The organism is Ferrovibrio sp. (assembly GCF_036381655.1).
GTDB lineage: Bacteria > Pseudomonadota > Alphaproteobacteria > Ferrovibrionales > Ferrovibrionaceae > Ferrovibrio.
On record NZ_DASVCJ010000037.1, the window covers coordinates 1 to 86,724 of the forward strand.

Consider the following 86,724-nt stretch of genomic DNA (forward strand, 5'->3'; position numbering starts at 1 on the left):
CGAGGCCGTCGGGCAAGTCGCCTTGATGAACGGTAATGGCCATGCCTGCGCTCTCTCTGGATGCGCTTGCCTTCAGAGGGTGCCCTGCCGGCAGGGCCCGATCATCGGCACGATACTCGGGAATTGGTGCCCAGGATAAGAAATTGTCTGCCCAACCCGACACCGATTGATTTTACACGGTAATTTCAGCCGTGTGAGGGGTCTTGTGTACCGGACCTGTGCCCTGAAATCAAGCCATGTCGCCCCCCATTTTGCCCTATGTGTGCGGCTCTGGCGACGCGGGTTGATCTGCCGGTATGCTTGGAACGGGTTCTTTGGGCTGGTTCGCGTCTGCGGCGGCTCCGTTGGCCGCGACCCATGCCTCAATCGTCTCCACCACGGTTCTTGCCTTAAAGACAATTCCAAGGTCGAGCATCTCCCGCTGCTGTACCATGGGCTGGACATTCGTGGGGATAGGCACCGCCACAACTCGGTTGAAGTCCTCCCGGTAGAACACGGCCGCGATGACGCCCACGAAATACAGCCGTTGTCCACCCAAGACCACTCCGCCAGTCCTAGTCGTCCACGTTCCGGTGTTAAGTACGAATACCGGGCTCCCGCTAGACCCGCCGAAGACTGACGCGTCAACGAGAAATCGCGGGGTTTGCTCGAAGTCCACCACGATAGGCGACGCGGTGGTCCCACGCCGAGCGACCGGAAGCAGGTTCTTGCTGTCCCATATGCCGTTAGGATAGCCGATGAAGACGACCGGCTCGACCGCATCCAATTCGTTTAGCTGATCAGGCGTCGGCAGATGTTGGCTCCCCACGGAACGATAGAACACGGTTGTTTTATAGTGTTGCTCGACGAAATCGAGGAGGGGCAGGAGTGGGCAGATTGCAATGTCGATCTTAGGATCGGGATGGCCAAACCACATCTCTCCCCAGTCACTCGGCTCGACTTTCAACTGCATGCCCTCGCCAAGTGCGGGCTGACCATCTTTTTCCTTCACGAAGGTGAAGCTTCCCTCCCGCATGCCCATGACAACATGCTTGTTGGTGACACAGACCGGAAGCCTCTTATCGTCCGCAGACGCGTACTGAAAGAAGAAACCCGTACCTGAGCCCCGCCCCCCTTGGGCATCCACCGTATCTATCCGCACGGTGGTGAAGAAGAGTTGGTCGGCGATGGTCTTTACCTGCATTTTGCCCTTCCCTCCGTTAGCCCATCTTACCACCAACTCCTCGCGCGTCAGACAACGATTGGCCGCAAAACGCGGACACCATCAACTTCCGGCATCTTTCAAGGCCAGCCGAATTGTCTGTTCCTCCCGTACAAGCCCCCGCGCTACCGCCATGCCCCGAAATGCCTCCGCAGATCGCAGCGCATTCTCAAGCCAACCCGGGTGCCGCACCAATGCCATGATATTGAGGCCATACGCGGCGCTGTTCGCCTCGCCTAGCAGCGGAATGGAAAGGTGCAGCACAGGTTTCGATGCAGACCATACCCGGGAAATTGCCTTGTCCTGCGTCTGCCCGCCCACCTGCATCTGCCGCGCGTGATTACGGGTCATCGCAACCCATGTGCTCCACGCCCTTACGCCGGCCCGAGGACGATTGTCTCCACGCCCGATGACAATCTGAATTTGCCCCGCCCGCCGGCCAGGCTTCATCATGATACCGCTATTGTTGGGCATTAGCTGTGGCGCCCCCATTTTGGCCGCCCACAGGCGGGTGGAAAGACGCCGATAGGCGTTATTTAGCCGCCCCTCGACTTGCTCTCGCCGCATACGGACCCGTTCCTGCGCCCATGGCTGCCAATCGGCCCGCTCTGATGGCTTTGTATTGAGCGCCTGTAGTGCAGCGGCTTTCACAGCGGCGATAAAGATGTCGCGCTTATCCAGTTCGTCCGGGTAGGCACACACCGCCAAGTAGGCGGCGGCGCTAAGCCAGCGATACGCCGGGTCTGCGGGGAGGGTTGTCGTTTCCTTAGGCATTCTCTTAGGCTCCTTTGGTTGGGCCGCTGGTGCAGGTCATCGCACTGCGGGGCCTAAGTGTTCCTAACCGACATTTCTGCGTTTGCCGTGCTCCCAAAAACTCGGCGCCCATAGGCTACCTAAAGGGCCGTCAGCGATGTAGCTATTGCCCCTTATATCGTTTACTCAGGCTGAACACCGCCCCTTCTGCGCGTACTCGGGCGACCATTGCCGAAGGGTTGAACCGGCCGGAAAGCATCTCGCGGCGGGCAACGCCATGGAAGTCTAGGTCGGTCATCCGTGAAGGATATAGATGTTGAAGCAGGAGCCACCCCAATTAGGAGCGCAGCGCCTGCTCGATATTGACAACATGCCGGAGAGATCGACCTATCGGACTGAGCCGGTACCCGCCATCAAATGTGCCTGTCGGAATAATCAGGCCGGTCCTCTGGCTACGGGCCGTCACCGCCTCCAGATATGCTTCACTAGGGAACACACCATTGCCAACGAGCTTGGCGACTACGGTGTTCCACACCTCTATCTGTTCTGCCGGGTCTTCCGGAGCCTGCGCGTTCGCATCCTCACGCATCAAACATCCGACGAGAAGGATTTCGTCGCGGCTGAGCACGCTTAGGATGTCCGCGTAGCGGATAAAGTCACTGGCCCACAGCGTCTCGCGCCGCGCCAGTCCAGCCATCGCCTGTGCAAGCAAGCGGAGGTTTTCATCTGCCGCCTGATCTCGGACAGCGCGGGTGTACCGAAGGGCAGCGGCGGCGAACTGCTCGGTGTCGTGAAAGTCCTCTGCCGTCGCCCCTGTGCGTTCAAGCTCACTACGGAGGATGTCCCGCGCGGAAGCGTTCCGCTTGAGCAGGTAGTTTGCGACGGCGCTGCCAACCAGCCCCGCCCCCGGAGCTACGATCTCAGAGTTTACGTAGGTGAAGACCGTCTCGATGGTGGTCCCAATTACTGCGGGCAGGAGATTTTCGTTTGGCATGGGAGGGTGCGCCTTGGATGGAATGGTAGTGCCGACACAATACAGATTGTGAAAGACGAACCCGAAACATTCCAGCCATGACGCAGCGCGCGCGCCCATCAACCTGCCTACGCTAGCAACCGAGCGACGCCCTCATGGCTGATCTGGTGGCCGTCCTGCTTCAGCGTGTCGGCAATGGCTCGAAGGGACTTGCCCTGCTTCCGTAGCCGCTTCGCCTTCTGGATGGCCTTCTGCTCGGCCGCATGCTCGATCAGCTCGCCGTCAGCGCCGACCACATAGCCGAAGGGCTTCCGGCCCCCAAGGAACCGATTGCGGCCCTTCTGGTCAGCCTTGGTCAACTGCACGCGCTCCCTGATCCTGTCCCGCTCGGCTTCCGCGAAGGCCGCCGCGATGGTCAGGAACAGCTTGGACAGCCCGTTGCCGGAGACGTCCCCACCGAGGTCGATCAGGTGCAGGGCCACGCCCCGGCGCCGCAGCTCGTCGGTCATCTGTAGGGCGTCGAGGGCCGAGCGGAACACGCGGTCCAGCTTCGACGCCACCAGCGTGTCGCCGGCCCTGAGCTTGGCTAGCAGGGCAGCGCCCTCGGGGCGGTCGGCAAGCGGCTTCGCGCCCGACACACCCTCCTCGACGAAGACCTGGCCCAACGTCCAGCCGTGCATGGCGGCATAGCCCTCGATCTGTCGGCGCTGGACTTCAAGGCTCTCGCCTTCACTGGCTTGGCGGGCGGTCGAGACGCGCAGGTAGGCGTAGATCGGCATGGGTGTTCCTCGACTGTCAAGTTGTCAACTTGTAGCCTGAGGGCCTTGGTCTTGTCAACTTGCTTTAGCAACATGACGGTGGGTGCCTAGAATTGCCTCGAAATCCGGCCCAAGAGCCCCGCCGATGCCTCTCCATCGGGTGGCACGATGGGCGCACCAGAGGACATCGACAGCCCCCCTTATTGCCCCCTGCGGCGCTCGGAGCTGCCAGCGAGGGGGCATGGTCATGTGGACGGGACCGAACCCGCCTCGCCCCGGGACACTACGAGCCGGAGGTTGGCCCGCCGGCAGTCGAGGACATCGCCATTCAGGTGCTGCGGGAAGCGGTTGGGCGGGGCGTGGGTGACGAGCCGGGCAATGCGGACCCTGTCCTTCCAGCGCATGCCGTTGGGGATGATCAGGGCGGGCCTTCGCAGCCCCTGCGGTTCTCGTCGGATGGACCAGCCGCGCCGCCAGTGTCGGGCGAGGACCTGGGCGAAGTCCTCGTCGACGATCACATGGTCCTCGGGCTCCATCGGGATCAGCACGGGCATGAGGTGGCTCCGGGATGTTGGCAATGTGGGACGGGTACCCCCCGCTGCCTCTGACAGGCGATGGCAGCCGGCCGGGGACGGGGGAAGCGGAGACCCGGCGATGAGGCGGTGACCTCTCAGATTTTTCCGCTGAAGTTTTCCGGTCTGGGCAGGCCGTGAGAGGGAATTTTCGGGGGCGATGACTGTGAGGTGCAACCTAATTGGTTTCCTCTGCCCGGGATCTTGAACTCATGGGCTCTGCCCCTCACCTCGTCTCCTCTCAGTTGGGAGGTATCAGCTACATGATGGACTTGGGGGAGTGCTTGGGAGTGCATGGGCAGCATCAGGACACGAGGGGCGAGACGGGGGTCTATACGTGTAACGAAAGTGATGAGGGTCTGATCGGGGCTGAGGCTGATGAAACTCCGGAGACCGTCGACCCGCATCCCAACGAAGCCAGGCAACTCCCCCTCAACCACAAGCCTGTGTCGCCTGAGGCGGAGCGCCTGATCGAGGACATCCTCCACCAGGTCGAGTTGCGGGAGGGCCGGCATTACCAGCGCGGGGCTGCCTCTCAGGAGCGCCTCAGGGCCGCCGTCAGGGCCCTCGTCGGCGGGCTGCTGCTGCATGCCGGGCGCTACGGCACCAGCGAGTGGTGCTGGATGCAGACCAGCGCAGGGGCCTTCACAGGCACCGGGATCGGCTACAGGCAGTACAGGGCGGTCGAGAAGGCCATGCTGGAGGCCGGCCTGATCGAGAAGCTGGAGGGCTTCAACAAGTTCTATGGAGTGCCCGGCGAGTTCGGGCCGGGTGTCGCGCTGGCCCGCCGCTTCGCTGCCCGCTTCCGGGGCACGGAGAGGCTATGGGAGTGTGCCCGGCGGCATGGGATCGCCCTAGAGGAGGTCGGGCAGCACTTCGAGCGCCTGCGGCCGTCCGACAACACCCCCGTCTACATCAAGCCCCTGAGCGCCAAGGTGGCCGGCCGCCGGATACCCGGGAAGCACCTCTCGCTGCCGAGGTCGGGAAAGGCAGCAATCGAGCTGGAGCGGATCGTTGCCGGCGTCCGGGAGGTCAACGCCTTCGTCGCCGGCCGGCAGGTGGAGGGATGCGACCCGATCACCTTCCAGCGGGGCTACAGCGTCGACCTGAACCACGGCGGCCGCTGGTACGCCCGGGGCGACAACTACCAGAACCTGCCCAAGGAGGCGCGCCTCGGGCTCCGCATCGACGGAGAGCCAGTGGCGGAGGTCGATGTCCGCGCCTCGCACCTTACCATCCTGCTCGGGATGCAGGGCCTGCCGCTGCCCGAGGGCGACCCCTATGCCGGCTTCGGCTATCCGAGAGAGGTCGTGAAGGCTTGGATCGTGGCGACACTCGGCGCAGGTGCCCCGGCGGCCCGGTGGTCGCCACAGGCTGCCCGCTCGCTGCGGGAGGACGGTGTCTCGCTGGACGGGATCACGGCGGCGATGGTGCGCGAAGCGGTCCTCCAGCGGTACCCCTTCCTGTCCACCCTGCCGGCCCTGCTCGGCTGCCCGCAGGAGCCCCGCCTTTCCTCGCTACGGCTGATGAACATCGAAGCCAATGCGCTGACCATGGCCATGCAGTACCTGAGGGTAGCCCGTGACGTCCTCGCACTGCCCATGCACGACAGTCTGATCGTGCCTCAGAGCGCCGTGAGGGCCGCTGAGGAGGCCCTGAGGCAGTCTTACCGGGCAGCCATCGGGCTGTATCCGAAGCTCACCGTGCGGGTGGCGTGAGAGATGCAGAACTGAACATCTTCCACCCACGTTGACGAAGACCGTATTGCACGGCATAGGGATTGCGCATTAGGCCCAATGGGGACACCGATAAAAATGAGCATGATCCAAAACACCCGCTTTGATAAAGAATTAATGGCAAAGCTTCGTAAGGAGGCGGGAGCCTTCTTGAAGGAATTGCGTAACGAAGCGGGACTTACTCAGTTAAAGCTTTCACACACCTTGGGATATTCGTACTACTCATATGTTTCGCAAATTGAAGGTGGAGTGAACCGGGTACCTTCAGAGGCCATAGAAGATTGGGCCCGAGCGCTTAACGTTAATCCTTCGTGGCTGGCACTATCCCTTATGAAGTATTACGACCCATTCAGCTATGAGCTTCTCGCCGAACACATCAGCGTTGAAAAACGCTTGTAAACATACCGTCCCTCAGGTTCCATCGATCTTATAGCGCGGAAACTTACGCAGCTCCTCGGCCCGGGGTGCCGACTTCACCCCGGGAAACCACGAGCCGGATATGTAGGCGCCGTCCTTACGGATGGCCGGCAGGACCACGCGGGTGACCCAGTCTTGGAACTGACGGGCCTCCGGCTTGTCGGAGCGGAGGATCAGCCGGTACAGGCCGCTCTCGGAGATGAGCTTCAGGTGTCGTTGGCGTGGCTCGAACAGGCGGGCGGCACTATCCACCACCAGATGTTGGGTAGACCGGGGCAGAAGCATCTGCTCGTCGGACGCCACCGCCCGGGTCGCGTGCCAAACGTCGAGGTGGCCGTTGGGCGACACGCCGATGCCAAGCGCCCGGCACACGTCCGCCGCGACGAACCACAGGTTGCCCTCGATCTGGACAACCCGGACCTGAACGCTCTCGGCAGGGTTGGTCGGGGGGCACATGCTCCCTGAAACGCGCGCTCCAGATATCATCTCGCGTCAGAAGCTGCCTAACCGCTAGGTGCCAAAAATCTGTAGCTTCTTTTCTGCGGGCATCATTTTTCCTAGATCAATCGCAGCCCGGGTCTTGGCAAGTATGGACAGTTCCTCCGCATCTACCGCCGATTTGAATTTCTCCCATGCGGCGGCCGTAGAATTGGCCGCAATCATCTTAACAAGAACAGTGGGATCGAGACCATCCATCTTCGTGAGATCAACACCCAACTGAGATAGGGGCGTTGGGCCAACACCAGGCTGGAACCGGGCCAAAAGCATCGCACCGGCCTGAAGGGTCGATTGTTCGGTCGCGTCGTTTGTCCTAGTCAACTCCAGCAACATCGCATCGAGCAGCACGTCCTTCGGATGGGGAAGCGTCCCTTGGTCGTAGATATCCGTCGGCTGGAGCGGGTGTTCTTCGATAAAGGCCCCAAAATTAGCGATCATATTACGTCGTGCGGCCGTCTGTTCCAGCACGGACGGAGATATGTCCTTTCCGCTTGCTGTAATTGATGTCCGCCGCCGACCATCAACATACTTACCCAGTGCCGTATAGAAGACCGTAGTTGCCACCACAAATGATATAGCCGGCCAAGGCCCGCCGGCTCTCCAACCGACAAACAAAGCACCAATCGTTACAAGCCCAATCGCAATCCAGCGCGGCCCAAAAGTACTCTTCTTAGCGAATGTCATAGCTCCCTCCATCACCAATTCGGCATGCCACACACCCAAGCTCAGTTGAAGGGGGATTTTTCAGCACGCGGGGCAGTGGACCAAATAAGGATGAGGTCGTTTATTAGTGTATGCAAACAGCGGGGGCGGCTGCGAGGGGTGGGTAGCGGCCCCACTCTCAGGTTGATTACGCGCCAGCTCCAGTGATATTCCGCGAAGGTGGCGGGGAGGCTCAACTAGCCGACGTCGAGCGATGGGGGGAACTATGAACCGTTTTATGATCTTGGCCACAGCAGGACTGCTGCTTAATGCCTGCGCGGGCAAGCTGGACTACACGCCGCCCTACGGCGGAACTTCAACGACCAACACAAAGACAGTTGCAAAGAGCAAAGATGAAGTCTGGAAGGAGCTGATCCCGGAACTTAGCAAGCAGTTTTTCGTGATCAACAATGTAGACAAGTCTTCCGGACTTTTGAACGTCAGCTACAGCGGCGACCCCGAGCGTTACGTAGATTGCGGAACCGTGAGTTCGTATGTGAAGAACGCGCGAGGTGAGCGCAGCTATGTGTTCCCCGGAGCGCGCGCCTCGCAGACCTACGAGGCAATGACTGACAACCTCTACTTCATCAACAGGACGATGTCGCTGGATGGCAGGATGAATGTCATCGTTCAGGAGACCGGACCAAGTTCATCTTCAATTACAGTAAACACTCGGTATGTTGTAACGAGAACCGTTCGCGTCCAAGGGGCGGCAGGTGGTGCGGGCTCATTCACCGATACGATTAACTTCAACACCGGACAACTCACAAGCTTTCCGGCGAGCGGCAATCTACCAGCCACTCAATGCCGACCAACTGGAATGTTTGAAGCTGAAGTTTTGGGTCTAGTTAACTGACCACGGCGCGCTGAGAGCGCGGCAGCTTATGTTCCATCAACCTTATATCGCGGAAACTTCCGCAGCTCCTCAGCCTGCGCCTCTAGCGGCATCTCGCCGTAACCTTCCCCCTCAGTACGAGGCGCATGCCCTTGTATCGCATCGCGGACCTCCCGATCTATCCTGACCCTGCGACACTCCGTCTTGAAACGGTGGCGCCAACCATGATTGGGAGCGACGTTTGGATCAGGAACGATGGTTCGCACGAATTCCTGCAGCCGGTTCTTGGCCGCTTCCCAAGGCCCGCGCACACCACCCCCGGGAGTGGGTGTTAGGAACAAGTAACCCGGCGCGCTGTTCGCAACGAACTCTGGGAAGCCAAGCTCTACCAGATGAGGATGGAGGACGACGTCCCGGGCTTCGCGGCCTTTTTGCGTGTTCGCCTCCGGCGTGATCGTCAGCACCCACAGGTCACCTTCCTTGCGTATGTCTTCCTTCCGCAACTGGATGATCTCGCCCACGCGAGCGCCGCTATAGGCACACAGCCATGGCACCCATCGTTTCGCGGCGGCGGTCTTGGCAAACTCTCGCGGCCCGGGCTGGTAGTTCCACGCCGCCGTCAAGATCGCTCGGGCTTCGGCATCGGTGAAGCCCTTCCCCCGCAACTTGGGCTTCTTCCTGACTTTGATGGTGACGCCGGCTGCCGGATTGGTCGCCATGCGCCTGTTGTCAACGGCCCAGTTAAAGATCGACCGAAGACCAGAAAGATCGTTGTCCTTGATCGTCTTCGCAGAGATGGGTCTGCCCGTGCGAGGGTTGATTTGCTTAAGGCGGTGATCCTTGAAGGCGATCACATTCTCGGTAGTCACTTGACTTGCATCATCATGGCCGAGGAACGCCGCAAATTTTCGCATGGTGCTGCTGTAGCTTTCATATGTGGATACCTTTGCACCGTCGGCGCGCTGCTGTTCCGCCCACCAATCATCTACTAGCCCCGTCAGGGTGCCGCCTAATGGCCGCTTGGCGGCTTCCGCAGGCTCCCACGCGGGGAACCGGCCTGCTTCCGGGGCGGGTCTGTAGTCCCCCTCGGCGTTGCGCTTCAACTTCTTCGCCGCGTCACTCAGGGCAATGCCGCTCTCCCTGAGCAGGATCGCCCGGCTGGCGTCGTCGATCACCAACCCCTTCTTCCGCAGCACCGTATCGACGAACGCCCCGAACCGGGCTTCAAGGGACGCTATGCGCTTGTCCTCATCGGACAGGTTGATGCGTAGCGGGTTCGCAAACGCGCCCCGCTGCGCCGCGTCGTTGTCCGCAATCACCTTCTGCCACATCGCTGCGGCTCCGGGGTCATCCTCCAGCGTTTCCGCGAATGCCCTGTAGATTTCCCCTGAGAGAGCCACGATCTGCTTTTGGGTGAGCCGCTTCGGCCCGGACCTGATCGCTTCCCAGACCTGTTGCAGATGGGCCTCGGCCATCCCCGCACGCGCCTTGGCAACCGATGGCTCCCGCGTCCGCAGGGAAACCTTCACGAAGTCGCCCATCGTGACCGTGACGGCCACAGCGGGATTGGCCTCTCCGGCCTCGGGGAACTGGAACGTGACGGTGCGGCCACGAGCCTTCTGCTGGAGATCGGCTGGCACACGCTTTCGGAATATGAGGAAGGTGCTGTCTGGGCGCTTCGCCGGACGTGTCATACGAAGAACCATGTGCGCCGCCCTTGTGTACCAGCCGGGCGGCTGAAATCCGTGTTCGGCCTTATAGTTGGCCGATTTCAATCACTTCATCGGAAATTGGTGCCCAGGATAAGACTCGAACTTACACGACCTTTCGGTCACTAGCACCTGAAGCTAGCGCGTCTACCAATTCCGCCACCTGGGCAGGCGGTGCAGGCCGGCATGGGGCCGGACCGACCGAGGCGTGTCTTTACGGCCCCGGCCATCATAAGTCAAGCGCCGGCTGGGCATTCCGCGAAGGTCACGGCAGGCCGGACTTGCCTCCCGGCGGCGCTCTGCCGATAACAGGGTTCCAGCAAGAGAAGACGAGCGAATGGAACAGATTGAGTGTCTGGTCATCGGGGCCGGCGTGGTTGGCCTGGGCATCGCGCGGTCGCTGGCCCGGCGCGGCCGGGAGGTGATCGTCGCCGAGGCCACCGCGCTGATCGGCAGCGAAACCTCGTCGCGCAATTCCGAGGTCATTCACGCCGGAATCTACTATCCCGCCGGCAGCCTGAAAGCCCGGCTTTGCGTGAGCGGCAAGCAGATGCTCTATGCCTATTGCGAGGAGCGCGGCGTCGCCTATCGGCGCTGCGGCAAGCTGATCGTTGCCGCCAGCGAAGACCAGATCCGGGAACTCGAAACGCTCAAGGCCAAAGCCGCCGCCAATGGCGTCGACGACCTCGAATGGCTCAGCCGCGCACAGGCTTTGGCGCTGGAGCCGCATCTGCACTGCGTCGCCGCCCTGCTCTCGCCCTCGACCGGAATCATCGACAGCCACGGCCTGATGCTGGCCTTCCAGGGCGAGGCCGAAGATCACGGCGCCATGCTCGCCTTCAACGCGCCGGTGCTCGGCGGCACGGTCGAGAATGACGGCATCGCCATCGAGATCGGCGGCGCCGATCCGATCCGCATCAAGGCGCGCCATGTCATCAATGCCGCCGGCTTCGCGGCGCAGTCGATCGCCGGCAGGATCAACGGTGTCCGGCCCGACAGCGTGCCCGGCTGCCATTATGCCAAGGGCAATTATTTCATGCTCAGCGGCATGAAGCCGCCCTTCAGCCGCCTTATCTATCCGGTGCCCGAGCCGGGCGGGCTGGGCACGCATGTCACCATCGATCTGGGCGGACAGATGCGTTTCGGCCCCGATGTCGAATGGGTGGACAAGCCCGACTACACCGTCGATCCGGCGCGCGGCGAGAAATTCTATGCCGCCGTGCGGCGCTACTGGCCGGGCCTGCCGGACGGCGCGATCCAGCCGGGCTATGCCGGCATCCGCCCGAAGCTGTCTCCGGCAGGCGGCAAGGGCGGCGATTTCGTCATCCAGGGGCCGGACCGCAACGGCGCGCCCGGACTGATCAACCTGTTCGGCATCGAAAGCCCGGGATTGACAGGATCGCTGGCGATCGGCGAACTGGTCGCGGACATGGTGGACGAGGCGGCATGACGGACGCGACCTGCATTCTCGACGGCAAATTCGATCTGGCGGAATCGCCGGTCTGGTCGGTTGCTGAACAAAAGCTATGGTTCGTCGATATCAACGCGCCGGCGATCCAGCGCTTCGATCCCGCGACGGGAAAACTGGAGCGCTGGACGCTGCCGGAATCGATCGGCTGCATGGTGCGCACCAAAGACGGCGGCATCATCGGCGCCCTGCGCAGCGGCCTGTATCGCCTGGACCTGACCTCGGGGCGGCACCAGAAGATTGCCGCCGCGCCCTATACTTCGCCGGACATCCGCTTCAATGACGGCCGTTGCGACCGCCGGGGCCGCTTCTGGGTCGGCGGCATGTTCGAGCCGGGCGGTCAGGCAGGCGCCGCCTTCTATCGGCTGGATGGCGAGCGCTTCATCCGGCAGGATCTGGTCGGCGGAGTCGCAACCTCGAATGCGCTGGCCTGGAGTCCCGATGGCAGCGTGATGTATCACGCCGATACGCCGACGCGCCGGGTATTTGCCTACGACTTCGACATGAAGGCCGGCACGATCTCGAACCGCCGCCTCTTCCTCGATCTGAACGAGACCGGCGAGCGACCCGACGGCGCCACGGTCGATTCCGCCGGCAATTACTGGGTTGCCTTCTACGGCGCCGGCAAGGTGGCGCAGTTCTCGCCGACCGGCCGGCGCCTGCGCGACATCCATCTGCCGGTGAAGGCGCCGACCATGCCCTGCTTCGGCGGACCGGATCTGAAGACGCTCTACATCACCACCGCACGGCAGAAACATACCGAAGAGGAATTGCAGCGCATGCCGCTGGCCGGCGGCCTCTTCAAGGCCGAGGTCGACATCCCCGGCCTGCCCGAGCCGTTCTTCGCCGGCTGAGCTTTACGTCTGCCGTACCACGCGGTTGCGCAGCACGCCGATCTTCTCGACCTCAAGCTCGACCACGTCGCCATTCTTCAGAAACCGGCCATGCTCCAGGCCGCAGCCGTCGCCCACGGTGCCCGAGCCGAAGAATTCGCCCGGATGCACGGTTTCGTCGGCCGAGACGCGCGCCAGCAGATCCTCGAATTTATGATGGATCGTGCTGGAATTGCTGTCGCACCAGGTCTTGCCGCTGACCCGTGCCTGCATGCGCAGATTATACGGATCGCCGATCTCGTCCGTCGTGACCAGGAACGGTCCCATGGCATTGCCGGTATCGAAATCCTTGCCCTTGCAGGGCCCCAGCATGCTCTGCATTTCCAGGCCTTGCGCGTCGCGGGCTGAGAAATCGTTGAAGATGGTGAAGCCGAACATGTAGTCGCGGGCTTCGCCCGGCTTGATGTTCTTGCCCCTCCTGCCGAGGAAGAAACCGAATTCCAGTTCGAAATCCATCACCTGGCTGTAGCGCGGCCAGATCACGTCGCCGTCCGGACCGTTCACCGAGAAACGGTTGGATTTGTAATAGATCGGAATCTTGTACCAGCTATCCGGCACCTTGGCGGCGCCGAACTTGATCAGCAGCGGCGCCAGAACGGGATGGCGCCTGCGGATCATCTGCGCCCGCGCCTGATAGACATGCTTCTCGAACAGCATGCTGTCGCGGATCTGCTCCGGCACCGGCACCGGCGCATGCAGCCTGGCATCGGCCAGCGGCACGCGGATTTCGGCCCTGGCATGCAGATCGCGCACCCGCGCCATCGCCTCGTCGCCGCCCTTGATGATCGAGAGCATGTCGGAGAAGCCGTCGCCGAGATCGACGATCATGGCACCGTCGGAAGTGAGGATGCCGGGGCGCATCTCGCCCCGCGCGGGATGGCTGAAAGTGCAGAATTTCATGCTTGCTTAGTCCTCGATGATGGCAACGGCGCGCGTCCAGCCGGCGGAAGCGCCGCGGATTTTGTGCGGAAAGCAGCTCACCGTGAAGCCGAAGGGCGGCAAGGCTTCGAGGTTATGCAGCTTCTCGAGATGGCAGTAGCCGATATGGCGGCCGGCCTTGTGGCCTTCCCAGATCAGCGCGGCATCCCTGGTTTCCTTGTACTTCTCGGCGGTATGCACGAACGGCGCGTCCCAGCTCCAGGCATCGGTGCCGGTCACCCGCACGCCGCGCTCGAGCAGATACATCGTGGCCTTGTAGCCCATGCCGGCACCGGTGCTGACATAGTTGGGCTTGCCATAGGCCGCGCCGGCGGCGGTGTTCACCAGCACGATGTCATGCTCCTTCAGGCGATAGCCGATCCGCTTCAGCTCGGCCTCGACATCGGCGTCGGTCACGACATAGCCGTCGGGGAAATGCCGGAAGTCGAGCTTCACGCCGTCGCCGAAGCACCAGTCCAGCGGCACCTCGTCTATCGTCCAGGCGCGCTCGCCGCGGTTCATGGTCGAGTGGAAATGATACGGCGCGTCGAGATGCGTGCCGTTATGGGTGTTCAACTGCACATGCTCGACCGCCCAGCCTTCGCCGTCCGGCAGGTCCTCCTTGCGCAGCCCCGGGAAGAATTTGGCGATGTCCTCCGGGCTCTGCTGATGCGTGATGTATTCGATCTTCGGCCCGAAGCCGGGCGGATCGGAAATGACGTCGTTTTCGAGATAGATCGAAAGATCGATGAAACGGCGGGGCATGCTTCCTCCTGGCCGCCCGGGCAGGGCGGCTGATTCTCTGCTTAACGGAACAATACCGACACAATTTTATTTTGTCGATTTTTTTCTCTTTTGTCGTTGACACACTGACAGACCGTCGCCCAGACTAGCGCCATGAGCGAGGGGAGGAGCAAGGCGGATATCCGTGACCTGGCGGCCAAGGCCGGCAGCCTGACCGAGTCCGCCTATCGCAACCTGCGCCGCGACATCATTGCCGGCGTCTTTCTCCCCGGCGTCAAACTGCAGATCGACGATCTGAAAGTCCGCTATGGCCTCAGCGCCAGCCCGCTCCGGGAGGCGCTGGCGCGGCTGGTCAGTCAAGGCTTCGTCGTCAGCGAAAACCAGCGCGGCTTCCGCGTCGCCCTGATGAGCCGGGAGGACCTCGCCGACATCACGCTGGCCCGCCAGGTGGTCGAGACCGCGGCGCTCAAGCTGGCGCTGGAGCGCGGCGACGATGCCTGGGAGGCCGATATCCTCGCCGCCTATCACCGCCTCGACCGCTATGTCGCGCGGCTGGAAGGCAAGCCGGTCGAGAACCTCGCCGAGTTCAGCGGACTGCATAAGGCTTTCCATGTTGCCCTGATCGCCGCCTGCCGCTCCCCGCGCCTGCTGGAGGAACAGAGCCGGCTTTACGATCAGGCCGAACGCTACCGCCACGGCATGATGCAGAATTATCTGGTGGCGCAGGGCATCGGCATCATGGACGAACATCGCCAGCTTATGGATCTCGTTCTGGCGCGGCAGAGCGACGCCGCCTGCGCCATGCTGCACCGCCATCTTGGCCATACCTACAGTTTCTGCTTCGGCGACGAGGCAATGCAAGGACGCACAGGGACGGCACCTCTGATCAAACCGTAACGTGCCGAAACAAGCGGAAATATTCGGGAGGAAACGATGTCCGCAGTCTTCAAATCAGGTATCGCCATCGGCGTCCTGGCCATGGCCCTGCTCAGTCAGAGCGCGCACGCCCAGAAGACGATCAAGATGACGGCCTTTGCCGGACATCCGCCGGTCTTCCCCTGGGTGAAACTGCTGGACGACTACTTCATCCCCGAAGTGGACAAGCGCCTCGCCGCGGCCGGCGGCAAGGTCAAGATCGAATGGAACCGCGCCTATGGCGGCACCCTGGTGAAGCTGGGCAGCGAGTCGACGGCGCTGAAAGACGGCCTGGGCGAGATCGGGTTCGTTTCGACCATCTTCGAGGCGCCGAAATTCCCGCTGCAGAACATCACGTATTATACGCCGTTCGGCACCGACGATATTTCCATCGTCGCCAAGGTGATCACCTCGCTGCAGAACAAGATTCCGGAAATGAAGGCGGCCTGGACCAAGAACAATGCCGTCTTCCTCGGCGGCACGGGTCTCGATGCCTATCACCTCTTCACCAAGGCCCCGATCGCCAAGCTGGACGACCTGAAGGGCCTGAAGATCAATGCCCCCGGCCCTTCGGCGAACTGGCTGAAGGATACCGGCGCCATCGCCGTCGCCGGCACCCTGCAGACCTACTACAACGACATCCAGACCGGCGTCACCTCAGGCGCGCTCACCTTCGCCACCGGCGGCTTCCCGGCCAAGATCTACGAGGTCGCGCCCAACATCACCAAGGTGAATTACGGCGCGCAATTCGGCGGCGCGCTGGCGATGAACAAGAAGGTGCTCGACCGCCTGCCGAAGGATGTGCAGAAGATTTTCCTCGATGTGGGTCAGGATTACAGCGAGAAATTCAACGCGCTGCTGACCAGCACGACCAACGATCTGATGCGGAAGATGGCCGCCGCCGGCGCCCACATCCGCGAAGTCCCGCCAGCCGAGCGCAAGCAATGGGCCAGCGCCATTCCCAATCCGGCCATCCCCTGGGCCAAGGATCTCGACGCCAAGGGTCTGCCGGGAACCAAGGTGCTCAAGGCCTATATGGCGGAAATGAAGGCCAATGGCGTGGAATATCCGCGCGACTGGTCGCAGGAATGAGTCCTCTTTAGCTGCTGGCCCGGTGCGGCGCATGTTCTCTCGTTTTCTTGGCATCATGAATGCCTGCGGGACCGTGTGGATTTTTCTCCTCATGATCCTGATCAACAGCGACATCATCGGCCGCGAACTGTTCGACGCGCCCGTGCGCGGCACCACCGAGCTGATGTCGATCTCGATTGTCGGCATCGTCTTCCTGCAGCTTGGCCATACCCTGATGAGCGGCAAGATCACCCGCTCCGACATGGTGATCGACACCCTGCTGACGCATCGGCCCCGGCTCGGGCATGCCCTGCAATGCCTCTATCACTGCGCCGGCGCCGCGCTGCTGGCGATCGTCTTCTACGGCAGCATCGATCTGCTCACCGAGGCCATCGATATTCAGGAATATGTCGGGGCCGTCGGCGATTTTACCGCTCCGACATGGCCGATCCGCCTGCTGATACTGATCGGCAGCGCGGCAACCTTCCTGCAATTCCTGCTGCTGGCCTGGCGCGACCTGCGCGTTACCTTCGGAGCCCGGGCATGACCGGTCTGGAAATCGGCTTCGGCACCATCGCCGTCATGATGGTGCTGATCTGGCTGGGCGTGCATGTCGCCGTCGCCCTCGGCATCACATCCTTTCTCGGCGTCTGGCTGCTCAAGGGGGATGCCGAGGTCGCCACCGCCATGCTGTCGCAGGGCGCCTACGATGCCATCGCATCCTACGTTTTCGCCGTCGTGCCGCTTTTCGTGCTGATGGGCTTCCTGGTCAGCATTGCCGATATCGGCAAGGATACCTTCGAGGTCGCCAACCAAGGCTTGCGGCGGCTGCGCGGCGGACTCGGCATGGCGACGGTGGCCGCCAACGCGATCTTCGCCGCGATCACCGGCATCAGCATCGCCTCGGCCGCCGTGTTTACCCGCGTCGCCGTTCCGGAGATGCTGCGCTACGGCTACAAGCCCGGCTTCGCCACCGGCGTCGTGGCCGGCTCCTCCGTGCTGGGGATGCTGATCCCGCCAAGCCTGCTGATGATCCTCTACGGCTTCCTGGCGGAAGTTTCGGTCGGCCATATGTTCATGGCAGGCATCCTGCCCGGCCTGCTGCTGAGCCTGGCCTACGGCGTCAGCATCGCCGCGATGGTGCGGCTGGCACCGCATTTCGTCGGCGGCAGCGCCGCGGGCGACGCCGTCGCGGGAGACTTGATGCCGCTCGGCGAGATGCTGCGCAAACTGCTGCCGATCGTCATTCTGATCGGTGCCGTGCTTGGCGGGATCTATGGCGGCTTTTTCAATGCCACCGATGCCGGCGCGGTCGGCGCCGCCGGCGCGCTGATCATCGCCCTGGCCAAGCGCCGGCTCGACCGCAGCAAGCTTTGGCAGGTCATGGTCGAGACCGGCCATGTCACCGTTTCGGTATCCTTCCTCATCATCGCCGCCAGCCTCTATACCCGCATGCTGGCCCTGAGCGGCGTGCCGCAATATCTCGTCGACCTGATCGCCCATGCCGGCCTCGGGCAATATGGCTTTCTCGTCTGCTACATCCTGCTGATCGTCATCATGGGCTGCTTCATCGATTCCAGCTCGATCCTGCTGATCGCCCTGCCGCTGATGCTGCCGATTGCCACCGGCTTCGACATGAACCTGATCTGGTTCGGCATCGTGACCATCGTTGCCGTTGAGATCGGGCTGCTGACCCCGCCTTTCGGGTTGAGCGTCTATGTGATCAAGAGCACGTTGAACGATCCGCGCATCTCGCTCGGCGTCATTTTTCGCGGCGCCCTGCCCTTCGCCGCGATCATGCTGGCCGTCCTGATCCTGCTCGTCGTATTCCCCCAGCTCGCTTTGGCACTACTTTGACAGGAAGTTGCAGGGAGGACGGCTATGAACAAGGCACCCCGCCGCATCGTCACCGGCCATGACGGCACCGGGAAATCCGTGGTGGCGATCGACACCACGATGACCCCCAAGGTCTCCAACCAGGAACGGGGCGTCGATTTCTACGAGATATGGAATACGACGGGCAGCCCGGTCCCCGTCGATAACGGCCCGGATCCGACCGACCGGCCGCTGACGATCCCGCCGCCGAAACTGGGCAGCATCATCCGCTATGTCGATTTCGAGCCGGAATCGGAAAAGACCGCCCGAATGGATGCCGCAGCGGCAAAGGCCGCCTTCGCCGCCGTCGGTACGGCGCAGGCTTCCACCTGGCGGCCCGGCAAGCACCCGATGATGCACCGGACCGAGACCGTCGATTACGGCATTGTCCTCGAGGGCGAGATCGTCCTCATCCTGGACGATGCGGAAGTGCCTCTGAAAGCCGGCGACGTGGTGGTGCAGCGCGGCACCGACCATGCCTGGGCGAATCGCTCGGACCAGCCGGCGCGTATGGCTTTTATCCTGCTGGATGGTGCATTTTCTCCGGAGTTGCGTAAGCTGATGCAAAACAGCTAGCGCCTTCCGGAGGAACCATGCCCGCCCAAGATCAGCCTGCCCTGCTTTGGTCGCCCTCGCCCGAGCGGATCGCCCGCAGCCGGATGCGGCAATACATGGACTGGCTGGCCCGCGAACGCGGCCTGACATTTTCGGATTACGACGCGCTCTGGCGCTGGTCGGTGGAGGACCTGGAAGGCTTCTGGGCCTCGCTGTGGGATTACTTCGAGATCAAGGCCCATAAGCCTTACGAAAAGGTGCTGGCCAAGCGCACGATGCCGGGGGCGCAATGGTTCACCGGCGCCGAGCTGAATTTCGTCGATCAGATCCTGCGCCACGAAACGCCGGAACGGCCGGCAATACTCTATGCCTCGGAGCAGGCGCCGCTGCAGGCGATGTCCTGGGCCGAACTGCGCCGACAGGCGGGCGCCGTCGCCGCCCATCTGCGCCGCCAGGGCGTGAAGCGCGGCGACCGCGTCGTCGCCTACGCGCCGAATACGCCGCAGACCATCATCGCCTTCATGGCGGTGGCGAGCCTGGGCGCGGTATGGTCCGTCTGCGCGCCGGATATGGGCCTCCAGGCGGTGCTGGACCGCTTCCGCCAGATCGAGCCGGTTGCTCTTTTCGCCGTTCCGTCCTGCAGCTATGGCGGCAAGACGCATGACAAGCGCCCGGTGATCGACGACCTGATCAAGGCCTTGCCCAGCCTGCGCGACATCATCGTCATGCCGGCCGAGGGAAGCGGCGACATGGCCTTGCCGGCCGGCCTGCGCCGGGCGGACTGGAACGAGATCACCGCGCAGCCGGCCGACCTGCATGTCGCGCCTGTGCCGTTCGACCATCCGCTCTGGATCGTCTATTCCTCCGGCACGACCGGATTGCCGAAGCCGATCGTGCATGGCCATGGCGGCATCCTGGTCGAAATTCTCAAGATGATGGCCCTGCATAACGACCTTGGGCCGGACGACGTCTTCCACTGGTATTCCAGCACCGGCTGGATCATGTGGAATGCGCAGATGGCCGGATTGCTGACCGGCGCGACCATCGCGCTCTACGACGGCAGCCCGGGCTGGCCGGACTGGAGCCGGCTCTGGCGCTTCGCCGGCGAAGCCAAGCTCACCTTCTTCGGCGCCGGCGCCGCCTTCTTCGCCAATTGCCTCAAGGCCGAAATCAAGCCGCGCGACGTGGCCGACCTGTCGCATCTGCGCACGGTGGGCTCGACCGGTTCGCCGCTCTCGGAGGATGCCTATGCCTGGATCTATCGCGAGCTTGGCCCGGATATCTGGCTGACGCCGATTTCCGGCGGCACCGATTTCGCCGGCGCCTTCGTCGCCGGCTGCCCGATCCTGCCCGTCTACATCGGCGAGATGCAATGCCGCTGCCTGGGCGCCGATATCCAGGCCTATGACGACGCCGGCAACCCGCTGGCCGACGAGGTCGGCGAACTGGTCTGCGCTTCGCCGATTCCCTCGATGCCGCTCCATCTGTGGAACGACAAGGACGGCAGCCGCTACCGCGACAGCTATTTCGACATGTATCCCGGCAAGTGGCGGCATGGCGACTGGATCCGCATCACGCCGCGGGGCGGCGCCATCATCTATGGCCGTTCGGACGCGACCATCAACCGCCATGGCCTGCGGCTCGGCACGGCGGAAATCTACCGCGCCGTCGAGGAACTGCCCGAAGTGCTCGACAGCCTGGTGGTCGATCTCGAATATCTCGGCCGGGATTCCTACATGCCGCTCTTCGTCGTCTTGCGCCCGGGCCTCGCCCTGGATGCGGCGCTGAAGGACAAGATCAATCAGGCGATCCGCAAGGCGGTCTCGGCGCGCTTCGTGCCGAACGACATCTTCCAGATCGCCGAAGTGCCTAGAACGCTATCGGGCAAGAAGCTGGAAGTGCCGGTGAAGAAGATCCTGCTGGGGCAGCCGGTGGACAAGGTCGCCAATCCCGGCACCATGGCCAATCCCGGCAGCCTGGCCTGGTTCGTCGACTTCGCCGCCCGGCATGCCGAACAGCAGAAGGCCGGCGCGGCTTAAGCCTGCTTAAGCTGCGCCCGCCGCGCCAGCACGATCCCGCAGAGCACGACCAGACCGCCGGCGATCTGCAGGCTCTGCAGTCCCTCGCCCAGCCAGAGCCAGCCGAAGAAGGCCGCCGCCACCGGCTGGATCAGCACGACCAGCGAGGAGAACGATGCCGGCAGATGGCCGAGCGCATACGCGATCAGGCTCTGGCCCAGCGCATGGCTGATCCAGGCGAGGCCGAAGAGAATCACCCAGCCATGCGCGCTCGCCGGGAACAGGTCCTCGCCCATCACCCATACCATGGGCAGAAGCGCCAGCGCGGTGACCAGGCTCGACCACATCATCAATTGCTGCGTACCGTGCCGGCCGCGCAGCTTCGCCACCGCAATCATATAGGCGCCGTAGAATATCGCCGTGGTGAAGGCGAACATGTCGCCCAGCACATGGCCCTGGCCGATCTGGAAGCTGGCGCCGACCAGCATCAGCGCGCCGCAGATGGCGACCGCCATCGCCACCAGGAACGACGCCGTGATCGTCTCCTTCAGCACCAGCCAGGCGCCGAGCGTGACGATCACCGGCGCGAAATTGCTGAGCAGGGTGGCGTTGGCGACCGAGGTGTATTTGATCGACAGGTGCCAGAAGAACAGATCGCCGCCGAACAGCAGGCCCGGGATCAGGATCAGGCTCAAGGGCGGCAGACCGGGCGTCGCAGACGTCTCCGCGGCGGGGCGGAAACGCCAGATCAGCCACAGCGGCGGCACAGCCAGGAAGGCGCGGAAGAAGCCGGTCGCGGTCGGCCCGACTTCGGAAAGGCGCACGAAAATCGGCGAGAAGGCGATCGCCAGCGCCCCGACGATGAGGGCGGCCAGGGCAAGGCGCTGCCGGGCGGACGGCTGCTGCATGAGGGAGGCTGCAGTCTGGGATGTGGCGGTCATGCGAGGCGGTCTGTTGTTCCCCACCGGCATAATCCCCGGCGTTTGGAAACACAATCGTTCCGCCGCCGGATTGTCGGCCATGGCCATGAACGGCTGCAGGTTGCATTTGGCGGCTGATCCCCTCCACGGTATCCTTCGACCATGCCGCCGATCGCTCCACGCTTCCCGCCCGTGCGCCGCCGCCTCGCCCTCACCCGGCGGGAAGCGCTGCGCGGTGCGGCGCTATCGGCCGGCGGCTTGCTGATCGGCTTGCAATTGCCGGCAAAGGCGGCGCGCGGACAGAACGCGGTGAACATGCCGCTGGTGGCGCGACTGAATGCCTGGCTGCATATCGGCCGGGACGACCGCATCACCTTCCTGCTCGACCGCTCGGAAATGGGCCAGGGCGCGCATACGGGGCTGGCCACGCTGATCGCCGAAGAGCTGGATGTCGACCCGATGCAGGTCACGATCCGCAATGCCCCGGCCGACAAGGCCTACCGGAACGTCTATCTGGTGAAATCGATGCTGACCGGCGGCAAGGCCGAGCGGCTCAGCGGTTTGCCGCTCTGGGCCGTGGAAAGGCTTGGGCGCCTCGTCGGCCAGCAGGTCACCGGCGGCTCGACCAGCATCCGCGGCGGCTTCGAGCCGATGCGGCGGGCCGGCGCCGAAGCACGCTTCCGTCTGGTGCAGGCAGCCGCCGCGCGATGGCAGGTGCCGGCGGACGAATGCACGACGGCGGCCGGCATCGTCACCCATGAGCCGAGCGGGCAAAGCCTTTCCTACGGCGCCGTGGCCGATGCCGCGGCGCAGATCGAACCGCCGGACAAGATTCCGTTGCGCCCGCGTTCGGCCTGGCGGCTGATCGGCAAACATGATCAGCGCGTCGACACCGAAGCCAAGGTGACCGGCAAGGCCGTGTTCGGCCTCGATGTCCGCCAGCCGGACCAGCTTTTCGCCGCCATGCAATGGGCGCCGCATTTCGGCGCCAAGCTGAAATCGCTGGAGAGCGCCGAGGCGCTGAAGCGGCCTGGCATCAAGGCAGTGGTGCCGCTGGCGGATGGCTTCGCCGTCGTCGCCGACAATTCCTGGCGCGCCATGCAAGCGCGCTCAGCCGTGACGGCGGAATGGACGCCCGGCCCGGAATCCGGCTTTGACGACGCGGCATTATGGCGCCGCCTGCACGACGCGATCGACGGCGAGGGCAAGCTCGCGCATAAGACCGGCGATGTCGACAAGGCGCTGGGCGGCGCGGCGAAAATCGTCTCGGCGGAATACCGCCTGCCTTTCCTGGCGCATGCGACGATGGAGCCGATGAATGCCACGGCGCTGGTCGGCCCGGACGGGGTGGATGTCTGGGCGCCGACCCAGGCGCAGGAGGCGGTGCAGCAGGCCGCCGCCAAAGCCATTGGCGTCTCGGAAGACCGGGTGCGCGTCCACACCACTTATCTGGGCGGCGGCTTCGGCCGCCGCTCGGAAGCGGATTTCGTCGCCGCCGCCGCGCAGGTCGCCAAGGCGGTGACCGGACGGCCCGTGCAGGTGATGTGGCCGCGCGAGGAGGATATGCGGCACGACTTCTATCGCCCCGCCGCCCTGCATCGCATCAAGACCGGCCTCGACGGCGCCGGCCGGCCGATCGCCTGGAAGCAGGATCTGGCCTCGCCGTCCATCATGCGCCGGGTCTTTCCGCCGACCACCTGGCTCGGGCCGGACGAGACCTCCATCGAGGGCAGCCTCGACGGCGTCTACGGCATCCCGAACGCGGCGTTGGAATACGTGGCTGCCGAAACGCCGGTGCCGGTCGGCTTCTGGCGTTCGGTCGGGCATTCGCATAACGCCTTCGTCAAGGAATGCATGATCGACGAAGCCGCCCATGCCGCCGGACAGGACCCGTTCGCCTATCGCCGCGCGCTACTGGCCGGCAGCCCGCGCCATCTGGCGGTGCTTGAATTGGCGGCCGCCAGGGCCGGCTGGGGCACGCCGCTTGCGGCGGGTAAAGGCCGCGGCATCGCCCTGCACGAAAGCTTCGGCACCATCGTCGCCATGGTTGCCGAAATCAGCGTCGATGACGGCAGGATAAAACCCGATCGCATCGTCTGCGCCGCGGATGCCGGCACTGTGATCAATCCCGCGATCGCCGTCGCTCAGCTGTCCGGCGGCGCGATCTTCGGCCTGACGGCCGCGCTCTATGGCCGCGTCACGCTGCAGAATGGCGCGGTGCAGGAAGGCAACTTCGATACCTATCAGATGCTGCACATGGCCGATGCGCCGCGGGTCGACGTCCATCTCATCGGGAGCGAAGCGGCGCCGGGCGGACTGGGCGAGCCGGGCGTGCCGCCGGCCGCGCCGGCTCTGGCCAATGCGGTTTTCGCCGCGACCGGCGAACGCCTGCGCAATCTGCCGCTGTCGCTCACCGGGCACAGGGCTTGAGCGTCACCGCCTGTTCGGGACCGATCCCGGGGAAATAGCTGCCGAGATCGCGACATTCGCCTTTGATGCAGACATGCCAGTCGCCGGGCGTATAGGGCGAACGGGTCAGGATGAGCTGCGGCTGCGGCGGCAGTTTCGGGTGCCAGACCCAGAAACCGTCCTTGAAGACGGCATTTTCGCCCGGATCCATGCCCGCCCCGCTGGACTGCACGGCAGCCTGCTTGACGACGAGACCGGCATCGGTAGCCTGCCAGGTCTCGCGCCACTCGGTCTTCTGCACGCTATGGGTCCAGCGCAAATCCACCGTACCGGCATGCAGCGCAACGACCGCCGCGCCCAAAGCCAGACAAAGCCCCGGCATCAGGCCTCTGCCGGCTTGGCCTCGGCGCGCCGGGTCTTCCACCAATGGAAAGCGATGAAGGTTACCGCCAGCACGAAGCCGACTTCATCCGTCCACGGCACCGCAATGACGAAGAGGAAGGCGGCAGCCGTCGCCCAGATGCGTTCCACCCAGCTCATCCGGCCGATCAGCCAGGCGCTGGCGGCGCCGCCCCAGAGGCAGACCGCGATGATGGCCTTGACGGTCACATAGGTGGTATCGAACCAGGTGCCGCCCTGCAGCATCAGCGCCGGCGTATAGACCGCCATGAAAGGCACGACATAGCCGGCCAGGCCGATCTTGGTCGCGTTCAAGCCGATCTTGATGTGGCTTTCCTTGGCGATCGAGGACGCGGCCAGGGCAGCCAGGGCCACCGGCGGCGTCAGGTCGGCCATGATGCCGAAGTAAAACACGAACATATGCGCCAGCAGAATGGGAACGCCCATCTGCTCGAGCACCGGAGCCGCCATCGAACTGGTGATGATATAGTTCGGGATGGTCGGAATGCCGGTGCCGAGGATGATGCAGGTCACCATCGTCATCATCAGCGCCAGGAGGAGGTTGTCGCCGGCAACCGCGAGAATGCCGCGAGCCAGCTCGTTGGCCAGACCGGTCATCTGGGCGATGCCGATCAAAATGCCGACCAGCGCACAGGCGACGCCGACGCCGAGCGCGCCTTTGGCCGCATCGGCAAAACTCTGCAGCAGCAGTCTCTGCGTCTCCAGGCCGCCCTTGGTGAACCAGGTCAGCACCACCAGAAGAACGATCATGGCGATCGCGACGCTCTCCAGGCGCAGGCCGACGTAGCGATAGAGCACGGCGGCGCACAGGCCGAGGCCGACCCAGAAGATCACGCGATAGAGCGTCACCTTCAGCGGCCCGGTTGCCTGCTGCCCCAGGATGACCACCGTCGTCAGCGCCATGCCCATCGTGCCGGCGAACAGGGGCGTGAAGCCGGAGAACAGCAGATAGACCAGCACCGCCAGCGGCAGCAGCAGGTACCATCTTTCGATCAGCGCCTTGAGCGCGTTCGGGCAGTCTTCCTTCTTCAATCCGACCAGCCCGGCGCGGCCGGCTTCCAGATGCACCATCCAGAAAGCGGAGAAGAAATACAGCACGGCCGGAATGACCGCCGCCAATGCAACCTGCGAATAGGGAATGCCGATCGTTTCCGCCATGATGAAGGCGACCGCGCCCATCACCGGCGGCATGATCTGGCCGCCCATCGAGGAGCAGGCCTCGACGGCGCCGGCAAAGGCGGGGCGATAGCCGAAGCGCTTCATCAGCGGGATGGTGAACTGGCCGGTGGTCAGCACGTTGGCCACGCCCGAGCCGTTGATGGTGCCCATCAGGCCGGACGAGATGACCGCCACCTTGGCCGGACCGCCCTTGTGGTGGCCCACTGTCCCCAAGGCGAGGTCGTTGAACAGACCGATCATGCCGGCGCGCTCAAGCAGGGCGCCGAACAGAATGAACAGGAAGATGTAGGTGGCAGACACGAAAATCGGCGTGCCCAGAATGCCCTCGGTGCCGAAATACAGCGTGTCGATCACCTGGCCGAAATCGAAGCCGCGGTGCATCAGAAAGCCCGGCAGGCTGCGGCCAAAAATGGCATAGGGAATGAAGATCGAGCAAAGCAGCGGAAGTTCCCATCCCATCACGCGGCGCGCTGCCTCGATCACCATTACGGTCATGATCGTGCCGACCACGAGATCCATGGTCGACGGGTCGCCGGCGCGCTGGATCAGATCGCCCTCGAATATCCAGTGATAGAACGACAGAACGAAAGCAATCGCCGCCAGCGCCATATCATACCAGGGCGCGCGGTCGCTATGGTCGCCACGGCGAAACCGGAACAGCAGATATGTCAGGGTGAGCAAGAAGCCGACATGGACGCTGCGCAACACAAGCGTCGACAACGGGCTGAAAGCCGCCGTAATGATCTGGAAGAAGGTGAAGGCGATGGCAATGACGAACACTGCCTTGCCCTGCCAGCCCGAGAGAGCCGCCGCCCCGTGTACGGGATTCTCGCGGTCGACAATCGTCGTCGGCTCGTTATTCGCAGTCATGCAGCGCCACCCTGGAAGTAAACCTGTAAAAACGCCGGCGCCATGAAAGCGGCGCCGGCGCAGACATTGCGAAAGCCGTTACTTCAGCAGGCCGGCTTCCTTGTAGTACTTCTCCGCACCCGGATGCAGCGGCACCGGCGGATTGGCGGCCATCTCGGTCTTGACGATGCCCTTGGCCGCGGAATGCGCCGCATAGAGAGTGTCGAGGTTCTCGACCAGAGCCTTGGTCATCTTATAGGCGAGATCGTTGCTGACCTTGGTGGTGGTCACGAAGTAATTGGCCACCGCCACGGCCGGAACGGCCTGATCCTGACCGGTATAGGTTCCGGCCGGGATGGTCGCGGGAAGATAGGCGGCGTCGCCGATCTTCTTCACCACATCGGCAGGGACCGGAACTATCACGATTTCGACCGAGGAGGCGAGATCGCGGATGGACGACACGCCGAGGCCCGCCGACTGCAGGGTCACGTCGATCTGCCGGTTCTTCATCAGATCGACCGACTCGCCGAAGCCGAGATACTCGACCTTCTGGAAGTCCTTGTAGCTGATCCCGGCGGCGCCCAGCACGACGCGGGCATTGATTTCGGTGCCGGATTTCGGCGCACCGACGGAGATGCGCTTGCCCTTCAGATCGGCCAGCGACTTGATGCCGGAATCCTTGGTGGCAACGATCTGGATGTAGTTCTTATAGGCCGCCGCAAGGACCCGCAGCGTACTCAGCTTGTGCGAAAAGCCCGCCTCGGCATCGCCCTTCCAGGCATTGGACAGCGTATCGCCCAGCGTGAGCGCCAATTCGCCCTTGCCGGTGCTCAGCAGATTCAGGTTCTCCACCGACGCCTTGGTCGGCTGCACCTGCACCTTGGCGTTCGGAATCGCCTTGCTATAGATGTTGCCCAGCGCGACGCCGATCGGATAATAGGCGCCCGAGGTTCCACCCGTCAGGATATTCACGAATTCCTGCGCGCGAGCGCTGGCGGCACCAAGCGTGAAAGCAAAGGACACAGCCGCCGCGGCGACCAGGGTCCGGCGAGTAAAGGTCATGGGTATTCCTCCCGCATATCAAAGGTTTACAAAACCTACCTCAGGGCGACGTTTTTACCGACTGAGGGTCGATTCCGCAAACCCTTTCGGCCTGCCGGACCTCGCCCCACCCCGCGTCAAACGCCGATAATTGCAGTGCACAAACGATGTAGGTCTTTGACCTTGCATCGTTTGCAACGCCGCAAACCGGCTCCCACCGGCATTGCCCTGTGACAGAGGCAGGAAGCGACCAGAAAGAGAAAGGTTTCTCGCATGCGGTGCTGACGAAGGCATATCGCCTTCAGACTGCATCGCCGGATTTCCTCCCCCGGAGCACCATCCCGCTCTATCGGCAGGGCGGCTTCATGGTAGCAAGAGCCATACCAGCGGAAGGCTCGGCTAGAGCATTGATAATACAGGATTCGTTTTACGCCGGTTCTCGCCGATCGGCATAAATCCGCCGATACGGCGCCGGGCTGGGCGGATTTTTGCTTATCCGCGATCCTTCAGGCCTGCAGATATTGGCGCCGGTCGATGCCGTAGCGCTCCATCTTTTCGTTCAGGGTTCGCCGCGGCAGGCCCAGCCGTTCCATGGTCAGACGCACATCGCCCTTGCTTTCCGCCAGCGCCAGTTCGATGCAGCGCTTCTCATAGGCCGCAACGCTCGCCGCCAGGGTCTGCGTTGCCTCGGCGCCGTCCGGCGCCTGCGGCGTCAGCTTGGCCAGCGGCCCGGACATGGCCCGCAGGCCCAGCACATGGCGTTCGGCGACGTTGCGCAATTCGCGCACATTGCCCGGCCAGTCATAGGCCTGCAGCGCGGCGATCGCCGCATCGTCCAACGGCGAAGCATCGCGTGCATAGGTCTGCGCCGCCTCCTCCGCGAAATGGCGAAACAGCAGCGGAATATCCTGCCGCCGCTCGCGCAGGGGCGGCAACTGCAGTTCGGCGACGTTCAGGCGGTAATAGAGATCCTCGCGGAATTTGCCCGCATCCGAAGCGGCGCGCAGGTCGATCTTGGTGGCCGCGACGACGCGGATGTCGACCGGTATCGTCTTGTTGGAGCCAAGCCGCTCGATCGCCTTCTCCTGCAAAACGCGGAGCAGCTTGGCCTGCAAGGCCAGCGGCATGCTTTCGATCTCATCGAGAAACAGCGTGCCGCGATGGGCGTATTCCAATCGTCCGATCCGGCGGTCGGTGGCGCCGGTGAAGGCACCGCGCTCATAGCCCAGCAGCTCGCCCTCGAACAGCGATTCGGGAACCGCCGCGCAGTTGATCGCCACGAAAGGATGCGCCGCGCGCGGCCCGAGGTCGTGCAGGCAGCGTGCGACCAGCTCCTTGCCGGCGCCGGTCTCGCCGTGGATCAGCACCGCCACCGGATTGGCCGCCAGATCGAGGATGTCGCGCCGCAGATCCTCCATGGCCGGACTGGTCCCGATCAGCCTCGCGGCGATGCCGCTGGCCGAGGCGAGCTGCGAATGCAGCCGGCGGTTTTCCAGAACCAGCCGCCGCTTCTCGGCGGCCCGGCGCAAGGTCTCCGTCAGGCGCTCGGGCGAGAACGGCTTTTCGACGAAATCGTAGGCGCCCAGACGCATGGCCTCGACCGCCATGGCGATGTCGCCATGGCCAGTGACCAGGATGACCGGCAGGTCGGGATCGATCGCCTGCGCGCGCCGCAGCACCTGCAGGCCGTCGATCTGCGGCATCTTCACATCCGAAACGAGGATGGACGGGCAATCGCGCGACAGGCTGCCGATCGCCCTGGAGGCATCCTCGTAAAGCTCGACCGCGAAGCCGGCCAGCTCCAGCCATTGCCGGACCGAAAGACGGACCGGCTCCTCGTCGTCGACGAATATGACCAAAGGCTTCTCAGCCATTTGCACTCCTCGCCTGCGCCGCCACGGTCTCGGTGGCCGGCACTGGCAGCCACACCGTGAAGACGGCGCCGCCCGCCGCACCGTTCTCCGCCGTCAGACGGCCGCCGAAATCCCGCACGATGCTGCGCGAAATCGCAAGTCCCAGCCCCAGTCCGTCGCCGATCTGCTTGGTCGTGAAGAAGGCGTCGAACAGGCGCGCCTTGTGTTCGGCGGGAATCCCGGACCCGCTATCGGCAACCGTAAGCGCCCAGCCGCCGCCATCGCGCCTGGCGGCAATATCCAGATGCCGGACCGCGCTGTCCACCATCGCATCACAGGCATTGCGCAGCAGATTGATCACCACCTGCTCGAGCCGGATATCCTCGGCCATAACCTCGGCGGTGGCCGGGATGTCCAGATCGACCTCGATACGCTCCAGCCGGATTCTCGATTCGAGCAGAACCAAAGCCCGCTGGACGACCGACAGCAGCGCTACCGGCTGGCATTCGGCGCCGCCCTTGCGGGCAAAGGTCTTCAGATGCCGGGAAATCTCCGCCATGCGGCGGGTCAGATCCTCGATCATGGCGAGATTGCCGGTCACGCTTTTCAGATCGCCGCGCTCGATATGCAGCCGCGAGGCGGCGGCAAAGGTGTTGATGGCGGTGAGCGGCTGGTTCATCTCATGCGCGATGGCGGCCGACATCTGGCCCAGCGCCGCCAGTTTGCCGGCCTGCACCAGCTCGTTCTGCGCCTCGCGCAGCACGCGTTCGGCCCGCTCGCGCTCGCGCACCTGTTCCTGCAGATCCTTGGTGCGCTCGGCCACGCGGGCCTCCAGCTCGTCGCGTGCCTGCCGCAAGGCGGCGGCGACGGCCTCGCGGGCATTCTGGCGCTGGCGGTACTGACGCCAGAACAACAGGCTCAGCGCCAGCAGGGCGGCGCAGGCCAGCGTGCCGAAGGCGGCCAGACGCCCCTGCACCAGGGCCGGCGTGATGTCGGAAAGATAGATCATCCGCCATTGATAGGCCGGCAGATCCTGCTCCTGCCGCAGGTAGTCGCGCCCGTCGGTCTCGACCAGCGGATTGCCGTTCCAGCTGCCGCGGTTGGGCAGCGGCAGCAGGCGCAGCGGCGTGCCGACATATTTCTTGGTCTCGTCCAGGATGCGCCGCGCCGCGGGATCGAGCGGATGCAGAAGGCTGAAGCGCCAGCCCGCCCGGCTGGTGAGGAAGACGATGCCGAACTCGTCGGCGAGCAGAACCGTCTCGCCGGCCTCTTCCCATTCCCGCTGCAGCGGCTCGATGTCGAGGCGGACGACCACCGCGCCGATGACGCCTTCCGCATCGCGGATGGCTTCGGCGAAGAAGAAGGCCGGCTGGCCGGTGGTGACGCCGATGCCGAAATAGCGCCCCCGCCCCTCGGCCAGGGCGTGCTTGAAATAGGGACGGAAGCTGTAGTTCTGGCCCACGAAGCTCGTCGGCCCGGCCCAGTTGCTGGCCGCCCGCGTCGTGCCGGACAAATCCATCACATACAGCACCGAGGTGCGCGCCGCGCTGTTCAGATGCTCGAGCCGCCGGTTCACATTGGCGGCAAGCAGCCTGTCGTCGGGATGATGCAGCAGAAGCTGCACGTCGCGGTCCTGCGCCAGCACGGCGGGCAGGTATTCGTATTTTTCCAGATGATTGCGGAAGGACGACAGATAAAGCCCGAGCCGCTGGCGCCCCTTCATCTCCAGATCGTCCATCGCCGACTGCCGGGCCGCATCGGCAAGCCACCAGGCCAGCATCAGCGACAGCGCGCAGAAGACGATGCCGAAGCCGATGAGCCGCCGGCGTCCCCCGATCCACAATGACGCCTGCCTGGCCATGATAGAGAGGCGTTCTCCTTGCTGGCGGGGCCCTGCCCCGGAAGGCGCGATCTTATCCTTCCCGCAGGCTTGCGGCCACCCTGCGCGGCCGTGCCGTTTGGGCGGCGCATGGGTTGCGCGCGGCCAGGAGATTGGCCAGCAGCGGCAGACTGTAGGCGGCGGCCGTCGCCGACCAGTAGATCGCTTCGCGATTGCTCAGCCGCTCGATCACCAGCACCAGCACCGGCAGGACGAGCAGCAGATAGCCCAGGATCGCCTCGACGCGGAAGCGGCCCTTGCAGGCCTGCTGCGGCTGAACCCTGCCGAAGCCGAAGCCGAGCGCAAATAGCGCCGCGCCGCGTTCCGCCGCGCCGAATGCGGATACGGTCAGGCGCAGGGCAAGGAAGCCGACGGCCGGCAGCAGGAAATAGTCGAGCGGGAAATCGCGATAGCGCCCGGCCACGACCAGCATCAGGCATTGATACGCCGCCAGCACGGCGAAAAGCGCAAACAGCCATTCGGCGAAGCGGATGCGGCGCAGGCTTTGCAGCTCGTATTGCTGCGCCGGCGGCAGCTTCCGGCGGCGGAACGGCAGATAAGACCAGCCCCAGCGGCGCAATTCCTGCAGGCTGAAATCGAGCGAGCGCAGCGGCACCGCCGGCCGCGCCAGCCCCTGCAGCCGGTCGAGCAGTTCGCCATACAGCATGGCCGCGAAAACCGCCTGCAGGCACCCCATCGCGACGAATTCCGCAAAGCGAAGCGTCGAGTAGTTATGCTCCAGCCCGTATTCCAAGGTGGCGGCCAGAAAGGCGCCGATGCCCTGCGCAAACAGCGCAGCGGCCAACATGCGGCCGGGCGGCAGGGCGGCGACACGCTGCGCCCGGGGGATGACGACGATCAGCGCGATCAGCACCGCCATCGCGGCGATCAGCGGCCATTGCGGCAGGTTCGAAACCGCGCCGCCGAGCTCGTATTTCGGATGGCGGAACTCGTCCAGAACGCCCCAGCTGCCGCCGACCGTGCCCTCCAGCGCCACTTTCCAGGGCTGATCGAAAGCCTCCACCAGATTGTATTCGAGCCCCTTGTCCTGGGCGAGCCGCAGGAAATCGGTGATGAAGGTCGCCGCCTCGGTACGGGTCGGCACGGCGGCGCGGCGCGAGCGGCCTTCGCTCGGCCAGCCGACCTCGCCGATCAGCACCGGCTTGCCCGGCAGGTTCTTGCGGATAGTGTCGTAGACCCAGAGGATATGCGGCATCGCGTCGTCGACGCCGACCGGCTGGTCCTCCCAATAGGGCAGGAAATGCACGGTGATGAAATCGACCTCGTTCAGCAGCTGCGGATTCTGCAGCCAGTATTCCCACACATCGGCATAGGAGACCGGCTGCTTCACCGCCGCCTTGACGCGGCGGATATAACCGATCAGTTCGTCAGCCTTGAGATCCTTGCGCAGCAGCACCTCGTTGCCGACGATCACGCGCTTGATGACGTCGGGATAGCGGTTCGCCTGCTCGATGAGGGCCGCGACCTCCTTCTCGTTGATGTCGTGCTCCTGACCGAGCCAGGCACTCGCCGTCATCTCTATGCCGTAGCGGCGGGCGATCTCGGGCACGACCTGCATGCCCTCCAGCGAGGTATAGGTGCGGATGCCCTTGGCGATGCCTTTCAGACTGGCGATGTCCTCCTCGATCTGCTCGCGGCTCGGATAGACCTTGTCGAGCGGACCCTGGCCGCGGCGGAACGGCGCGAAGGAAACGCTGTCGATCAGGCCGACCTTGGCGCCATGCGGATCGCTGCCGACCGCGACCGGCCGGCTTGGCCACCACCAGCCGGCGACGTTGAGCGCGGCCGCGAGGCCGACGCAGAGCAGCAGCAACAGAAGGCGGGAAGCCGGCTTGGAGGTCGGCGCATGCATGGGGCGATCCGCGGCGGGCGAGGCGGGTTACTGGCGGTTCGTCACGGGAACGACGTCACTGGGCAGGGCTGCCCTGCGAGCCGATCTCGGCCTGCGCGGGCGGCTGCGGCGCCGGCGCCGGGACGGTCTTGCTCGGCGGCTTCGGCGCCACGTTGATCGCCGCCAGGACCAGCGAGGCCCAATAGGGCACCGATTGCGCCCACATGACGACCGCCCAGAGCCGCGCTTCTGGATCTTCGCCGCCCTGGAAATTCCACATGGCGATGCCGGCCAGCACCAGCAGCGCGCCGAGCAGCGTTTCCTCCTGCGCCATGATCAGCGCCTGCAGGAAAGCCGGCTGGTCCTCATGCTTGGGCGTGCGGATGAACGGCAGCTTCGAGGTGAACAGGCCGAAGATCATCGCCCGCGCGATCGTATAGGTCAGCGCCAGGCCGGCAAGGCCGGCCCCCATGCGCTGGCGGAAAGTGCAGGGCACGCGTATCTTATAGAGCCAGAGGAACTGCGCCAGCTTGGCGCCGAACACCGCCACCACGGGCAGCAGGAACAGCGCCAGCGGCAGTTCGAAATATTTCGGCAGGGTCATGACGCCGACCGTCCAGATCAGCGAGGCGATGGCGAAGACCAGGCCCAGCGCATCGGCGAACCACGGCATCCAGCCGGTGATGAAGTGATAGCGCTGCATCGGGTCGAGCTTGCGATCCGCCCCCGGCAGCATGTCGCGCCAATGCCGCTTCATGATCTGCACCGCACCATAGGCCCAGCGGAAGCGCTGGCTCTTGTAGCCGGCGAAGCTGTCCGGCGTCAGCCCATAGCCGAAGCGGCGGTCGGTATAGACCGAATGCCAGCCGCCGGCGAGCAGGCGCAGGCCCATCTCGGCATCCTCGCAGATGCACCATTCCGCCCAGGGGCCGACATGCTCGATGGCGGCGCGGCGGATCAGCGTCATCGTGCCGTGCTGGATGATGGCGTCGCGCTCGTTGCGCTGAACCATGCCGATCTGGAAGAAGCCGGCATATTCCCAGTTGATGAATTCCTTGAAGCGGTCGTTCTTCCAGTCGTGATGATCCTGCGGCGCCTGCACGAAGCCGATATCGGCCCGGTCGAAATACGGCACCAGCGACTTCAGCCAATCCGGCTCGATCAGGTAGTCGGCGTCGATCACGCCGATGATCTCGGCATCCTTGGCGGTATGGCGCAGCGCGAAATTCAGCGCGCCGGCCTTGAAGCCCTTCAGCGGCGCGACATGGAAGAAACGGAAACGCTCGCCGAGCTGTTTGCAGTATTCCTCGATGGGACGCCAGACCTTCTCGTCCTTGGTGTTGTTGTCGATGATCAGGACTTCGAAATTCGGATAATCCAGCCGCGCCAGCGCATCGAGCGTCTTCTTCAGCATCTCCGGCGGCTCGTTATAGGCCGGGACGTGGATCGACACCTTCGGCCAGCTGCGCTCGATATCGGTCTTGAAGGGAAGGAAATGCCGCTTGCGCCGGCTCGACCAGATCACCTCCGACATTTCCAGCCCTTCGGCCAGCACGACGAGGAACAGCATGAACAGCAGCGGCAGCAGCATCGCCCACATCACCGCGATGCCGGGGCTCATATAGGTGCGCAGGCCGGAATCGATCACCATGACGATGGCGCTGGTCACCAGCTGGATCAGCGCGACGAAGAAGACGCGGCCGATGAAGCGCAGCTCCGCCCAGCGCGCCAGGAACCAGGCCATCAGCGGCAGCGCCAGCAGCACGGAAGCCGCCGCGAGCTGCGGCCAGTTCGGGCGGTTGCTGACCGGGCCGACCATGGGGAACTTCGGCGTGCGATCGGCGGTATAAAGACCCCAATATGCGCCGACGCTGCCTTCGATATTGCGCTTCCAGGGCTGGTCGAAGGCTTCCTGGACGTAATAGTCGAGCCCGCGCTGGTTGGCGATGTTGAGGAACAGGCGCAGGAAGGAGGCCTGGCTGGTCGGGCTCGGCACCGCGTCGCGGCGGATGCGGCCTTCGGAGGGCCAGCCGACCTCGGTGATCACCACCTTCTTGGTCGGGTAGGCGTCCTTGACCTGCTGATAGCGCTCCAGCGCGTATTCGACCGCCTTCTCCGGCGACTGGCCTTCCCAATACGGCAGAAGATGGATGGCGATGTAATCGACTTCCTTGCCGAGCTGCGGATAGCGTAGCCAGATGTCCCAGGTCTCGGCGGTGGAGACTTCGACATGCTTGCCGCGATTGGCCAGCTCGGTGCGCACCCGCCGGATATACTGGATCAGATCCTGGAGCGGCATGTCGGCGCGCAGCAAGGTTTCGTTGCCGACCAGCACGCGATGTACGTTGTTCTGGGTATCGGCGATGCGGACGAGGTTCTCGATTTCCTTCTCGTTGCGGTCCAGCCGGTTGTCCAGCCAGGTGCCCTGCATCACCTCGAGGCCGTAGCGCCCGGCGATCTCGGCGATCTTGCCCTGGCCGTCCAGCGTCGAATAGGTGCGGACTTGCCGCACCTGGCCGGCGAGGATCTGCATGTCCTGCTCGATTTCCTCATCGGACGGGAATTTGCCGGCGCGCGGATCCTGATCGGCACGGAACGGCGTGTAGTCGACGCCGCTGATCACTTGGCCCCAGGGCCGCGGCTCGACGGGCCAGTTGAGATAGGCCCATCCGGCAAGATTGAGGACGGCAACGAGGAGAAGGACGACAAGTCCCGAATAGCGCATGGCTGCCCTTGGCAGATATGAGGTGACCTTGCCGGCAGCAACCATCGACCGGCCAACCTGCCCGCTCGGGCAGTCTCTAGGCGGTCAATATGGCGGCTTTGCGGCGGACGGCGGACTATACGGTGACGCCGAAATAGAGTCGAGAGGACGGTACGTTATCGTGCGTTCGGGCCCGCGGCTGACGAAATCTCCTGGCTAGCTGTCCGCTTTGGCGAGATGAGACAGCGGCAGAGGCGCATCGGTCTTCACCGGACGGATGACGAAGTTCGAGCGGATATCCTTGACCATCGGCAGCGACAACAAGCGCTGGGTCAGCAACTCCTCGTAGGCCGCTAAATCCGGTACGACGACTTCGGCGACGAAATCCGGCTCGCCAGAAACCATATTGACCGCGACGACCTCCGGGATCGCCTGCAGAAGCTGCTGGTGGAGCGCCGCGTTCTCGGTGGAATGCCGTTCCACCTTGATCTCGACGTAAATGGTCAGCCCCAGGCCCAGCCGGCGGCGGTCAAGTACCGCCCGGTAGCCGCGGATATAGCCTTCCTGCTCCAGCCGCCGGACCCGGCGCAGGCAGGGCGACGGCGAAAGGCCGACCCGCTCGGCCAGTTCCACATTGCTCAGCCGACCGTCCTCCTGCAGCGCCGAGAGGATCTTCCAGTCGAACACGTCCAGGTCAGGATTTGGCATAATCTGCCTCTTGCAAAGAATAATCTGCGTATATATTGCCGAAATATCCTACAGAAGGGCATAAATAGCAAGGACATGCCCTGCCCTTCCGCGCCATGGTAAGCCCATCGCAAACGCTTCCAGGAGCCCCCCATGTCCGTCGATACCTGCCTTCCCGCAACCGCCGCCCTCAGCCGGGCCGAACCGGACCGGACCCGCCTGCTGGGGGCTGCCGCCGCGCTGTTCACCGTCGTGCTCTGGGCGGCGGGCATGGTCGCAACCCGCTTTGGCGTGACCGGCTCGCTGTCGCTTTACGACGTCGTCTTCCTGCGGCTCGTGCTGCCCGCCCTGCTGCTGCTCCCCCTGCTGTGGCGGTCGGCCCGCGCCGAAGCCTTCCGCGGCATTTCCCGCCCGGTGCTCGCCGTCCTGGCGATCGGAGCCGGGGTTCCCTTCATGCTGGTCAGCAGCGCCGGAATGGTCTTCGCTCCGGCCGCCCATGCCGGAGCGCTCATGCCCGGCGTCATGCCGCTGTTCGCCGCCCTGCTCGCCCTGCTGCTGCTGGGCGAGCGGTTCAATGCCGCCCGCAAGGCCGGCATCCTTCTGATGCTGCTGGGCGCCGTCGCCGTTGGCGGCCATCAGGTGGTTAACGGCACCACCGGCGCCTGGCGCGGCGATCTTTTGTTCATCACAGCCGGCGCGATGTGGGCGTCCTACACCATCGCCATGAAAAAGAGCGGCCTCACCGCCTGGCAGGCGGTCGCCCTGATCTATGTCTCGTCCTTTATCCTCTATGCTCCGGTCTATCTTCTCTGGCTCGACAGCCGCCTGCCGGCCGCGCCGGTTTCGGAGATCGCGGTGCAGCTGGTGCAGTCGGTCGCCTCAGGCCTGCTCAGCATGGCGGCCTATGGCTTTGCCGTGCGCCGGCTCGGCGCCGCCGGCGCGGCCGCTTTCGGCGCCCTCACTCCGGCGCTGACGGCGCTCATGGCGATTCCCCTTCTGGGCGAATGGCCGGATACGGCGACCTGGAGCGGCATCGCCGCCGTCAGCTTCGGCGTCGCGCTGGCCAACGGCGTCTTCGCCAGACGGCCCCGGCCGGCATGAACATCCTGGTTTCACCATCTGAGCAACGACCGACCATGTCCAAGCATAGCGACCGCGACTTTCCGATCCCGCAGCCCTCGCCCCGCAGCGACCTCGAGATCTACCGCATGTGGGAGATCTTCAAGGCGGTGAATGCGCGGGTGCAGGCCGGCGGCGAGGTCGTCAACCTGCTGGTCGGCGAGCCGACCTTTCCGCCGCCGCAACGCGCCGTGGCGGCGGCGCAGGCCGCGCTGCAGAAGGGCCGCGGGCTCGGCTATACCGAAGCGCTCGGGATCGACGCGCTGCGCCAGGGCATCGCGCGGCTTTACCGGCGGCGCTATGGCCTTACGATCCCGGCGGAGCGCATCGCCGTCACCATCGGCACGTCATCGGGCTTCATGCTGGCCTTCCTGGCCGCCTTCGAGGCCGGGCAGACCGTCGCCGTGGTCGAGCCGAGCTACCCGGCCTATCGCGGCACGCTGAAAGCGGTGAATCTCGATGCCTACCGTCTCGGGACCGATGCCAGCACGCGCTATCAGGTGACACCGGCGCTGATCGAGGCGCTGCCCGAGCATGTCGCCGGCGTGGTAGTGGCCAGCCCTGCCAATCCGACCGGAACCAAGCTTTCCGCCCGGGACCTGAAAGCCGTCTACGAGGCGTGCCGCCGGCGCGGCCTGTGGCTGATCGTCGACGAACTCTATCACGGCGTCACCTTCGAGCAGCCGGCCGGCAGCGTGCTGGCGGCGGGCGACGAGGTGATCGTCGTCAACGGCTTCTCCAAATACTGGGCATGACCGGATGGCGCATCGGCTGGCTGGTGCTGCCCGAGCGGCTGGTGCCGCGCATCGAGGCGCTGGCCGGCAGCCTGCAGATTTCGGCGCCGACGCTGTCGCAGATTGCCGCGCTCGCGGCGCTTGACAGCGACGAGGAGATGAATGCCCGGGTGCAGCTCTATCGCCGCAACCGCGACCGGCTGCTGGCGGCCTTGCCGCGGCTTGGCGTGAGGCGTTTCGCACCGCCGGACGGAGCATTCTATCTGTATGTCGATGTCGGCGATTTCACCGGCGATTCCGTCGCCTTCTGCCGCCGCATGCTGGACGAGACCGGCGTGGTCGCCGCCCCCGGCGTCGATTTCGACACCGCGCAAGGCGAACGTTACCTGCGCTTCTCCTTCTGCATGGAAGAGGCGGTGATCGACGAAGCGATCAGGCGCCTGGAGCCGTGGTTCGCCAGGCTGAACAGACGGTAAAGGCCCGCTCTCCATCGTTCCCGCGATAGCGGGCATGACGATCGGTCCGTCAATCCAGCTGCAGCACCTGCCATTTCAGATAAGCGCTTTCCGGCAGATGCGGATGCATCGGATGATCCGGCCCGGCGCCGCCGGACAGCACGATGCGGCCCTGGCGTCCGGCCTGGCTCAGGCCGATCGACACTTCCCTGGCGAAAAGATCGCCGGGCAGCAGATGCGCGCAGCAGGCGACGAACCAGAAGCCGCCCGGCGCCACCAGCGGCGCGGCCAGCTTGGCAAGCTTGCGATAGGCGCGGCTGCCCGGACCAAGATCCTTGCGGCTTTTGACGAAGTTGGGCGGATCGGTGATCACCACGCCGAAGCGTTCGCCCTGCAGCTTCTCCAGCGCCGCGAAGGCATCGCCCTTCTCGAACCGGGCAACATGATCGAGCCGGTTCGCCGTCGCCGCCTGGCTGGCCAGGTCGATGCCGAGTTCGGAACGATCGATGCCGCGCACCGATCGCGCGCCGGCCTTGGCCGCGGTCAGCGCGAAGGCGCCGATATGGCAATAGCAGTCGAGCACGTCCTGGCCGCGGCTGAGTTGGGCCAGCCTGGCGCGGGCCTCGGCGAGATCGTAATACCAGCCCGTCTTCTGCCCCTGCAGCAGATCGAGCGGGAAATGCACGCCGCCCTCTTCCACTTCTGGCTTCGGCTCGAGTTGGCCGAAGGCGAGGTCGATGCTGGGCGCCAGCCCCTCCAATTGCCGCACGGCGGTATCGTTGCGCAGCACCACGGCGCGCGGCGCAAACACCGCACGCAGCGCATCGAGCAAGGCCGGCGTGAGGTCGTCCGCACCCGCCGTATTGGCCTGCACGGTGAACACATCGCCGTAGCGGTCGATGACGAATCCGGGAAAGCCGTCCGCCTCGGCATGCGCGAGCCGATAATAGGGCTGCGAAAAAAACCGCTCGCGCAGCGTCAATGCGCGCCGCAGCCGCGTAGCGAGAAAGCCCGCATCTATGCGCGCGGCGGTATCCGTTGTCCATAATCGCGCTGCGATCAGGGAATGCGGATTGAAACTCGCCAGTCCGATATCGCCGCCATGCGCGTCAATGAGGCGGACGATGCAACCGGACGGCAGCGCTTTCGCCTTAGCGTCGATCTCGATCTCGTTGGAGTAAACCCAGGGGTGACCACCCCTAACACGGCGCTCTTCGCGCGCTTTCACGCGCAGGACGGGCAGCGTCGAAGCAGGCATGGACAAGGCCTCAAGGTTTGGTTTATCTCGCGATCCGATACCTGATCGCCGCCTGGATTGCGAGCCCTATTCGATGTTTCAACTCCATGATCAATTGCGCCGCGACACGCTTGCGGTCTGCCGCATGAAATTGTGTCTCGTGCAGTTGATGAACGATGCACAATATCCCTGGCTCATTCTCATTCCGGCGGCGGACAATCTGACCGAGATCGCCGACCTGAGCGAGAAGCAGCGCAAGCTGCTGATCAATGAGATCGCCCAGGCCGAACGCGTGCTGCAGCACATCTACAAGCCCTACAAGCTGAATGTCGGCGCGCTGGGCAACATGGTGCCGCAGCTGCACATCCACGTCATCGCCCGCTTTCAGGAGGACCCGGCCTGGCCCGCGCCGGTCTGGGGCCGCCTGCCGCCGCGTCCCTATGAGGAGGCGGCGCTGCGCGCCACGATCGCGAAGCTGCAGAACGCCTTCATCGCGCGGGTCTAGGCTGCCTCCCACCGCCCGCTTCGCCTAGCCAGGAGCCTGGCCCGAGCGTATAAGAGGCCTATGCGCCGCCGGGATTTCCTCAACCGATCCCTCGCCTTCAGCACCGCTGCGGGTGCGGCGGCTTTCCTCGGCCCGTCCGCCGGCGCCAGCGCCGCCGAAGGCCGCTTCTTCCGCATCCTGACCGGCTCGGCCCATACCACCGCCTTCCCGGTCGGCACGACGCTGGCCACCGCGATCTCCAATCCGCCCGGCAGCCGCCCCTGCGATCGCGGCGGCTCCTGCGGCGTACCCGGCCTGATCGCGGTCGCGCTGACCAGCCCCGGCTCGCTCGCCAATATCGCCTCGGTCGCCAGCGAAAGCATCGAATCCGGCTTCGCCCAGGCCGACCTTGCCTACAGCGCCTATCAGGGCGAAGGCGTCTATTTCCGCCACAGCAAGCTGTCCAACCTGCGGGTGCTGTCGAATCTCTATCCGGAAACCGTCCATCTGGTGGTGCGGCGCGGCAGCGGCATCGACGAGGTCCGCGACCTGGCCGGCAAGCGCGTTTCGCTGGACCGCGCGGGTTCGGGCACGCGGTTCAACGTCGAGATCATCCTCGCCGCCTACGGCCTGCGGCTGAACCAGCTCAAGGTGGTCGAAGTCGATCCGGGCGAGGCCGCCGATATGATGTCGAAGGACGAACTCGACGCCTTCTTCCTGATCTCCGGCCAGCCGGCCCCCACGGTGGGCGATCTCACCGACCGCGGCGTCGCCGATCTGGTCGCTCTGGCCGGCAAGCAGATCGACGGCGCGCTGCGCCGTCACCGCTTCTTCAGCCGCGACGTGATTCCCGCCGGCACCTATACCGACGTGAAGGAGATCAGCACGGTCAGCATCGGCATGCATTGGCTGGTGGCGGATTCGCTCGATGCCGATCTGGCCTACGAGCTGGTGCGCGCGCTGTGGCATCCGCAGAACCGCAAGATCCTCGATGCCGGGCCGCTGATGGCGCAGAAAATCCGCCTCGGCACTGCCGTGATCGGCATTTCCGCGCCGCCCCTGCATGACGGCGCCGCCCGCTTCTACCGCGAGCTGAACCTGATCACATGAAAGCCGCTCAGCCCTCCGGCAGCGGCGCTTCCTTGGCCGAGGCGGCGCACCATTCCTGCATCGCCGGCCAGGCATAGATCGCATCGACATAGGCCGCCGAGATCGGATCGAGCGCCACGCCATAGGTGCGGAACCGCGTCGCCACCGGCGCGAACATGCAATCGGTGATGCTGAAACGGCCGAACAGGAAGGGGCCGCCGCTGTCGCCGCCCTGATCGGCGCCGAAGCGGCCGCGGCAATCCTGCCAGATCTGCTGGACGCGGGCGATGTCGGCCTTGGCCTCCTCGCTGGCTGCGCCGGCGGCCTTGCCCAGGCGGGCGATGTCCATCGGCAGATCGCGGCGCAGGGCCATGAAGCCGGCATGCATCTCGGTGGCGATGCAGCGGGCCACCGCCCGGGCGCGGGCATCCTCGGGCCAGAGCCCGGCCGCCGGGAAGGTCTCGGCCAGGTATTCGCAGATCGCCAGGCTCTCCCAGACCAGCAGGTCGCCATGCTTGAGGATCGGCACCTTGCCGGCCGGGGAATGGGCCAGAATCTTGGCCCTGGTGTCGGGATGGCGCAGGCCGATCATCACCTCGTCGAAGGCCGCGCCGGTGGCCTTGAGCGCCAGCCAGGGCCGCAGGCTCCAGCTCGAATAATTCTTGTTGCCAATGACGAGGGTAAGATCGGCCACGTCCCGCTCCGTATTTCGTTGCCAGGCTGCAGCCCTTATAACCGAGGAGGCGTTTCCGTCCCAGAGTGGATATCCCGAGTTCAATCCTGACGTCCTGCCGAGGCCTGCCCGTGACCGTCACCCTGATCGCCAAAGCCCCCGCCGCCATCCGGCTCGAAACCTATAGCGCCAAGCAATGGACGACGCGGCTCGGCCGCGAACGGCCCAATATCGCCGGCCTGGCCGCCTCGCAGGGCTTCAAGGCCAAGCCCGGCCAGGTCCTGGTGGTGCCCGACGGCCGCAGCGGCCGGCCGGCCCGGGTGCTGGCCGGCATCGGCGAAACTCCGGACCCGTGGTCCTACGCCGCCATCGCCGCGGCGCTGCCGCCCGGCGACTACAAGCTGGCGGATGCGAAAGCCGGCGATGCCGCGGCTTTGGGCTGGGCGCTGAGCGCCTACCGCTTCGACCACTACAAGAAGCCGTCCGAGCGCAAGCCCGCCGCGCGCCTTCTCTGGCCGGCGAAGGCCGACCGCGCCCGCGTACAGGCGCTCCATGACGGTATCGTGCTGGCGCGCGACCTGATCAATACGCCCTCCAGCGATATGGGTCCGGCCGAGCTGGCCGAAGCCGCGCGCGGCATCGCGCTGCTGGGCGGCGCGCAATTCAACTGCATCGTCGGCGACGAGCTGCTGGAGCAGAATTATCCGATGATCCATGCGGTCGGCCGCGCCTCGGCGCGGCTGCCGCGGCTGATCGACATCACCTGGGGCCATGCCAGGCATCCCAAGCTGACCCTGGTCGGCAAGGGCGTCTGTTTCGATACCGGCGGGCTGGACCTCAAACCCTCCTCGGCCATGCTGCTGATGAAGAAGGACATGGGCGGCAGCGCCGTGGTGCTGGGGCTTGCCGCCGCGATCATGGCGCTGAAGCTGCCGGTGCGGCTGCGCGTGCTGATCGCCGCGGTCGAGAACAGCGTCTCGGGCAATGCCATGCGGCCCGGCGACGTGCTGAAAAGCCGCAAGGGGCTCACCGTCGAGATCGGCAATACCGACGCCGAAGGCCGGCTGGTGCTGGCCGATGCCCTGGCCGAGGCGGATCGCGAAAAGCCCGACTGGCTGATCGATTGCGCCACGCTGACCGGCGCCGCGCGCGTCGCCGTCGGCCCCGACCTGCCGGCGCTCTATGCCACCGACGATGCGATGGCCGAGGCGCTGCTGGCCGCCGGCCTGCAGGCGGCCGATCCGCTCTGGCGCCTGCCGCTGCACAAGCCATACCGCGACTATATCGAGGGCAAGGTCGCCGACATCACCAACTCGGCCGAGACGCCGTTCGCCGGCTCGATCACCGCGGCCCTGTTCCTCAACGAGTTCGTCGAAAAGACGAAATGCTACGCGCATCTCGACATGTTCGCGTGGAATCCGAAAGCGCGGCCCGGCCGCCCGCTCGGCGGCGAGGCGACCGGCCTGCGCGCGCTGTTCGCGGCGATCGAAAAACGCTACGGCCGGCGCTGAGAACCGGGGATCACGCGCGCGACGGCCTGTCGCGCGCGAAGGCCTGCATGTCGCGGATGAAGGCGACGAATGCCTTGAGCTGCCCGGCGATGAAATCGCGGCTCGCCTGATCGGTCAGCCGGCCGCTCGTTTCGTCCACCTTGCTGGCGACCTGGTTGACCATCACCTCGGGCACGTTCATCGCATAGGTGTCGAGATAGACCAGCATCTGGCGCAGGTGATACTGCGCCCGCGCGCCGCCGAGCAGGCCGGGACTGGCCGACTGGATCAGCACCGGCTTATGCTTGAACGGCTTCTCGGGCAGGCGCGACAGCCAGTCGATCGCATTCTTCAGTACGCCAGGTACGGAGTAATTGTATTCCGGCGTCACGAAGATCAGGCCGTCGGCGGCGCCGATCTCCTCGCCCACCCGCCGCACCGCGGCGGGAAAACCCTCCGCCTGCAGATCGGCGTTGTAGAGCGGGAAATCGCCGACGCTGCCGAGCGCGGCGATGGTCACGCTGGGCGGCGCGAGTTCGGGCAGGCTGCGGGCGATGGCGGCGTTATACGAGCCCCTGCGCAGGCTGCCGAGCATGGTGACCAGGGTCAATGGCGCTTCGGATGGCATGGAATTCCCTTCTCAGACCGGATGCCATCTAGGCTGCGATCGAGCATTGTCGATAGCGTCGCCAGGGCAGCGCCGCCAGGGCAGCGCCGGCAGCACAACAGCAGATGGAAAAGCGACGGCAGAAAAAACTTCCGCCGCCGGTGAACCAATCCTTAAGCATCGTGTTTTTGTCACAGACGTCACGAGGTTGTCGCAAAGGCGGCGCGATTTGCCACCTTAGACTGAAGCTCTCGAATGGGGTTCACGGGCACAAACAGAAAATGGAGGGAACCATGGCTTCCCCCGGTCTCATTTTTTTCCTCGTCCTCGCGGTGCTGCAATTCTTCATCATAGCCGACGGCATGGTGCAATGGTTCCATATCAACTGGCTGATTGCCGCCAATTGCGCCGCCTTCCTCAGCGGCCTGCCGCTTTTCGCCAGCTTCTACCTGCTGGGCAACCGGCGCGGCTGAGCCGGGGCGGGCGCCGGGCAATTTGGCAGCGGCGCAACTCTGGGTGATACCGCGCCGGACGCTCGCCGCGCCGCCGGCCGGCTGCCTCAGCCTCCGGCCGCGTCGCCGCCGGCCCGGCCGACAAAGCCGCGCAGCATCTCCATCGGGAAGGGAAAGACGATGGTCGAGCTATTCTGCGCGCCGATCATGTTCAGCGTGCCGAGATAGCGCAACTGCATCGCCTCGGGCCGCCGGCTCATGATCTCGGCGGCTTCCAGCAGCTTCTGCGCCGCCTGCAATTCGCCCTCGGCATTGATCACCTTGGCGCGCCGCTCGCGTTCGGCCTCGGCCTGGCGGGCGATGACGCGGATCATGCTTTCGCTGATATCGACATGCTTGATCTCGACATTGGCGACCTTGATACCCCAGGCATCGGTCTGCACGTCCAGGATTTCCTGGATGTCGCTGTTGAGCTTGTCGCGCGAACTCAGCATCTCGTCCAGGTCATGCTTGCCCAGCACGGAGCGGAGCGTGGTCTGCGCAAGCTGCCCCGTCGCCGCCATGAAATCGGCGACCTGGATGATCGCCTTGTCCGGCTCGACGATGCGGAAATAGATCACCGCATTGACCTTCACCGAAACGTTGTCGCGCGAGATCACATCCTGGCTCGGCACGTCCAGCACCAGGGTGCGCAGATCCGTACGCACCATCTGCTGCACATAGGGGATCAGGATGATCAGCCCCGGCCCTTTGACGCCGGTGAAGCGGCCGAGCGTGAAGACGACGCCGCGCTCGTATTCGCGCAGGATGCGGATCGCCGCCATCAGGAACAGCGCGATCAGGATGACAAGCGGCGCGATGAATGCGTATTGCTGCCACATCGGAGCGGTCCTTTTCTGGTTCTATGGAACTTTCATCTGCTCGCGTCCCGGATCGGACGCCGAGTCGGACGTCGGGTCGGGCGCCACGTCGAGCGTCAGGTCATGCAGCGCCTTGACGCGCACGCGCTGGCCCGGTGCGAATTGCGCCGCCGCCTCTGCTTTCCAGCGTTCGCCATGCACCAGCACGAAACCCGCGCCGTCGCCCCATTCCAGCACCGTGGCGGAAGCGCCGATCATCTGCTCGCGCCCGGTGACGACGCCGCGCCGCTGCGCCTTGTAGGCCAGACGCAGGATCAGCATGACGAAGCCGAGCGTCACGCCGGCGATGGCGGCCGTCACCGGCCAGTCGATCTCGAATTCCGGCAGCTCGGTATCGATCAGGATGGTGGCGCCCAGCACGAAGGCGATGGCGCCGCCGATCCCCAGGGCGCCGACCGAGGGCGTGAATACCTCGCCGATCATCAGCGCCACGCCGAGCAGCATCAGCCCGGCGCCGGCGTAATTCACCGGCAGCGCCGCCAGGGCGTAGAGGCCGATCAGCAGGCAGATCCCGCCGATCACGCCGGGGAAGAAGACGCCCGGATTCATGAATTCGAAGATCAGGCCGTAGATGCCGATCATCATCAGGATCAGCGCCACGTTCGGATCGGTGATCGCCGCCAGCAGCTTGGTGCGCCAGTCCGGCGCCAGCGGCACGACTGACAATCCGGCGGTGGCGAGGGTCGTTTCGCCGGCACCGAGCTTCACCTGGCGGCCATCGATCGCCTGCAGCAGCGCCGCTTCGTCGGCGGCGATCAGGTCGGCGACATGCTGCGCCGTCGCCTCGGTGGCGGAAAGGCTGACGCCCTGGCGCACCGCCTGCTCGGCCCAATCGGCATTGCGGCCGCGCAGCTCGGCCAGCGAGCGGATATAGGCGGTGGCGTCGTTGACCACCTTCTTCTCCATCGCGCTCATGCCTTCGGTGGCGGCGGGCTTCGCCGCGCCGTCATCCTGCTGCCCGTCCGTCTTGCCGCCATCCTTGGGCGCGGGCTTCTCGCCGCCGCCGAATGGCAGGCCGCCGCCCAGCCGCACCGGCGTCGCCGCGCCGAGATTGGTGCCCGGCGCCATCGCCGCGATGTGGCTGGCATAAAGAATATAGGTGCCGGCGCTGGCCGCCCGCGCGCCGCTCGGGCTGACATAGGCCGCAACGGGAATCGGCGAGGCGAGAATGGCGCGGATGATCTGGCGCATGGCGGTATCCAGGCCGCCCGGCGTGTCCATGCGCAGGATCACCAGCGCGGCGTTGCGCGCCTTGGCCTGTTCAAGACCGCGCGTGACGTAGTCCGCCGTGGCCGGTCCGATGGCGCCGTCGATCGTCAGTTCGAGCGCGATGCGGCCGTTCTGCGACAGCGCCGGCGCAACGGCCAAACCGATACCGCCCGCCGCCAATGCGAGCAGCAGGAAAACCCGCCGAACCAATGCCTGGACCTGTGCCACCGGCATGCCTCCAAGACGGCCATGACTCTAAGATAGGACGCCCGCCATTCGGCGGAAGACCGCAGATTTCAGCGGCTTCGCCATTGCCTGGATTTCGTTGTCCGGATTCCGTTGTCCGGATTCCGTTGCCCGGATTCCGTTGCCCGGATTCCGTTGCCCGGATTTCGCGCGCCCCTGCGCCACGACTCATGGCGCACCATGTTCTCATCACTTGGAACATAGGACAGAATAGCCTTGACTGCAAGCCGAAATGTTCTTATTCTGACCCAAATAGTCGTTCCCGGGCCTCCCCCTTCGCGGGGACGACGGAATACTGGGGTTGGACATCGTGGATCGGAACAGGCAATCCCGCCCAATCGTCACCCCGGGCGAGACGGCCGTTCGCCGGCGAGACCCGGGATCCCATTAAAGAAATGGGATTCCGGCTCGCGCGGCGCGGCGGAAAGCGCGCCGCGCGAGCCGGAATGACGGCAAGGAGCGACAGAAAATCAAAGGCTGCCACGAAAACCAGGCCGCCCCGGAATCGAAAGAGATTTAATTGGCTTTACTTGGCTCCAATTGGCTTCCAATCCGACGCAACCGGCTGCGCCAGCCGGTATCGCTCAGGCCAGAGGGGGCCGCGTCGCCTGCATGGCAGGCCGGGCGTCGAAAACGGCGAACCAGCGCGCCAGATCGGGCCGGCCGCCGCGCCAGCCGGCCTCCGGATGGCGGAAATCGTAGTAGCCGAGCGCGCAGGCGATGGCGATCTCGCCGATGCTGGGCGTTTCGAACAGGCTGGCGGCCTCCTGTTCGAGCACATCGAGCGCCGCCGCGATCGCCGCTTCCTGGCGCGCGATCACCGCATCGCTGCGCTGCCCGTCGGGGCGGCGCAACTCGACGAAGCGGCGGATGACAGCTTCGGCAAGCCCGTCGCCCAGGGCCTGACGCCGCAGGCTGCGCCAGCGCTGCGGCCCGCGCTGGGGGAAGATGCGGCCGGCTTCCGAACGGAGGCCCTCGGCCACGGCATAGCTGTCGAGGAACTCGCAGATCACCGGAGAATCATACAGCGCGACCCCGTCGGGCAATTCCAGCACCGGCACTTTGGCCAGCGGGTTGCTGCCGCGCAAATCCGCCGCGGTCCAGGGATCGGTCAGTACCAGTTCGATCCGCTCGGCGAGGCCGAGTTCGATGGCCGCGACCCGCACCTTGCGGGCAAAAGGAGAGGTCGTGGCATAGCGCAGCTTCATCGCGGGTCCTTATTAACAGGATCAGCGACAGAATAAACGCATGAAAGAAATTTTAGTTATGCTGCGATTGCAACGCTGCGTTCATGCCGCCTTGCTGTAGCTGCGGTCGACCAGGGCGACGATCTCGCGCATGATCGCCGTGAGGTCGTAATCCTTCGGCGTGAAGACGCCGGCGATGCCGGCGGCCTTCAGGCGCCGCTCGTCCTCCGGCGGGATGATGCCGCCGACCACCACCGGCACCTCGCCGATGCCCTCCCTGCGCATGCGCTCGATCACGTCGGTGGCAAGCTCGACATGGCTGCCGGAGAGGATCGACAGGCCGACCAGATGCACGCCCTCTTCCAAAGCGGCGGCGACGATCTGTTCGGGCGTGAGCCGGATGCCTTCGTAGACAACTTCCATGCCGCAATCGCGCGCCTTCACGGCGATCTGCTCGGCGCCGTTGGAATGGCCATCCAGGCCGGGCTTGCCGACCAGCAGCTTCAACGGCCGCCCCAACCGCTGCGCCACGGCCTTCACTTCCTCGCGCAATGCGTCCATGCCGTCATCGGCCAGCGCCGTACCCGCCGCGGCAACGCCGGTCGGCGCGCGATATTCGCCGAACACCTTGCGCAGGGCGGCAGCCCATTCGCCGGTGGTCACGCCGGCCTTGGCCGCCGCGATGCTGGGTTCCATGATATTGCGATTCTCGCGGGCGGCGGCTTCCAGATCGGCCAGCGCCTTCCCGACCGCTTTCGCATCGCGCTCAGCGCGCCACTGCTTCAGCCGCTCGATCTGCTCGGCCTCGGCCGCCGGATCGACGGTCAGGATCGCGCCGCCTTCGCTCGCCACCAGCGGCGACGGTGCCGACTCGGTGAACCTGTTGACGCCGACGACGACATGCTCGCCGGTCTCGATGCCGCGCACGCGGGCGGTGTTGCTCTCGACCAGGGCCTGCTTGAGATAGCCGCTCTCGACCGCCGGGATCACCCCGCCCATGTCGTCGATGCGCCGCAATTCGGTGCGCGCCGCCGCCTTCAGCGCCTCGACCTTGGCCTCGATCACCGGGTTGTTGTCGAAAATGTCGCCGTATTCCAGAAGATCGGTTTCGTAGGCGACGATCTGCTGCAGCCGCAGCGACCATTGCTGATCCCATGGCCGCGGCAGGCCAAGCGCTTCGTTCCAGGCCGGCAGTTGCACGGCGCGGGCGCGCGCCTTCTTCGACAGCACCACCGCCAGCATCTCGAGCAGGATGCGGTAGACGTTGTTCTCCGGCTGCTGCTCGGTGAGCCCCAGCGAGTTGACCTGAACGCCGTAGCGGAACAGCAAGGCCTTGGGGTCGGTCACGCCGTAGCGCTCGCGGCCGATCTCCTCCCAGAGATCGACGAAGGCGCGCATCTTGCAGATTTCGGTGATGAAGCGGATGCCGGCATTGACGAAGAAGCTGATGCGGCCGAAGGCCTGGCTGAAATCCTCGGGCGGCACCTGGCCGCTGTCGCGCACCGCATCGAGCACCGCGATCGCCGTGGCCAGCGCATAGGCCAGCTCCTGCACCGGAATCGCGCCGGCTTCCTGCAGGTGATAGCTGCAGACATTGGTCGGGTTCCATTTCGGTAGCTCGCGGTAGGTGAAGGCGATCACGTCGGTGATCAGCCGCATCGAGGCCGCCGGCGGGAAGATGTAGGTGCCGCGGGAGAGATATTCCTTGATGATGTCGTTCTGCACCGTGCCGCTCAGGTCGGCGCGCTTCGCCCCCTGCTCCTCGGCGACGGCGATGTAGAGCGCCAGCAGCCAGGCGGCCGGCGCGTTGATCGTCATCGAGGTGTTCATCTGGGCGAGCGGAATGCCCTCGAACAATACCCGCATGTCGCCCAGATGGCTGATCGGCACGCCGACCTTGCCGACCTCGCCGCGCGCCAGGACATGGTCGCTGTCGTAGCCGGTCTGGGTCGGCAGGTCGAAGGCGACCGACAGGCCGGTCTGGCCGCGGCTCAGGTTGGTCCGGTACAGCGCGTTGGAGGCCCGGGCCGAGCTGTGGCCGGAATAGGTGCGGAAAAGCCAGGGTTTGTCCCGGCCGCCTGCCGAACCACCGCTTTCGCGACCGCGAATGGTGTTAGCAGAAGCAGCATCGTTTGGGCGAGTCGCACACATAACTTTGTTCCGCGTTTCGTTGACGTAAGGTTATTATGTTTCCCCTTGCGCGCAGCAAGGGAAATAACATAACCTCTGCTGCAATGCAAAACGATCTTGCCATTTTTTCGCCGTTGCAAAAAGGTGGCAAATCGTCTGGCAGGGGACCGTCTTACGATGCCGGGGCAAGGCTAGTCCCGGCGGCCCCGGCCAACAAGAGAAGAAACACCGCTCGCCCGGCAGCGTTACAGGACGAGCGTTACAGGACGAGCGCTACAGGGACAGCCAAGAAGAAGGAGTTTCGCCATGTCGAATGCGGGTGGGTCCGTGGTCACCTTACAGACCGCCAATGGCGGGCCGGCCAAGGGCGGCTACAAGGACCTCTACGAAGTGGGCGAAATTCCGCCGCTCGGCCATGTGCCGAAGAACATGTATGGCTGGGTGATCCGGCGCGAGCGCCACGGCCCGCCCGAGCAGTCGATGCAGCTCGAAGTCATTCCCACGCCGGAGATCGACGCCGATGAAGTGCTGATCCTCGTGATGGCCGCGGGCGTCAACTACAACGGCGTTTGGGCCGGCCTCGGCGTGCCGATCTCGCCCTTCGACGTGCACAAGGCGCCCTTCCATATCGCCGGCTCGGATGCCGCCGGCATCGTCTGGGCGGTCGGCCGCCGCGTCAAGCGCTGGAAGATCGGCGACGAGGTGGTCGTCCACTGCAACCAGGACGACGGCGACGACGAGGAATGCAATGGCGGCGATCCGATGAATTCGCCGTCACAGCGCATCTGGGGCTACGAGACGCCGGACGGCAGCTTCGCCCAGTTCGCCCGCGTGCAGTCGCGCCAGTTGATGGCGCGGCCGAAGCACCTGACCTGGGAAGAAAGCGCCTGCTACACGCTGACGCTGGCCACCGCCTATCGCATGCTGTTCGGCCATCGCCCGCATATCCTGCGGCCGGGCCACAACGTGCTGGTCTGGGGCGCCGCCGGCGGCCTGGGTTCGATGGCGATCCAGTTGATCGCCACGGCGGGCGCCAATGCGATCGGCGTGATCTCGGAAGACACCAAACGCGATTTCGTCATGAGCCTGGGTGCCAAGGGCGTGATCAACCGCAACAACTTCGACTGCTGGGGCCAGCTGCCGCCGGTGATGGACGCCGAGAAATACGGCGCCTACATGAAGAAGGTGCGCGAGTTCGGCAAGGCGATCTGGGAGATCACCGGCAAGGGCAACGACGTCGATTTCGTCTTCGAGCATCCGGGCGAGCAGACCTTCCCGGTCTCCTGCTTCGTGGTCAAGCGCGGCGGCATGGTGGTGTTCTGCGCCGGCACCACAGGCTACAACCTGACATTCGACGCCCGCTTCGTCTGGATGCGGCAAAAGCGCATCCAGGGCAGCCATTTCGCCAATCTCCTGCAGGCCAGCCAGGCCAACCAGCTGGTGATCGAGCGGCGCCTGGATCCCTGCATGTCGGAGGTCTTTTCCTGGGCCGACATCCCGCGCGCCCATACCAAGATGTGGAAGAATCAGCACAAGCCCGGCAACATGGCGGTGCTGGTCAGCGCGAAGACGCCTGGCCTGCGCACCATCGAGGATGCGATCGAGGCGGGGAACAGCTGATCCCGCCGACCGACGCTGCCAGTCTTCCTGTAGATTGGCTGGCGGGCTCGTCCCGCCAGTCGTATTTTTGCCATCGCCATTGACGAGCCAAGATCATGTCCGCTGCAGCCAAGCCCGCCCCCGCCAACGAAAGCCTTCTCATCGCCGATCTTCTGCCGACCTGCGCCGCCGCCCTGAAGAGCGCCGAGGACTTGCTGGGCACCGCCACCGCCGCGGTCGCGCAGATGGTGCGCGGCGCCGATGGCCGCATCGACGGCGCCAGGCTGGAGGAAGAGCAGTTCGCCGCCCATGGCCTGGCCTGGCTCGCCACCTATGTCGCGACCCTGAAGGAGGCGCTGCATTGGGCCGAGCGGCTGCAGGCGGACGGCAAGCTGCGCGAGCTCGAGCGATTGATCCTGCAGGCCGGCTTCGGCGAGTATCTGGCGCAGATCGCCGGCGGCATCAGCATGAGCCAGGTCGAGGTCTGCCGGCTGACCGATCTCGGCATCGCTCCCGAGGCGCAGCAGCGTTTCCAGGGCGGCGAGGTTCGCCGTTTGATTCAGAGCGGCAACACCGGCCTCGTCCGCAGCCGCATCGCCGCCCTGATCCAGCATAGCCTCGAGACCGGCGATTTCGGCGAGCCCGGTCTGGATGAGACGATGGCGATGGTGCGCGAACAGTTCCACCGCTTCGGTGAGGACAAGGTCGCGCCCTATGCCCATGACTGGCATCTGAAGGACGCCTTCATCCCGATGCCGGTGGTGCAGGAGATGGCCGAACTCGGCGTCTTCGGCCTGACCATCCCGGAGGAATATGGCGGGCATGGGCTGGGCAAGATGGCGATGTGCGTCGTCTCGGAAGAGCTCAGCCGCGCCTATATCGGCGTCGGCTCGCTGGGCACCCGCGCCGAGATTGCCGCCGAACTGATCCTGCGCGGCGGCACCGAGGAGCAGCGCCGATACTGGCTGCCGAAGATCGCCTCGGGCGAAATCCTGCCCACGGCGGTCTTCACCGAGCCCAATACCGGCTCCGACCTCGGCTCCCTGCGCACCCGCGCGGTGAAGGACGGCGATGTCTACAAGGTGACCGGCAACAAGACCTGGATCACCCATGCCGCCCGCACCGATTTGATGACGCTGCTGGCCCGCACCGATCCGAACGAGCCGGGCTATAAGGGCCTGTCGATGTTCCTGGCCGAGAAGCCGCGCGGCGACGACGCCAACCCCTTCCCGGCCAAGGGCATGAGCGGCGGCGAGATCAAGGTGCTCGGCTATCGCGGCATGAAGGAATACGAGATCGGCTTCGATGGCTTCGAGATCAAGGCGGAGAACCTGCTCGGCGGCAAGGAAAGCCAGGGCTTCAAGCAGCTCATGGAAACCTTCGAGTCGGCGCGCATCCAGACCGGCGCCCGCGCCCTTGGCGTGGCGCAATGCGCGCTGGAACTGGGCCTGAAATACGCCAACGAGCGCATCCAGTTCGGCAAACCGATCTACAGCTTCCCGCGCGTACACGGCAAGATCGCCTGGATGGCGGTCGAGACCATGCTGGCGCGCCAGCTCTGCTACTTCGCCGCGCGCGAAAAGGATCAGGGCCGGCGCTGCGACCTGGAAGCCGGCATGGCCAAGCTGCTGGCCGCCCGCATCGCCTGGGCCAATGCCGACAATGCGCTGCAGGTGCATGGCGGCAACGGCTATGCCGAGGAATACCCGATCAGCCGCGTGCTCTGCGACGCCCGCATCCTCAACATCTTCGAGGGCGCGGCCGAGATCCAGGCCCAGGTGATCGCCCGCCGCCTGCTGGAAACGCGCAACGGTTAGGTTTCGATAAAATCCGTGCTGGTCGGATTGCCGCCGCAGACCAGCACGGCCAGCTTTTCGTCCGGCTTCGGCCGATAGCGGCCGGATAGCAGCGCCGCAAAGGCCGCCGCGCCGCCTGGCTCGGCGACGAGGCGCAGCTTGTCCCACAGAACCGCCTGGGCCTGCTGGATCGCCTCGTCGCTGACCAGCACGCTCTCGGCCACGTAGCGTTGGGCGATCGGAAACATCAACCGGCCGACCTGCCGCGGCGCCAGAGAATCGGCCGCGATGCCGCCCGCCGGCGCCTCCACCGGCTGCCCGGCCTGCAAGGCCATGTGCAAGGTCGGCGCCGCCTCCGGCTCTACCGCGACGATCTTCACCCGGCCTTCGTACCAGGCGGCGATGCCGCCGATCAGCCCGCCGCCGCCCACCGCGACCAGCAGCGTGTCCAGGTCAGGCGCCTGCTCCTCCAGCTCCAGTCCGACGCCGCCCTGCCCCAGCAGGGTTTCCGCCTGGTCATAGGCATGCACCGGCATGGCACCGCTTTCGGCCTGCCAGGCCTCGCTGGCGGCCAACGCCTCGGCATAGCGTTCGCCGCCCACCACCAGGTCGGCACCGTAATTGCGGATCCGCGCGATCTTCATCGCTGCCGCGATGCGCGGCACGAAAATCTTGGCCGGGATGCCGCGTTTCATCGCGGCATAGGCGACTGCCGCACCGTGATTGCCGCCCGAAGCCGCCACCACGCCGGCCTTGGGCACCGCACGCTTCAGCAGGTTGGCGAAAGCGCCGCGCGCCTTGAACGAGCCGGAATGCTGCAGCAGTTCCAGCTTCAGATGGATCGCCGCCAGGGGCAGGTCGAAATCCGCCCCGGCCACCGTCACCACCGGGGTCCGGCGGACATGCGGCCGGATCAGCGCGGCGGTGGCCCTGATCTCTGCGGGGGTGATGGAAGCGGCGGACAGGTCGGTCATCATCTTCATCCGTGAACGGAAGCTGGGGCTGAATGCGCCGTTGACATTAATTAGAAACATGGCTAATTGGCAATATGTCTATTCTAGATGTCGCCCGCGCCATAGCCAATGACCGCCGGCTGCAGATTCTCGCCTGGCTGAAAGAGCCTGTGCGGCATTTTCCTCCGCAAACGGATGGCGATCTGCAGAAAGACGGGGTCTGCGGGGTGCTGATTGCCGAAAAACTCGGCGTAAGCCAGCCGACCGCGAGCGAGCATCTGAAAATCCTGACCCAGGCCGGTCTGCTGCGCAGCAAGCGGATCAAGCAATGGACCTTTTATCGCCGCGACGACGCCCAGATTGCGGCATTGAAGAAAGCCATCACCGACGAACTCTGAGCCAGTCCGGTTGCGGCGGATTGCCGCGCGAGGGTCGATCACAACCGGGATGATTGGACCGGACCTGCCTCCGCATTATATCGTCGGCATATGGAAGCCATTGTAAAAACGCTGATCCCGGTCTTCGCCGTGGCCACCTTCCTGGTGCTTTGCGTCGGCATCTTCGCGCTGTTCCGCGGCGGACGGTTCAATCAGTCCTATTCCAATCTGCTGATGCGCTGGCGCATCCTATTGCAGTTCATCGCCATTATTCTGATCGCGATCGCCAGCTTCGCCTTCCGACATTGAGACGACTGCCATGGTGAAACTGGACCGGATATATACCCGCGGCGGCGACAAGGGCATGACCTCGCTTGGAAATGGCGAGCGGGTGCCGAAACACGATCTGCGCGTGGAAGCCTATGGCGCCATCGACGAGGCCAATGCCACCATCGGCCTGGCGCGGCTGCATACCGCGGGCTCCGACCTGGACGCGATGCTGTCGCGGATCCAGAATGACCTGTTCGATCTCGGCGCCGATCTGTCGACGCCGGAAGATGAAGAAGGCAGCCGCCGTCCCGCGCTGCGCATCGCCCAGGTCCAGGTCGACCGGCTCGAGGCGGAAATCGACGCGATGAATGCCCGGCTGGCGCCGCTGACCTCTTTCATATTGCCTGGCGGCAGCCCGGCGGCGGCCTATCTGCATCTGGCCCGGACCGTCATCCGCCGCGCCGAGCGGTTGGTGACCGCCCTGCAGGATGCGGAGGCCATCAACCCGGCGGCGCTTGCCTATATCAACCGCCTGTCGGACCACCTATTCGTGGCCGCCCGCCACGCCAATCAGGATGGCGCCGGCGACGTCCTGTGGGTCCCCGGCCTTAATCGCGGCTGAGCGCCGCTTCGATTGCAAGACGGCCCGGCAATTTCTGCCGCACGACACTCCCGGCGGCCTGCGACCGGCAGAAGTTTCCGCGTTTGCCGTCGCCGGCAATTCTTCGAAATCGTCTGCAATATCATCGTGTTACAAAGCGACACGCCGCTTGGCACGCCGCTTGCTCTGATTGGGGCAAATCGATTTCCAGCCAGGAGGCAGTGTTATGACGATCAGTGGTGCGATGCAGACTGCGATCACCGGCCTGAATGGCCAGTCGACCGCGATCAGCTACATTTCCGACAACGTGGCGAATGCCAACACGACCGGCTACAAGAAGGTCGAATCCCGCTTTCAGACACTGATCACCCAGTCCAGCGCCCAGGCGAACACCCATTCGCCGGGCGGCACGATCAACCAGCCCTTCTTCGCCAACAACGTCCAGGGCTCGATCCAGCAGGTCGCGTCCACCACCTCGATCGCCGTGGTCGGCAATGGCTTCATCCCGGTTTCGAAAAAGAACGGAGAGAACGCCGCCACCGGCCTGCCGACCTTCGAAACCACGGGCTATTACACCCGCGTCGGCGACTTCAACCAGAATGTCGACGGCTACCTGGTCAACTCCTCGGGCTACTTCCTGCGCGGCTGGAATGTCGATCCGGTGACCGAGGTGGTCGATACCTCGGCGACCACGGAGGTCCGCGTCTCCAACCTGCTGGATGCGCCGGTCGCCACCTCGGTGGTCGATTACGCCGCCAACCTGCCATCCAATGCGGTCGATCCGACGACCAGCACCGTCCCGGCGACGCTGTCGACCAGCTCGATCCAGATCTTCGACGCACTGGGCAACGCCCGCACTCTGGATCTGCAATGGACCCGCATCGGCACCAATAGCTGGACCTTGGAGGTCGGGGCGGCCGGCTCGACCGGTACGACAGTGGCCTTTGGCCCGGTTACGGTCGAATTCGGCGGTACCGTCAACGGCACCACCGTCTCCCCGGGTACGATCTCCGCCCTGGGCAACTCGAACGGCACCGCGACCAATGGCCTGACCGGCTCCACCGCCGGCGCCATCGATGACGATGCATCCTTCAGCTTCACCCTCGATTACGGCTCCGGCCCGCAGGCAATAAAGCTCGACCTGGGCTCATACGGCAATTCGATCGGCACGACGCAATATGCCGGCGATACCCTGACCCTGAACGACTTCAGCCAGAACGGCGTGCCGCAAGGCAACTTCAAGAGCCTGGCGATCGACAATGACGGCTTCGTCTCCGTCACCTTCGACAATGGCAACGTGAAGAAGTTCTACCAGATACCGATCGTCAAGTTCCGAGATCCAACCGAACTCGATCGCGTCAACGGCAATGCCTTCGTCGAGACGCCGAATTCCGGCGCCGCGGTTCTGGTCCAGCCGGGATCGAGTGGCGCGGGCGACTACGTCTCGGCAGCCATCGAAGGCTCCAACGTGGATATCGCCGAGGAATTCTCGAAACTGATCGTCGCGCAGCGCATCTACTCGGCCAATGCCCGCATCATCACGGCATCCGACGATCTGCTGCAGGAGACCATTAATATCCGTCGTTAACTGACATGACTCTCAGGCGGTCGTCCCGCCCGGGAGTCCCCGGCAGAGCCCGGCAGCGCAGAAAGCGCTGCCGTCAGCCGCAAAGGAAGCCGCGCCATGTCGTCGCTCAGTGCCGCCCTTAACACCGCCGTCATCGGCCTCTCGACCTTGCAGCAGCAGGTCCGGTTGGCCTCCGGTAACGTGTCGAATGCGCAGAATCCGGACTATACCCGCAAAGTCGCAACGCTCACCACGCCGGTATCGGACGGCCTTCCCGCCGCATCGCTGATTGCCAGCATCACGCGCATCGCGGCGCCGGAAATCCGCCAGGACTTCTACGCCAGTCAAGCGCAGTATGGCGAGCTCAGCGTGCAGCTGACTTATTCCAAGGATCTGGCCGAAGCACTGGATGCCACCAACACCACAGGCGATCAGCCGACCTTGACGGCCATGCTTACCCGCTTCGAGGATGCCTGGAAGCAGCTCGAAGCGACGCCGGAGGATACCGATCTGCGCAACCAGGTGGTCCTGCGCGGCCAGGAATTGGCAACCGAGATCCGCCGGCTCAACGGCATGCAGTCGCAACTGCAGACCCGGGCGCAGCAGGACGTCACCACGAATATCGACGCGATCAATACCGCCGCGACGGAGATCGCAAAACTCAATGCGAAGATCGCCTCGCAGACGGCCTCCGGCACCCCGACGGGCGATCTGGAAGACCTGCGCGACGCCGAAGTGGCCAAACTGGCCGACAAAGTCGGCATCCGCACCATTACGAATGATCGCGGCGAGCTGTTCGTCTACACCGAAGGCGGCGTGCAGTTGGTCGGAACCGTGGCACAGCAGTTTTCCTACGATACGCTGACCAACACCATCACCACGGTCGGCGGAACGGCTTCGCTCAACAACGGCTTCCTCAGCGGTGCCGTCCGTGCCTCTCTCGATTATCTCGACACCAGCACGACGGCGCTGAACGACAGCGATCCCAACGTCGGCATGCTGCAGAAGTTCTTCAATCAGCTCGACTCGTTTGCCGCCAATCTCGTCTCCGTGGTCAATGCGGCCTATGACGATCCCGCTACGGCCGCCACCGAAGAATTCTTCGACACGGCCGGTCTGACTGCCGGCCAGGAAGCCGGCACGATTTTCGTCGACTCGGCATGGACCACGACTCCGAGCAACCTGGATGCCACACGCGCCGGGGCGGTGCAGCAGGCATTGCGCAACACCGTCTTGACCTCGGCCCAGGTCAATCCGACGACGGATCCGAACGGCCTTGCGATCGGCAGTGTCAATATCTTCGGCCTGGTGAACGGCGTTCTGGCCTATCACGCCCGCACGGCCGCCACCAACGACGACAATAAAGCCACTGCCGAGCGGATGCAGGATGCGCTGGACCAGAAATACCGCAACCTGACCGGCGTCAATATCGACGACGAATTGGCGCAGCTTCAGATCCTGCAGAACAATTATGCGGCTCTGGCCAATGTCATGAATACCGTCACGCAGATGTTCGATCAGCTGGTGAATATCGGGAGGTAATGCGCAATGGTTGCAGTGACCGGCACCACCCAGCTTGCCACGCAGTTGGAAGTAACCCGCAATATCCGTCTGCTGAATCTGGAACTGAACAAGCAGAACCAGCAGCTCGGCTCCGGCCGCTACGCGGATGGCCTGATCGGCGTCGCCCCTCAGGCGCTCGAATTGGGATTGCTGAAATCGCAGCTCGGCACCGTCGACAACTACAAGGCGGGCGTGCAGATCGTTCAGAATCGGGTCAATCTTTACGCCACCACGATCGAACAGATCATCGATCTCGCCACCGATGCCAAGGATATGATGATCAAGAACCGCGATACGTTCTTCGCCTCGACATCCGCACCGCAGGTGCAGGCGAGCGTGGCGCTCGATCAGATCGGCAACCTGCTGCAGCTGCGCGATGGCAACCGTTATCTCTTCGCCGGCACCAACTACACCGACAACCCGATCAATGGCGCGATTTCCGGCCTGCCGACCATCTACCCCGCCGGCACGGTTCCCGGCGCCTTCACGCCTTTGACCGCCCCGACCACGTTCCCGGCCGGCAATTACACGGCAGCGACCGATTTTTATATCAACCCCACTGCGACGGCACCGGGCACCTACGACGATTTCTACGACAATACCAGTACGACCATCTATTCGGACGACAGCGAACAGATCAGCTATGGCGTGTCTGCCGGCGAAACCGGCTTTCAGACCCTGATCGACGCCATCATCCGCTTCCGCGATGCGACGGCCGATATTTCCACCGATCCGACGACCTATCAGGCCCGCGTCGACGACGCCATGGCGCAGCTCGATACCGCCATCACCCAGCTGAAAAGCATTGCCTCGCGCAACGGCTACAAGCAGCAGCAGCTTGCCGAGGTGATGGACCGGCACAGCCGCGCGGAGGATACGCTGAAAACCCGCATCGGCCAGATCGAAAACGTCGATATCGCCGAGGTTTCGGTGAACATCAAGAACCTGCAGACCTCGCTGGAGGCAAGCTACGTCATCACCCGCGACAGCCTGCAGCTATCCCTGGTGAACTACCTCAAGTAATCGCCAGGCTTTTCCGGTTTTCCGCGCCGCCGAGGCCCAGATACAAGGCCTCGGCCAGTTGCGCTTGGCCACGCATCCCCTATATTCCGGCTCGATACACGAGCTTGGCCATGCAGATTTATCTCTACAATACGCTGACCCGCCAGAAGGAGGCTTTCACGCCGCGCGATCCGCAGCGCGTGACCCTCTATGTCTGCGGGCCGACCGTCTACAATTTCGCTCATATCGGAAATGCGCGGCCGGTCGTGGTGTTCGATACGCTCTACCGGCTGCTGCAGCGGGCCTATCCGAATGTCGTCTATGTCCGCAACGTCACGGATGTCGACGACAAGATCAATGCGGCCGCCCAGGCCGAGAATGTCCCGATCGGCACCATCACGGAGCGCTATTACGAAGTCTACCGCGCCGATATGGCCGCACTCGGCGCTCTGCCGCCCAGCATGGAGCCGAAAGTGACGCAGCACATCGCCGCGATCGTTTCCATGATCGAGCGGCTGATCGCCAACGGTCATGCCTATGAGGCGGAAGGCCACGTGTTGTTCAACGTCCCATCCTTCGCGGCTTACGGTCAGCTCTCGCGCCGCGCCCGCGACGAGATGATCGCCGGCGCCCGCGTCGACGTTGCACCCTACAAGCGGGACCCCGCCGATTTCGTGCTGTGGAAACCGTCGCCGCCGGACCTGCCCGGATGGGACAGTCCCTGGGGGCGCGGCCGCCCTGGCTGGCATATCGAATGCTCGGCGATGATCGAGCGCAATCTCGGGCCCGATACCATCGACATTCATGGCGGCGGGCACGACCTGATTTTCCCGCATCATGAGAACGAGATCGCACAAAGCACCTGCGCACATGGCGGCCGCCTGTTCTGCCGCTACTGGATGCATAACGGTTTCGTCAACGTCGATGCGGAAAAGATGTCGAAATCGCTGGGCAATGTTCTGCTGGTGCATGATCTGTTGCAGACGGCTCCGGGCGAAGCGATCCGCCTCGCGCTGCTCTCCGCGCATTACCGGCAGCCGCTGGACTGGACCGATGCAGGATTGAAGGACGCCAAGGCGCAGCTCGATCGTCTCTACCGCGCCCTGGATGCCCTGAAAGATGTCGAGGCTCCGGCCGCTCCGGCGGCACCGGCGGCTTTCCTGGCCGCCCTTGCCGACGATCTGAACACGCCGAAGGCGCTGGCGGAACTGCACCAGCTGGCCAATGCCGCCAACAAGGCCACCGATACGGCTGAGCGCGCCCGCCTGAAGGGCGAATTATTGGCCGCCGGCTGGCTCCTGGGGTTGTTGCAGCAGGACCCGTCCGTCTGGCTGAAGGGAGAAGTGGCGAAAGCCGCCATAGCCCCCGAAGAGATCGAGGGGCTGATCGCCAGGCGCCACGCGGCGCGGGCCCGCAAGGATTGGGCGGAGTCGGATCGCATCCGGGACGAGCTGGCGGCGCGCGGCATCCTGCTCGAGGACAAGGCCGGGCAGACGACGTGGCGCGTCGCATCATAGGATGAAGCCATGAGTGAGAGCATTCGTGAGGCGCAGGAACAGATCGTCGATGACTTTTCCGTCTTCGACGACTGGATGGACCGTTACCGCTTCCTGATCGATCTGGGCCGCAGCCTGCCGGACTATCCGGAGGAGCTGAAAACCGATGAATGGCGGGTCAAAGGCTGCATCAATCGGGCCTGGCTGCATGGCGAGGCGCGCGACGGGCGGGTCTATTATCAAGCCTGCAGCGAGTCGGAGATCGTTGCCGGCCTGATCGCCCTGCTGCTCAAGGTCTATTCCGGCCGCACGCCGCAGGAGATCGTCGAAACCTCGCCGGACTTCCTGAAGAATATCGGCGTGTGGGAAAACATCACGTCGAACCGGATCACCGGCCTGAACAACATGATCGCCCTGATCCAGAACGTCGCCAAGGCCGAACTGAAGGCTGCTTAGGCGTTCAGGAGGCCTTGCGCCGCGCCTCGATCTGATCGATCGCCTTCACCACTGCTTCGAAAGGCAGCATGACGGCGTTATGCCGCGCCTTGTGCTCGCGCACCGGCACCAGCACCTCGAGATCGCGAAAAGCGCCCGCGGCGAAATCCGGTCCCGGCGGCGGGCCGCCCGCCTTGAGCATCGCCCGCATGATCCGCTCCAGCTCGCGCAGCGTGGCTGCGTCCTGGCCGACCACGTGCTGGCCAAGGATGGAAGCCGCGGCCTGGCCCAGCGCGCAGGCGCGGACCTGCTGCCCATAGCCGGTTACCCGTCCGTCGGCGAATTTCACATCCACGGTGATGCGGCTGCCGCAGAGGGGGCTATGCTGGGTGACCGTCGCGTCGGCGTCGGGCAGCCGCTCGGTCTGCCCGATATGTGCCGCAAAACCAAGAATTTTTTCGTTATAGAGGGCGTTCAGCATGGGACTCCTGGCGGCTGTGCTTGATGCACCGGCCACCCGACGATATATAACGGCCCATCTTTGAAGAGCAATCCGGGACCAGCCGCCCACCGGGCGCTTCCCGTGGGAGAAGGCTATGTTCGCCAAGCGCGTAAGTATCGAACAGGTCGAGGAAGGCAAGGAACTGGCGCCGAAATTCGACGCCGAGGGCTTGCTGCCCTGCGTGACCACACAGGCGCAGACGGGTGAGGTTCTGATGCTCGGCTATATGAACGCCGAGGCCCTGCGAAAGACCATCGAAACCGGCGAGGCGCATTACTACAGCCGCAGCCGCAAGGTGCTGTGGCGCAAGGGCGCCACCTCCGGGCTGGTGCAAAGGGTGGTCGAAATGCGCATCGATGACGACCAGGATGCGATCTGGCTCCGGGTCGAGGTGGCCGGCGATGCCTCCTGCCATGTCGGTTACCGCTCCTGCTTCTACCGTTCCGTCCCGACCGGACAGCCGGCTGGCGACGCGCCGATCGAGCTGAAATTCGAAGAGCGGGAAAAGACTTTCGATCCGAAAGCCGTCTACGGCGATGCGCCGAACCCGACGATCCTCTGAGTTTCAAGCGGCGTCTTTCACACGCATTCCAGGCAGGTTGCCCGCCTTGCCGGAGACAGGCAACTGCAAGTAGCATTTAAATAATCCGTCATCGCTGTTGTTAGGTATACGGCATTATGCTTGTTATCTCTGGAAGGGAGTGCCAGGGAGCCCCATTGCGTAACGCAATCCCCTACAATCGAAACGGGCGCCTGGGGAAATGACCGGGCATGGACCGCGCGCCACCTAAATCCCTCCTGAGCAAATTGGGTGCCCTGCTCTTCGGATCGGATGCCGATGAAGCCGGGCCCAGCGCCCGCCGCTCTCCCTCCTCTGCCGCCGGCAGGCGGGCAGCCGGCGCCGGCCGGCAGACCCCTTCGCCGCCGCTTTCGCCGATGCCGCTGCCCAGCAAGATGCCGGCGGGAACCTTGCAATTGCTCGGTCTGGGCGGCATTCAGGCCGTCCTGGGCGAGCGCTGGATGGAAAGAAGCGATCAGATCCACCGTCTGATCGAAGGCGTGCTGCGCCGCAAGCTGGACGTCACCGACGCCTTCTACAGGGTCGATGAGGAAAACTACCTCATCCTGTTCACCCGCCTCGGCCGCCGCGAAGCGGAATTCAAGGCGCGCGTGATCTCGGAAGAGATCGAGAAGCTGATCATTGGCGAATTGCCGGCCGGCCAGTCGGTCGTCGTTTCCTCGAACGTCACCGAGGTGGACCGCGGTGTCGTTCTGGAAAAAATCCAGTCTCTGGACGAACTGGTCGAGTATGTGCGCGCCGCAACCGGCCCCGAATTCGAGGACGGCAATGTCACCTTGTTCGGCGATGTCGGTGCCGAAAGCACGGAGCCGGCCAAAAGCGCGGCCGTGGGCGCCGGACCGGATCTGGCCGATCTGGATCAATCGCTGTCGGGCCTGTTCCAGAAAAAGAGCGTCGCCGCGTTCCTCAAGGAATGCCAGGTCGGCTTCTATCCGGCCTTCAGCATCAAGCGGCGCAACTTTTCCATCTATCATTCCTCGGTGGTGCACGTCCCTACCGGGAAGGCTGCCGACGCCGTCAACGATCCCTTTCTGGAGAATCCCGAGGAGCTGTCGTTCCAGTTGGACCGCTACACGCTGACTGCCGGCCTTCTGGGCGTCCACCGGATGTTGACGTCCGGCCGCCGCGGCATCGTGATCATGTCGGCTTCCTACGAGACTTTGGCGACCTCGAAGCTTCGCGACGTGTATTTCGCCCGCCTGAAGGAAGTGCCGGCCGGCATATCGAAATTCCTCGGCATCGCCGTGCAGAATATCCCGTCTGGAACGCCGGCCAGCCGCATCGCGGAGGTCATGGCTTACGTGCAGCCTTTCTTTGCGACGCGGGTTTTGCACGTGCCGCCGGATTTCCGCCTGATCGACATCTATTCGGGTACGGGCTGCCATACCTTCTCGACCTGGATTCCCGTCGAAGAGATCGATCAGAATCACCGCATGCAGATTCTGTCCATCTTCGCCAAGCGCGCCGCGCTCCATCGGATGGAATCGGTGCTGGTCAATGCATCCAGCCACGACGACGTGTCGCTGGGCGTGGCGGCGGGATTCACATTCATATCCGGCGATGCCGTGGCCCCGATCACCGAAACCCCCGGCATGGCCAAGAAGCTGAAGGCGGAGCATATCCTGCAGCAGATCGGCGGCAGTTCCTCCGCCTAAAGTCCGAGCACCGCGTAAGGATAGAAGCGCACCGGATCGCCCGGTTCCAGGCGAAGCAGCTCTTCGGGAAGTTCGATCAATCCGTCCGTGCGCGTCAAAGACGTTATCACGCCGGCGCCGTCGACCGGATATTTCTCGGCCCGCCAGCCGCCGCGGCCATCTTCGCGCAGCGAAACCCGCACCCACTCGCGGCGATCGGCTTTCTTCCTGTACGGAAAACCCGATGTGACGGCGAAGGCGCGCAGCGGCGCGGGATCGGCGCCGCCAAGTCGTTGCAATACGGGGCGGGCGAAGAAACAGAAGGTCAGCAGCGCGGCAACCGGATTTCCCGGCAGGCCGAAAAACGGGACATTGCCGATCTGGCCGAGCGCCACCGGCCGCCCGGGCTTGATCGCCAGCCGCCAGAAATGCAGCTTGCCGCCGGCAGCTTCTATCGCCGCCTTGACATGGTCCTCGTCGCCGGTCGAGACGCCGCCCGAGGTCACGACGGCGTCGTGATCCGCTGCGGCAGCAAAGGTGCGCGCCAGATATTCCCGGCGATCCGGCTGAATGCCGAGATCGCTGACCGCGCAGCCGGCCGCCCGCAGCAAGGCCGCCAGCAGCGGGCGGTTGGCGTCGTAGATGCCGCCATCGGGCAAGGTTCCGCCCGGCTCGTGCACCTCATCGCCGGTCGACAGCAAGGCGACCCGCAACAGCCGATGAACGGTCAGGGAGGCATGGCCGCTCGCGGCCGCCAAAGCCAGATCGGCGGCCGACAGAATCCGGCCAGCCGGCAAAACGACCTCGCCAAGCGCCACGTCTTCGCCCGTCAGGCGGCGATTGGCGCCGCGCTTGATGCCGGGTCGGACGACGACGTGATCCCCGTCCAGACGGCAATCCTCCTGCATCATCACCGTATCGGGATGAACGCCGTTGCTGCCCATCGGCATCACCGCGCCGGTCAGCACCCGAACCGCCGTACCGCGCGGCTGCATATCGGGAAAAGGATGGCCGGCGGCCGCACGGCCGATGACGGGAAGCCGCGTTTCTGCATCCAGGGCCAGATCATCATGATAAACGGCGTACCCGTCGACGGCGGAATTGTCGCGCGGCGGCACCGCAACCCTGGCCCGCAGGGGCTCGGCCAAAGCGCGGCCGGCGCAGGCCGCCAGCGGCAATTCCTGAATCCCGGCCACGGGCACGAGGCGTTGAGCCAAATCGGCCAGCGCCACATCGAGGCGGGTCAGCGCGCCGCCATGGGCGAAACAATCGTCACTGAGCTGCGCCACGGCAAACCTCGCCCTGCAAGCCGGGTTTTCGCATCCACTCGAGAATGAAATCGGCAATCTGCGACGGACGGTTGGCATCGAGCAGCGGAACGGCCAGATCCGGTATGGCCTGATCGCTGGCGACGGCGATGACGTGAGGATCGGCCGGCTGCAGCATCGGCTTGCCGACCGATCGGCGCCAGACCTCGATCTTGGGATAGCTTTCGTTCTTGAACCCCTCGACAAGCACCAGATCGACCGGCGCAAGCTTTGCAACCAGTTCGTTCAATGTCGGCTCCGCCGCCCCCCGATGCTCATGCATCAGGGCAAAACGCTTGGCCGAACTGATCAGCACTTCGGTCGCGCCCGCCTGACGGTGCCGGTACGAATCCTTGCCCGGCTGATCCACATCGAATTCATGATGCGCATGCTTGATGGTGGATATGCGCAGCCCGCGTGCGATCAACAACGGGATCAGATCGGACAGCAGCGTGGTCTTGCCCGAACCGCTCCAGCCGGCAATGCCGAGAATCTTCATACCTGCTTTTTCCCCGCCTTCGGACTGCCGGCCGGCCAGCTGTCGGCCGGCGCGCCGATGTCATCGCGATCCGCGCCCTCCCGCTCCGCAATGTAATCGTCCGTGGTACGGATCGCCGGGCGCGGCGGGCCGGCATAGGGATCGAGCCCGCTCTCGGTCTGCACGATGATCCGGCAATCGGCGCACATACGTAATCGCTCGACCATATCGGATTTATCATACATCCAGTGCTTGCCCTCAAGCTGGGCGACGATCCGCTCGATCGAGGATGTCGTGCCGAAGGCCTTGCCGCAGCGCACGCAATGAAACGGCTCTTCCTCCTTGATCAGGCGGGCGGCAGACGATGCCTCGGTGAAGTTCAGTCGCGGCTCCAAGGCGATCACCTTTTCCGGACAGGTGCTGCGGCACAAGCCGCATTGCACGCAGGCATCTTCGGTGAAGCTGAGCCGCGGCCGTTCGGGATCATCGCTCAGCGCCCCGGTCGGGCAGGCGGCGACGCAAGCCAGGCAAAGCGTGCAATGCCCGATATCGACCTGCAGGCTGCCGAATGGCGCACCCTGGGGCAGCGCCATCATCTCGACCGGCTGCGGCGCGGCCTTATGGAGCTGACGCAGCGCCTGGCGCGCCAGATCGCGGCTGCGGCCCATCGCCAGATGGCTGGAAGCCGCCAGACCTTCGCGTTTGGGCAGGGCGGAGAGCGCCGCGGCAAGCTGATCGGGATCATCCGTTTCGATCAGCCCCAGCCGGCCGGCTTCGAAGCCCAATCCGGACAGAATGGCGTCCGCCAGCATCAGCTGCTGATCGAGGCCGCCAAGGTCCGCATTCCGTTTCGCTGGCGCCAGGATCCGCAGCTCGGCGGCGCCATACGCGAAGGCAGAGGCAAAGAATGCCAGGCTGCATTCGCTCACCGCATGGACGGCCATCGGCAATACCCGGGCCGGCAGGCCATCTCCATATCGCGCCAGCGCATCGACCAGCGGCGCGCCGTGTTCGGCGTCATGCACCAGTACAACCGCCTGCCGCCCGCCCGCCTCACGGTAGGCCAGCAGCATCGCCCGAAGCTGTTCGATGCGCACCGCTGCCGGCGGCATCCGATAATCGGCGGCGCCGGTCGGGCAGACCGCGCCGCAATTGCCGCAGCCGCCGCAGACAAAGGCATCAATGGCGACATGATCTCCGGCCGGAACGATCGCTCCGGTCGGACAGATATCGAGGCAGCGCGTGCAACCGGTCTTATGCGACCGCTGGTGCGCGCAAAGTTCGGAATGGAAGTCGACATAGACCGGCTTTTCAAATTCGCCGATCAGGCCGCTGGCCTCGAACAGCGCCCGTTGCACCGCTGCGGGATCGTTCGGATCCGGCCGCAAATAGCCGTCCCGTTTCTCATGGGCGGGGAAGAGCGGCGTGCCGCCGGTCAGATCGATGATGATGTCGCAATTCGACTTGGCGCCGTTGCGCGCCGCGCCGAAAACCAACTCCCGGCGCGACGACGGCACCGGCAGGGCATAGTCATCGATGGTCAGTTCGAAAGCGCCGAAATGGCCGCGCGCCGAAACGATCCGCCCGCGCACGATGGGCAGGTCCATCAAGGGCTGCCCCGGCACGTCGCTCGGCCGATCCAGCATGATCGTCACATCGAGGCGGGTGCTGAGCTGCCGCGCCGCTTCGATGGCCCGTTCGTCCCGGCCGTAGATCAGGGCGATGCCTTGCGAGTTCAGGGTCAATGCCCGCATTAGCGGCACCGGCACGGCAGCCGCAGCGATCAGAGCGGCGATTTTCGGCGTCGCCAGCGGCGCTTCGCTCGACCATCCGGCGGTTTCCCGGATATTGACGTAAGTCACCGCGGCGTCGGCGCGCAACTCCCCGCGTTGCTCCTCAAAGACCGGGCTTTCCTGAGTACAGGCGACAATCAACGACTCGCCGGCTTGCAGCGCGGCCCGGAATTGCCGCAACTCGGCACGGCAAAGCTGCGTGGCGATGCCGGACGTATGGGAGGCGCCGCAAGCCTTGGCGAGAGCCGCGCCGTCCAGCGGCATCGTACCCTCGCAATTGCAAAGCAGGACGCGTCGTCCCTCCTGCGCCATGGCGGCTCTCGCCCCGATCCTTTGGCATAAATCCTGACCTGAACTATAGTGTTGAGGGATTGGGAAAACCAGCTGGAGAGCGGAGTTGCGCGCTGTACTCCTGGTCGTCTTTTCCCTGACAGCGGCTGATATTGCACACGCTCAGTCGGCTTCTGCCGAACAACTGGAGCCGCCGAGCCTGGCGCGCGGCGCCGAGCTATGGGGCAAATGCCGCAGCTGCCACACCATCGCGCCGCATGGCCGCAATACAGTCGGCCCCCGGCTGCATGGCCTTTTCGGCCGACCGGCCGGCCACGAACCGGACTACCATTATTCGGACGCCATGAGGAATTCCGGCGTGATCTGGACCGAGCAGACCCTGGACGCCTTCCTGGCCGCCACGCAGGATTTCATGCCGGGCAGCAAGATGTATGGCGGCCTCGCCATCGCGCAGGACCGGGCCGATCTGATCGCCTGGCTGAAGCAGCAGGCGGGCGCCCGTAACGGCCGATGATGTTGGAATCCGGCCGTCGAAACCCTATAATTTCCGGCAGATCAAGCCCTGATCGGGGAGGTCGCAGATGAAAGCTTTTCTCGCCGGACTTGTCGCCGCCTTGCTGATTGCCGTCGGGGCTGCGCTGATTCTGCAGCAGGTGAACAAACCGGCGGATGTGGCCTTCACATCCGCGGATGCCCGCGTCACGCATGAGGCGCATCAAAATTGATCCCGCCTTCCGGCCAGGTTAGGCGGCTGGGATCGGGCGGTCAGGTTTTGGGCGGCAAGGACTGCCCGGTTGCCAAGGACCAGATTTTGATCACCATGTCGTAACCGCCGGAGACCGCGCGTCTGCCATCCGGCGTAAAGGCAACCGACCAGACCGGCTTCTCGTGACCGGCAAACTGGCGTAGCTGCCTGCCGGTCTGCAAACCCCATAGCCGCATCAGCTTGTCGCCGCCGCCGGACAAGGCCTGGCGGCCGTCCGGGGAAACCGCCAGCGACGTCACGAATCCGCGATGCCCGGGCAGGCCGGCGATTTCTTGCTGCGCGGCCAGATCCCAGCGCTTGATGGCGCCGTCGGTACTGCCGGTCAGCGCAGTCCTGCCGTCGGGCGTTACGGCGACCGCGTTGACGCTGGCCCGGTGCCCCCTGAGCGCCGCCAGTTCCTTGCCGCTGGCGACCTGCCATAGCCGCACCGTCTGGTCGTAGCTGGCGGTGACAAGCTGCGCATCCTCCATGGCAAACGCCACCTGCATGACATTGGCGCTATGGCCTTCGAAACTGCGCAACGGCGTGGCGGAGGCGGCATCCCAAAGCCGGGCGGTGCGGTCCCAACTGGCGGAGGCGAGCAGGCGGGCATCGCGGCTGAGCGCCAGCCCGGAAACGCTGTTCACATGCCCGGCGAGCCGGGCGATCTCCCTTCCGGTTTCCAGGTCCCAGTGGATGATGCTCTGGTCCCAACTGCCCGACAGCGCCTGGTTGCCGCCGGGCAGGAAGAGCACGGCGTTGACGCTGGCGGCATGGCCATCCAGCACCTTCAGCTCGACCTGGCGGTCCAAATCCCAAAGCCGGACGGTATAATCCCAGCTGGCCGAGAGCAGGCGCCGCCCATCGGGGGAAACGGCAACCGCATTGACCATTGCGCCATGGCCAACAAGATCGGCGCGGGCCGGCCGCCCGCCGGCCGCGATCAGGCCCCCGGCCGTCCAGGCCAGGCCCGCGAGGATGTCGCGCCGCTTCATGCCTCGCGCCGTTTTGCCGCCCATGCAACCAAATCCCCGGTTGGACATTGTCAAATTGTCGCCATCAAATCATGCCAGGGAGGTTTTTCTTTACCGACCGATGCATTATGTAAGTCGATGCCCAGGCAAGGTAACGAATAAAGGAGCTGTTAAATGGGTGCCCCATTCACGATGAACCCCCTGCCATATGCAGAAGATGCGCTGAGCCCGGTGATCTCGGCCCAGACGCTCGGCTTCCATTATGGCAAGCACCACACCACCTACCTCAACACCTTGAACAAGCTGGTCGAAAACGATCCGCTGAAGGAGAAGTCGATCGAGGAAATCGTCAAGGCGACGGCCGGCAAGGAAGACAAGCGGACGATCTTCAACAATGCCGCCCAGGTCTGGAACCACGATTTCTACTGGCGCAGCCTGCGCCCCAATGGCGGCGGCAAGCCGAGCGGCCGCATCGGCGAGATGATCAAGGACAGCTTCGGCGATTACGACAAGTTCAAGTCGGAACTGGCCAATGCGGCGACCACCCAGTTCGGCTCGGGCTGGGCCTGGCTCTGCCTTGAGGGCGGCAAGCTGACCGTGCGCAAGACGCCGAATGCGGAAAACCCGCTGCACCTGAATGGCGTGAAGGCGCTGCTTACCATCGATGTGTGGGAGCATGCCTATTATCTCGATTACCAGAACCGCCGCGTCGATCATGTGAACGCCACGATCGACAAGCTGCTCAACTGGGAATTCGCCGAAAAGAATCTCGGCTGATCCCGGGTCCGGACGCAATTCAAAAGGGCGGTGGCCATACACCGCCCTTTTTATTTTCCCCGTTGGTTTTCCCTATTTGTCAGACGTGCGTTTTCAATCGTCGCCGATGCTGCGGATGCCCTGCTCCTTGACCCAGAGGCTATGGTGCTCCATGGCCCAGTTCATATCCACCTGGCCGGTTCCCATCGCATCGAAGGCGCCTTCCATGCCGATCGTGCCGATATAGATATGGGCGAGGATGACCGCGACCATCACAATGCCGGCCACCGCGTGAACAAGCTGCGCCAGCTGCATGCCGCCGATATCGGTCAGATAGAACGGAAACATCAGCGTATAGCCGCTCGCGGCCAGGACCACAGCGCCCAGCACCACCAGCCAGAAGATCAGCTTCTGGCCGGCATTGAACTTGCCGGCCGGCGGATGCACGCCGCGCCGCAGCAATCCGCCGCCCTGACGCAGCCAGTCCATATCGACGGCATTGGGAATATTGTGCCGGATCCACAGCACCGCCATCAGCAGCACGCCGAGCACGAAAGGAAAGCTCAGGAAATTATGCGACAGCTTGCCGAAGGCGGTCAGCGCCGAAAAGGCTTCCGGCCCGATGAGCGGCAGCACCAGCGCCCGTCCGAACGACAGGTTGAGGCCGCTCAGGCCCAGGATGACGAAGCAGATCGCCGTCAGCCAATGGGCGAAGCGTTCGACGCCACTGAAACGCCTGATCTTGCGGCCTGAAAGCCCGCCCTCGACCCGGATGCGGCCGCGGATCGCCAGAAAGGCGGCAAGGCCGATCACCGTCAGCACCAGCAGCCAGCCGCCGATCGATTTCACCGGACCCTCGAGCACGGCGCGCCATTCGCGGCCCTGCGGCTGGATCAGCACGGCGGACTTGCTGTCCGGTATCGACACGCGGCCCTCCAGCGGGCCGCCATTCATTTTCTGCAACAGCGCCGATTCGTCGGCCGCGGGTGCAGGCTGCGCCGAAGCGGATGGGGCGGCGGCGATCAGCAAGACTGCAAGGCCGAGCGCCAGGGCGGCGGCGATCAGGCCTTTCCATGCGATGAGGCGCATCTTTTCCCTCCTCTTTCGCTCAAGCCAATCGGCGCTCAGGCCGAGCTGCCGGATTTGTAGGCCGTCGCCCAGCCCCAGGCACCCGAGCCATAGCCGCGGCGGCTGACGCGCTCCTTGTAGATATCGGCGATCACCTCGCCGTCGCCGGCAAGCAGCGCCTTGGTCGAACACATCTCGGCGCAGAGCGGCAGCTTGCCTTCGGCCAGGCGGTTGGCGCCGTATTTGGCGTATTCGGCCTTGCTGTTGTCGTCTTCCGGGCCGCCGGAGCAGAAGGTGCATTTGTCCATCTTGCCGCGCGAGCCGAAATTGCCGACTTGTGGGTATTGCGGGGCGCCGAACGGACAGGCGTAGAAGCAGTAGCCGCAGCCGATGCACAGATCCTTGGAATGCAGCACCACGCCATCATCGGTGCGATAGAAGCAGTCGACCGGGCAGACCGCCATGCAGGGCGCGTCTTCGCAATGCATGCAGGCCATCGAGATCGAGCGCTCGCCCTTGTCGCCGTCGTCGAGCGTCACCACGCGGCGGCGGTTGATGCCCCAGGGCACCTCGTTCTCATTCTTGCAGGCCGTGACGCAGGCGTTGCATTCGATGCAGCGTTCGGAATCGCAGAGGAATTTCATGCGTGCCATGATGGTGTCTCCCTCGCCCCGCCTCAGGCCGCCTCGATGCGGCACAGGGTGACCTTGGGCTCCTGCATGAAGGTCACGGGGTCATAGCCGTAAGTCGTCACGCCATTGGCCGATTCGCCCAGCACGATCGGATCCGCGCCCGGCGGATATTTGCTGCGCAAATCCTGGCCCTGCCAGAAGCCGGAGAAGTGGAAGGGCATGAAGGCGACGCCCTTGCCGACCCGATGCGTCACCAGGGCCTTCACTCTGGCCTTGGCCTGATTTTCCGGACCGTAGACCCAGACATTCTGCCCTTCCTTGATCCCGAGCCTGGCTGCATCATCCGGGTTGATCTCGATGAACATGCTCTGCTGCAGCTCGGCCAGCCACTTGTTCGAGCGGGTTTCCTCGCCGCCGCCTTCGTATTCCACCAGACGGCCGGAAGTGAGGATGATCGGGAAGTCCTTGCTGACATCCTTCTGCTGGATCGTGTGGCCGATATTGGGCACGCGGTAATCGGCCTTGTCGGCGTATGTCGGATACTTCGCCACCAGATCGCGCTTGGGCGAATAGATCGGCTCGCGATGCACCGGCACCGGATCGGGCAGGTTCCAGGCATTGGCGCGGGCCTTGGAATTGCCCATCGCCTGGATGCCGTGCTCCATGCAGACGCGGATGATGCCGCAGCTCAGATCGATCGCCCAGCTCACCGCGTCGGGATTGTTGCCGCCGATCCTTTCGATCGTGGCGCGCTCCGCCTCGGTCAGTTCCTTGTCCCAGCCCATCTTCTTGAGCAGGCCGTAGGTGAATTGCGGATAGCCGTCCTCGATTTCCGAGCCGACCGGATAGGACCCCTCGGCCAGCATCGAAACGCCGTTGCGCTCGACGCCGAACCGGGCGCGGAAGGCGCCGCCGCCTTCCTTCACCGGCAGATGCGGATTGTAAAGGATGTGCGTGCCGGGATGCTTCATCTCCGGCGTGCCCCAGCAGGGCCATGGCAGGCCGTAGAATTCGCCCTTCAGCGGCCCCTTGGTGGCGCGCAGCGACACGATGTCGAAATCCGCCTGGTGCGCCATATGCGCCTTCAGGCGCTCCGGCGACTGACCGGAATAGCCCGTGGAGACGCAGCCGAGATTGAGCTCGCGCAGGATGTCCTCGACATTCGGCTCGTCGCCTTCGTCGATCTTGATGTTCCTGAACATCTCCTTCTCGAAGCCGAGCTTCTTGGCGAACTTGTACAGGATCCAGTGATCCGGCTTCGATTCGAAGATCGGCTTGACGATCTGCTCGCCCCATTGCAGCGAGCGGTTCGAGGCGGTGCGCGAGCCGCGCGTCTCGAGCTGCGTGCAAGCCGGCAGCAGATAGGTCATGTTCTTGCGGTCCGACAGCACGGCAGAAGTCGTCGGATGCGGGTCGACCACGACCAGCATGTCGAGCTTGGCCATCGCCTCGCGCACTTCCACCATGCGGGTCACGGTGTTGCCGCCATGCCCCCAGTAGAACATCGCCTTGATATTGTCGGGCTGGCCGAGATCCTTCTTGTCGAGCAGCACGCCGTCGAACCAGCGGGTCGAGGGGATGCCCTTGCCCTCCATGAATTTGACGTCAGCGAAGCGCGACTTCATCCACTCGTAATCGACATCCCAGACGCGGCACCAATGCTTCCAGGCGCCGGCATCCAGGCCGTAATAGGACGGCAGCGTGGTGACGTCGAGGCCGAGATCCGTGGCGCCCTGCACGTTGCAATGGCCGCGGAAGATATTGGCGCCGCCGCCATTGACGCCGATATTGCCCAAGGCGAGCTGCAGGATCGACAGCGCCCGCACATTGGCGGTGCCGACCGAATGCTGGGTGACGCCCATGCACCAGATCAGCGTACTGGGCCGGTTCTTCGCCATCATTTCGGCGACACGCTTCATCTGTTCGCCCGGCACGCCGGTGACGCGCTCGACCTCGTCGGGCGTCCATTTGGCGACCTCCTTGCGCACATCATCCATGCCGTAGACGCGCTGGCGGATATACTCCTTGTCCTCCCAGCCATTCTCGAAGATATGCCACAAAAGTCCCCAGATCACCGCGATATCGGTGCCCGGACGGATGCGCACATATTCGGTGGCATGCGCCGCCGTGCGGGTGAAGCGCGGATCGATCACGATCATCGGCGCCTTGTTCTTCTCCTTCCCCCGCAGCACATGCTGCAGCGATACCGGATGCGCCTCGGCGGGATTGCCGCCCATGATGGTGATGCACTTGGAATTGTGGATGTCGTTGTAGGAATTGGTCATGGCGCCGAAGCCAAAGGTATTGGCCACGCCGGCAACCGTGGTGGAATGGCAGATCCGCGCCTGATGGTCGATGTTGTTGGTGCCCCAGAAGGCGGCGAACTTGCGGAACAGGTAGCCGCCTTCGTTGGAGAATTTGGCCGAGCCGAGCCAATACACCGATTCCGGACCCGACTTTTCGCGGATCTCGATCAGCTTGTTGCCGATCTCCTCGATGGCCTGATCCCAGGAGATGCGGGTCCATTTGCCGTCGACCAGCTTCATCGGGTATTTCAGGCGGCGATCGCCGTGGGTCAGCTCGCGGATCGCGGCACCCTTGGCGCAATGGGCGCCCAGATTGATCGGGCTGTCCCAGGTTGGCTCCTGACCGACCCAGACGCCGTTCTCGACTTCCGCCGTGACCGTGCAGCCGACCGAGCAATGGGTGCAGATATTCTTGCGCTTGACGATGTCGGGCGCCGTCGAGGACGCCGCTTGCGCCCGCCCGATCATGGCCGGACCGAGCGCCGAGACGGCGGCCAGGCCGCCGGCGGCAAGGCCGGAGGCCTTCAGAAAGCCGCGGCGATCGACCGTCGGCGTCGCCGCGCCGGCCAGAATGGCCGACAGCCTGCTTCTGCCGGCAGGATTGGACTGCGCGGCTGCGGTGGTGACGCTTTTCCTGATCAGCATGACAGCCTCCCTCGTCCAGCCGCGCCTACAGCCGCGCTGTCGCGTAGAAGCGTTTGACGTGCTCGGTTTCCTTGTAGCGGCTCTTCTTGCGGGTCTCGGCATTTTCGGCCGCCTTGCCGGTCTTCGGCGCCGCGACCGTGGCCACGGCTCCCGCGGCGGCACCCATTCCCGCAGCGCGCAGGAAATCGCGGCGCGCAATCTTGCCCTTGATCTCGCCCTTGTCGTCCTTTTCCCTGCCTTTGCCCTGGCTCATGGCTCTCCTCCCGCGGCTTAGGCCGCAAGTGCGAATGCTTGCCCTTCGATGGCAATGAAAAGACGTCCGATTGTGCCGACGGGCCGGTAGAGCTTTGCGCTCCCCGCCTGTTCGAGATCGGTGAAAAAGCGGTCCGCCCAAGGGGCGATATGCTGCCGGAACATGCGTTCCTGCGTCGGCAGATCGGCAGCGGCATGGCCCTCGTCGCCGCGGATCATCAGCGCCATCAGCTCGCACAGCGCGCCCATATGGTCCTCGGGCTCGAAGACGCCGTCGGCACGGGCATAACCGAGCCGGGCCATGTCGCCGCGCAGCTTGGCGAGCGGCCGCTCGTACAGGAAGCCGGTCCGGTAGAACGAGGCATAAGGGACCAGCTCGCCGCGCGGCAGGCCGATGAACAGCGCGTCGTATTCCTCCTGCGCCCGCTCCAGCGACGTGGTCCCGGCACATTCGGCCAGGCCGGCCAGGGCTTGCCCGAGAGGCGTGCCGTCGCCCTGGATCTGCGCCAATGCGGTGAGCAGCGCATTGTCCGGCCGCCGTGCAAGACAGCGCCCAAGCAGGCCGTAGAGCTGGGCCCGCCAGACATCTTCCTCGGCGATGACGGGCGCCGCATTGCCGGATTGCGGATCGGGATAGAGATCGGGGCGGAGATCGTGACGGCTGACCTGGCCGCCGGTGGCCTTCTCGATGGCGAGAACATACTCGCCCGGAACGCGTTCAGCCTTCTTCAGCCAATGCCAGACATTGGCCTGCTTCACGCCCAGCAACCTCGCCAGCTGGGTCTGGCCGCCGACGATGGCGATTGCTTTCGTCAGTGCTTCGGCCACGGCTTTCCTTCCCCATGTGCAGACTCTACAAACTGCTTTGTAGCTGGACAATCGAAATCGACATAACTATCTGAATGGCTTCCGCTTATCGCGATGGCGAAATCTTGCAACGCATTCTCAGGACGGACAGCGCTGTAACTTCAGATAGCGTGCGGTGATTACGTTAACCTTTTCCCAACCCTTGGCCGCGACAAAGATTTCTCCGGTCCACGCACGACCGGAAAGGGAATAGATCCAACATGCCCGAAGAGACGCCGTTGATCACGGTCCTGGCGCTGGCCTTCGTGATCGCATTCGTACTCGGCTTTGCAGCGCGTCAATTCCGCATGCCTTCCCTGGTCGGCTATCTGCTTGCCGGCGTCATGGTCGGACCCTACACGCCCGGCTATGTGACCGATACCGTGCTGGCGCAGCAGCTCGCCGATACCGGCGTGATCCTTCTGATGTTCGGCGTCGGCCTGCATTTCTCCCCGCGCGACCTGCTGCAGGTGCGCTGGATCGTCGTGCCGGGCGCCTTGCTGCAGATCGCGATCACGCTGCTGCTCGGTTTCGGCCTGGCGCAGACATTCGGCTGGGGGCTCGGCGGCGGCATCGTTTTCGGCCTGGCCCTGTCGGTCGCCAGCACGGTGGTTCTGCTGCGGGCCATGGAAGCCCGCGGCGACCTCGACAGCGAGCATGGCCATATCGCCACCGGCTGGCTGGTCGTCGAGGATGTTTTCATGGTTCTGATGCTGCTGTTGCTGCCCGTCTTCACCGATGCGCTGAACGGCTCGTTTTCGGATTCGGCCGGGCAAAACCTGGCGGCGGCCTTCCTGTTCGCGATCGTCAAGATGGTTGCCTTCGGTGCGCTGGCGATGCTGGGCGGGCGGCATGTCGTGCCCTGGCTGCTGCAGCGGGTCGAATCGACCGGCTCGCGCGAGCTCTCGACGCTGGCGTTGCTCGCCACGGCGCTCGGTGTCGCCTGCGTCGCCGCCATCCTGTTCGATACGTCGTTTGCGCTGGGCGCCTTCTTCGCCGGCGTCATGCTGAACGAATCGCGGCAAGGCCATGCGGCGGGCCTGCGCGCGCTGCCGTTTCAGGATGCTTTCGCCGTGCTGTTCTTCGTTTCCATCGGCATGCTGTTCGATCCGTCGATCGTCACCGAGGCTCCTTGGGCGCTGCTCGGCGTTCTGCTGATCGTCATGCTGGGAAAACCGCTGGTGGCGCTCGTCATCCTGCTCTTCGTCCGCCATCCGCTGCCGACGGCGCTGACGGTCGCCGCCAGCCTGGCGCAGATCGGCGAATTCTCCTTCATCCTGGCCAGCTTCGGCCTGGCCTATGGTCAGCTGCCGACGGATGGGCGCGACCTGATCATGGCCGGCGCGCTGATTTCGATCGCCGTCAATCCGCTGCTGTTCCGGCTGCTGGCGCCGGTCGAAACCTGGCTGCGCGCCCGACCGGAATTGCTGCGGCGGCTGGGTGCCAAGGACGATTTGAGCCCCTGACCGCCACGGCTGATCGCCAGCATGGCAAGTCGGGGCGGCAGATCAGCGAGGCAGATCAGCGAGGCAGGGCACCGCCATGCCGGCGCCGCGGCGCCGGGCCCTGAGCGAGGATTTCAGGCTCCGCGGCGATGTCCTCGCCAGTGACCCCGGAGGTATCGGCCGCTTCGATTGCCGCCCCGGCTGAGCCGGCCACCGCTTCCGGTTCCTCTTCCTGTGCCGCTTCGCGGCCGGCTGCCGCCTGCGCCGGATCGGCCTTCCGCCGGCCCTCCGCCATGGCCTGCCGCAGCCTGGCGATCTGCTCCTGGGTGACGATCTCGCCATAGTCCGGCGCGTTGAAATCCCAGCCATATTCGACGAGCTTGTCGGGCTCCAGCACGCTGGGTTCGGTCAGCCACAATTTGCGCAACGCCGCCACGCGAAGCGCCGGCGGCACACCGGCCTTGAGGAAGACGGAAAAATCGCTGTCCGCCGTCAAGCTGTCGATCGGCGGCAAGCTGGCCGGATCGATCGGCGCGGCATCTGCTGCCCCCATATCCGCCGCCGCGGCATCCGCCTCCTGCGCGGTCTCCTCGGGCGGCGGCCTCTTGCGGCGGCTATCGGCCTTGCGCTGCGACCAGCGCGCCAGAAAGCCGCTTTCCGCCTCGCCAGCCGGCCTGTCGCCAGAATCCTTCATTCATCCTCCGGCATCTGCCGCAGCGGATCGGACTCATACAGACGCGGGCGCACCCGTGGACGAAGCGCCAGGGCCTCCGGGTCGGCGCGGGTCCGCTTGCGCTTGCGATAGGGCCGCGCCGGCGGGTGGCTCTGTATATAGCCGCTCACCCAGGCGACGATGTCGTCCGGCATGGCGATGCTCTCCACCAGATCGTCGCCGGTATCGTTATGCGCCTGTGCCTCGCCCGGATCGACCGTGGCGCCGAACAGTTCGATGCCATGCTCGCTCTCGCCATCCTGGCGCAGGAACACCCAGATCGAGGGCTGCGTGCTGTCCAGGTTGAACTGGTAATTCTCGGTCTCGTGGCGATACAGCGCCAGCTCGGCCTGCCCGGCGAAATACCATTCCCAGCCATCGCCGGCGGCAAGCCTGGTCCAGCGCGGCGATGCCGGCTGGCCAAGCAGTATCTGCACCGGCCGCCAACTGTGATCGATCCAGGGATTGTCCACCTTGCGGCGTTCCAGAACGATGCCGATGCTGCGCGTCTCGGTGCCCGGCGGCTTGATGCTCATGGTCCCTATCCTCTGCGCGACGCCGAGTTTACCACGAGATCGCGCGGCATCATGCGCAAAACGACACCCCCGCTGGTTGCCCGCCCCGCGCAATCCGGCTCAGGCGTCGGGCTCGATATCCCAGATTCGGGCATGCACGGCCTCGCCCGGCGGTGAGACGATGCGGAACTGCTCGCGGATCGCATCGCCTTCGATGAAGCGGTTCAGCGCCAGCAGCGTGTTGACCGGCTGCTCGCATAGCGAGGCGGCGTAGTCGACCTCCTCCTGCGCCGCGGCGCGGGCGGCGGCGATGCTGGGGGCGCCGTAATGCGCAACGAGGTGGCCGGCGAGATTGGCGACCGCCGCCTCGTAGTCGTCAGCCGTTGCGGTCGCGACGGTGACCAGCGTCGACCAGCCGAAGCTGCCCAGGCCGAGAAAGCCGTTCGCAAATGCCTGCTTGCGCGCATGATCCAGGGTATCGGGCTCGGCATCGGCGAAGACGAAGGTTCCCGGCACGGCCCATTCGCCCGGTTCCGCCGCCAGCGGATAAACCTGCGTATCGGACGGATCGAAGCGGATGCATCGCAGCAGTTTCATGGGGCCGTTCCCGACGCGGGCGGCAGGACCCAGCTTGGCCGGCGCAGCGTCTCGCGCAGGCTGCGCCAGGTCTTCACCACGCCCTCCTGAACCCAGATATCGCCATTCGGTTCGATATTGATGCCCCGGTCGCGCAGGACATTGCCCATGGCACGGCGTACCGGCTCGAAGCCTTCCTCCTGCCAGCGGTCGATCCAATGCAGCAGATGGCGGCTGAACGCTTCCACCAAGGCCGAGGCGGTCACGTCGCCGCAGCCCTCCTCGCGCAGATTGGTGTATTCCAGCTCGATCCCGGGCAGATCCTCGTCCACGCCGCCGGCGAGCTGCACGGCAATGCCGACCACCAGCCAGTCGGGCACATCGGCCAGGCCGGCCTTTTCGACCAGCGGGCCATGGGCGATGCGGATGCCGCCGATGCAGGCCTCATTGACCAGCAGCCGGTCCGGCCAGTCGACGCTGAGGGGGGTTTCCGGCGGCACCTCGGCGGCAAGGCCGTCATGCAGGCCGAGCATGGCGACATAGGCCAGCGTCAGCGCCACCTCGACCGGATCGAGCGGGCGCAGCACCACCGCCGCCTCGCAGCGGTTGCCGCTCTCGCGCCATAGCAGCCGGCCATCCTCGGCGCCCTCATCCGCGGCGGCGCGGCAGGCACCCTCGAAGGCATCGCTTATGCAGGATTGCGCAACGTAGCCCGGCGGAAAGGACGGCCGATCCGCAAGGCTCATGCAACCGCCTTGCCGAGCCGCGCCAGCAGGCGTTCGGCTTCCGCCATGTCCTCGGGCGTATTGGCGTTGAAGAAGGGATCGACCGGATGCACGGCGAAGCTGGCCTGCGCCAGCTTGTGCCGCCCGGTCCAGATGTCGACCTTGCGGATATCCTCCTCGACCACGGCGCGCCGCAGATCGTCATGCAGCCGCACCGGCCAGAGGCCCACCACCGGATGGGCGCGGCCTGCCGAGGCCGCGCAGGCGAGATCGGCGCGGGCGGCTTCCCGCGCCGCCACCAGATGGGCGACCAGATCGCGCGGCAGGAAGGGCGCGTCGCTGGGCACGGTGACGATATCGGCGATATCGGGCCGGTGCCGCCGCGCCCAGGCAAGCCCGGCCAGCACCCCGGCGAGCGGGCCGGCAAATCCCGTCACGGCATCTTCTGCCACCGGCAAATCATAGGCGGCAAAGCGCGCCGGATCGCCATTGGCATTGATGACGATGCCGTCCACCTGCGGCCGCAGCCGTTCCAGGATGCGATCGAGGATCGGTTGCCCGCCCAGGCTGCGCAGCCCCTTGTCGCCGCCGCCCATCCGGCGCGCCAATCCGCCTGCCAGCACCACGCCGAGAATCTTGCGCATCGTCACATCCCACGCCTAGTCGTCGCTGCGGCTGCCCTTGCGCTGCGTCCGGTCCGATTCCTCGGCCACGCCGGCCGGATCGGCATCGAAGCGCAGCCGCTCCGCGCCGGACAGGGCGATGAAGCGCTTGCCCTTGGCGCGGCCGATCAGCGTCATGCCGACCTGACGCGCCAGTTGCACCCCCCAGGCCGTGAAGCCCGAGCGGCTGATCAGGATCGGCACGCCCATCTGCGCCGTCTTGATCACCATCTCGGACGTCAGCCGCCCGGTGGTGTACATGATCTTGCCCTGCGCCGGGATGCCGTGCACCCGCATGTAGCCGGCGATCTTGTCGATGGCGTTATGGCGGCCGACATCTTCCATATAGATCAGCGGCCGGTCCGCCTCGCATAGTACGCAGCCATGGATCGCGCCGGCCTCCAGATACAGCGACGGCGTCAGGTTGATCCGCTTCGACAAAGCGTAAATCCAGGACGTGTGCAGCACGGCGGCCGCATCCAGGCGCACGCTTTCCACCGCATCCATCATGTTGCCGAACACCGTGCCCTGCGCGCAGCCCGATGTCTGCGTCTTCTTCTTCAGCCGCGCCTCGTAATCGGTCTGGCGCGAGGTGCGCACCACGATGGTCTCGATCTCGGCATCGAAATCGATGCCGGTGACCTCGTCGTCGGGCAGCAGCATGCGCTGGTTGATCAGGTAGCCGAGCGCCAGATAGTCCGGATAATCGCCGATCGTCATCATGGTGACGATCTCCTGGCCATTGAGAAACAGCGTCAGCGGCCGCTCGACCGGCACCTTGGTCTCGACCGCCTTGCCGTCATGGTCGATTCCACGCACGGTTTCTGTAAGACGCGGATCGAGCGGATCCGGACGGACCAGGTAATCTCCGGCATCGGCGGCGGGGCTGGTTTCGGGACGAAGCTGGTTCATGACCTCACTATAGCGCTGCGATCAGCCGGTGGCGATGTATTGCCGCAAGGCCTCGGCCTCCATCTCGGTATCGGCGATGCGCTTTTTCACCACGTCGCCGATCGAGATCATCCCGACCAGCCTTTCCTGGTCCACCACGGGCAGGTGGCGGATGCGCCGCTTGGTCATCAGATGCATCACGTCCTCCACGGTGTCGCGCGGCGAGCAGACCATCACGTTCTTGGTCATGATCGTATCGGCGCTCTGCTGCATGAGGTCGGTGCCGATCATCGCCAGGCCGCGTACGATGTCGCGTTCGGAGAGGATTCCGGCGATGCCGCCGTCCGGGCGCAGGATGAGCACGGCGCCGATGCCCTTGTCGGCCAGAAGCTGGCAGACCGCGTCGATGCTGTCACCCGGTCCGGCGCTGATCACGCCCGGCTTCTTGTCCTTGAGGATGGCTGCGACCGTCATGGTATGTCCTCCGTCGGTGCGCCTGCCGCCGCGGGGGCGGTCCAGGCCGTTTTGCATCCCATTCTTGATTTGGTTCGGGCAAAGCCTCCCGCAAGGCGCGCAGCGCCGGCCGGATCGCGCCAGCGCCGGTCGGCAAGCCATGGATTTCGCACAAAATACGGAGATCGGGCCGATTGGACGGCGCGGCGCCCGCCCGGCTGCTGCGGCCGGGCGTTTCCCGGCCTGGCGCGATGGATCGTCCCGGTGCTGCTGCGGCCTCTCATGCGGCCTCCCCCGGTCCCTCCTGCGGGCTGCCCCGCTGCGCCAAGTCTCCGCCAAGGCAAAGGCGAAGACAAGCCCAATCCTGCCGTCGCGGCGGAACCGCCCGGCCCGGGCAAACCGTTGAAGCGGCGGGGTGATTATAGGCGGCCAACGCCGGGACGGGGGCCTTGCGGCGAACGGCGGCATCGGTTAAGGTCCGCGCCGTTTTCGACCCCCGGCGGGATAGCATGCCAAGCCGGTCCCTCGCGGAGAGGTGCCAGAGTGGTCGATCGGGGCGGTCTCGAAAACCGTTGTGCGTGCAAGCGTACCGTGGGTTCGAATCCCACCCTCTCCGCCAATATCCAGCCTAAGATATTGAAATTATTCCCCTGCATTTCATGCGGGGCGCTCTACCCATAAACGTACCCACAAATGCCCTGTTGCTTTGCAGGGCGGGAAAAGACTGCCCCAATGCGCCTTGCTTTCGATAATAGTCCTGCTCGTTCAAACAAAAGAAGATAACCAGTAATTGCGGACCCGACATGCGCAAAAGCATAACTCCGCGTGACTTGCTCCGAGGGCACAAACCCAAACTGGGCATACTTAAATGTAAGCTGTTACATATGCGCGGTCGTAGCGTGATTTTCCCAGATGCCTTGCTGAACAATGAATCACGGCGTCGGATTTTTTATCTGCCTAAATTTTTCGATGCATGTCAGCTTTTCTTTGACAGTCCGGGCAGTGATTTTGCTCGACTTACTATGGTCGTTGGTCAAAAGACATTGTTACTGGTCGGCTTTTTTAAGGACGACAAGATTAAGGTCTGTAGAGACGGTAGCGTCATCTACAATTGCTACTACACGGTGATTGATGGCCCCCTTGACCCACCCCCTTCAGGTCGATGGCGCAGATCCGATGATCAGGTCCAATTGAGGGTGTTTCATCACACCAACGACCAAGGGTACCAAGGCATAACTTCCAGCCAATCGCTTTGGTCCTCACAGGTAAACCTTCAGGGGAATCTTCGACTAAAGAATATTGGATATGGATATTTCACGGTGCTTCCGAAGATTCGATCTGACTTCGATCTGATGGAAATTGCGATGTCTTCATCGGGTCTCGCAGGTCTAATACGAACAAATGCACCAATGGCTGCGGAGAACGTTCTTACGGTGGATATTCCCAAGCAAAGCAAACATGATCGTCCCCATGCTTTGACTTGCTGGGTGAACTGGGAATGGATTTCCCCAAACCATCTATGGCGACATGTGCCGCTTTCCGAACCCGCTTACTATGAGATAATTCACTCAAAAATTGTCCGCGTCGGGGTTATTCCCGGCGCCACTTTCTCACGAACTGAAGAATCAATTGCTATAAATGATGCCGACCTAAAATCATTCTCATATGTTGTAGTTGGAGATGCAGATACTGCAAACGGCCTAAAGGCGCCCTACAATGAAGAAGAAACCGGTGACATCGCACTAATTGAGAAAATCAAAACGTCGGAAGACATAATTTCTTTCTGGCGATCAAACGCGAACACGGATCTATTCTCATCCGGAGTTATCGAATACGCGTCCTTCGCAGAGCCTATAACTTCATCAATCAAGAACGTAAAGCTAGCTGCAAAGTAATTATTGTGCCGCTTGCATCTTCCGGGAACGGCGAAACGCCCCACATAGTTGATGCCCCTACGACCCGCTATTGGGTCAACCCGAACTCGGCTTCCACGATTTTCTTGATATCCCAAAGGGCGTCGTACTTCACATCAGCGTTTCCGCCGTAATGGGCACCCGATGTCCGACAGGCGCTCATCGCGCGGTTCATGTTTGCAGCAATGTTAGCGCGCGGGTTCAGGCCCATTCCGCCAGACATCACCGTGAGGCCGGTAAGAGATTCCTTCCAGCTTCCATCGGCCTGCTGCTCCATCACGCATTTAGCGTAGTTCTGGATGCGGCGGTCGTAGATAACTTCTTCCTTCATTGAATCCCAGGCGTGCAGCCCGTTGGGGTACACTATGGTTTTGACCTTGCTGCCCTTCGCCTCAAATTTCTTCGCATAAGCTAGGCAGACATTTGGGTCTGCATAGTCGTCCTTGCCGCCAAGCAACATGTAAATCGGCGCTGCCGCGTTTGTGTCGAAATACTGGTTCGTGCATCCCGGATAGATCGGTATGTGCAGGGTGAACCGGTGCCCCTTCTCCGAATACTGCTTGATGACCGAAGGGATCGCGGTATGCAGCGTGGTCGAGCCGCCCTTCGAGAAGCCCATGATGCCAACCCGCGTCATGTCCACCTTCGGGTTCTCGGCGATGCGCTCAAGAACCTTGAAAGCATCATAGACCATGTTATCCGTATTCACTGCCGCCTGATCATACGCCGTGCTTTCGACCCCGCGATAGCGGAAGTGATCGGTGATCACTGACCAGACGCCGAGTTCGGCGAGCTGCCGTGCATACCAGAGTTCGCGTGAGTGGCTTTGTCCGCCGCTACCATGCACGATGAACATGACCGGGTATTTGTCGAGGCCGATGTCCTGGAAGACGGTATGGACAGAGACTTTCGACTTCTGGCCGTTGTAGTTCGTTTCGACGGCGAAGTGTTCCGGCAGCGGCGCGGCGGCGGCTGCCTGAGCAGCGAACAGTACGGCAGCGATTGTCCATGACAGACGCATAGAATTTCCCCCTCTTTAACCCTGCGGAGTCAGCTGAAAAGCCGACGAAAACCCGACTTCCTTTGAAGTCGGCTTATTAATACCGATTAAAAGTCGGTATTATCGGATACGTCAACCCATTCTATCGACTTCGGGTCGATGGTATTGGGCCTGGCTCCGACAGAAAGTCGGGGCTATGAAAGCATCGGATCGGAACAAACTGCTTGGCCGCCGCATACGCGAGCTGCGGAAGGAGCGTGGGCTTACCCAAGAACAACTGAGCGAAAAAGTTGGTAAGACCGACGAGGTGATTTCCAATATCGAGACGGGTGCAGCGTCAACTCGTCTATCGACGCTGTTTGATATTGCTGATGCGCTAAAGGTCAGTCTGCTCGATATCTTTGACTGGGTGACTCCTCGGAAGCTAACGGCCGACGAAATCCGGCAGGAAGAACTGGTCAGCCGGGTCCGCAAAATACTACGCAGCGAGATCGCTGCTTCGGCAGAAGACTTAGCTGAGATCAATACGGCCTTGGTTCGGGCGAAGCAAAAGAAGAGCCGTTAAAGGTCTTGCGGGTTGACGACCCGAGGGCCTGTTGGACCGAGTTCCCCAAGGAAACACCGTGACACATTTCCAGCTGCCACCAGCCATCGCCGACCTCGTCCAAGCCAGAAATAAGCTCCGCACGCATTTTGCGTCCGCCGGACTAAAGTTCACGCTCGATGGCAATTTAGTCGGCGATCTTGGGGAAGCGGTAGCGGCAGAGCTATTCGATATCCGACTCGTACCTGCCCGCTCAACACAAGGCATTGATGGATATGCCCCCGACGGACGAACAGTCCAGATTAAGGCGACAGGAACCGGTCGAGGCCCCGCCTTTAGGCTGGTCGAAACTCGAGCAGATCACCTGCTCTTCCTCGACCTTGA

Annotated in this window: 81 protein-coding genes, 2 tRNA genes and 1 pseudogene; 38 read left to right on the forward strand and 46 right to left on the reverse strand. The window is 64.1% G+C overall.

What is annotated here, in order from left to right; all coding sequences use genetic code 11:
• Positions 1-256: 256 nt before the first annotated feature.
• The 5 genes from VF194_RS07230 to VF194_RS07250 form a co-directional block, all read right to left on the reverse strand.
• The gene (locus VF194_RS07230) at positions 257-1,183 is read right to left on the reverse strand and encodes a hypothetical protein (RefSeq protein WP_330889500.1); all 927 of its coding nucleotides are present in this window, start codon (positions 1,181-1,183) and stop codon (positions 257-259) included.
• Between the two features lie 81 nt (positions 1,184-1,264).
• The gene (locus VF194_RS07235) at positions 1,265-1,975 is read right to left on the reverse strand and encodes a hypothetical protein (protein WP_330889502.1); all 711 of its coding nucleotides are present in this window, start codon (positions 1,973-1,975) and stop codon (positions 1,265-1,267) included.
• Positions 1,976-2,291: 316 nt separating this feature from the next.
• On the reverse strand, positions 2,292-2,948 hold the full coding sequence (locus VF194_RS07240) for a hypothetical protein (RefSeq protein WP_330889504.1): 657 nt from the start codon (positions 2,946-2,948) through the stop codon (positions 2,292-2,294).
• A 107-nt stretch (positions 2,949-3,055) separates the two neighbouring features.
• Positions 3,056-3,706: a recombinase family protein gene (locus tag VF194_RS07245; protein WP_330889506.1), complete on the reverse strand. Its 651-nt coding sequence runs from the start codon at positions 3,704-3,706 to the stop codon at positions 3,056-3,058.
• Positions 3,707-3,930: 224 nt separating this feature from the next.
• Entirely contained in the window at positions 3,931-4,239 is a 309-nt protein-coding gene (locus tag VF194_RS07250) for a hypothetical protein (protein WP_330889508.1), read from the reverse strand.
• Positions 4,240-4,547: 308 nt separating this feature from the next.
• Between VF194_RS07250 and VF194_RS07255 the strand changes: the two genes are divergently transcribed.
• Positions 4,548-5,975 (forward strand): hypothetical protein, encoded by a 1,428-nt coding sequence (locus tag VF194_RS07255; RefSeq protein ID WP_330889510.1) that lies wholly within the window; start codon positions 4,548-4,550, stop codon positions 5,973-5,975.
• A 96-nt stretch (positions 5,976-6,071) separates the two neighbouring features.
• Positions 6,072-6,392: a helix-turn-helix transcriptional regulator gene (locus VF194_RS07260; protein ID WP_330889512.1), complete on the forward strand. Its 321-nt coding sequence runs from the start codon at positions 6,072-6,074 to the stop codon at positions 6,390-6,392.
• Between the two features lie 12 nt (positions 6,393-6,404).
• On the opposite strand, the gene VF194_RS07265 is transcribed toward VF194_RS07260, so the two are convergent.
• Together VF194_RS07265 and VF194_RS07270 are read right to left on the reverse strand one after the other, a co-directional pair.
• Positions 6,405-6,866 (reverse strand): Bro-N domain-containing protein, encoded by a 462-nt coding sequence (locus tag VF194_RS07265; protein ID WP_330889514.1) that lies wholly within the window; start codon positions 6,864-6,866, stop codon positions 6,405-6,407.
• A 54-nt stretch (positions 6,867-6,920) separates the two neighbouring features.
• Positions 6,921-7,592, reverse strand: a complete 672-nt coding sequence (locus VF194_RS07270; RefSeq protein WP_330889516.1) for a hypothetical protein — start codon at positions 7,590-7,592, stop codon at positions 6,921-6,923.
• A 244-nt stretch (positions 7,593-7,836) separates the two neighbouring features.
• Between VF194_RS07270 and VF194_RS07275 the strand changes: the two genes are divergently transcribed.
• Positions 7,837-8,466: a hypothetical protein gene (locus VF194_RS07275; protein ID WP_330889518.1), complete on the forward strand. Its 630-nt coding sequence runs from the start codon at positions 7,837-7,839 to the stop codon at positions 8,464-8,466.
• A 26-nt stretch (positions 8,467-8,492) separates the two neighbouring features.
• Here the strand turns inward: VF194_RS07275 and VF194_RS07280 are convergent, their stop codons facing one another.
• Together VF194_RS07280 and VF194_RS07285 are read right to left on the reverse strand one after the other, a co-directional pair.
• Entirely contained in the window at positions 8,493-10,151 is a 1,659-nt protein-coding gene (locus VF194_RS07280) for a DUF6538 domain-containing protein (protein WP_330889520.1), read from the reverse strand.
• 85 nt (positions 10,152-10,236) lie between these two features.
• Positions 10,237-10,323: transfer RNA gene (locus VF194_RS07285), tRNA-Leu, on the reverse strand.
• Between the two features lie 168 nt (positions 10,324-10,491).
• Here VF194_RS07285 and VF194_RS07290 point away from each other — a divergent pair.
• Together VF194_RS07290 and VF194_RS07295 are read left to right on the forward strand one after the other, a co-directional pair.
• Positions 10,492-11,604, forward strand: coding sequence for an NAD(P)/FAD-dependent oxidoreductase (locus VF194_RS07290; protein WP_330889521.1), 1,113 nt, complete (start codon positions 10,492-10,494; stop codon positions 11,602-11,604).
• Positions 11,601-12,476: an SMP-30/gluconolactonase/LRE family protein gene (locus VF194_RS07295; protein WP_330889523.1), complete on the forward strand. Its 876-nt coding sequence runs from the start codon at positions 11,601-11,603 to the stop codon at positions 12,474-12,476. Before VF194_RS07290 ends, VF194_RS07295 begins: the two co-directional genes overlap by 4 nt.
• A 3-nt stretch (positions 12,477-12,479) precedes the next feature.
• Here the strand turns inward: VF194_RS07295 and VF194_RS07300 are convergent, their stop codons facing one another.
• Both VF194_RS07300 and VF194_RS07305 read right to left on the reverse strand, forming a co-directional pair.
• Positions 12,480-13,415 carry a fumarylacetoacetate hydrolase family protein gene (locus VF194_RS07300; RefSeq protein ID WP_330889525.1) on the reverse strand — a complete coding sequence of 312 codons (936 nt, stop codon included), beginning with the start codon at positions 13,413-13,415 and terminating at the stop codon, positions 12,480-12,482.
• 6 nt (positions 13,416-13,421) lie between these two features.
• The gene (locus tag VF194_RS07305; protein WP_330889527.1) at positions 13,422-14,198 is read right to left on the reverse strand and encodes a cyclase family protein; all 777 of its coding nucleotides are present in this window, start codon (positions 14,196-14,198) and stop codon (positions 13,422-13,424) included.
• A gap of 132 nt (positions 14,199-14,330) precedes the next feature.
• Here VF194_RS07305 and VF194_RS07310 point away from each other — a divergent pair, with 132 nt between their 5' ends.
• The 6 genes from VF194_RS07310 (at position 14,331) to VF194_RS07335 (ending at position 20,632) form a co-directional block, all read left to right on the forward strand.
• Positions 14,331-15,074, forward strand: a complete 744-nt coding sequence (locus VF194_RS07310) for an FCD domain-containing protein (RefSeq protein ID WP_330889529.1) — start codon at positions 14,331-14,333, stop codon at positions 15,072-15,074.
• Between the two features lie 36 nt (positions 15,075-15,110).
• Positions 15,111-16,184, forward strand: a complete 1,074-nt coding sequence (locus VF194_RS07315) for a C4-dicarboxylate TRAP transporter substrate-binding protein (RefSeq protein ID WP_330889531.1) — start codon at positions 15,111-15,113, stop codon at positions 16,182-16,184.
• Between the two features lie 91 nt (positions 16,185-16,275).
• Complete coding sequence (locus VF194_RS07320) at positions 16,276-16,710, forward strand: TRAP transporter small permease subunit (protein WP_330889533.1); 435 nt, start codon at positions 16,276-16,278, stop codon at positions 16,708-16,710.
• Positions 16,707-18,020 carry a TRAP transporter large permease subunit gene (locus tag VF194_RS07325; protein WP_330889535.1) on the forward strand — a complete coding sequence of 438 codons (1,314 nt, stop codon included), beginning with the start codon at positions 16,707-16,709 and terminating at the stop codon, positions 18,018-18,020. The genes VF194_RS07320 and VF194_RS07325 overlap by 4 nt, the downstream gene beginning before the upstream one ends.
• A 24-nt stretch (positions 18,021-18,044) precedes the next feature.
• Positions 18,045-18,614, forward strand: coding sequence for a cupin domain-containing protein (locus tag VF194_RS07330; RefSeq protein WP_330889537.1), 570 nt, complete (start codon positions 18,045-18,047; stop codon positions 18,612-18,614).
• A gap of 17 nt (positions 18,615-18,631) precedes the next feature.
• A complete protein-coding gene (locus VF194_RS07335) occupies positions 18,632-20,632 on the forward strand; it encodes an acetoacetate--CoA ligase (RefSeq protein ID WP_330889539.1) in 2,001 nt (666 codons plus the stop codon).
• Here VF194_RS07335 and VF194_RS07340 read toward each other — a convergent pair.
• Positions 20,629-21,519 carry a DMT family transporter gene (locus VF194_RS07340; protein WP_330889541.1) on the reverse strand — a complete coding sequence of 297 codons (891 nt, stop codon included), beginning with the start codon at positions 21,517-21,519 and terminating at the stop codon, positions 20,629-20,631. The genes VF194_RS07335 and VF194_RS07340 overlap by 4 nt on opposite strands.
• A gap of 174 nt (positions 21,520-21,693) precedes the next feature.
• Between VF194_RS07340 and VF194_RS07345 the strand changes: the two genes are divergently transcribed.
• A complete protein-coding gene (locus VF194_RS07345) occupies positions 21,694-23,961 on the forward strand; it encodes a xanthine dehydrogenase family protein molybdopterin-binding subunit (protein WP_330889543.1) in 2,268 nt (755 codons plus the stop codon).
• Here the strand turns inward: VF194_RS07345 and VF194_RS07350 are convergent.
• From VF194_RS07350 to VF194_RS07385, 8 genes are all read right to left on the reverse strand, one after another.
• The gene (locus VF194_RS07350) at positions 23,942-24,322 is read right to left on the reverse strand and encodes a DUF1850 domain-containing protein (protein ID WP_330889545.1); all 381 of its coding nucleotides are present in this window, start codon (positions 24,320-24,322) and stop codon (positions 23,942-23,944) included. The two genes, VF194_RS07345 and VF194_RS07350, sit on opposite strands and share 20 nt — an antisense overlap.
• Positions 24,322-26,409 carry a TRAP transporter permease gene (locus VF194_RS07355; RefSeq protein ID WP_330889546.1) on the reverse strand — a complete coding sequence of 696 codons (2,088 nt, stop codon included), beginning with the start codon at positions 26,407-26,409 and terminating at the stop codon, positions 24,322-24,324. The genes VF194_RS07350 and VF194_RS07355 overlap by 1 nt, the downstream gene beginning before the upstream one ends.
• Positions 26,410-26,487: 78 nt before the next feature.
• Positions 26,488-27,450, reverse strand: a complete 963-nt coding sequence (locus VF194_RS07360; RefSeq protein WP_330889548.1) for a TAXI family TRAP transporter solute-binding subunit — start codon at positions 27,448-27,450, stop codon at positions 26,488-26,490.
• 485 nt (positions 27,451-27,935) lie between these two features.
• A complete protein-coding gene (locus VF194_RS07365) occupies positions 27,936-29,303 on the reverse strand; it encodes a sigma-54 dependent transcriptional regulator (RefSeq protein ID WP_330889550.1) in 1,368 nt (455 codons plus the stop codon).
• A complete protein-coding gene (locus VF194_RS07370) occupies positions 29,296-31,143 on the reverse strand; it encodes a sensor histidine kinase (protein WP_330889552.1) in 1,848 nt (615 codons plus the stop codon). The genes VF194_RS07365 and VF194_RS07370 overlap by 8 nt, the downstream gene beginning before the upstream one ends.
• A 52-nt stretch (positions 31,144-31,195) precedes the next feature.
• Entirely contained in the window at positions 31,196-33,034 is a 1,839-nt protein-coding gene (locus VF194_RS07375; RefSeq protein WP_330889554.1) for a hypothetical protein, read from the reverse strand.
• A gap of 55 nt (positions 33,035-33,089) precedes the next feature.
• Positions 33,090-35,783: a glycosyltransferase gene (locus VF194_RS07380; RefSeq protein ID WP_330889556.1), complete on the reverse strand. Its 2,694-nt coding sequence runs from the start codon at positions 35,781-35,783 to the stop codon at positions 33,090-33,092.
• Positions 35,784-35,933: 150 nt separating this feature from the next.
• On the reverse strand, positions 35,934-36,425 hold the full coding sequence (locus VF194_RS07385; protein WP_330889557.1) for an Lrp/AsnC family transcriptional regulator: 492 nt from the start codon (positions 36,423-36,425) through the stop codon (positions 35,934-35,936).
• 132 nt (positions 36,426-36,557) lie between these two features.
• On the opposite strand from VF194_RS07385, the gene VF194_RS07390 reads away from it, so the two are divergent.
• Entirely contained in the window at positions 36,558-37,505 is a 948-nt protein-coding gene (locus VF194_RS07390) for a DMT family transporter (protein WP_330889559.1), read from the forward strand.
• A 107-nt stretch (positions 37,506-37,612) separates the two neighbouring features.
• A pseudogene (locus VF194_RS07395) lies at positions 37,613-38,733 on the forward strand (pyridoxal phosphate-dependent aminotransferase).
• Positions 38,734-38,782: 49 nt separating this feature from the next.
• Here VF194_RS07395 and VF194_RS07400 read toward each other — a convergent pair.
• A complete protein-coding gene (locus VF194_RS07400) occupies positions 38,783-39,970 on the reverse strand; it encodes a class I SAM-dependent rRNA methyltransferase (RefSeq protein ID WP_330889561.1) in 1,188 nt (395 codons plus the stop codon).
• A 73-nt stretch (positions 39,971-40,043) separates the two neighbouring features.
• Here VF194_RS07400 and VF194_RS07405 point away from each other — a divergent pair, with 73 nt between their 5' ends.
• Together VF194_RS07405 and VF194_RS07410 are read left to right on the forward strand one after the other, a co-directional pair.
• The gene (locus VF194_RS07405; protein WP_330889563.1) at positions 40,044-40,454 is read left to right on the forward strand and encodes an HIT family protein; all 411 of its coding nucleotides are present in this window, start codon (positions 40,044-40,046) and stop codon (positions 40,452-40,454) included.
• Positions 40,455-40,514: 60 nt separating this feature from the next.
• Complete coding sequence (locus tag VF194_RS07410) at positions 40,515-41,543, forward strand: TAXI family TRAP transporter solute-binding subunit (RefSeq protein WP_330889565.1); 1,029 nt, start codon at positions 40,515-40,517, stop codon at positions 41,541-41,543.
• A 7-nt stretch (positions 41,544-41,550) separates the two neighbouring features.
• Here VF194_RS07410 and VF194_RS07415 read toward each other — a convergent pair whose 3' ends face one another.
• Complete coding sequence (locus VF194_RS07415; protein ID WP_330889567.1) at positions 41,551-42,216, reverse strand: glutathione S-transferase family protein; 666 nt, start codon at positions 42,214-42,216, stop codon at positions 41,551-41,553.
• A gap of 110 nt (positions 42,217-42,326) precedes the next feature.
• Between VF194_RS07415 and VF194_RS07420 the strand changes: the two genes are divergently transcribed.
• Positions 42,327-43,706 (forward strand): leucyl aminopeptidase family protein, encoded by a 1,380-nt coding sequence (locus VF194_RS07420; RefSeq protein WP_330889569.1) that lies wholly within the window; start codon positions 42,327-42,329, stop codon positions 43,704-43,706.
• Positions 43,707-43,716: 10 nt separating this feature from the next.
• Here VF194_RS07420 and VF194_RS07425 read toward each other — a convergent pair whose 3' ends face one another.
• Positions 43,717-44,313: an NADPH-dependent FMN reductase gene (locus tag VF194_RS07425; protein ID WP_330889571.1), complete on the reverse strand. Its 597-nt coding sequence runs from the start codon at positions 44,311-44,313 to the stop codon at positions 43,717-43,719.
• A gap of 272 nt (positions 44,314-44,585) precedes the next feature.
• Here VF194_RS07425 and VF194_RS07430 point away from each other — a divergent pair, with 272 nt between their 5' ends.
• The gene (locus VF194_RS07430) at positions 44,586-44,765 is read left to right on the forward strand and encodes a hypothetical protein (protein WP_330889573.1); all 180 of its coding nucleotides are present in this window, start codon (positions 44,586-44,588) and stop codon (positions 44,763-44,765) included.
• A gap of 86 nt (positions 44,766-44,851) precedes the next feature.
• On the opposite strand, the gene VF194_RS07435 is transcribed toward VF194_RS07430, so the two are convergent.
• The 4 genes from VF194_RS07435 to VF194_RS07450 form a co-directional block, all read right to left on the reverse strand.
• Positions 44,852-45,625 carry a slipin family protein gene (locus tag VF194_RS07435; protein WP_330889575.1) on the reverse strand — a complete coding sequence of 258 codons (774 nt, stop codon included), beginning with the start codon at positions 45,623-45,625 and terminating at the stop codon, positions 44,852-44,854.
• A 21-nt stretch (positions 45,626-45,646) separates the two neighbouring features.
• A complete protein-coding gene (locus tag VF194_RS07440) occupies positions 45,647-47,101 on the reverse strand; it encodes a nodulation protein NfeD (protein ID WP_330889577.1) in 1,455 nt (484 codons plus the stop codon).
• 602 nt (positions 47,102-47,703) lie between these two features.
• Positions 47,704-48,327, reverse strand: coding sequence for a glutathione S-transferase (locus VF194_RS07445; RefSeq protein ID WP_330889579.1), 624 nt, complete (start codon positions 48,325-48,327; stop codon positions 47,704-47,706).
• A gap of 81 nt (positions 48,328-48,408) precedes the next feature.
• The gene (locus VF194_RS07450) at positions 48,409-50,457 is read right to left on the reverse strand and encodes a methylmalonyl-CoA mutase family protein (RefSeq protein ID WP_330889581.1); all 2,049 of its coding nucleotides are present in this window, start codon (positions 50,455-50,457) and stop codon (positions 48,409-48,411) included.
• 285 nt (positions 50,458-50,742) lie between these two features.
• Between VF194_RS07450 and ccrA the strand changes: the two genes are divergently transcribed.
• Positions 50,743-52,056, forward strand: a complete 1,314-nt coding sequence (ccrA, locus tag VF194_RS07455) for a crotonyl-CoA carboxylase/reductase (protein WP_330889583.1) — start codon at positions 50,743-50,745, stop codon at positions 52,054-52,056.
• Positions 52,057-52,151: 95 nt separating this feature from the next.
• Positions 52,152-53,852 carry an acyl-CoA dehydrogenase family protein gene (locus VF194_RS07460; RefSeq protein ID WP_330889584.1) on the forward strand — a complete coding sequence of 567 codons (1,701 nt, stop codon included), beginning with the start codon at positions 52,152-52,154 and terminating at the stop codon, positions 53,850-53,852.
• On the opposite strand, the gene VF194_RS07465 is transcribed toward VF194_RS07460, so the two are convergent.
• On the reverse strand, positions 53,849-54,805 hold the full coding sequence (locus VF194_RS07465; protein ID WP_330889586.1) for a threonine/serine dehydratase: 957 nt from the start codon (positions 54,803-54,805) through the stop codon (positions 53,849-53,851). The genes VF194_RS07460 and VF194_RS07465 overlap by 4 nt on opposite strands.
• Positions 54,806-54,879: 74 nt before the next feature.
• Between VF194_RS07465 and VF194_RS07470 the strand changes: the two genes are divergently transcribed.
• From VF194_RS07470 to VF194_RS07505, 8 genes are all read left to right on the forward strand, one after another.
• Complete coding sequence (locus VF194_RS07470) at positions 54,880-55,182, forward strand: metalloregulator ArsR/SmtB family transcription factor (RefSeq protein ID WP_330889587.1); 303 nt, start codon at positions 54,880-54,882, stop codon at positions 55,180-55,182.
• Between the two features lie 90 nt (positions 55,183-55,272).
• Positions 55,273-55,470, forward strand: a complete 198-nt coding sequence (locus tag VF194_RS07475) for a twin transmembrane helix small protein (RefSeq protein WP_330889588.1) — start codon at positions 55,273-55,275, stop codon at positions 55,468-55,470.
• 10 nt (positions 55,471-55,480) lie between these two features.
• Complete coding sequence (locus VF194_RS07480) at positions 55,481-56,053, forward strand: cob(I)yrinic acid a,c-diamide adenosyltransferase (protein ID WP_330889590.1); 573 nt, start codon at positions 55,481-55,483, stop codon at positions 56,051-56,053.
• A gap of 205 nt (positions 56,054-56,258) precedes the next feature.
• Entirely contained in the window at positions 56,259-57,620 is a 1,362-nt protein-coding gene (locus VF194_RS07485; RefSeq protein WP_330889592.1) for a flagellar hook protein FlgE, read from the forward strand.
• 96 nt (positions 57,621-57,716) lie between these two features.
• Positions 57,717-59,141 (forward strand): flagellar hook-associated protein FlgK, encoded by a 1,425-nt coding sequence (gene flgK, locus VF194_RS07490; protein WP_330889594.1) that lies wholly within the window; start codon positions 57,717-57,719, stop codon positions 59,139-59,141.
• A gap of 6 nt (positions 59,142-59,147) precedes the next feature.
• A complete protein-coding gene (locus VF194_RS07495; RefSeq protein ID WP_330889596.1) occupies positions 59,148-60,185 on the forward strand; it encodes a flagellin in 1,038 nt (345 codons plus the stop codon).
• A gap of 110 nt (positions 60,186-60,295) precedes the next feature.
• Positions 60,296-61,681: a cysteine--tRNA ligase gene (cysS, locus tag VF194_RS07500; RefSeq protein WP_330889597.1), complete on the forward strand. Its 1,386-nt coding sequence runs from the start codon at positions 60,296-60,298 to the stop codon at positions 61,679-61,681.
• A gap of 9 nt (positions 61,682-61,690) precedes the next feature.
• Positions 61,691-62,116, forward strand: a complete 426-nt coding sequence (locus tag VF194_RS07505) for a SufE family protein (protein WP_330889599.1) — start codon at positions 61,691-61,693, stop codon at positions 62,114-62,116.
• Positions 62,117-62,120: 4 nt separating this feature from the next.
• Here VF194_RS07505 and VF194_RS07510 read toward each other — a convergent pair whose 3' ends face one another.
• On the reverse strand, positions 62,121-62,576 hold the full coding sequence (locus tag VF194_RS07510; RefSeq protein WP_330889601.1) for an iron-sulfur cluster assembly scaffold protein: 456 nt from the start codon (positions 62,574-62,576) through the stop codon (positions 62,121-62,123).
• 115 nt (positions 62,577-62,691) lie between these two features.
• On the opposite strand from VF194_RS07510, the gene hisI reads away from it, so the two are divergent.
• Positions 62,692-63,159 (forward strand): phosphoribosyl-AMP cyclohydrolase, encoded by a 468-nt coding sequence (gene hisI, locus VF194_RS07515; RefSeq protein WP_330889603.1) that lies wholly within the window; start codon positions 62,692-62,694, stop codon positions 63,157-63,159.
• Between the two features lie 374 nt (positions 63,160-63,533).
• Positions 63,534-64,832 carry a hypothetical protein gene (locus VF194_RS07520; RefSeq protein WP_330889604.1) on the forward strand — a complete coding sequence of 433 codons (1,299 nt, stop codon included), beginning with the start codon at positions 63,534-63,536 and terminating at the stop codon, positions 64,830-64,832.
• Here VF194_RS07520 and glp read toward each other — a convergent pair.
• From glp to VF194_RS07535, 3 genes are read right to left on the reverse strand one after another with little or no spacing between them, the layout of a single operon-like run.
• Entirely contained in the window at positions 64,829-66,100 is a 1,272-nt protein-coding gene (glp, locus tag VF194_RS07525; RefSeq protein WP_330889606.1) for a gephyrin-like molybdotransferase Glp, read from the reverse strand. The genes VF194_RS07520 and glp overlap by 4 nt on opposite strands.
• Complete coding sequence (mobB, locus tag VF194_RS07530; protein ID WP_330889608.1) at positions 66,084-66,617, reverse strand: molybdopterin-guanine dinucleotide biosynthesis protein B; 534 nt, start codon at positions 66,615-66,617, stop codon at positions 66,084-66,086. The genes glp and mobB overlap by 17 nt, the downstream gene beginning before the upstream one ends.
• The gene (locus tag VF194_RS07535) at positions 66,614-68,701 is read right to left on the reverse strand and encodes a 4Fe-4S binding protein (RefSeq protein WP_330889610.1); all 2,088 of its coding nucleotides are present in this window, start codon (positions 68,699-68,701) and stop codon (positions 66,614-66,616) included. Before VF194_RS07535 ends, mobB begins: the two co-directional genes overlap by 4 nt.
• Positions 68,702-68,786: 85 nt before the next feature.
• On the opposite strand from VF194_RS07535, the gene VF194_RS07540 reads away from it, so the two are divergent.
• Complete coding sequence (locus VF194_RS07540; RefSeq protein WP_330889612.1) at positions 68,787-69,194, forward strand: cytochrome c family protein; 408 nt, start codon at positions 68,787-68,789, stop codon at positions 69,192-69,194.
• A 67-nt stretch (positions 69,195-69,261) separates the two neighbouring features.
• Positions 69,262-69,405 carry a hypothetical protein gene (locus tag VF194_RS07545; RefSeq protein ID WP_330889614.1) on the forward strand — a complete coding sequence of 48 codons (144 nt, stop codon included), beginning with the start codon at positions 69,262-69,264 and terminating at the stop codon, positions 69,403-69,405.
• A gap of 40 nt (positions 69,406-69,445) precedes the next feature.
• On the opposite strand, the gene VF194_RS07550 is transcribed toward VF194_RS07545, so the two are convergent.
• Entirely contained in the window at positions 69,446-70,444 is a 999-nt protein-coding gene (locus VF194_RS07550) for a WD40 repeat domain-containing protein (protein WP_330889616.1), read from the reverse strand.
• Between the two features lie 129 nt (positions 70,445-70,573).
• Between VF194_RS07550 and VF194_RS07555 the strand changes: the two genes are divergently transcribed.
• A complete protein-coding gene (locus VF194_RS07555) occupies positions 70,574-71,176 on the forward strand; it encodes a superoxide dismutase (protein ID WP_330889618.1) in 603 nt (200 codons plus the stop codon).
• Between the two features lie 93 nt (positions 71,177-71,269).
• Here the strand turns inward: VF194_RS07555 and VF194_RS07560 are convergent, their stop codons facing one another.
• The 5 genes from VF194_RS07560 to VF194_RS19785 are packed head-to-tail and all read right to left on the reverse strand — an operon-like array spanning position 71,270 to position 76,886.
• A complete protein-coding gene (locus tag VF194_RS07560) occupies positions 71,270-72,244 on the reverse strand; it encodes a formate dehydrogenase subunit gamma (RefSeq protein WP_330889620.1) in 975 nt (324 codons plus the stop codon).
• A gap of 35 nt (positions 72,245-72,279) precedes the next feature.
• Positions 72,280-72,876, reverse strand: a complete 597-nt coding sequence (fdh3B, locus tag VF194_RS07565) for a formate dehydrogenase FDH3 subunit beta (protein WP_330889623.1) — start codon at positions 72,874-72,876, stop codon at positions 72,280-72,282.
• Between the two features lie 23 nt (positions 72,877-72,899).
• The gene (locus VF194_RS07570; RefSeq protein WP_330889625.1) at positions 72,900-75,806 is read right to left on the reverse strand and encodes a formate dehydrogenase subunit alpha; all 2,907 of its coding nucleotides are present in this window, start codon (positions 75,804-75,806) and stop codon (positions 72,900-72,902) included.
• Between the two features lie 25 nt (positions 75,807-75,831).
• Positions 75,832-76,059 carry a twin-arginine translocation signal domain-containing protein gene (locus VF194_RS07575; RefSeq protein WP_330889627.1) on the reverse strand — a complete coding sequence of 76 codons (228 nt, stop codon included), beginning with the start codon at positions 76,057-76,059 and terminating at the stop codon, positions 75,832-75,834.
• Between the two features lie 17 nt (positions 76,060-76,076).
• The gene (locus VF194_RS19785; protein ID WP_330889629.1) at positions 76,077-76,886 is read right to left on the reverse strand and encodes a molecular chaperone TorD family protein; all 810 of its coding nucleotides are present in this window, start codon (positions 76,884-76,886) and stop codon (positions 76,077-76,079) included.
• Positions 76,887-77,125: 239 nt separating this feature from the next.
• Between VF194_RS19785 and VF194_RS07585 the strand changes: the two genes are divergently transcribed.
• The gene (locus VF194_RS07585) at positions 77,126-78,370 is read left to right on the forward strand and encodes a cation:proton antiporter (protein ID WP_330889631.1); all 1,245 of its coding nucleotides are present in this window, start codon (positions 77,126-77,128) and stop codon (positions 78,368-78,370) included.
• A 55-nt stretch (positions 78,371-78,425) separates the two neighbouring features.
• On the opposite strand, the gene VF194_RS07590 is transcribed toward VF194_RS07585, so the two are convergent.
• From VF194_RS07590 to VF194_RS07620, 7 genes are all read right to left on the reverse strand, one after another.
• A complete protein-coding gene (locus VF194_RS07590; protein ID WP_330889633.1) occupies positions 78,426-79,043 on the reverse strand; it encodes a DUF3306 domain-containing protein in 618 nt (205 codons plus the stop codon).
• Positions 79,040-79,597: a DUF3305 domain-containing protein gene (locus tag VF194_RS07595; RefSeq protein ID WP_330889635.1), complete on the reverse strand. Its 558-nt coding sequence runs from the start codon at positions 79,595-79,597 to the stop codon at positions 79,040-79,042. Before VF194_RS07595 ends, VF194_RS07590 begins: the two co-directional genes overlap by 4 nt.
• A gap of 99 nt (positions 79,598-79,696) precedes the next feature.
• Complete coding sequence (locus VF194_RS07600; RefSeq protein WP_330889637.1) at positions 79,697-80,173, reverse strand: DUF6505 family protein; 477 nt, start codon at positions 80,171-80,173, stop codon at positions 79,697-79,699.
• Positions 80,170-80,898 carry a biotin/lipoate--protein ligase family protein gene (locus VF194_RS07605; protein WP_330889639.1) on the reverse strand — a complete coding sequence of 243 codons (729 nt, stop codon included), beginning with the start codon at positions 80,896-80,898 and terminating at the stop codon, positions 80,170-80,172. The genes VF194_RS07600 and VF194_RS07605 overlap by 4 nt, the downstream gene beginning before the upstream one ends.
• Positions 80,895-81,521: a molybdenum cofactor guanylyltransferase MobA gene (gene mobA, locus VF194_RS07610; RefSeq protein WP_330889640.1), complete on the reverse strand. Its 627-nt coding sequence runs from the start codon at positions 81,519-81,521 to the stop codon at positions 80,895-80,897. Before mobA ends, VF194_RS07605 begins: the two co-directional genes overlap by 4 nt.
• Positions 81,522-81,536: 15 nt before the next feature.
• Complete coding sequence (locus tag VF194_RS07615; RefSeq protein WP_330889642.1) at positions 81,537-82,451, reverse strand: formate dehydrogenase accessory sulfurtransferase FdhD; 915 nt, start codon at positions 82,449-82,451, stop codon at positions 81,537-81,539.
• Between the two features lie 21 nt (positions 82,452-82,472).
• Positions 82,473-82,904 (reverse strand): CBS domain-containing protein, encoded by a 432-nt coding sequence (locus VF194_RS07620; protein ID WP_330889644.1) that lies wholly within the window; start codon positions 82,902-82,904, stop codon positions 82,473-82,475.
• A 508-nt stretch (positions 82,905-83,412) separates the two neighbouring features.
• Here VF194_RS07620 and VF194_RS07625 point away from each other — a divergent pair.
• Both VF194_RS07625 and VF194_RS07630 read left to right on the forward strand, forming a co-directional pair.
• Positions 83,413-83,502 (forward strand) — tRNA-Ser (locus VF194_RS07625).
• A gap of 265 nt (positions 83,503-83,767) precedes the next feature.
• Positions 83,768-84,778 (forward strand): hypothetical protein, encoded by a 1,011-nt coding sequence (locus tag VF194_RS07630; RefSeq protein ID WP_330889646.1) that lies wholly within the window; start codon positions 83,768-83,770, stop codon positions 84,776-84,778.
• 67 nt (positions 84,779-84,845) lie between these two features.
• Here VF194_RS07630 and VF194_RS07635 read toward each other — a convergent pair whose 3' ends face one another.
• Positions 84,846-85,817: a dienelactone hydrolase family protein gene (locus VF194_RS07635; RefSeq protein ID WP_330889647.1), complete on the reverse strand. Its 972-nt coding sequence runs from the start codon at positions 85,815-85,817 to the stop codon at positions 84,846-84,848.
• Between the two features lie 175 nt (positions 85,818-85,992).
• Between VF194_RS07635 and VF194_RS07640 the strand changes: the two genes are divergently transcribed.
• Both VF194_RS07640 and VF194_RS07645 read left to right on the forward strand, forming a co-directional pair.
• A complete protein-coding gene (locus VF194_RS07640) occupies positions 85,993-86,361 on the forward strand; it encodes a helix-turn-helix transcriptional regulator (protein ID WP_330889649.1) in 369 nt (122 codons plus the stop codon).
• 58 nt (positions 86,362-86,419) lie between these two features.
• Positions 86,420-86,724, forward strand: a 305-nt coding sequence (locus tag VF194_RS07645) for a DUF6998 domain-containing protein (protein ID WP_330889651.1), incomplete at its 3' end; no start/stop codon positions are given.

Bases quoted from the DNA above. Each gene is read 5' to 3' on its own strand.
- VF194_RS07390 (WP_330889559.1), top strand. From the start codon at position 36,558: ATGTCCGTCGATACCTGCCTTCCCGCAACCGCCGCCCTCAGCCGGGCC.
- VF194_RS07445 (WP_330889579.1), bottom strand. From the start codon at position 48,327: ATGAAGCTGCGCTATGCCACGACCTCTCCTTTTGCCCGCAAGGTGCGG.
- mobB (WP_330889608.1), bottom strand. From the start codon at position 66,617: ATGAAGATTCTCGGCATTGCCGGCTGGAGCGGTTCGGGCAAGACCACG.
- ccrA (WP_330889583.1), top strand. From the start codon at position 50,743: ATGTCGAATGCGGGTGGGTCCGTGGTCACCTTACAGACCGCCAATGGC.
- VF194_RS07615 (WP_330889642.1), bottom strand. From the start codon at position 82,451: ATGAACCAGCTTCGTCCCGAAACCAGCCCCGCCGCCGATGCCGGAGAT.
- VF194_RS07535 (WP_330889610.1), bottom strand. From the start codon at position 68,701: ATGGCGCAGGAGGGACGACGCGTCCTGCTTTGCAATTGCGAGGGTACG.
- VF194_RS07410 (WP_330889565.1), top strand. From the start codon at position 40,515: ATGCGCCGCCGGGATTTCCTCAACCGATCCCTCGCCTTCAGCACCGCT.
- VF194_RS07370 (WP_330889552.1), bottom strand. From the start codon at position 31,143: ATGGCCAGGCAGGCGTCATTGTGGATCGGGGGACGCCGGCGGCTCATC.
- VF194_RS07630 (WP_330889646.1), top strand. From the start codon at position 83,768: ATGCGCGGTCGTAGCGTGATTTTCCCAGATGCCTTGCTGAACAATGAA.
- VF194_RS07380 (WP_330889556.1), bottom strand. From the start codon at position 35,783: ATGGTTGCTGCCGGCAAGGTCACCTCATATCTGCCAAGGGCAGCCATG.
- VF194_RS07520 (WP_330889604.1), top strand. From the start codon at position 63,534: ATGCCGCTGCCCAGCAAGATGCCGGCGGGAACCTTGCAATTGCTCGGT.
- VF194_RS07585 (WP_330889631.1), top strand. From the start codon at position 77,126: ATGCCCGAAGAGACGCCGTTGATCACGGTCCTGGCGCTGGCCTTCGTG.
- VF194_RS07460 (WP_330889584.1), top strand. From the start codon at position 52,152: ATGTCCGCTGCAGCCAAGCCCGCCCCCGCCAACGAAAGCCTTCTCATC.
- VF194_RS07505 (WP_330889599.1), top strand. From the start codon at position 61,691: ATGAGTGAGAGCATTCGTGAGGCGCAGGAACAGATCGTCGATGACTTT.
- VF194_RS07345 (WP_330889543.1), top strand. From the start codon at position 21,694: ATGCCGCCGATCGCTCCACGCTTCCCGCCCGTGCGCCGCCGCCTCGCC.
- VF194_RS07270 (WP_330889516.1), bottom strand. From the start codon at position 7,592: ATGACATTCGCTAAGAAGAGTACTTTTGGGCCGCGCTGGATTGCGATT.
- VF194_RS07310 (WP_330889529.1), top strand. From the start codon at position 14,331: ATGAGCGAGGGGAGGAGCAAGGCGGATATCCGTGACCTGGCGGCCAAG.
- VF194_RS07360 (WP_330889548.1), bottom strand. From the start codon at position 27,450: ATGACCTTTACTCGCCGGACCCTGGTCGCCGCGGCGGCTGTGTCCTTT.
- VF194_RS07550 (WP_330889616.1), bottom strand. From the start codon at position 70,444: ATGGGCGGCAAAACGGCGCGAGGCATGAAGCGGCGCGACATCCTCGCG.
- VF194_RS07320 (WP_330889533.1), top strand. From the start codon at position 16,276: ATGATCCTGATCAACAGCGACATCATCGGCCGCGAACTGTTCGACGCG.
- VF194_RS07620 (WP_330889644.1), bottom strand. From the start codon at position 82,904: ATGACGGTCGCAGCCATCCTCAAGGACAAGAAGCCGGGCGTGATCAGC.
- VF194_RS07260 (WP_330889512.1), top strand. From the start codon at position 6,072: ATGAGCATGATCCAAAACACCCGCTTTGATAAAGAATTAATGGCAAAG.
- VF194_RS07385 (WP_330889557.1), bottom strand. From the start codon at position 36,425: ATGCCAAATCCTGACCTGGACGTGTTCGACTGGAAGATCCTCTCGGCG.
- VF194_RS07305 (WP_330889527.1), bottom strand. From the start codon at position 14,198: ATGCCCCGCCGTTTCATCGATCTTTCGATCTATCTCGAAAACGACGTC.
- VF194_RS07235 (WP_330889502.1), bottom strand. From the start codon at position 1,975: ATGCCTAAGGAAACGACAACCCTCCCCGCAGACCCGGCGTATCGCTGG.
- VF194_RS07430 (WP_330889573.1), top strand. From the start codon at position 44,586: ATGGCTTCCCCCGGTCTCATTTTTTTCCTCGTCCTCGCGGTGCTGCAA.
- VF194_RS07325 (WP_330889535.1), top strand. From the start codon at position 16,707: ATGACCGGTCTGGAAATCGGCTTCGGCACCATCGCCGTCATGATGGTG.
- VF194_RS07335 (WP_330889539.1), top strand. From the start codon at position 18,632: ATGCCCGCCCAAGATCAGCCTGCCCTGCTTTGGTCGCCCTCGCCCGAG.
- VF194_RS07470 (WP_330889587.1), top strand. From the start codon at position 54,880: ATGTCTATTCTAGATGTCGCCCGCGCCATAGCCAATGACCGCCGGCTG.
- VF194_RS07545 (WP_330889614.1), top strand. From the start codon at position 69,262: ATGAAAGCTTTTCTCGCCGGACTTGTCGCCGCCTTGCTGATTGCCGTC.
- VF194_RS07355 (WP_330889546.1), bottom strand. From the start codon at position 26,409: ATGACTGCGAATAACGAGCCGACGACGATTGTCGACCGCGAGAATCCC.
- VF194_RS07425 (WP_330889571.1), bottom strand. From the start codon at position 44,313: ATGCCATCCGAAGCGCCATTGACCCTGGTCACCATGCTCGGCAGCCTG.
- VF194_RS07315 (WP_330889531.1), top strand. From the start codon at position 15,111: ATGTCCGCAGTCTTCAAATCAGGTATCGCCATCGGCGTCCTGGCCATG.
- VF194_RS07240 (WP_330889504.1), bottom strand. From the start codon at position 2,948: ATGCCAAACGAAAATCTCCTGCCCGCAGTAATTGGGACCACCATCGAG.
- VF194_RS07640 (WP_330889649.1), top strand. From the start codon at position 85,993: ATGAAAGCATCGGATCGGAACAAACTGCTTGGCCGCCGCATACGCGAG.
- VF194_RS07230 (WP_330889500.1), bottom strand. From the start codon at position 1,183: ATGCAGGTAAAGACCATCGCCGACCAACTCTTCTTCACCACCGTGCGG.
- VF194_RS07595 (WP_330889635.1), bottom strand. From the start codon at position 79,597: ATGAGCATCAAGCCGCCGGGCACCGAGACGCGCAGCATCGGCATCGTT.
- VF194_RS07575 (WP_330889627.1), bottom strand. From the start codon at position 76,059: ATGAGCCAGGGCAAAGGCAGGGAAAAGGACGACAAGGGCGAGATCAAG.
- VF194_RS07560 (WP_330889620.1), bottom strand. From the start codon at position 72,244: ATGCGCCTCATCGCATGGAAAGGCCTGATCGCCGCCGCCCTGGCGCTC.
- VF194_RS07635 (WP_330889647.1), bottom strand. From the start codon at position 85,817: ATGCGTCTGTCATGGACAATCGCTGCCGTACTGTTCGCTGCTCAGGCA.
- VF194_RS07495 (WP_330889596.1), top strand. From the start codon at position 59,148: ATGGTTGCAGTGACCGGCACCACCCAGCTTGCCACGCAGTTGGAAGTA.
- VF194_RS07570 (WP_330889625.1), bottom strand. From the start codon at position 75,806: ATGCTGATCAGGAAAAGCGTCACCACCGCAGCCGCGCAGTCCAATCCT.
- VF194_RS07250 (WP_330889508.1), bottom strand. From the start codon at position 4,239: ATGCCCGTGCTGATCCCGATGGAGCCCGAGGACCATGTGATCGTCGAC.
- fdh3B (WP_330889623.1), bottom strand. From the start codon at position 72,876: ATGGCACGCATGAAATTCCTCTGCGATTCCGAACGCTGCATCGAATGC.
- VF194_RS07245 (WP_330889506.1), bottom strand. From the start codon at position 3,706: ATGCCGATCTACGCCTACCTGCGCGTCTCGACCGCCCGCCAAGCCAGT.
- VF194_RS07480 (WP_330889590.1), top strand. From the start codon at position 55,481: ATGGTGAAACTGGACCGGATATATACCCGCGGCGGCGACAAGGGCATG.
- VF194_RS07605 (WP_330889639.1), bottom strand. From the start codon at position 80,898: ATGAGCCTTGCGGATCGGCCGTCCTTTCCGCCGGGCTACGTTGCGCAA.
- VF194_RS07400 (WP_330889561.1), bottom strand. From the start codon at position 39,970: ATGCCTGCTTCGACGCTGCCCGTCCTGCGCGTGAAAGCGCGCGAAGAG.
- VF194_RS07475 (WP_330889588.1), top strand. From the start codon at position 55,273: ATGGAAGCCATTGTAAAAACGCTGATCCCGGTCTTCGCCGTGGCCACC.
- VF194_RS07365 (WP_330889550.1), bottom strand. From the start codon at position 29,303: ATGGCTGAGAAGCCTTTGGTCATATTCGTCGACGACGAGGAGCCGGTC.
- VF194_RS07375 (WP_330889554.1), bottom strand. From the start codon at position 33,034: ATGCATGCGCCGACCTCCAAGCCGGCTTCCCGCCTTCTGTTGCTGCTG.
- cysS (WP_330889597.1), top strand. From the start codon at position 60,296: ATGCAGATTTATCTCTACAATACGCTGACCCGCCAGAAGGAGGCTTTC.
- VF194_RS07275 (WP_330889518.1), top strand. From the start codon at position 7,837: ATGAACCGTTTTATGATCTTGGCCACAGCAGGACTGCTGCTTAATGCC.
- VF194_RS07280 (WP_330889520.1), bottom strand. From the start codon at position 10,151: ATGGTTCTTCGTATGACACGTCCGGCGAAGCGCCCAGACAGCACCTTC.
- VF194_RS07435 (WP_330889575.1), bottom strand. From the start codon at position 45,625: ATGTGGCAGCAATACGCATTCATCGCGCCGCTTGTCATCCTGATCGCG.
- VF194_RS07300 (WP_330889525.1), bottom strand. From the start codon at position 13,415: ATGAAATTCTGCACTTTCAGCCATCCCGCGCGGGGCGAGATGCGCCCC.
- VF194_RS07290 (WP_330889521.1), top strand. From the start codon at position 10,492: ATGGAACAGATTGAGTGTCTGGTCATCGGGGCCGGCGTGGTTGGCCTG.
- VF194_RS07485 (WP_330889592.1), top strand. From the start codon at position 56,259: ATGACGATCAGTGGTGCGATGCAGACTGCGATCACCGGCCTGAATGGC.
- VF194_RS07555 (WP_330889618.1), top strand. From the start codon at position 70,574: ATGGGTGCCCCATTCACGATGAACCCCCTGCCATATGCAGAAGATGCG.
- VF194_RS07265 (WP_330889514.1), bottom strand. From the start codon at position 6,866: ATGTGCCCCCCGACCAACCCTGCCGAGAGCGTTCAGGTCCGGGTTGTC.
- VF194_RS07590 (WP_330889633.1), bottom strand. From the start codon at position 79,043: ATGAAGGATTCTGGCGACAGGCCGGCTGGCGAGGCGGAAAGCGGCTTT.
- VF194_RS07465 (WP_330889586.1), bottom strand. From the start codon at position 54,805: ATGACCGACCTGTCCGCCGCTTCCATCACCCCCGCAGAGATCAGGGCC.
- VF194_RS07405 (WP_330889563.1), top strand. From the start codon at position 40,044: ATGTTTCAACTCCATGATCAATTGCGCCGCGACACGCTTGCGGTCTGC.
- hisI (WP_330889603.1), top strand. From the start codon at position 62,692: ATGTTCGCCAAGCGCGTAAGTATCGAACAGGTCGAGGAAGGCAAGGAA.
- VF194_RS07295 (WP_330889523.1), top strand. From the start codon at position 11,601: ATGACGGACGCGACCTGCATTCTCGACGGCAAATTCGATCTGGCGGAA.
- VF194_RS07350 (WP_330889545.1), bottom strand. From the start codon at position 24,322: ATGCCGGGGCTTTGTCTGGCTTTGGGCGCGGCGGTCGTTGCGCTGCAT.
- flgK (WP_330889594.1), top strand. From the start codon at position 57,717: ATGTCGTCGCTCAGTGCCGCCCTTAACACCGCCGTCATCGGCCTCTCG.
- VF194_RS07450 (WP_330889581.1), bottom strand. From the start codon at position 50,457: ATGTGTGCGACTCGCCCAAACGATGCTGCTTCTGCTAACACCATTCGC.
- VF194_RS07340 (WP_330889541.1), bottom strand. From the start codon at position 21,519: ATGCAGCAGCCGTCCGCCCGGCAGCGCCTTGCCCTGGCCGCCCTCATC.
- VF194_RS07600 (WP_330889637.1), bottom strand. From the start codon at position 80,173: ATGAAACTGCTGCGATGCATCCGCTTCGATCCGTCCGATACGCAGGTT.
- mobA (WP_330889640.1), bottom strand. From the start codon at position 81,521: ATGCGCAAGATTCTCGGCGTGGTGCTGGCAGGCGGATTGGCGCGCCGG.
- VF194_RS07510 (WP_330889601.1), bottom strand. From the start codon at position 62,576: ATGCTGAACGCCCTCTATAACGAAAAAATTCTTGGTTTTGCGGCACAT.
- VF194_RS07330 (WP_330889537.1), top strand. From the start codon at position 18,045: ATGAACAAGGCACCCCGCCGCATCGTCACCGGCCATGACGGCACCGGG.